This is a genomic window from Planobacterium oryzisoli (genome assembly GCF_015354315.1).
GTDB lineage: Bacteria > Bacteroidota > Bacteroidia > Flavobacteriales > Weeksellaceae > Planobacterium_A > Planobacterium_A oryzisoli.
Genome location: NZ_JADKYY010000005.1, coordinates 1 through 115,343, shown reverse-complemented (window position 1 = coordinate 115,343; position 115,343 = coordinate 1). Strand labels below are relative to the sequence as shown.

Below are 115,343 nucleotides of genomic sequence, written 5' to 3'. Positions count from 1 at the left end.
CATAAAATCCCTAAGGAGCAGCGCGCCAAACTGGCGCAGTTCTGTAACGTAGCCTTGGAGAATGTGATTGAATGCAAGGATATGGAGACTATCTACGAGGTGCCTCTTTATCTACAGAAGCAGAACTTTGATCAGGTAGTACTTAAAAGCCTGGACCTTAAAAGCGAGAAAGAAGCAGATTTGAAGGATTGGAAGAAATTTCTTAAACGCCACCAGAATCCGAAGCGTAAAGTGGAGATAGCACTAGTAGGTAAATACGTCTCGCTCCAGGACTCGTACAAGTCAATAGCAGAATCGTTTATTCACGCCGGAGCGGAACTCGATACGGAGGTGAAGATCCGCTGGGTGTACAGCGGGGATTTGGACAAGGATAACGTAAAGGAGACTTTGAAAGGTGTGGACGGAATGCTTATCGCCCCGGGGTTTGGCGACCGCGGTATTGAGGGCAAAATCCTGGCTGCTAAATACGCACGGGAAAACAAGCTTCCAGTCTTAGGTATTTGTTTGGGAATGCAGATTATGACGATAGAATTTGCACGTAGTGTACTAGGTCTGGAGAAAGCCAATTCCATGGAGTTTGATACCTCTACGCCGGATCCGGTCATTTCTTTAATGGCGGATCAAAAAAACGTGGTGGAGAAAGGCGGTACCATGCGACTTGGTGCATGGAAATGTACCCTAAAAGCAGGCACTTTGCTCTACGATATCTACGGACAGAAAAATATTTCCGAAAGACACCGCCACCGCTACGAATTTAATTCTGAATACAAGGAACTATTCGAACAGAATGGACTGCAGCCTTCGGGCACCAATCCCGATACCCATTTAGTGGAAACTCTGGAGCTCAAGGACCATCCTTTCTACGTAGGGGTTCAGTACCATCCGGAATACAAAAGTACCGTGGTGCAGCCGCATCCCCTGTTCCTGGCCCTTATTAAGGCCGCAAGTGGTAGTAAAAATTAATTCAAAACGTAAGGCGCAGTATCCACCAGATACTGCGTTTTTTATGGGCTCGGATAATACAAGCAAGGCCACGTATTTTAATGGCTCTCAAGTAATAAAATTTCAGTAATTTTGTGACCTTTAATTTTCTTATGCCCTGGCAGCAGAGCAAGAGAAAAAAACGTAAAATAACCACTCATGCAACAAAACAACGGTCTAGACAAGAACCAGTTAATTAGTTTTATGCTTTTTTCGGCCTTAATGCTAGGGGCCATGTTTTATTTCCAGAGCAGGGAAGAGGCCAAGGCGCCCGCCCCAGTGGAACAAACGGCCAGCACGCAGGGCGCAGCGCCTACCATGGGGCCTCAAGCTTCTAACAGCGGGGCCTCTCCAGTAAAAGTGGCCAAGCTGGAAAATAACGAACTGCGTTTGGAGTTCTCTTCTTTGGGAGGTCAAATCAGCCGCGTGGAGCTTCCAGGCTATAAAGCGTACAACCAAGCTCAGGACGAGGCTAATCTTCCTTTATACCTTATAGATAATGGCAGTGCAAGCTACGGGTTTGAGTTCAAGGACCGCGCCGGAAGACTTATCCGTACCAAGGATCTTAACTTCCAGCCTACCGTACAAGGCAATACCCTTACCATGACTACCCAAGTACAGGGAGCCACGATTCAATTCATTTATACACTACTAGATAAATACACGGTGGACTTTAAAGTGCGTACCAGCGGCCTTGGACAAGTTTCCAGTTCGAGCGCGGCAGATTTCAAGTGGGATTATAAAGTGCGCGCCGTAGAAAAAGGCCGCTCGCAGGAGCAGACACATTCGGAGTTTTCGTATGCTTTTGACAACTATTCTTCGTACGATTACGATGGAAGGACCGGAATGGACGAGACCGAAGAGACCCTGAACTGGATTGGGGTGAAGCAGCAGTTCTTCTCTTCCATAATAGAAAGTAAGACAGGATTTGTGGGTTCGAAGGGTAACCAGGAAATAGTGGAAGAAGGAGAGTATCTTAAAACTTTAAACTACAGTGGGCAGGTGGCGATGAGCGCCAATGAACTGAACCAGGATTTCAGCTGGTATTTTCTTCCTTTGGATTTAAAGCTGTTAAAATCCTTTGATAAGAATTTTGATGAGATCCTTCCTTTAGGATGGTCTTTTATAGGAACTATGAACCGTTGGTTCTTCATGCCACTGTACAACTGGATTTCTTCTTGGGGTATAACGGCAGGATGGGCTATTTTCCTATTGACCATTATTGTGAAGCTAATTCTTTCTCCTATCATGTTCAAGCAGCATAAGCTCAGTGCTATGATGCGCGTGATACGTCCGGAGATCGACGAGGTAAATGAAAAGTATAAGGATGCTGATGCTATGAAGCGTCAACAGGCAACCATGGAAGTGTACCGGAAGGCTGGGGTAAATCAGATGGCTGGATGTTTACCGGCATTACTACAGATTCCTATTTTCTATGCCTTGTTCCGGTTTTTCCCGAACTTCATTGATTTGCGTGGAGAAAGTTTCTGGTTCGCCAAAGACCTAACGGCCTACGATGATTTGATTAAGCTTCCGTTCCATATTCCTTTTCTTGGGGAACACTTAAGTGTGTTTGCCATCGCCTGTACGGCCGCGATCTTAATCTATACGATGCTAACGGCAGGAAACATCCAACAGCCTACGGCTCCGGGTATGCCGAACATGAAAGTCCTTATGTATATTTTCCCGATAACCTTCCTGTTCTTTTTGAATACTTCGGCTTCGGGTCTCTCTTGGTACTATTTTGTATCCAATGCCATTAACATTGTAATTATCCTGGTAATTAAATATCTGATCTTGGATGAGAAGAAAATCCACGCGCAGATCCAGGCCAATAAAGCCCAGCCTAAGAAAGAAGGAAAATTCCAAAAGCGTATGCGGGAGATGATGGAGCAGGCGCAGAAACAACAGGCCCTTCAGCAGGAGCAGCTTAAAAAGACACAGGGCAAGAAAAAATAATATTTCTCATTGACCAACCTCTGCCGCCGCACTTTCTACCGAAGTTGCGGCGGCCTTTTTTACTGTACTTCTTACAAGAGGTCTTTCTAGGGTTCCGATCAATATAACTCTGGGAGTACTACTGGGCTCTTTGTTAGGTTCTTTTCAACAGAATAGTCCAGTCGGAAGCTTTTTCTGTGATGGATACAGGGGCCGTGCTGGATAAGCGCCTCACGGTGGGAGCGCGTGGCGTAACCTCGGTTGCTTTTCCAGCCATACTGGGGATACTGCTGGTGGAGTCTGTCCATCAAACAGTCGCGATAGTCTTTGGCAAGGATGGAGGCGGCCGCTATGGAGAGGTACTTGGCATCGCCACCCACAATGCACTCGTGTGGAGTAAACGCGTAGGGAGAAAAGCGGTTCCCGTCCACTAGGATTAGTTCCGGCTGGAGTGATAGTTTTTCCAATGCCATATGCATGGCGTGAATGCTGGCGTTTAATATATTATGGGAGTCGATAGTCTCTACGTCCACCTCTGCAATACCGTAACAAAGCGCTTTGGATTTGATTTTTTCTGCAAGGATTCTGCGGTTTTTTTCCGATAATTTCTTAGAATCGTTGATTTCCTTATCATAAAAGCCTTTAGGAAAAACAACCGCTGCGGCCACTACCGGACCGGACAAACAGCCTCTGCCTGCTTCGTCGCAACCCGCTTCAATAAAGGCTTTAGAGAACGTTCGCTTTAATTTCAAGGTATTACTATTTATTTAAACAATTGTTTGTTTCCGTCACAAAAATAAAAAATATTAAGACATTTTTAACGAATTACTTGGTGGGTTTAACAAAGTTTTGCAAATTTGTCTATTGAAAAAATTTAATTTGATATGAAGAAACTAACAACAAGCGTTTTAGCGGTAGTTCTTACTTCCTCATTTGCTTTGGTAAATGCGCAGGTAGACACCACTAGAACCCAAGATATCGAAGGCGTTGTCGTGACGGCCCTCGGTATTAAAAGAGAGAAGAAATCTATTGGATACGCTGCTCAGGAAATCTCTGGAGAGAGCATCTCCGAAGCTGGCCAGAACAATGCCTTAAGCGCGCTTTCCGGTAATGTGGCAGGGGTCCAGGTGACTTCTCCTTCTTCTATGGGTGGATCCACCAGGATCACAATGCGGGGGATTAGCTCTTTAACGGGTGAAAACAGACCGCTTATTATCGTAGACGGTATTCCGCTCGATAACACCAACATCAATGATGTGAACACGCAAAGGGGCGCCGGTGGTAGAGACTACGGGGATCCAGCGTTTGACATCAACCCGGACGATATTGAGTCCGTAACTGTTCTTAAAGGAGGTCCTGCAGCAGCTCTCTATGGGTCTAGAGCGAGCAACGGGGTAATTATTTATACTACCAAGCAGGCTAAGAGAGGCCGTACCAGCGTAGAGCTAAATACGGGAATCTCTTTTGAAAGCATCTACATCATGCCGGATCTCCAGGATTCTTATGGTGGAGGTCTTGCAGACACTTTTGAGACGGTAACGATCAACGGTCGTACCTACAACATCGCAGACTACGGAATGGATGAGTCTTGGGGTCCTAAATACGATCCGAACCTTATGTACCTTCCTTGGAATGCATTCGATCCTGAGTTCGCTTCGGATTATTTGAAAGAAATTCCATGGGTTGCCCCTAAGCACGATGTGGACTCGTTCTTTGATACAGGTATCACCCTTACCAATAATATCTCCGTATCCAAGTCATTTGACAACTCTAATATGAGAGTGTCTTATACCAATACAGATATTTCTGGTATCCTTCCTAACTCCAGCATCAAGAAGCACAACTTCACTATCAATGCCAACTCGCAACTTTCTGATAAGTTGAAAGTGGAAACGGTGATGAATTTTGTACAGACGCATGGTTTTAACCGTCCGGAACAAGGGTACGGGGATAACTCTGTTGCACAGAAATTCTTCCAGTGGGGTCAAAGACAACTAGACTTCTCTAAATTGAAGGACTACAAGCTAGCTAATGGTCAGCAAAGATCTTGGAACAGAACGGCGTGGAATGATCCAACTCCACTTTATTCCGATAACCCGTACTGGACTGTGTATGAAAACATCGCACAGGATAAGAGAAATAGATTCTTCGGAAACGTAGGTCTTACCTACGATCTTACAGACAACTTATACGTAGTAGGTAAAGTGTACGCGGATATCTATTCCCAGGATAACGAAAGTAGAGTAGCGGTAGGATCACAGTCAGTACCTGACTTTACTGTATTTAACAGAAACTTCTCCGAATTTAACTACGAAGGTCGTTTGCACTGGAATCCAAGAATCTCTGACGATTTTACACTAAATACGTTTGCTGGGGTGAACAGAAGAGAGACTAAGTACAAAGACCTTACTGGAACTACCGTAGGTGGACTTATCATCCCTAACTTCTACAACCTAAACAACAGTGTGGAAACGGCTGAGGCAGATAATTTCGAATACTGGAAAAGGGTGAACTCTATGTTTGCATCCGCTTCCTTAGGATTCAGAGATACATTCTTCCTTGAGGCAACTGCAAGAAACGACTGGTTCTCTACCGTATCTGAAGATCAGTTCTATCCGTCCGTAACAGGATCCCTAGTATTCTCCAACCTAATCAATGCTCCATGGTTATCGTTTGGTAAACTTCGTGCAGGTTGGGCGAATGTAGCTTCCGATACAGGACCATACCAATTAAGCAACTACGTAGATCAAGCATCCAACTTTGGTGGAGATCCACGTTACACACTACAAACAAGATTCAACAACCCGAACCTTCGTCCAGAACTTAAGGACACTAAGGAGATCGGTTTAGAGATGAATTTCTTTAAGAACCGTTTCGGATTTGACGTAACGTATTATCATGTGGACATTACCGACGGTATCCTTCCACTTGCAGTAGATCCATCTACTGGTTATGCCAGCCTTATGATCAACGCTGGTCAGATGACCAACAAAGGTATCGAAGCAATGGCGTTCCTAACACCAGTAAAAACTACGGATTTCAGCTGGGATATGAACTGGAACTTTGCTAAGAACGAGAACATGGTAGTGAAGCTTCACGAGGATGCAAAAACACTTCAGCTAACCAACGCACCGTTTAGAGCACGTCTACTTGCAATTGAAGGTCAACCATACGGTCAGATTTACGGTACGGACTTTACGTACGACGCCAACGGTAACAAGATTGTTTCCAACAGTGGAAACGGATACGTTCCTTCTGCGATCACAAACCTTGGTTCTACACTTCCTGACTACAACATGGGTCTTAGAAACTCATTCCGTTACAAGAATGCGAGACTATCTTTCCTATTTGATATGCAGAAAGGAGGTAAGTACTTCTCTACTTCCCATATGTGGGGAATGTATTCCGGTATGATCGAAGAATCTACTCTTAATGGAAACAGAGAGGCAGGTATCGTTCTTCCAGGAGTAAAAGCAGACGGTACGCAGAACACCACAGTAATCTCTGCTCAGAGATACGGTGCAATGCACTATAACACTGTAGATGCGCTTAACGTATTCGATGCTGACTACATCAAATTAAGAGATATTACATTATCCTATGACCTTCCAAAGTCTTTAGTAGGAAATGCAGTTGATGGAATCAGAATTTCTGCGTTCGGTAGAAACCTACTTGCTTGGAACCTAGATTGGAAAGGAATGGATCCTGAAAACACATCATACGGTTCTGGTAACATCCAAGGTCTAGAAGGGGGATCACTTCCTTCCACAAGACAGTATGGAGTTAATGTAAACATTAAATTTTAATTAAGACAATGAAAAATAGAATTTTAAATATCTCAAAATCATTAACTGCGGCGGTTATCATCGGTTTCACAGCCGTAGGATGTACGCAGGATTTTGACGAAATCAACGATAACCCGAACTTGACGCAGACGCCGCTTAGTTACGGTATTTTCAACGCAGCGAACAAGATTGTAACGGATGCAACCAGAAACTCCTTTGAGTCTGGTAGAGTTACACTTCCTTGGGTACAGTATTCGGCTCAGACCAATTATACTGAAGAAGACAGATACCAGTACAGGCTTACTTCTGGTGATGCACTTTGGAGAAACCTCTACACAGCTGCTGCCAACTACAAGAAGATCATTGAAATGAACACCGATCCGGAAACGGCGGGTCCTACAAGTGCGTACGGTCCAAACGCCAACCAGATTGCGGCTTCTAGAGTAATGCTTTCTTATGTGTTCTTGCAACTTGCCGATACCTTTGGTGATGTACCTTACTGGTCGTACGGAACACAGGATCCAGACTTTCAAGCTTTGAGTATCGATGAAAACGTAAAACCGAAATTTGCTCCACAAGCGAAGATTTACGCTGATATCCTTAAAGAACTAGAAGAAGCTGCAGCGCAGGTGGAAACCGGTGAAGTAGTATTCACAGGAGGGGACGTTCTATTCGGCGACGGAGAAAAACTAAGAAGATTTGCGAACTCTCTAAGACTTAGAGTGGCAACAAGAGTAAAAGGAGTTGTTCCAGGAGCTGAGGCGCATATTACGGATGCCATTGCAGACGGTGTAATGCGTTCTAATGCGGACAATGTAGGAGTAACTTACGAGAATAACCTTGTAAATCCTTCCCCAATGTACAACGATTTCAGAACCCGTTCTGACTTTTCAGTATCCAAGACATTCATCAACCTACTTAAGGGTGAGACTGGAAACTTCGATTTGGACCCAAGACTTTTCAGATATGCGGCTCCAATTGGTACGCTGAAGGCAACAATTCTTGACGGAACGTATGAAATTTCTGAAGACCCTGCGGATTACGTTGGACAACCGTACGGTCTTGACCAGTCGTTATCTACTTCTCAAAGTGGTCAAGCTAATTTCTTCAGTAAAGAAGTTTATAAGAGAGATTATACAGAAATTCTTATGGAGTTCTCCGAAGTGCAATTCTTGATCTCTGAAGCCAAAGGATGGAGCCAGGCTGAGTATGTAGCAGGTGTAAAAGCCTCCATGGAAAAATGGAACGTTCCTGCAGAAGACATCACTGCATATCTTTTGACTCTTCCGCTAGCAACCAAAGAAAACGTATTAACTCAAAAGTATATCGCATTATTTATGCAGCCTTACGAAGCATGGGCGGAATACAGAAGAACTGGATATCCAAATACCAGTATCCTCCTTCTTCCAGGTGAAACTGGACAGTTGAACGTGCCGGTTAACGGGTCAAGTACGTACGTATTTACTTCACTTATCGATGGACTTACAGACCTTCCAACAAGACTGTACTATCCAACAATCATTCAGACTCTGAATGTGGATAACTACAATGCAGCTGCTACTGCAATTGGTGGTGATAAGATGAATACGAAACTTATCTGGGATAAAAACTAATTCGTACCAGGTTAAATACCTTAAGACCGCCTTCGGGCGGTCTTTTTATTTTGGTATCTTTGCGTAATTATTAGTAGATATGAATATTAAGGATACACTTCAAAAGGAAATAAGCACGCTCATTGAGAACCTCTACCAAGTACAGAACATCGTTCTGGACGTGCAAGAAAACAAGACCGAATTTGAAGGCGACTTTACGGTGGTTACGTTTCCACTGGTTAAGATTGTAAAGAAAAGTCCGGATGTAGTAGCTATGGAACTTGGGGGAGCGCTTTCTGCTTCTTCTGATCTGGTAGCAGGTTTTAATGTAGTTAAGGGTTTTTTGAATCTTTTAATTAAAAACCGTGCATTTCTAGATAATCTTTCCTTAAGTGCACAGAGCTTTGAGGCAAATGTTAAAGCCAAAGGCAAGGTAATGGTGGAATATTCCTCCCCCAATACCAATAAACCGCTACATCTAGGCCATGTGCGAAATAATCTTTTAGGCTATTCCGTTGCACAGATTCTTAAAGAGGCTGGATACGAGGTAACCAAAACACAGATCATTAACGACCGCGGGATACATATCTGTAAATCCATGGTGGCTTGGCTGGAGCGAGACGGTAACGAAACGCCAGAATCCACACAGCTCAAGGGAGATAAGCTCGTGGGCCAGTACTATGTGTATTTCGACTCGCTCTATAAGGCGGAGGTAAAAGAGCTGGTAGCGGAAGGGATGAGCGAAGAAGAAGCCAAGAAGCAGGCTCCTATTATGAAGAAGGCGCAGGCTATGCTGTTGGATTGGGAGAAAGGCGATAGCCAGGTGCGTGAATTGTGGGAGAAGATGAACGGCTGGGTATACGAGGGTTTTGCACAGACCTATAAAAGACTAGGAGTTTCTTTCGATCAGGTTCAGTACGAAAGCAACACGTATCTTTTAGGGAAGGATCTGATACAACAGGGGCTTAATTCCGGCGTATTTTACCGTAAAGAAGACGGTTCGGTATGGGTAGACCTTACCGAGGAAGGATTAGACCATAAACTTTTACTACGCTCCGACGGTACCTCGGTATATATGACGCAGGATCTGGGAACGGCGGTAGAGCGTTTCAAAGAGAACGATATCGAGAAATTAATTTATACAGTGGGGAATGAACAGGACTATCATTTCCAGGTACTTTTTAAAATATTGAAGAAGCTGGGCTATGGCTGGGCAGATCAGCTCTACCACCTTTCCTACGGGATGGTAGAACTCCCAGAGGGCAAGATGAAATCCCGTGAAGGTACGGTAGTGGATGCCGATGATTTGATGGAAGAAATGTTCTCTACCGCTATGGAGAAGGCACAGGAACTAGGCAAATTGGAGAATCTATCCAATGAGGAGAAGCTTGCTTCGTACGAAACAGTAGGAATGGGTGCTTTAAAGTACTATTTACTTAAAGTGGATCCGCGTAAAAAAATGCTCTTTAATCCAAAGGAAAGTATTGATTTCAACGGAAATACCGGTCCTTTTATTCAGTATACCTACGCACGAATCCAATCGCTGTTAAGCAAGGCAGAATATAAAGTGTTGGAAGAGGTGCCTGCAGTGGAGCTTAACGCCTCTGAGAAGCAACTGATCATGCAGCTTTCCAACTACAAGGAAGTGGTGGAACGTGCAGCTGAGAGCCTTTCTCCTGCACTTGTGGCCAATTACCTCTATGAGCTTGTGAAGAGCTACAATTCGTTCTACCAGAACAATCCTATACTAAAGCAGGACCAAGAGGATACCAAACAGTTCCGTCTCTACCTTTCCGCACTTAGTGCTCTAGTAATTAAAAAATCACTTGGATTATTAGGAATTGGTACCGTGGACCGCATGTAATCGTCTTATAGAAACAATTAAGCGCCCTCAACCTCTTTGCAAGGTTGGGGGCGTTTAGTTTAAAACCCCTATGATCAATTGCAAAAAAAAACAGCCATTTGAAAAACAAATAGCTGTTAGTATCTTAAAAGTACACTTGGAAAAGTGTGGTAGTAGACCCACAGGGATTCGAACCCCAGATGACTGAACCAAAATCAGTAGTGTTACCGCTACACCATGGGTCTGTCCATTTAAGTGGTGCAAATTTAAAAATAATTTCTTTAAATCCAAGGCAAATTGTCTAAAAAAAATTAATTTTAAATCATCAAAAAAAGCTGCTATGAGGATGATGGAAAGTAAGGGCTTAAAAATTAAATATTTAGACAACGAAAAGGAATTCAAGGAAAAAATTGATTTTTTCCTTAAGGAGTGGGATTCGGATTCCAAAGAGGTTGCAGTCCGTACTTCAGGATCTACCGGAGCAGCAAAAACCCTCTCCGTAGAAAAGATACGCATGCTTAAATCAGCCAAGCGTACCTGCGATTTCTTGGGTTTAGAAGAGGGCGACTCTGCACTTATTTGTTTACCGATTGAATACATTTCGGGCAAGATGATGGTGGTGCGCGCCCTAGAGCGTGGATTGACACTGTTCGCTACTACCCCTTCACTTACGCCCTTGCGTGCCCTTAACCACCGCGTGGATTTTTGCGCTCTTACGCCACTCCAGGCGGAGCATTCATTAGCCGATCTGTGGAAGGTTTCTAATATCCTCATTGGAGGGGCTGGGGTGTCCACTATGTTGCAGGGCAAGATACAGCATGCACTTTCTGGCTGTAAAGAAGAGGTGCGTATCTACGAATCGTTTGGAATGTCCGAAACCCTCTCCCATATTGCCCTTAAGATGCTCTATCCAAAAAAACAGGAGTACTTTACACTTCTTGAGGGAATTACAATAAGTACTAGCCACGAAGGCGCCCTTACCATTGATGCGCCGGAACTAACTTCCTCTACTCTGTATACTACCGACCGCGTAGAGATTATTTCGGAAGGAAAATTTCGTTTTCTTGGACGCTTGGACCACGTGATCAATTCAGGTGGCGTAAAAATCCATCCTGAAGAATTGGAGTCTTTTATAAAGGAGCATACGGAGAGAGAGCTTGCAGTGTCCGCCCTTCCCGATCCTTTGCTAGGTCAAAAGTTAGTTGTTGTCGTGCAGGGGAAGGAGGAGCCCGCCGTGCGCTCCCAAATATTAGAACTACCTTTCTCTCAGCGTTATTTAAGGCCCAAGGAGGTTTTTTTTACAGAGTGTCTTCCCCTGACGCCTAATGGTAAAATGAACAGAATGGAGCTTGCCCGCTGGCTAGAGAATCAGAGTGTTTCCACCAAAAGCGAGAAGGTGAAAAGTAACGAGGATTTTTCCAGTGAGATTTATTTTCGCACCTCACGCAGCAGCGGCGCTGGAGGACAGAACGTAAATAAGGTCGAGACCCGGGTGGAAGCGCTTTGGGACGTAGAGAAAAGTTCGTTCTTTACTCCGGAACAGAAACAAAAGATTTTACTGCGACTAAAAAACCGGATAGGGTCTAGCGGAACGCTCTCTGTAGCCTCGAGCGAGGCCCGCTCGCAGCTACGCAATAAGATGGTAGCACAGGAAAAGCTGCTGGCGCTGGTGGGTGGGGCACTAACCGAAAAGAAGCAACGTAAAGCTACCGCCCCTTCCTATGGATCAAAGCTGCGCCGCCTGGAGCAGAAAAAAAGGCATTCGGAGAAGAAGTCGGAGCGGGGTCGACGTTATGAGTAGGCGAGCCTGTGTGGGCTTTTATTTCTTGAAGAGAATATGTTATCTTTGCCTTTAAATCTAGACACGAGATGAGTTATACCATTACCGATTTTTTAGAAAAATACTATCTGCACTTTAATTCTGCAGCACTTGTAGATGCTTCCAAAGGGTATGTAGCCCACCTTAAGGACGGGGGCAAGATGATGATCACCCTGGCCGGAGCGATGTCCACTGCAGAACTGGGTAAAATACTTGCAGAGATGATCCGTCAGGACAAAGTGCATATCATTTCCTGTACCGGAGCTAACCTGGAAGAGGATTTGATGAACCTGGTGGCACATTCCCACTATAAAAGAGTTCCCAATTACAGGGATCTTACTCCACAGGAAGAATGGGATTTACTCGAGAAGGGTCTAAACCGCGTAACCGATACCTGTATTCCTGAGGAGGAAGCGTTCCGAAGACTGCAAAAACATATTGTGGAGATATGGAAGGACGCTGAGGCCAAAGGCGAGCGCTATTTCCCACACGAGTATATGTACAAAATGCTTCTTTCCGGAGTGCTCGAACAGTACTATGAGATACCAAAGGAAAACTCCTGGATGCTTGCCGCAGCCGAAAAGAACCTTCCGATCGTAGTACCGGGATGGGAGGATTCCACTATGGGGAACATCTTCACCAGCTACTGCATCAAAGGAGAGCTAAAAGCCTCTACCATGAAATCAGGAATCGAGTACATGATGTACCTCGCGGATTGGTATCCAAAGAACTCTGGAGGTAAAGGTGTAGGGTTTTTCCAGATTGGAGGAGGGATCGCAGGTGACTTCCCGATATGTGTGGTACCAATGCTGTATCAGGATATGGAGATGCACGATATTCCGTTCTGGTCGTATTTCTGTCAGATTTCCGATTCCACGACCTCCTATGGTTCGTATAGTGGGGCTGTTCCTAATGAGAAGATCACTTGGGGAAAACTGGATATCCACACGCCTAAATATATTGTGGAGAGTGACGCCACAATATGTGCGCCGCTGATGTTTCAATATATTCTGGAGAACTCCTAAAATAGATCGTATAAATTTGTACTGCTGAGTCCCAAGCGTAACCGCTTGGGGCTTTTTTGCGCACGACAAAGGCGGGAAATACTCCCGCCTTTTTTTATATTGTAATTAAAAGTTATTTGTTTTTATTCAGTATTTCTTCCTTGACCAGTCCTTCAAGTTCTTCGGCAAGTTCTGGATTGTCGCGAAGCACATCCTTGACTGCATCACGTCCTTGGCCAAGTTTCGTGTCCTGGTAACTAAACCATGAGCCGCTCTTTTTAACAATACCATGTTCTACGGCAGCGTCGAGTACCTCACCGGTCTTGGAAATTCCTTCCCCGTACATGATGTCAAATTCTGCTTGCTTGAACGGTGGAGCTACTTTATTCTTTACGATTTTTACCTTCACTCGGCTCCCTACGGCCTCATCACCGTTCTTTATCGGAGCACTGGCCTTACGGATATCGATACGAACGGAGGCGTAGAATTTAAGGGCATTCCCTCCGGTAGTGGTCTCTGGATTTCCGAACATCACGCCAATCTTTTCTCTTAGCTGATTGATGAAAATTACCGTACACTTGGTCCGGGAGATCGTCGCGGTAAGTTTTCTAAGGGCCTGCGACATCAATCTTGCGTGAAGACCCATCTTGGAATCTCCCATTTCCCCCTCAATCTCGGCTTTAGGAGTAAGGGCTGCCACGGAGTCAATGACAACGATATCCACTGCTCCGGAGCGGATCAGATTATCGGCAATTTCCAGTGCCTGCTCTCCGTTGTCGGGTTGAGAGATAATTAGATCGTCTAGGTTGATTCCCAGTTTGGAGGCGTAGTGGCGGTCGAAGGCATGCTCGGCATCTATGAACGCCGCGATACCCCCTTGTTTTTGCGCCTGCGCTATGGCATGTAAGGTAAGGGTCGTCTTACCAGAGGATTCCGGTCCGTAGATCTCTATGATCCGGCCTTTAGGGTATCCCCCTACGCCCAGAGCGATGTCAAGGCCCAGCGATCCGGAAGGAATCACTTCCACCGAATCGTCCACGGAGGCGTCGCCCAGAGTCATTACGGTACCTTTTCCGTAGGTTTTATCTAATTTTTCAAGCACCAGTGCCAGTGCTTTCTTCTTGTCTTCTGCTGTACTCATTTAGTGTTATTTACGCAAAAATACGATTTTTATATGGGTCGTAAAAGTGCTTTATTGTTCTATTTTATAACATAATCGATTTAAGTGTTTGTACGTAAAATACTTAGTATCTAAAATCCTTAGGTGTGTGCTTAATATAGTCGGAAAGGACTTTGAGCTGCTGCTGGTGTCCTTTTTTCTTCATGGCCTCATAGCGCTTGGGCTCACCGACAGGATAGAATCGTTTAAGGCCGTAGTTAATTTTTGTAACAAATTTTGGGAAAAGATGATGGGAACCTTCGGTAGCTATTCCCAGGCGCTGTAGCGTAGGAGGATCCAGCAGATAGCTGCTCATGCTTTGGTGCAGTGTGCGCATAGCCTTTCTTTGCCAGAGGAAGGGGTAAATGGTACTCTGTAGATTTTCCTCTAAGAGTGCCTGGGCCAGTTCCTTGGAATGCGCATCTCCAGGGGCCTGCATAAGGGTCCAGAGATAAAACCACTCGGTGGCCTGCTTGGCTGAAGAAGGTAGTACTTCGTGGGGAATTCCTAGAAGGTACCCTACGTATTTCCAGAGATGGAACAGGCCCTTTTCTTCCTTTGCGGTAATGTGCATTCCCATTTTCTTTAGTCCCAGCATGAAAATAAGGGAGAAACCGGTATAGGTAGCTACCATATCCCATGTGTTGATGGGCTCGCCCCAGCGTACGAAATCCCAGTCTTTGGCGTGCTCTTTAATCTTGAGTCGTGCGTAGGAATGCATCATCCGGGTGCGCAGTATGAGCTGCATTGCCTCAGAACCAGGCTCCAGGGCATTTTCTCGAGTAACTGCCACCCAAAACTCCAGCGTGTCTTTAAGTCGTTTTACTGCGCCCTTTTTTAAGGCACCGGTATAGATTAGGGGCTTATTCAGATACGCAAAGTCGTAGCCTCCCATAAGCGTGAAATCCCGAAGAATCATTAGTGCATTGGTTCCTGCCCGCATACACAGGGATGCTCCGTGGGAGGCCAGTGTGCTGTCAAACCACTCAGGCCTATGCATGGAGGCCACAAGTAAAGGAAGGGATTGTGGCACCTTAGTGTTCTCTAACGGTTTTTCTCCTTTTAAAAACCGCTGAATCAATACACTCGCCTCGGGGTAGGGCAGAGAAAGGTAGGTGTCTAGCACTGCCGTATCGGAGAGGCCATCAAAACTGTGGTACAGAGGGTAGAAGCGTGGGAAGTCTTTTTCACTGAGTGAGGCTCCGGTCCAAGTGGTGAGGTCTTTTCCCATACCCTTTTCCCAGAAATACCTAACGTGCGGAGCATCCAGATAGGGTGGGGAGGGAACGGATGTGGTATCTAGTAAAGGCGCGCCGGTCATAAAACGTCTGTTATTTTTTTAGGCTATGGGCAGCAAGTACCAGGCCGAAGGGTAGTTAAATAAGGTTAAAAACAAAGTAGGCCTTGCGCGGATGCGAAGGCCTACTCTGGTATGTGTACAAACTTCCTGTTATAGGGAAGCAGAGTGTACTAGCAGATCGGTTAGTTTGTTGGAGTATCCGGTCTCGTTGTCGTACCAGGATACCAGTTTTACAAACGTAGGAGATAGCATGATGCCTGCATCTTTGTCGAAGATGGAAGTTCTCTTGTCTCCGATAAAGTCCTGTGATACTACTGCATCTTCGGTGTATCCCAGAATTCCTTTGAGTTCTCCTTCGGAAGCGGCCTTCATTGCAGCAGCAATCTCATCGTAGGAAGTTTCTTTTTCTAGACGTACGGTAAGGTCCACTACAGAGACGTCTGCTGTAGGTACTCTAAAAGACATACCGGTAAGTTTTCCGTTCAGGGACGGAATTACTTTTCCTACGGCCTTAGCAGCACCCGTAGAAGAAGGGATGATGTTTAGAAGTGCAGAGCGTCCTCCTCTCCAGTCTTTCATGGACGGGCCGTCCACGGTTCTCTGTGTGGCAGTAGTAGCGTGTACGGTAGTCATAAGACCCTCTACGATTCCGAAGTTATCGTGCACTACTTTTGCAAGAGGTGCCAGACAGTTAGTAGTACAAGAAGCATTGGAGAAGATGTGCACGTCGGAAGTAAGTTCCTTGTGGTTCACTCCCATTACATACATTGGCGTATCGTCCTTGGAAGGAGCAGAAAGAACTACTTTCTTTGCTCCGGCATTAAGGTGCGCCTGGGCAGTATCTTTGGAAAGGAAAAGACCAGTGGATTCCACTACGTAGTCTGCTCCTACTTCGTTCCATTTAAGGTTGTTGGGATCTCTCTCCGAGGTGATGCGGATTTTCTTTCCGTTTACAACTAGGTCGTTTCCTTCGATGCGGATATCCCCTTGGAAACGTCCGTGTACGGAGTCGTATTTCATCATATACGCCATGTACTCGGCGTTGATCAAATCGTTAATACCAACGATTTCGATGTTGTCTCTCTCCAGCATTGCGTTGAACACCAGACCTCCGATTCTTCCGAACCCGTTGATACCTACTTTAATTGTTGACATAATACTTTAATTTTTTAAGATATTAATTATAGTGCTAGGATCTCTGATATCTGCAGAAGATCCTGGTTAATTTCGTTGTTCTTGCTGATGGCATCCTCAATAGGGGTGTAGACCAGCTGGTTACTGCGAATACCTGCCATTACATTGGTAAGGCCTTTCATCAGTCCTGTCACTGCGCCAAAACCTAGTCGGGAGGCCAGTACCCTGTCGGCGCACGAAGGGGCTCCGCCGCGTTGGATATGTCCCAGTATGGTTACCCGTATGTCGGCTTCTGGGAACTCCACTTTGGTCTTCTTGGCCAGTTCGTACGTGGAGGCCAGGGTTTCTCCCTCAGCCACTACCACGATGCTCGAGTTCTTTCCACGTTTCTGCGCCTTTCTAAAGGTAGTGAAAAGCTCCTCCATACTGTCGTTATGTTCCGGGATAAGGATATCGATGGCTCCCGTGGCAATACCGCTGTTCAGGGCAATGAAGCCTGCATCGCGGCCCATCACCTCGATAAAGAAAATCCGAGAGTGCGAAGTGGCCGTATCACGGATCTTGTCGATGGCTTCCATCGCCGTATTGAGTGCCGTGTCGTACCCTATGGTATTGTCGGTTCCAAAAATATCGTTGTCTATGGTTCCCGGTACGCCGATCACTTTTACTCCGTGCTCTTCACTGAAGATTTGTGCACCGGTAAAGGTTCCGTCCCCTCCAATACATACCAAGGCATCGATTCCCTGCGCCTGGCAGTGCTCGAAGGCTTTGGCTCTTCCTTCCTTAGTGCGGAACTCACTGGAACGTGCCGACTTTAATATCGTACCTCCAAGATTTATGATGTTGCTTACCGAGCGCGGACCCATTTTCGTGAAGTGCCCTTCTATTAATCCGTTGTATCCTCCTCTGATTCCCACTACTTCCAAATCGTGGTAAATGGCAGTTCTAACTACCGATCGAATCGCTGCATTCATTCCTGGAGCATCGCCGCCAGAGGTCAGTACACCTATCTTTTTTACCCTTGAATTGTTTGTCATATACGCTCATTTCTTGTGAGTAGCAAATTTAATAAATTTGGTGCAGAATATAGGCTGATAAATCGCATATTATTAATTAAGAATTGGTTAATTTTGTGAAATGGTGAAAAGTAGTAACGCGCACAAAACACTCTCCATCCTCTGGGTGGGGCTGTACTGTTTTGTAGTGCTGTTTGCACCGCTTTTACACTCCCACCACCACAGCGGGTTGGCGCTTAAGAAAAATACGAAGCTGGAACTAAAACAGGCTCCTAGCGCAACTACGCACAGTGCTACGGGTTGTGATGCGTGCCATTTCCACTCTACAAAGCTCCTTCCTGCAAATCAAAGCGTGTGGGAGCTGGCCTCTACGCCAGGAGCGTCTTTTGAGGCTCCTTACTTTTCTCCCCGCGCCACTGTGGTAGCGTTTCCTGCTGCTTATTTTCTACGAGGCCCGCCTCAGGGTTAATACGTTTGTCTACTTTTTTCCTGGAAGGCGCACTACGCGCTCAAGGGGAATAGTTCAGGGATTTCTGCCTCGCGCTTATGTTACGTGCGCCGGTTAGGAGATCCTTCCGTTCCATTCTTTTTTCACGCATATTTACGATGAAACACTTATATCTGGCTCTGCTCCTAGTACTGGGAGTAGGCCTTAGCGCCCAGACCTATACGGTGGAGGGCACGGTGGAAGATTTCCACAATAACGCGCCGCTTTCCGGGGCACAGATCCGTCTGGGGGATTTTACGGCCCTTACCGATTCCAAGGGACGGTTTGTCCTTAGTGGTGTGCCCCGGGGAAATTACACCCTTTCTGCAGTACATCCCAGCTGCGATCCTTTGGAGCAAAGCCTGGAGGTTAGAGGAAGCCTTAAGCTCTCTCTTTATCTGGAGCACCATGCTACCGAGATCCAAGGGATACAACTAAAGGCTAAGCTGCCTAGGCAAGAGATTCTAAAAGTGCAAGTTCTTGGGTTAGAGAAACTCAAGCAAAGCGCTACAGAGAATTTAGGCAACCTGCTTTCCCAGCTCTCTGGGCTTAGTACCTTAAGTACGGGGAATCGAATTTCCAAGCCGGTGATTTCCGGACTCTACGGTAGTCGCATTGGTATCTTTAGTGACGGGGTGCGTATGGCGGAGCAGGAGTGGGGCATAGAGCATGCCCCGAGTATCGAGCCAGGGGAATTCGACCGGGTAGAAGTAGTGAAAGGTGCCGCGGCCCTAAAATACGGAGGCGATCTTGTGGGTGGCGCCGTAGTGCTTCATTCCCCAGAATTCCCCAGGAAAGATACCCTGATGGGAATGGCCCGTCTTTCGGGTATTTCCAGTGGAAGGGGCGGTAAGGCAGAGGTAAAGTTTGCCCAGAGTTTTTCCTCGGGCAGTTTTTTGCGGGCGCAGGGAAGCTACAAGAAACTCGGAGACGTAGCAATCCCGTCCCATACTCTGGACAATACCGGGTTACGTGAGCATTTCTTTAGCGTAGGTGGCGGCAGAAAGACGCTCACCTCGGGGCTCGAAATATCGGCCAGCTCCATGGCGCAGGATTTTGGAATCTACCGCGGAGCACATCTGGGAGGTCCGGAGGATTTCTACCGCGCCATAGCGCTTGGAGAGCCTCTTTATGTGGATAATTTCTCCCATGAGATATCGGCGCCCTACCAAAGTGTGCTCCACCAAATACTGCGCGTAGAAGCCTACCGCAGGTTCTCCCGGGTGGGTAAATTTTCCCTTTCCTACAATTTGCAGCACAACCGCCGAAAGGAGTACGACCAGCGCAGAGGGGAGCTTGAGGGAGTGGCCAGTATGGATCTGCGCCTGATTTCCCAGAATCTGAAACTCTCGCATCTTTTAGAGCGGGAGGGCTTTGAACTGGAATCCGGGGTAAGTGGGGGTCTGCAGGATAATTTTCCAAACCCAGAGACCCGGGCCCGCCGCATTATTCCCGACTACTACCGCTACGATCTGGGCGCTTTTGCCGTAGCTACGCTCCGGCTCTCGGAGCAGTGGAAGGCCCAAGGGGCCCTTCGCTACGATTTTCAGCGGTACGACAGTTATAAGTACTACGACACTGGGGACTGGGATCAGAGGTTCCAGCGGCAGTATGCGCACTTTGAGGTGCAGCAGAGCGGTGCGCGTATTTTGGTGCGTCCTATTCTAGATTATTCTCTCTTTTCTTCCAGCCTTAGTATGGAGTACCGAAACAAAGAGCGTTTTGGGGCTACCCTTACGTTAAGCCGCTCTTTGAGAGCTCCCAATGCAGCGGAGCTTTTTGCCGACGGGCTGCACCATTCGGCCGCTATCGTCGAGATCGGTAGGCTGGATCTAAAAAGAGAGGAAGTCTACCGCGCGCAGCTCTCTTTGGATACAAAGTTTCCTCTGCTCGAGGGACTCTCATTTGAACTCTCTCCCTACTGGATGGAGTCGGGCAGTTTCATACATCAAATGCCTTCCGGAGTGCAGAGCTCCAACCGTGGAGTATTTATGGTATGGAATTTTGAGCAGATCCATGCCCGCATGCTGGGACTGGATGCCGACTGGCGGCTTGGAATTGTACCGGGACTATCCTATGAGGGAAACCTATCGCTTCTAAGAGGCGACGATGTAGGTTCGAGCGAGCCACTTATCCTAATGGCCCCTGCGCGCCTTACGGGAGGCCTTGAATGGAAGAAACCGGGAAGTTCGCGCCTTACACTTCGTTTAAACCACCGCATAGAGTTTACCCAAAAGCGCTACCCGGTGCGTAATGTGGAGCTGGATCTGATAGAGGACGGCGAGCTTGTAACCCGTACTCTGGATATCAGCACACCGCCCAAAGGGTACAGTCTGCTGGGCGCTATGGCGCAGTTTCAGGTAAATCGGTCCCTTGGACTTTCGCTGCATGTAGAAAACCTACTTAATACCGAGTACCGTCAGTACCTTAGCCGCCTAAGGTATTTTTCCCCCGAGCAGGGCCGCAATTTTATTTTTACGGTGCACTACCAATTTTAATTAAACATTCTATCAACCATTAATTTATACAATTATGAAACTACATACTATTTTTACTATTCTATCCCTTTTGTTTTTAACCCTTTCGTGTCGCGACGCCTCCATTCCAGCGGACATTCACGAGCATGAGGAAATCGAGATGGTTACACTCACGCTAACCGATACAGAGAATCCCGCAAATATCCAAACCGTGCAGTACGTGGGAGGAAATGCCGACAAGCGCCTGGTACTTCGCTCTGGGGCAAGCTACAGGGTAGCTGTGGATTTCATGCACCGCCACGATGGGGATTTGGATTCCATGCTGGAGGAGATCATCGAAGAGAAGGACGAGCACTTCATTACCTATGAGTTTGCGGGTATTGGCGTAGAGGTGGAGCGCAGTGCAGAGGATATTGCGCGCACCGACGGTAACCGTCTGGGGGTGCATACCCTGTGGAAGGTGAACTCCGCACCGTCCAGTGCACTGGTAAGCCTTAAGCTCTTCCACGGGTCTTCTTCGGTGGATATGAATTTTCCATCTGCTTCCAACCAGCAAGGTAAAGCAGTAGGAGGTGAGGCCGACGTGAACATGCAGGTACGTATCGACTAGTACGCCTTTAATCTAGTGTACTGAATTCCAGCCCCGAGGGCTGGAATTTTTTATGGGTAATACTTTGGGCGGAATGGGTGGAGTTTTAATAAAAATTCCTATTTTTGCGAACCGAAATTAAAATTCTATAATTCAATAATATAATGAACGTTACAGCACAAAATCATGATGAGGTAAGTGCATTACTTACAGTTACAGTCGACAGAGCTGATTATAAAGACAAAGTGGAGAAGCAGCTTCACCACTATGCCAAAAATGCCCAGGTGCCAGGCTTTAGAAAAGGAAAAGTGCCTATGGGTATGGTAAAGAGACAGTACGAGGCGCCTGTATCTTTTGAAGAAATCAACAAAGTGGTTTCTGAGGCTCTTAATCAGTACGTAACGGACAATAAATTAAAACTGGTAGGACAGCCCGTGCCGGTACCGGTAGATGAGTTTGACTTCAAGGCCGAGCAAATCTCAGTATCTTTTGAAGTAGGATACGAGCCTAATTTCAACATCGACCTTACTTCCTACGAAGCGCCGCACTACAAGGTGGAGGCTTCCGAGAAGGAAATCAACCAAAGCATCGAGAACATGCAGAAGCGTTTTGCTTCCAGAGAATCTCAGGATAAAATCGGAAAGGATTCTTTTGTGACTTTAAGCGTTAGCCAGGTCGTAGAAGAAGATGCCGAGGGAGAGCACAACCACCAGCCTAAGACGGCGGTAGTAAGCGCTGAGACTAAGGAGGCTTTTGAGCTTGTAAAGAAACTAAAGAAAGACGAGTCGGTAAAAGTAACCAAGGCGCAACTTTCTGAAGACAAGGAACTGGCCAAGCAACTGGGGTATACCGAGAACCAAGTGGAGGAACTCCACCACGAGGAGCTGGAGCTTAAAGTTCTGGATATCTACTCCCTTACCAACCACGAGCTTAACCAAGAGTTATTCGATAAAGTATACGGAGAGGGAACGATTAAGAGTGAAGAAGAGCTTAGAGAGAAAGTAAAATCAGAGCTTGATGAATACTTCCAACAGAATGCCGATGTACATTTTGTAAACAAAGTACTCGAGCAAATCAACGAGAAGCAGGAAGTAACACTTCCCGAAGCGTTCCTTGTGAAGTGGCTTATGTTCTCCAATGAGAATATCCGCTCTGAGGAGCAGGCTAAGGAAATCCTTGAAAATGAAAAGACCCAGGTCAAAGCGCAGATCATTGAAGGAAAACTCATCTCCGAGAACGACATTCAGATCGATTACGCCGATGTACTTGCCCAGAGCGAGCAAATGGTACGAAACCAACTGGCTATGTACGGGATCCACCACTTGCCGGATGAAGAGATCCAGAAGTACTCCGTAGAAATGCTGAAAGACCAAGAGCAGGTACGTCAGATTTCCTCAGAAGTAGCTATGGCAAAGATTAAAGACTTGATCCTAGAGAAGTCCAAGAAAGTAGAGAAATCTATATCCCACGACGAGTTCCAGGAAGAACTAAAGAAATAATTAGCTAGGTAACTAATAGTTAAGTGCGGCAGGAGTTTTTCTCTTGCCGCACTTTTTTCATTTAGTACGCCACGTCACAGAGTACTTTCTTAAAGGAGCAGACAGTCCCTTACAGTTGAAATTCTTTAATTGAGGTATTTTCGATAAGGTAGCGCTCTAAGGTAGGAAGTTGTTTTTCTAAGATATGCACTTCAAAGCCCAATTCTACAGATCCTTCCTTGCTTTTTTGGGTAGAGGTCTGATCGATATTTTTAACCAGACTGGAAAGTTCTTTTACCAATTGGTCTCTTTGGTGGTAATTTTCCACGGCGATGGTTACTTTAAGCATTTTATTTAAGTGGGAAGGCAGGAGCAAATGGCTTAAGGCCTTAGTAAGGTAGATCACTATTAGTGCGCAGAACAGGAATATGAATCCCAGCATGGGCTGACCAAAACCAATGGCCATTCCAATGGCCGCAGCAATCCAGATGATTCCGGCTGTAGTGAGTCCGTATACGCTGAATCCTTCCTTGAAGATTACCCCGGCGCCTAAGAAACCAATTCCTGTGGAAATGTTGGCGGCGATACGTCCTGGATCCGCATCTCCGGTAGCAATTTTTACCGAGATAATGGTAAAGAGTGCAGAGCCCAGACAGATGATGGTAATGGTCTTAAGACCGGCAGACTTGTCCTTTAGCTCCCGTTCCAGACCCAGGATAAACCCTGCCAGAAGGGAAAGTAGCGCTTTGCTAAGGTCTTGAAATTCAAAATACTGCTCCATAGAAAATTTGCATTCTTCCAAAGATAGCAGAAATCACTTGCTGCAAGGTTCCATTACAAGACAAAAAAATTACATTTTTCTGCCACGTATCCTTTTAGGGTTTTTTGCCCAGGAACTGTACTTCGTATTCGTGGGCCGCGTCCTCAAGGGTCGTAAAAAACTCCTCGCCGTATTTACGGATCAAGGGTTCTTTAAGGAACCTATAGACCGGTACTTCCAGTTCCTTCCCTAATTCGCAGGCAGGGGCACAAATAGGCCATTCGTGGTAGTTCAGCGCCGAGAATTCCCGATACTCATCCACCCGTATAGGGTAGAGGTGGCAGGAAATGGGTTTATGGTAGTCGATTACTCCGTCCTGGTATGCTTTTTCAATACCGCATTTGGTAATGCCCTCGCCGTCAAACACTACATAGGCACATTCGCTACCCTCCACCAGGGGTGTGACGTAGTCTCCGTCCAGGGGATCGGTGGTCCAGGTGCCTTGCTCTTCAATTGCCCGGATACCTTCCTTGCGCAGATAGGGTTTTACTCTGGGATAGATTTCTTCCAGGATTTTGGTTTCCTCTTTGTCCAGTGGCGCACCGGCATCCCCTTCCACGCAGCATGCGCCTTTGCAGCGCGTCAGGTTGCATACAAACTGGCGGGAGAAGAGCTCCTCGGAGATGAGTTTATCGTCGATTTGAATCATAGTGGTAGTTTAAAGTGAGAGACTTACCTGCTGGGATTTGAAAAGCAGAACGGAAAAAACAATGAGCCAAAGACCCAGTTCCTGCATCCAATAGCGGGGTAAATACCTAAGCATCCGTGAGAGGATGATACTGACGGGCAGCGCCAAAAGCAGCAGATATTCGTAGTGGTGCCCCATGTAGAGGACAATGCTTATGAGAAGTGAGACTAGGTATAGTAAAAGAAACGTATACTTGTATTTACTGATGGGACTTTTCTTATTGAAATGTCTGAAATGGTCCCAGACCGAATAGAGGGTAAGCAGTGCTGCGGGAAGTAAGGCGGGTAGGGGTCCAAGATCGCTTTGCACTTCTCCTACGTTCCATACCAGGTACGCCTCGTTCCAGGACGTATAGCCTAAAAGGTACGCGCCCATAAAATAGGTTAAAAAGAGCAGCAGCATCCCAAAGAGGAGGCGGAAAGTAGCGGAGAGAATGCTGCGCGAGGTGAATGCGATATGCAACAGTACAAAGAGCAGCATGGGGTAGCTACTTGGAAGGAATATAAAGTTAAGCGCTATGAGAAATCCCACCAGAACCAGGGAACGAAAACGAAATTCTTCGCTTGTGGAGGTAAGGATCAAAAGTAAAAAAGAATTGGTAAGAAGACTTACGGAGATACCTAGATCCATCTCCCCCGAATACATTCCTACGATCAGTACGGTATAGAGAAATAATGGCAGATGGGTGTGGTAGGTCAGGTTGATGGCAGAGAATAAAAAATAGGCTAAAGACACTCCTGCAAAGGCTATGGCAGCGGAGATGGCGCCAAGGGGTGTGAAATGAAGAACGTTCAGTGTTGTAATCACCACCAAAAGAAAGAATATGTAGAGGGGAATGGAAAAAATATTACTTTCTTTTGAAAGGAGTTTGAACATTTTTTAATAAATTTGTGCAAAGTTAATTCAAAAAAGGAAAATAATGACATCTTTATGGTTATTCTTGAGCGATGTATTTAAGTGGACATTTGGCTTCTACGACGTATTTGGAACGGTATTGAACTGGATCCTTTTCTTCGTTGCCTCCGCACTTTTTATCTACTGGTGCTGGCAGCTTATTGTGCCTCTTGGAAACAACAAAGACCGCGCCTACAAGTCTCCTTCCAAAGAGATCCGTCCGTATTATGATCCTGAGATTTATAAAAAAGGTTAATTAATTGATTGTAAAAAATACCGTCCTGATTTCAGGACGGTATTTTTTTTGCGCTACCTATGGCTTTTTAGTCGTTACTGTGGCATGGGATGACCAGTACCGGAATCGTTGAGCTTTTCGTAAGGTCCTTGGTGAGGCTTCCTACAAACACATCGTACATACCGCTCCTGCCGTGGGAGCCCATAACGATGTAGTCCGCATTTTTCTCCTGGGCGTATTCAAGGATGATGTCCTTGGCCAGTCCCTGGCGCAGCATATGCTCGCAGTCTACGCCCTGGGCGATGATACGCTGTTCTAATTTATTGAGCTGGTGCAGTTCTTCTTTGATTTCGTTTTGTTCAATCTCCGGGAAATACTGAAATCCCATATCGCCAATGGCAAAGCCGATGTCGGTGGGTGCCACATGAATCAGAAATATCTTGCCTTGAGTGGTTTGGGCAAATTTAACGGCTCCCTGAAGGAGTTTATCGGTCGTGTCCGAGAAGTCCACCGGTAGGATAATATGTGTCATGATTTGGTGTTTTTGGTACTTTAAAGTTAGTAAAACTTTTAGGCCAAATCAATCTTTCTGGACCTTTTAACATTAATTTAATGGAAAGGGTTTTAAGGGAGTTGTATCTTTGCCTTATGCGGTACCCTTACTTTCTTTTTCTGTTTTTATTTAGTATTTCTACTTCCTCTCTGTACTCTCAGAAAGATACGGCGCAGGTGGTAGTTCCTGGAAGAATAAATTCCCTAGAGGCTCAGAAAGCACCCTACGTGGTGCTTATTTCCGTTGACGGACTAAGGCCGGATTATCTGGAGCGTTTTGGTGCAAAACACCTATTGGCTCTTAAGAAAAGCGGTGTTAGCAGCCGCAGGTTCCTACCTTCCTACCCTTCCATTACCGGTCCGAACCACTATGCGATGATCACGGGACTCTATCCTTCGCATTCGGGTTTTGTGGACAACCATTTTTACGACCGGGAGCGTGAAGATTCCTTCGCCATGTCCAAGGCGGAGAAGATAACCGACGGAACCTGGCTGAAAGGCCTTCCTCTTTGGGGCCTTGCCGAGCGGCAGGGAATGCTTTCGGCAAGTCTTTTTTGGGTAGCTTCCAACGGTACGGCAGGCGGAACGCGCCCTACCTACTACTATCCCTATCATGAAGAGTTTTCTGCAGAGAAAAGAGTGGATATTGCTGCTGATTGGCTCGGGCTCCCCGAAGAGAAAAGACCTCATTTTATTAGTATGTATTTCTTTGAAGTAGACAAGGCAGGGCACCTGTATGGAACTTCCAGTAAAGAGGTGCGTGAGGCCGTACTGATGGTAGATAAGGCAGTGGGCGATCTTCAAAAACGTATCGATTCCTTAGGACTTAAAGATCTGCATCTGATACTTGTCTCGGACCACGGGATGACCGATGTGGAAGTAGATACTCCATTAGAGATTCCAGCGGTGCTTAGGCAGGAAGGTAAGGTGAAGATTTATAATTCCCAAACCCTGCTTAGAGTTATGGTGCATAATCCAAAGGACGTGCAGCCTCTGTATAGGAAGCTCAAGAAAGAAAAGACTTCCCACTACAAGGTATATCTGGCCAGTAGGTTTCCCAAGCGTCTGCAGTACCGCAGCGCAGACGATGCCTTCGATCGGATGGGGGAGATTTTCCTGGTACCTTCCCATCCCAAGATATTTTTAGGACCTGGTGATAAGGCCACTCCTGGAAAACACGGGTACGATCCCTATAAGGTAAAAGACATGCATTCGGTGTTTATTGCTAAAGGACCGCGCCTAAAAAATAATAAGACGGTGCGTGGAATGAAAAATGTGGACCTATACCCTCTGGTAGCAGAAATACTGGGTCTTGAGATGCTTTCTCCTACCGACGGAAGGCTTCGAAGAAGTAAGGCCGCACTTAGGTAGGTTACTCCTGCACGACCCAAACCGAAACGCCTCCGGCAGGACAGGAAAACTGGGCCCACCCGTCTTGGCCCACCGTTATTTTTTCTTTAGAGTGTCCCATACTGTCGTAAAAGATCTTTCCCGCGTAGAGCGTACCCATTTCCATTGGTTTTTGGTAGGCGTCCTTGTTACTCAGCACTACGGCGCAGCCGCTGTGCTCTTTGTCTCCATGGCGCACCCAGCCCAGGCAGTTGGCGTCCTGGAAATAATCGGTCTGCTCCCCGTAGGCATAGTCTTTTCGAGCGCGTAGCAAAGCTTCAATTCCGGGCACTTTATCCAGGAAGATTTCGTATTCCTGCCCGTCTTTTCCATGGTCCTTATACACCGCGCCAAAGACGTCTGGTTCAAAGACGCAAGGGTAGCCGTCTTTTCTAAGTAGGATTAGGGCGTATGCAATGGGTTTAAACCAAGGCTCTACAGGAGCCTCCAGCTGCTGGAGGGGCTGGGTGTCGTGGTTGTCGGTGAGCGTTACCGAAAGTAAAGGAAGGGTAGAGACCAGCGTGTCGTCAAAGATGCGGCGCAAATCGTAGGCCTCTCCCGACACTGAGGCCGTATGGATGTTGTGGTGGAGTGAGGAGTCGAAAAGACTCATGCAGCCCTCGGTGGCCTCTATATAGTCCAGTAGTAGGGGCAGATGTCCCGGGGCCCAGTATTCCCCAACGGCAAACAGATTTTTTCCGGTATTGCTTCGTAGGTTATTGAGCCATTCTTTATAGAAGTCCGGGGACTGGTGCTTGACGGCATCCAGGCGCACCCCATCGAAGAATATCTGATCGTGGTACCATTTTCCCCAGTAATTCAGCTCCTGGCGCACATTAGGGTTTCGGTGCTCAATGTCGTTGTACATCAGATAGTCGTAGTTTCCTTTTTCGTCTCCTATCACTTCCTCCCAGCCTTCTCCGTGGTCGTGGATGATCTGGAAAATACCGTCTCCCTGACCCTCTGCATAATCCACACCGGAGAAGCACGTGAAATTCCACACGAAATCGGAGTAGGTGTTTCCTCTTCCGGGGAAGGTAAACTTGGTATAGCTTTCAATCTCAAAAGGCTCGGAGAGGTTCTGTTGGCGGTTCGAGGGATCCACTTTTACAGCGTGGAAGCGTTCGAGCTCATCACCTCCGGCTTTGTGGTTGATTACAATGTCGGCAATAACCCCGATGCCTTTTTCCTGTAGCGCTTTACATGCTTTGATGTACTGTTCCTTGCTTCCGTATTTGGTAGGGATGGTTCCTTTCTGGTCGAATTCCCCAAGGTCAAACAAATCGTACGGGTCGTATCCTACGCTGTATCCTCCTCCCGCAGACTTGTAGGCCGGAGGCATCCATACCTGGGTGATTCCAAGGTCCTTAAGATACTCGGCTCTTTTTGCAAGTTCTTCATAGAAAGTGGACTCGCCGGGCGTATACCAGTGAAAACTCTGGAGCATGGTAGGATTCATAGAAATAAGGTGTTAGTTTATGAAATTGAAACCGCGTAAAAAAAACTTTTCATTACCGAAGGTACGGGAAAAACAGATAAAAACCGTACGGTTCCGTGCAGGAGTAGTTACGATCCAAACCGTTTGATCTCTACTTTCTTTTCTTTTACCCTAAGGATGAATTCTTTTACGGTACTCACCTCGTTTTCTTTCGAGGTAGCTTTTCGCAGGTTATCGTCCATAAATACGTTTTGCTGCAGGCGGCTTTCGTCTACGGAGATCTCATAGGATCCCAAAGGAAGGAAGGCGCGGAAGTTGCCCTGGTCTGTGGTATAAACCGTAAAAGTCTTACCAAGGGAGTTTTTAAGAAGGATAGGAATGGCTCCTTTAATATCGTACACATCGTACTGCGTCCTTTTACCTTCCTCGTATCGAAGACTTCCCTGAATGATACCTGTCTTTTCCAGTCCCAGATTGATGCGTTCTATTTTGGAGGCTAGTTCTAATGGAACGTCTTCATTATACCAATTGTTTTCCATGGTACTTACCGTATAACTTCCGTACGGAACGCGACGGTAGCGAACCATTCCGTCTTTATCGGCTATAAATAGGGTACGGTTGATGCGTACTTTACTTCCAGCGCCAATCTTGTCTACCGTAGGGTCGTAGCGGTTGTCGTTGTTTAGATCGTAGTATACAAACACTTCAATGAGTCCCGATTTATAGTTGCTCTCGCCTTTGCCCCAGTTCGGAAGGGTTTGTGTTACCCCCAGTTGGTAGTAAAGAAAATCCGAGCTAAAGTTTTCACGTGAAAACGTGTTGTATCCAATATAGGCCATAAGCTTGGTGGATCTTCCCAGCTGGTAGTCCAGATTACTGTTAAGGGAATAGCTTCGGCCGGAGTTACTGTCGTAATTGGCAAGTGCGGTTAGTTGCGCTTGAAGTTTATTGGAGAAAATCCCTACGCGGTAATTGGCCATTGCCGTAAATCGCTCGAAGCGCTCTCCGTCCGAGAGGTTCTGCCGGTTTTCGTAGAGCATGAAACTTCCCTTTTGGTAGTTGACATTTAGCATTAGTTGCTTGAACCCGTAGCTTAATTGCGAGCGAAGTGCGTATTTTTTCTCTCCGTACCCGGAAAACCCAGAAAGGCCCTGTGCGATGCTTAGGTTAAGCTTGTGACTGTTATTGGGAGTGGAGTAGGAAAACGTGGAATTTAGTAGGTAGGCGGAGAATTGCAGGTTGGTGGGTGTCTGCCCAAAATTTAAGGTTATGTCTGCGCTTTCCTGCAAAAATTGGGGCGCGATATTGGTCTGGAATCGTGGACTGATGTTCCACTGTATTCCTGCTTCCAGTCTTGTCCTTGAAGAGCGCGCATTGTACTGGTAGGTGGTGTCCACGCTCTTGGGGTCGTAGTTGTGGAGGTTAAATCCAACCCAAAGCGAGGACCTTTTAAAACTACGGCTGATACGTTGGTCAAACATTTGTGTTCCTCTTCTTACGCCTGGATAGTAGTCCGAGGAGATGTAGTTACTAGAGGAAAACGAGTAGTTTTTTATATCCTTACGAAAAAGTAGACCGATTGCACCGGAGGGTTTATTCTCGCCGGTGCTTTTTGCCGTGGAATACCCCAGAGCGCCCTCTAGTTCGTAGGTTAGTTTCTTATCGGTGTTTTGGTATTTGTAGCCGGTACGGGTAAGGTAGTTTTCTTGGAAGGGGTCCTCATCGTAGATAAGGTTACTGGAAAGACTTGCATAGTCATTAAGGATATGGGAGGAATGGATATAGGATGCAAATCCCCTTTGAAATTCCCACTCCAGGGGATCAAAAAGATTGAAGTTCTTATCCAGAAAACCCGCAGTGATTATGGTTTTTTTCTCCTTTCCTTTTTCATAGCTCACTTCTGCCCCCCGTCCGTTCAGGTTTAGTTCCATACCTGTGGTACTAAGACTTCCCACTTTAAGACCTAAGGTTTTACCAGATACTCTAAGGTAGGTGTTTTGAAAGAGCGGATCGTTGGACTGCGCCGGCCAGAACGTACTGTTTACATTGAGCTCTGTATTTAATCCCAGCAAGTTAAACTCCGTATGCAAATCAAGCATCTGCGAGTACTCGTATTTACTAAAGGGATTACGCGCACTTAAGGATATTTGGTTCCGGCGGTTTTGGTTAGTGAAATTGTTTAAAGTCCTTGGATCTACATAGGTTCGGTTGCCCAGTGCGTTTTGTACCAGTACCATGGCATTTCCAAAATAGGCTTTATCACTGTCAATGCCGGCGATGTTTACCGAGAAAAGTTCCTGTCTCAGTAGGGCGCGGTCAATAATACGGGAGAAGGTAACGTCTTTGCTTTCCGCGGGTGAAAGTGTAAGTTCTTTTTTCATGGTGACATTGCCTCCAAAACCGTCGGGAAAAGTAGCATAAATTTCGGTTTTCTCCTCCTGGTTCCCGGCATTAAATACCTGAGCGCTCACCTTCAGGGAGTCGCCCACCTGATACATCAGCACTTGATTTTCTTTTGCCGATATTCTAAGGGCACGTTTTGGTGCTACAGTTACTTCAACGCTGGTCTGTGAAATGATGTTCTTTTCGTTATCCTCCAAGAGAAATTGTATAGTTCCGCTCCCTGCCGCAAGAGAGCGTTCTACAACAATTTTAATGGGAAGAAACATTTTTTGCTGCGGATCAAATTTTAAGGTATCTCTTTGGGAAAGTACCCTTAGTCCTGGGGTAGTTTTAGTGCGAAGCACTACCGTAGTAGGTTCTGCATGTTTGTTTTCGGTTTCTAGGAGAAGAGAGATTACCTCTCCATTGCGCGCCGCTACTTTACTTTCTGTTTTAATTACTACAGAGCCTTTCTGTCCCAGTAATAGTACGGAGAATAGTAAAAAGGGTAGTAGAAGAAAGTAGTGGTTTCGTGGCAAAACAAAATTTAACGTGGGATAATGGAGTAGATAATGGTTCCGTTGAACTGTTCGTAGCTTTTGTTGAAGAATCGCATATCTCCTGCCTGCGTGGAATATTGCACGTCAAAATACTTCGGAGTGGTATGCGAATTACCCATAAGTATTGTTTGTCTCGTGCTAGAAAGGTTCACATTCCCGGTTTGGGCCTGGGACTGATGGTCTTTGACCGTTACGTTGATGGCGCTAACGGGAAGCGTTTGGCTGGTAGGTGATGAAAGATCATTACTGAGCGCATGGACCTGAACATCATACGGAGTAGTAGAGGTGGTACTGAATGCCCGTGGATAGGTTTTAGATACTCCATTGGCATAATCCGCAGCGGTTTTAAACTCCAGAAGTACATTACTGGCTGTGGGATCTACTGATATGCCGTACTCAGGTCCACCAGGCGGTTGGTCGTTAGGCCATATTTGCATATCAAAGTATACCTGCTTGCTGTCAAACCAGTACTTATCGTTATAAAAATCTATTTTTAGATTTACCGTGTAGTTTTGCCAAGAGCGGTATTCTTCCAGATAAGCTCCTGCTTCAACCAGCACGTCGTATCCAAGATTCATTGAGAAATAGGTCCCTAACTGGAGATCGAAGGTACTGTTGGGTATAAGAAAAGTCTCGGAAAACTGCAAAGGGATCAGTGCGGTAATTGCCTGCAAATTGCTCGCTGAGGGAATAATACCATCGTCATTAGGCCTTGTACTGGTCACATTATTGAACTGAAATTTAATCTTCTCCGGCGGGAAATTTTTGTTTCCATTGGTGATTACCCCACTTACCGAAAAACTTAATTTCCAATTTTTGTTTAGTTGATATCCTTGTGTACGCTCCAGATAGAAAGGAATCTGAATAAGATTGTTTACTCGGTTTCCCTGGAATGAATTCACAGGCATCCAACCGGAATTGTACGGACCAATGCGGAGTTGTTGTCCTGTTATATGAATCGAAAAGGTAGAGAGAATTAAAACTGTTAATAGAAACCTATTCATAGGTGAAGGTTAACTCGGCCATCTTGATAGTATCGGTTTCCCCATAGGAAAACGTAGAGGTAGCAATATATTTGCCCGGTTTAATTTCCGCTGGAAGCGGAATTCGTACGTGCCTGGTATCCCCTGGCATAGTGTACATAATCTGATCTTCTAGGTTTAATTTCTCCCCAGTGGCTTGATTAATAAGCTCGGTCTCCAATGTTCCATCGGTCCATGAATTCCCAGTATTTTGGAGGGTAAGAAAAAGGGTTTTGTTCTCCTTTTCAAACTTAAAATCTAAATAATCCACTTCTTGTTTTTCTGGGATATCAGAATACTGATGGTACAATTTAACCCCCGTACGCACACTAACTTTGATTAAAGCTCCTTTATCGTTAAATGAATCTACAGGATTGGTTTGGGTTATAAACAACAAAGCCGTATGTGTGTTAAGCGAATCTTTCTTAGCTGGAGGAGTAACAGTTACAAGCAATTCGTGCGATTCTCCAGGTGCAAGTGTAAAATACGCTTCCGGTCCTATGGTAATCCAAGAGCTCATGGAATTTGTATACGTTCCTGGATCTGCTATTAGGTTGTTTCCAGTTGTGTCATATTTCCAATCATTGAGTGAAACGGTCAGGTTCAATGTAGATGTCTTGCTGGGATTAGTTATTAGCAATTTTTCTGTTTTGCCTTCACCCGATGCAGATTTAAAATAGGTGCGCGGAGGGCTAACTGTCAAGCCTGTTTGTGCGTGAAGCAGCTGGACCGTACAGATAAATAGAAGTATTTTGAAGTTGAAAATAGTATTGTTCATATACAAAAAAGACAATTTAAGAATTTAATCTTAAATTGTCCTTTAATTTTATAAGCTAAGATTAGTTTGCTACAATCTCGTAAATTACCGTTGTAGTAAATTGTGTGTAGGCTTGACCGTCCTGCTTCTTATAGTGATCAATTAAACCAGCAGGAGCAGCATAAGTTACGTCAAAATATTGACCAAAACCTCCAACTACGTTAGAAATTAATGGAGCAGCTGTCGTGCTAAGTGCTAGGTTAGACTCTACGGTAGCACCAGCAGTAGCGCCAGTTCCCGCTGCAGCTGTAAGTTTAATAATGTTGGTATCTAATGTCTTTGTGTTGGTATTATCTGCGTTTGTAAATTGCGTAGCATTTGCTTTTACACTAACAGTAAATCCACCTGTGCTATTTACTTTTAAGTGGTTCTGCTTTAGATTAGATACTCCACCGGTATAGTCTGCTATTTCATCATATACGAGATCTACCGCTTTCTGATCAGAGGCCACCTCTATATTAATGATTGGGTATAGCTTGACATTTAAGGTTACCTGATCTGATCCTGTCGTAGGATTTGTGGTAGCAGTCTGTGCGAATACCTGTGATGAAAGAGCAGTAACGATAAACGATAATACTAAAGTAATTTTTTTCATTGGTAAATTTTGTTTTTTATAATTTGTGTTTATATTTGGTTGTCAGAATTAATTAAGCAATTGTAATCCGATTTTGACGTTGCAAAGATAAATTATATATTTAATAATAAATTATTCATTTGTACAAAAAAGTTATGCGTTTGAAATGCATAACTTTTTTGTTTTATTTAATATGTTTTAGTTTATGGATTATCTAAATAGGATGTAAACTTTCACTGAAATTCTATAAAAATGAATATTTAAGTATACAAGTATACTACTTGAATTGTTTCGTAAATCAATTGATTGATCTCTCAGATGATTTATCTATTGTGTAACTTTTAACTTTTTTTTAATGATATAGTGATAGCTTTAAATAAAATACAATTTGTAGTGTTATTCTAAAACTTGGTCTTCGTGCACTGCTTATACTTTTATTTCGCTGCAATCTGATAGATTATAGTGGTAGTGTATTCTGTGGGACTTTGGGAGCGTATGTATTTGTTTATATAGGCATCATCGTCGGGAGCAGCTTTGTAGGTTATATCAATATTTTTATTTACTCCGCCTGAGGTATGTGATACAAGTAAGCTGCCGCTGGCAGGGCTTGCCGTAATTGCAATAGGAACATTGGTTTGGTATTGGGCTCCTGTAATACCATCCGCAGTAGACTCTGAAGCGGTAAGTAGTATATCGGCCAGAGGTAGGGTACTTGTAGTACTGGCCGTACTAGTTAGTTTGTCTGATGTTGCAGAGGCTTTTATTTCAAATCCACCAGTGCTGTAAATATTAAGATGGTTTACCTGTTTGGATTCTACACCGTTTTTATATGCATCCTTTGTTTTGAATTCCAAATTAACCGTGGCCTGTCCTGGATTGACAATAATTGTTTGGATTGGGTGAAGTAGAATGTTTAGTTCTGCTGTAGATTGGTTGGTCGCTTGCGCTTTGGCAGAGGCAGTTAGTCCAGCGGTTACAAGAATCGCTAATAAAGTCAGCTTTTTCATCTTGCGGGTATTTTGAAGTTAGCGGAAAAAGATTTTCTTATTTCCTTATTCAAAGGTACCGTAGATTAGAGCTCTTTGGTTATCCGGTTATACAAAAAACTTATGCAGGTGGAGGTTATAAGTTTTTTGCATAAAATCATAATTTTAGAAAGGTGAGAATTCTAAACTTTGTGACTTTTATCATATTTGAATTGCGAGCTTTGGCCTAATGCTAGACATCGCACAAAAAAGCTCCTGAATGCAGTACATGCAGGAGCTTCTCATATAGTTTCTTTTTTTTATTCTTAGCGGGCTACAATTTCATATATAACATCGGTAGAGTAAATGGTAGGCTCATTTGCGTTGAAATACTTGTTTACGTACTGGTTTAAATCGCCTTTAGCTGCGTAGGCAATGTTAAAGCTTTTGTCCACGCATCCACTTGGACTTACGATAAGATCTTTTCCAGTAGTATCCAGTGCTACGGCATTGAGTGTAATGCCAGGGATGGTAGTGGTGCTTTCGGTAGCAGAAATCTGAATATCTCCAGAGGAAATAGTTTCTGTTACGGTAGGGTCGGCACTCACAAGGTTAGCACTGCTTGCTTTGACTTGTACCGTAAATCCTCCGGTACTATATACAGTGATGTGTTCCGGCTCCTCAATGGTAACGCCGTTTTGGTAGTCTTCCTTCGTGGTGTAGTTAATATCGACCTTCGCTTGGTTTACCACGAGTGTTTGAATAGGATGCAGTTTTATGTTTAAAGTCACTTCACTTTGCGCATATGTACTTATACTGTTCATTGCTATAAAAGCAAAAAGAAGGTATTTATATAGAGAGGTCATGGTGTTAGGTGTTAGGTATGAATAGATAATTTGTTGTCTCAAATTGATAATTAAAATTAGTACTATATTTTGATTAGGGCAATAGCATATCGTTAATTCCTGCGAAAATTCATTAAAAATTCACCTAATAAATATCATGTTCATTAGAAATTTGATTGCACGCTTTCTGCTAAAGCGTTGAAAATCATAATTAGGTAGGTGTTGTCTGTCCGTTGTTTGGAACGAGTAAAAATTAGCAGTTTAATAGAACATAAACATTTCGCCCAGCTTAAGGCTTAAGCTGGGCGAATATTTAAAGAGGTCTTAATGCAGGTTAATTAATTCTTAAAGTCGATGTAGCTGAGGTCCTCTTCTTCTATAGAGGAAATTCGGAACTGTCTAGGAGTTAAACCTGTATGTTTCTTGAAGAAGTTATTGAAGTTGGATTCCTGAGAAAAGCCTAGCTCTATACTAATATTTTTTATCGGTATATCCGAGCCTTCCAACATTTTCTTTGCTTGCTCGAGCGCTTTATTTACCACGTAGCGTTTGGTTGTGGTTTTAAATACGGCCTGCATTGCGTTGTCCAAGGTCCTTTTGGTTACGTTTAGCTGGTCTGCGTAGTAGTTCATGTTGAAATTGAACTGCTGCTGCTCTTTAATTACAAAAAGAAAACGTTCAATAAGTTCTTTCTCATGCGTGTTCTTACTATGTTCCTCTATTTCTGGGTCTTTCGATATAAAAATACGGATTAGGATAAACTCAATGAAATTGATGAGGTTGTTTTTACGTATAAGTTTGTTTACACCGCGTTTTCTAACAGGGAGATAGTAGTACTTAATAATCTGTTCGTACGGGAGAAACTCGTTTTTTATTGCAAGTCCTTCCTTGTTTTTAAATAAGTAGCCGTTAGTGATCTGGTACATCAGTTCCAGTCGGTCAATAAAGAGTTCCTTTTTAAACGTGAAGATAAAAGCGTTTTTATATTGCTCACGAATATGGTACTCCACGCCGGGTGGAATAAAAAAGAAGGTCTCGGGAGCGACTTTGATTTCTTTTTCATGTAGATAAAGGACAATTTCACTTTGTGCTGAATACAAGATACTGTAATCCGAGTAGTCAAACTTTTCCTTATCTGCAGAAAAGTTGCGCAGGTGGTGAATGCTGTGATTTCGAAAGGAATTATCCATGCATTACTTTTTAAATGTTTAATTTTTTTTCAGGTTGTGTTTTGAAGTCTATAAAGTTAGTCATTTTTAGGTACTTACCTAATGAATTTTATCAATTAGAGTGATTGTTTCACAAAAAGTGTTTAATTCTAAAGTGCTATAAACATTGCGTTTTTTAGTATTTGTGCAAATTCATAATTGCTTAAACGGATTTAATTATCTCATTTATAGGTTATTAAAAAAGACAAAAAACTTATATATTTTGCAATGCTAAGCATTGCGGTTTATTTTTTCTTAACTGATTTTTAACATCCGTAACTAGGTACTTTGTAAGAAAAATGTCCGGAATTTGTACAATGCGGGGGTTTAGAGTGGTGAAAAATGGCGCCTGAAAACATAAAAAAAGTCCGCTTCTTTCTTAAAAGCGGACTGTATAATTCTAAAGAGATGATACTATTACCCCTGGTAGTTCTTTATCAGGCCTCGTACAATTTTTATAACGCTAGGCATCGCATTGTCTGCCGCCGCCAGGACATCTTCGTGGGATACGGTAAAGGCAATTTCCGGTCCACCCACATCGGTAATAATAGAAATTCCAAATACATCCATACCCTGGTGCTTTGCCACAATTACCTCCGGCACGGTACTCATTCCAACGGCATCGCCTCCTAGAGCGCGTACCATTCCGTATTCGGCAGGCGTTTCAAAAGTAGGGCCCTGAAGCCCTAGGTATACGCCCTGATGTACTTTTATGCCTAAGGTATCGGCCTGTTTTTGCGCTACTTCAAGCATTCCTCTGTGGTAGGGCTCACTCATATCCACGAAGCGGGGTCCGAACTCTTCCATATTGGTGCCACGAAGTGGGTGCTCGGGCATCATATTGATATGGTCGTTGATTAGCATGATATCTCCCACATTAAAGTTGGGGTTCACTCCTCCCGAGGCGTTAGATACGATAAGGTTTTTAATTCCTAAAAGGTGAAACACGCGGAAAGGGAAAGTCACGGTCTTCATATCGTAGCCTTCGTAGTAATGGAACCTACCACTCATCATAAGAACCTTTCGTCCTTCGAGCTCTCCGTAGATGAGTTTTCCGCCATGGCCCTTTACGGTACTCTGAGGAAAATTAGGAATATCTTCATAGTTTAGGGTATGAAGGGGAGTGATTTCCTCCTTCAATGCGCCAAGGCCGGAGCCGAGAACAATTGCAAACTCTGGAGTTTCCTGTATAGTGTTTTTGATGAAGTCGGCTGTCTGTCTAATTTTTTCTAACATAATCGAGAATAGTTTGCTTGAATTGGTCTTCTCTTTCAATGGTAACATTGATAGGCCAGTAGTAAATTAAATCCCTAAGGTAGTCAAATGTCTTAAGGCGTACGAAGTCTTTTTCTGTGGTGAGTAGTAGGCGGTATTCGTCCAATTTCTTGTATTCGGAAAGGATTTGCTCAATATCCTTGTCTGAGAAATTATGGTGGTCCGGAAACTTCAGGTGTTTTACCTTCGAGGAGTAGTTTTTAAGGTGCGCGAGCAGCGGCTGTGGATTGGCAATTCCTGTGACCAGTAGGATGTCGTAATACGCCAGGTTATTATCCGGAATGCTTTTCTCCAGACTGTAAATGTTCTCGTCGTAGTGTATGGAAGAGAAGAATGCCTTTTGGTGCGGGAGAAGCCGCATTTTCTGAATATAAAGTTTCTTGGTCTCTTCCGAGAGAGGAGCAGGGCACTTCGATACCATGATGATATCTGCACGTCGGGCTCCCGACCGGGATTCGCGCAGATTTCCAGCAGGGAGTAAAAAATCCTTAAAGTAGGGATCAGAGTATTCGGTCATAAGTATGGAAAAACCCGGAGTGATGGCGCGGTGCTGCATAGCATCGTCCAGAACCAAGGCCTCGAGATCCATATCGGTGATGAGTTTCTTTGCGCCGGCCACCCGGTCTTCACACACCGCAATTACAAAGCGGTTCTTAAAGCGCTGGAAGAGCTGCATGGCCTCATCGCCTACCGTTTTGTAGTTGCTGTCGTAGTTTGTTATATAATATCCTTTCGTTACTCTTCCATACCCTCTGGATAGTACTCCGGTACGTAGCTCTCTGGATAGAAGCTCTGCTAGATACATTACCATAGGGGATTTTCCGCTGCCTCCTACCGAGAGGTTTCCTACGGATATAATGGGAATGCGAAAACGGGTGGATTTTAAGATGCCCGTAGTATACAAAAGGTTTCTAAGACTTGTGATAAAGTCGTACAAGAGGGCAAAAGGATAGAGGTACCAGCGTTTCATAGCGGTGCAAAAATACGCTAAATCCCTGAAATTTTACGCTTCCATAATCGTAAAATACATGTTGGATACTTCGTTATCTTTTCGGACGCTTAACTATATTTCTTCTCTATCTAGAGGAGTCGTAGGATTGCTTAATAAGATTTAGAACCTCTGGTGTAATGTCCTTGTTTCCTTGAAGGTGCAGTTTATGCGAGCACATGCTTCGGGGCTTTTCTGCTTTTAAAAGATCGGAATAAGGAGGCTCTTTAAGGAACAGCCCAATTTCAAACCGGGATTTAGTGGCAGGTATTAGAAGTGCAAACTGTTTGGAGCGTTTAAGGGAGACATAGGTTTTCTTGGGAAGCACCTGAAAATCGTCCCCAAAGGTTCCAATGTGCTTTAAAAGTTCCCGGTAGAGTGGAAGGAAATGTTCTTTCCCTTGATACTGCGCACCGAGTAAATCCTCGGGTTCTTTAGCGATGCTACTGGATTTAAGAGTATAGTGCGCTATAAGGTTTGCATAACCATGCGTTAGGTTGTGGTCGTTTTTAAGAAAGGAGATGATTTCTCCATGCCGCGTCAATTTTTCTTTTTCCACAATCCTTATCCACTGTTCTAGAGATTTACCGTAGTTTTTCTCCAGGTTGTCGGTCATAGTTTTTCCTGCTTTATCCATAGTTTCTATACTTAGGAAGTTTCGGGATATTTACTTTTTAGAAAAGATACGGTAGATTGAATTAGATTTTCTAAAACGCAAAGGTCTATATCGGAAATTTTATTCACATAAATACAGGATTTACCCATCTTGAACTTTCCAAGGTCCTTTAGCAGATTTTCTTGTCCTGCGCAGCCCGAATACACGTACAGGGACATAGCTGCTTTGCGCGGAGAGAACCCTACTAAAGGCCAGTCGCCTTCCTGTCGGCTTCTTTCGGACTTGTAATGGTAAGAACCGAAACCAATCATACTCTCGCCCCAGAGGACGGCAGGAAAACCGGTGGTCCTCTCCATAAAATCTTTTAAGAAGAATGCATCTTCCTTGCGCCTTTCTGTAGGAGCAAAATTTTCTATGAATGTAGCAACGTCCTGCTCAGTAGCTTTGGTTTTAATTGTAGACATAGGGTGCTATTTTGCTAAAGATGCAAGTTATCATTTTTGAATAAAACTTGATACTAAATTGTTTTCGTCCAGTTTAAATAAGGAATTTCACAGGGTATTTAATTGAAAGTAGCATTTATAGTACCATAGCAATTCATTAAAGAATGACTTTTTAGTATAGTTTTTGTAAGTTTGTTTGACAGGGGCACATAGTCCTAATAGCATGTACTTTCCCACCAACTGTTTTCACAATTAATTTTTCCTAAAATACCTTATTCATCCTTGCACTATTTAGGCTTTGTAACACTTGCGTTGGGGCAGGCAATAAAGCTTGAAGCTGATGGTTTTCCCTGTGTAGTACATATAAAATGAGCTCAATGCAAATTTAGCCCTATGCTGAATTAACCAAGCCTGTTATATCATAAAATGGCAAAAAAATGAAATAAGGATTTTCTTTATTTCACTAGTTCGGGATTTCCGGACCGTTGGCCCGGCCTCTAATTCGTGAAGAAAGCATATAAATATAGGATAGGCTCTTATTTTAGGAATAATAAGGCCTTTTAAATCCCAGTAGCAGTGAGATTTTAATTTATGGCGGAACCTGCAGATTGAAGCGCCTCTAATAATTAAAATAACCCACTGAAAAAGAAGTGGGTTATTTTAAAAAAAAGTTGTGGAGCTGGAGAGATTCGAACTCTCGTCCAAACAAGCAGTACATAAGACTTCTACATGCTTATTCTGCCATTGGTTGTCGGCAGTGGTACGGAGACAGACACCCAAACCACTACGTATCTTCTAAAATTTTCGTTCCCAGTCCGAAGACTACTGGGACTTATTTTCGCATTTCCTATGCCCCCGAATCAGACGCCGCGAAACCGAGCTTCTGGGGGACATCTTGTTTCCTTACTATACTTCGGGAAAAACGCGTATCGTACTAAACTTCGGATTACGCAGCAAGAGCATACTCTTGGTTGCCAGTTAAAATATACAGCAAGGGATTAAAGAGATCGCGCTGTGGTTCTCTGCATGCTATCTTACCCACTGGCCTTGCTGTCGAAACCGGTCAGCCCCGTAGGTTAGAAGAGTGCAAATGTACAGAAAATTCCATTTAAAAGTGTTTTACTATATGTTCCCGCAGTTTTTTGTTTTTAGTGTTAATTTTTTAACTGCGCAGCACTTTAGGAACGGCCTTTGTTGCACTACTATTTAGATACACTTTGTACTAATAGGTTAAATTCATCCTCCATGAAAAATACTATCATTGTCAGTGCCATCGTAGCGGTAGCGTTCGTGCTGGGCCTTGGCCTTTTAGGCAGCGCCATTAAAAACAGAAACCAGTCCACGCAGACCATTTCTGTGACAGGCCTTGGGACCAAATCCTTTACTTCCGACCTTATCACCTGGGAAGGGAATTTCTCGCGCACGAGCTTCGAGCTGCAGAGCGCCTACGAGCAGCTCGCCTCAGACCGCACGATTATAGAGCAGTACCTGGTCTCCAAAGGCGTAAAGACTTCAGAGATGGTATTTTCTGCGGTAGACATACAAAAGCAGTACAGCTACTCGAGTGATGCGCAGGGGAACAGCTCGCGCACTTTTATCGGGTATCTTCTCTTACAGAAAGTCTCAATAGAAAGCAAGGAAGTGGACAAGATAGAAGGAATCTCTAGGAACATCACCGAGATCATTAATCGGGGCGTAGAGTTTACCTCGGCGCCTCCTAATTATTTTTTCACGGGTCTCTCGAAAGTAAAGCAGGAAATGATTGCCGAGGCCACGCGCGATGCCAGGGGTAGGGCAGAGAAGATCGCTGAGAATGCAGGCGCTTCGCTGGGCGAACTCCATAAGGCCTCAACGGGTGTTATTCAAATCACGGCTCCCAATTCCACTGAGGAATATTCTTGGGGTGGCACCTATAATACCTCATCAAGAGAAAAAGAGGCCAGCATTACCATCAAGCTGGAATATGAGATAAATTAGGCAGTAACTTACTTAAGTTCTGCCCAAAAGCCATCAATTTTAAGTACTTTTGTTCTTACGTCTTTTTAATGTACGAACTATGCGCAATTTCTACTTGGCTGCGTGCACCGCAGTCCTCTTTACCTTTACTTCCTGCGGATCGGACTCCGAGTCCGGAGGAGGAATTACCCCCGAACCGCCTTCAGAGGTGGTGGTAAAACCCAATTTCACACCTATTCAGGTCACTAGGCACGAGGGCAAACCTTTTTCTACGGGTGTCACTTCCCGGGATGGTAAAAACATTGTAGGTCCGGGAGGACCTGTAATGATGCAGGCTTTCTATTGGGACGTTCCTCAGGGAGGAACCTGGTGGAATGTCCTTTCCGAGAAAATCCCTAGCTGGGCAGGTTCGGGAATTACCTCTATGTGGCTTCCTCCTGTAACCAAAGGACAAAGTGGAGGGTATTCCATGGGGTACGATCCCTACGATTATTTTGATTTTGGACAGTATACGCAACAGGGTACCACAGAAACCCGCTTTGGAAACGAGTCCGAGCTGGTGAATCTTATCTCCACCGCCCACAGCAAAAGTATGCTGGTTTTTGCCGACATGGTTTTAAACCACAACAGCGGTGGGGCCAGTGAGTACGATCCCAATATTCAGGACTACTACTGGACAGACTTTACGGGAGTGAAATCCGGAAAGTTTCCACGGACCTATCTGGACTTCTACACTAATCAAGGCACCGACCGTGACGAGGGTTACTTTGGAGAGGGAAGGGGGATGCCGGACCTTCGCCATACGCGCGAACATGTACAAAACTGGCTGTGGAAAAGTCCTGAATCGGTTGCCAAGTACTACAAAAATACCCTGAAGTTCGACGGATGGCGGTTTGACTACGTCAAAGGTTTTGGAACGTGGGTGATTCGCGAGTGGAATAAGTCGGTCGGAGGATTCTCAGTAGGAGAAAACTGGGACGGAAATCCAAGCGAACTGGAGAACTGGGCCAATAGTGCAGAGAGCGCCGTATTTGATTTTTCACTCTACTACAAGATGGACCAGGCCTTCGACGAACAGAACCTTATGAAATTAACCGAGGATGTGTACTGGAAGCGTAATCCCTACAAGGCTGTTACCTTTGTAACCAACCACGATACGGACGATATCTGGAACAAGCACTATGCGTACGCCTATATTCTGACCCACGAGGGGTATCCTACCATCTTTTACAGAGACTACGAAGAGTGGCTTGATAAAAACAAGCTCAACACCCTGATTAAGATCCATAACGAGCGCGCCACAGGAAACACCACCATACTTTATGCCGACAAGGACGAGTACATCGCACGCCGTAATGGTTATAACGGGAATCCGGGTCTTGTGGTGTATTTAAACACCTCGGAACAGACCCAGGAAAAATGGGTGGAGACTAATTGGGCCTCTGCGGCCATTAAGGACCATACGTCCCACGCCGCAGCATGGAATCCCACCACCAGGGCGGATAAGTGGGTAAAAATAAAATGTCCACCGAAGAGCTATACCGTATGGTCTACTCCGTAAAGGCAGCCTACTGAAATCTAAATAAAGAGTCCATCAGCAGCGTACACGCTCTGGTGGATTTCTTTTTCCAGGGTGGCTGTGTTCTGCACTGGGTAATTAGCCAAAAGAAATAAAGGCACCTGGGGAAGTTCTTTTTGGTAGGCGGGCTGCTTATACGAGGTACTTACCACCTCAAACCCCGCTTTTTGATAAAATTGTAAGCGCCTTAGAGCAGTCGGAGAGGATTCGGGGGGGACAATTTCCAGTACCATTTGGGGATGTAAATCTAGTAATGCGTTAAGTGCGGTACTTCCTAGGCCCCTTCCTCTTTCTGCTGGATAAATTTCGAAATGCTCCAAAAAAGAAAAACTACTGAGCTGCCACACTATAAAGTATCCTGAGGATTCGCTCTGCTGTGAAATGGCATAGACAAAAACACTCGGATTGGTAAAGAGTCTAAGGTAGGCGTTAAGGCTTCTTCGCTCCTCGATGGGGAAGGTTCTTTGGTAGGAGCTGTAAATTCGTTCAATTTCCAGCATATCGGACTTTCTAACCTTTTTCAGGGAAAGGGTGTGGTTAGGCTGGCTATAATCCATACTACTTCTCTCTAAAGATCAAAAACACTGGGTCTTCGGGTTATGAAGATGTCTTTTACCCACAGGGTAAAGGCCATCATCAGGTAGATTAAAAACATAAAGCCCACCGTGGCAAAGGTCGAATAGATAAAAAATACACGGAGCTTGGAAAGAGGAATCCCTAGTTTGGTGCCCATCCGGGTCAGTACTCCAAACCATTCCCTTTCGATATTGTGGCGCACGTTGGAAATTAATGCAGGTTCTTTCATTGTGGTAGTAGAATAAGAATTAGTGCTCGGAAGCTTTTTCTGGAAGGGGGCTTTGGGGCTGGAGTTTTTTGTCAGTGAAGTCCTCAAGGGTTTTTTTGTACATCGCCTCATAGAGCGGAAGAATGTTGTGCAAATCAAACCTAAGGGCCTGCGCCTTGGCATTTTTCTTCATCTGGGATAGTAGTTTCTCGTCCGAAAGAAGCTTTATGGTATAGTTGCTCATGGCCTCCACATTTCCGGTTTCGGCCAGATAGCCCGTCTCTCCTTGAATGTTCACCTCGGGTATTCCTCCGGCATTGGAGCTTACCACAGGGGTAGAGGCGGCCATGGCTTCCAGGGCCGCAAGACCAAAGCTTTCCTGCTCGGAGGGAAGAAGAAACACATCGGAGAGCTCCAGAATCCGGTACAGGTCGTTTACCTTTCCTAAGAGTCGTACTTTGCCGATAAGGTGGGGATTCTCTTCCAGAAATTGGTTGATTATTTCCATATCGGGGCCTTCCCCTATGATTAAAAGTCGTGCTTTTAATTTACTCTCCACGGCCTTGAAAATCTGTAGCACATCACCCACGCGCTTGACGGGCCTTAAGTTGGAGACGTGTATTAGTATTTTCTCCTCGGGGGTGGCAAACTGGCTGCGCTCGCAGCAATCCTCGGAGCCAAACTCCCGGTTGTCGATAAAGTTGGTAATTACCTCAATATCCTTCTTAATATTGAAGAATTTCAGCGTATCGCTTTTCAGGCTCTGCGATACCGAGGTTACCTTATCGCTTTGGTTGATGGAGAATTCCACAGCGTGCTTGTAGCTGGGATGTTGTCCTACCAAAGTAATGTCGGTGCCGTGCAGGGTTGTTACTAAGGGTATGTCCTTGCCTTCCTCCTTAAGCATCTGCTTGGCCGTAAAGGCTGCATAAGCGTAGGGGATAGCGTAATGGGCATGCAAAAGGTCCAGTTTGTATAAGTTCACCACGCGGTAGATCATAGAGCTCAGCGCAATGTCGTAGGGTTGGTACTGGAAAAGTGGGTAGGTCTGTACATTGACTTTATGAAAGAAAATGTTGGGGTTGGTAATGTCCAGACGTGCCGGGAGGTTACTGGAGATAAAATGCACTTCGTAGCCTTTCTTGGCCAGTGCCATTCCCAGTTCGGTGGCTACTATGCCACTGCCCCCGTAGGTGGGATAACAGAGTATTCCTATTTTCATATCAGTGGGTGGCGCCCCCTTGGGCGCTCGGTGTGTTAGGGTTGGTGGTAGGATAAAAGTCGGTTCCGGCGCCCTCCTCCAGTCCCGGGCGCACCTGTACCGGTAGTTTTCCCGTGATGGGGTGGCTTCCGGAGAGGCTCTTTGCTGCGGCGCGCATTGCAGATGGATTGTTTTCATAGGCTACCAGGACCGTGGAAATTCCATCCAGATCCACGTCCTTTAGTCCGTAGGGAGATCCGAAGAGAAGTAGCACGATTTGGTGCTTTCTTTTAAGTTTTTCCAATAGGGCCTTACTTTCCTTGGAGATGGTGAACGGTTTGTACGCCGTGGAATTGTCTTTATGGAGCGAGACGATAATTGTGGAAGGTTCTTCAAGAGCAAGGGCCTGGGTAGAGGAAACTTTCTTAGGCGTGGTGTAGGTGCTTAGGGCAAGGGAAAACTCCGCATTCGGGGCTTCTTCCAGGGGCAGGTGGTAGTATTCTTTCGTGCAGTCTAAGGGCAAAAGGTTTTTCTCATCCTTTAATAGCGTAAGGGCCGAGAGGTAGAGTTTTTCGTTGAGTGCTCTGTGGCTACTGCTATCAAAGGCGGTAGCAATCCCCTCGGGGGAAAGGGGGGTAAAGGAGGTGAGCCCCAAATCGTACTTCGTGCGAAGAATTTTCTTTACGCTCTCCTCCAGGCGCTTTTCCGGTATCTCGCCCGAGGCGATGGCTCTTAGGATCTTTTCCTTTCCCTCTTTGACCCCGTCGGAAAAAAGCATGATGTCGTTTCCGGCCTTAAAGGCCAAATAATCCACCTCGCCCGGGGCGTATCGTTTGGCAACGGCGCCCATATTAAGGGCATCGGTTATGATAAGGCCTTTGTATCCGTATTTTTCTTTAAATAGTCCCGTGATAATGGAGTGGGATAGGGAGGCAGGAACACCAGCGGACTTTTCCAGGGCAGGTACGTAGAGGTGGGCAATCATAACGCCTCCTACCCCGTCCGAGAGCATTTGTTTGAAGGGCGCGAGTTCTACGGTTTCCAGCCTAGAGAGGGGATGGTCCACTACAGGAAGGTCGTGGTGGGAATCGGTACTGGTATCTCCGTGTCCCGGGAAATGCTTGATGGCGGCAAGTACCCCTTCGCGCTGCAGGCCCTGTGCGTAGGCTCTGGCCGAGGCCACGACGTTTTGTACCGAGGATCCAAAACTCCGGTTTCCAATGATGGGGTTGGAGGGATTGGTATTAACGTCCACCACTGGAGCGAAGTTCCAGTAGACGCCGGTTTTCTTGGCGTCACGGGCAATCTGCGAGGCCATCTCTGAAATCAGTTGCTTGTCTTGAATGGCGCCCAGGGTAATGGCCCAGGGGAGTTTCTGAGCGGAAAGGATCCGTTGGTAGAGGCCCCATTCAGCATCCATACCCACCAGGAGCGGGATTTTTAGGCTTTGGTGCATCCGGTTGAGCTCCTCGATGTGTACTGCTGCATCGTCTTGCATTAGGATAAGTCCTCCAATTTTTTCGTTCTCTACCAAGGAGCGTACCGCTTCGATGTGCTCCGGACCTTTATTGTTGTAAAGGGCCACGATGAAGAGTTGGCCCAGACGCTCGTCCATGGAGAGGGACTGGTAGGTCTGCTCCACCCACAGCTCTGCCTTTAGCTTATCGGTGGTATCCTGTCCCCGGGGCTGGTACTGAGCCTTAATGAAAATGCTCAGGATAAGAAAATAGAGTACATATGCGGTGGGAGGGAAGTTTCTCATTTAAAGCCTTTTTAAATCGTACCTTACAAAAATACACAAATTAAACTTTGAAAAGCCGCTCTCGCACCGACTTTTGGCACTGCTTTTGGATAGCTCTTGCCAACTAACTATTTTACTATTCCTATGAAAAAATTTTATTCACTTTTTCTTATAGCACTAATGGGGCTGTTTGTCGTAAGCTGTACCACAGACGACGATCGCGATTATACGGACTACGATACCTATCCGGTAATGAAAGATATCTCCGGAACGCTTTCTGCAAGTAACGGCTATACTATCAACCAATCCATCAATATTCAGTCCTCCGATGTAGTGCTCGTATACCGTAATACAGGAACGACTGCAGCACCAATCTGGCAGCTACTTCCAAAGACGTACTTTCTGGACGGGGGACGTGAACTGGACTATAATTTCCTTTTCAACCGCACGGCTATTGAAATCTATTCCGAAGCTAATTTTGATCAAGCGACTATGACTACCGCCGAGAGAGATGAGTACCTATCCAACCAGCAGTTTAGAGTAGTGCTTGTACCTGCTTCCCAGGCAAGTGCCGATATTGATTTCTCCAACTACGGAGCTGTGGAGCGTGCACTGAAGCTTAACCAAAAGATTGTAAATTAAAAGACACAATTCAATTAACCTTTATACATTAGACCGAAAGAAACCGAAGTGTTTCTTTCGGTTTTTTTATGACCATAAGGTGTAGATACGTGAGGTACCACATCGCGTGGCAAATGATACCTAAATCAATATGGGATGTACTTAGAAGTTTGTAACTCTAAGGTAAATTTCCACCGCAGCGACAATTTTCCGGAGTTACCTACAGCGCCAATACAGTGTCCGATGTAGCACTAGACATGTACATAAGCAAAAGGCTAGGGCCTGGCACTACTGCCAGACCCTAGCCTCTTTTTTAAGTATTTTAGTTTTATTCCTGATCTCTCAGCAGGTGCTTGAAATAGGATTTTTTGACTTTGAGGTATTCTTTGCTGTCCTCGGTAGGATCGATGTGGAGTGGTAGCCTTGAGAGTAGTTTTATTCCGCTCTCCTCCACATAGCGGATCTTATCGGGGTTATTGGTCAGGAGATTCACTTCGGTTACTCCCAAAAACTTTAATATTTCAATGGCTACGGTGAAGTCCCTGTCGTCTGCAGGAAGCCCTAACTGTAGGTTTGCTTCCACGGTATCGAGACCTTGTTCCTGAAGAGCATAGGCCTTGAGTTTGTTGATGATTCCAATGCCTCTTCCCTCCTGGCGAAGATAAACAATGATACCTCCGTGCTGCTGGGTGTACTGCATAGCATAGTCAAGCTGCTGCCCGCATTCGCATTTGCGGGAGTGGAACACTTCGCCGGTGATGCACTCGGAGTGAAAGCGTACATTTACGGGTTTGGTAAAATCTGTACCCTCGGCTACCAGAACCATATGCGGCATCCGATCGGTCTCTTCCTCGGAAAAGGCAATCATACGGAATACCCCGTACTCGGTAGGTACATTGGACTCGGCTTGTAGTTTAATCATCTGGGTGCTTGCGGTTATTTTTTTTGAACTAAGAAAAGAGCCGTTATTCCTGAGGTACCTCTGAGAGGCTTTGTAGCTGCGCTACATTGCTTTTTATGCGTACCAGGTAACGGTTGATCACTTCGTCGTCCTCAACGGTAAGGTAGTTTCGAAGCTTCTGTATTTTCTTGTAGGATTTTTCCAGGTTGCCAAGGGCACGTTTCTGTCCTACAATATTGAATGCTTCGGTGGCATAGACGTATTCTTTAACATGGAACTTAAGGGTGGCCACCTCTTGGTTAAGTGCCGAGTTCTTGAATTTAGGAAACGTAGCAATATGGGAAGAGAGTTGTGAGGCATAGAACACGCGGCCGGTGGTCTGATTGAAATTCTGTGGAAATTTTCTCTCTACTGCAATGGAGCTACCGGAAACAAGACTTTCCTGCACAGGGGAGAGGGTAATTTTCTCCGATGAGCAGGCCGAAAGTAGTATAGCTAAAAACAGCAGTTTTAAAAATCTCATTCCTCAAGTGTCCTTTCTGTACAGGATTGGGTTCAGGCTCTGGTCGTTGTACATCTTCATTTGTTTGTACACGCCTGCCTTCACGCTTCCGTTTTCCATATCTGCAAGCAGCTGGTCAATGGCTGTAGAAAGATCACTTTTCTGAGCAAGGAGTACCGAGAGCTTCTGTCCGCACTTTTCTCTGTGCTCGGCAGTTGCGCTCTCGCGGTGGGCCTCCTGGTCCATGTGAAATATTTTAAGGGCAAGTATCGAGAGTCTGTCTACTGCCCACGCCGGGGTTTCAGTAGAGAGTCTCGCGGTACTTTTAGGGGTCACTTCTTTAAACTTTTCAAAAAAATACGTATCGATGTATTCGACCAAATCCGTACGGAGCTGGTTACTTTTATCGATGCGTCTTTTCAAAAGAAGCGCCTCCGAAGGGTCGATGTGCTCGTCCCTGATGATATCTTCCAAATGCCACTGAACGGTATCAATCCAGTTCTTTGCATACAAAAGCCGTTCCAAACTCCCCTCAGGGAAAGGGTTCTGCTCCGGTGCATTGACATCGTCTAATTCATGGTAGTTCCTTATGGAAAGTTCGAAAACACTCCATGCGTCGTGAGAGAAGCTCATACCTTAAAAAATGCGTTACGGTTTAGGGGTTTGCTCCGCGCTGTCGGTATCCTTTTTCTTGTCTTCGTCCTTTACGGCATCCTTGAATTCCTTGATTCCGGATCCAACTCCGCGCATCAGTTCAGGAATTTTTTTCGCTCCAAAGAGTACGATGATAATAAGGGCGATGATGAGTATTTCTTTAAAACCTAGTCCCATGATAATAAACTTTTTGTGCAGCAAATTTACTATATTTTTATTTACCTGAGCCACCCTTGAGGATCCACCGGTGTGGTGCCGTTCCAGATTTGAAAATCAAGGGTATAGGATCCGTCAAAATCCTGTCCTACGGTTCCAACCACCGTTCCTGCAGTGATCTTTTGGTTGGCACTGACCGAGGTAGAAGATAAATTGGAATAGATTGTAAAATAGGTTCCGTGCCTAACTACCACGGTCTTGGTTCCTCCATCTACAAAGACTCTGGAAACTGTTCCCGGATACACGGCGCGCGCTGCAGAGCCCGGTGCCACGGCAATTTTTATCCCGCTGTTTTCCTCAACGATATGCTTGAATACGGGGTGGGGCTGGCGGCCAAAGCGGTGGGTAATGTTCCCGGATACCGGCATGGCTAGTTTTCCTCGGTTGGCTGCAAAATTACTCTCCGAGGCGCTTCCCAGACCAAAGGCAGTCATGGTCTTGTCCTCGGCTGCTTTCTTAGCCTGTGCGTTTTTTTCTTCTAGGTCGCTTTGGTTGTCACGCGCTCTGGCATAGGCATCGGCCGCAGCTTTCGCTTTGGCTGCAGCCTCGGCGGCGTCTTTCGCGGCAGCGATTCTTCGTGCTTCGGCCTTGGCGGCGTCGTCCGCTTTGCGCGAGTCTTCCTGTTTCTTTAGCTCTGCGGCGGCGGCAAGACGGGTCTTCTCGGCCTCGTCGGCTGCCTTTTTATCGGCGATCTCCTGCAAGCGGCGGGCTTCGTCTTGCGCTTTTTTTCTTTCGGCTTCTGCCGCGGCAATCTTAGCCCGGTTCTCGGCCTCGATGCGTGCTTTTTCTTTCTCTGCGGCTATGCGTGCAATGCGCGCCTTCTCTTCCCTTTCTTTACGCTCGGCTTCTTCCTTTATTTTTGCAAGTCGGATTTCCTCCTGAATGATTGATCTTAGTTTACCTTCCAGAGCCCTACTTTCGGCCTGCTTCTGGCGCAGTTCCTGGGTGAGCTGTGATTCGTTTTTCTTGAACTCGGCAAGCAGCGATTCTTTCTGCTTGCGCTCGGCGGCTATGGTGGAGAGTTCCTTTTGCTGGGAGGAGAGAACGTTTTCTTTTTCGCGTACGCTTTTTTGCCTGGAGGCGATGTTCTGCTCGATTTTACTGGCTACGCCCATGATCTCGGCGGCTTTCTTGTCTTGGTAGTCGCCGTAGGTTTTCAGGTACTGCACGCGGCGAAGGGCCTCGCCTAAGTTTCTGGAAGAGAGGATAAACGTCACTTTATTCTGTACCCCTTTATTCTTATAGGCCTTCACGAGAACGTCCGCATAGTTCTTACGAAGTACGGCCAGCTCTCTTTTCTGACGGTTGATCTCCAGTTGTTTAAGATAGATGTCGTCTTCCAGTAGGCGTTTTTCCTTTTGGGTATTGGAGTAGACTTTCTCGCGGAGCTGAATCTTTTTATTTACCTCTTCCAGGTAGGCAAGGGAGAGTTTTGCTTCGCTTTTGGTTTTTGCCAGGTTGGCATTGATCTTAGCAATTTGCTTTTTTAACTCGTTGTTCTGCGCCTGGAGCTGCGTCTTACTCTGCGCCCCTAGAGCCGTAGAACAGATGATGGCTAGTATAAAGTAAATGCTTTTTCCTTTCATCGAATTTCAACTTTTGTATAATCGCCCGGAACACTATAGGGCGTGCTTATCGGAGTGAATTCAAATTTCGTATTTTCCAGACCGATCAGTCCGTTTTTTTCTCCTTTTATGTTTATTTTAACGCTACCCGGTAGCCTCTGCCCTGAAAGCGTCTTCCAGTTGGAGTAGGTCACTTCCAGGGAGTTGTTTGAATTACTCTGCTGCAATAATACTTTATTTAAGTCAAAATTGGAAGCATATTGCAGGGAAATTTGGTAGTCTCTACCGGAAGTTTCTCCTCCCAGACTAAGAGGTCCCCGTGAAGATAGGGTATAGCCGCTCACGTTTTTTCTTAGCTCAAAGGAGTTAGGGTCCAGCGGTACAAAGCTTTTTCCAAGAAGCAAATCTTCCAGTCGCTCGTAGGAAAGAAACTCTACGCCCAGCATACGGTTCAGGTACGAGTAGTCGGATTCGATATAGGTTTTGTTCCATTTCTCATAGCCTTTAATGCCCTGAGGGGTTGCGATCCCACGCGCCACGTTAAAAAACACAGCGGCCATGTTCATCCATACTTTCTGATCCTTCTCAATGTAGATAGTAGCATCGATTGGAGGAACATAGCTTCCCGTCTCTGCGCTCACGCGGCTTGAGATCTTCACCTGGTCAAAGGTGGGCTCTTTGGCTATTTCCTTAAAGAAGGCAGCGCTCGAGACCGCCTCGGAGGAATCCACCGGGGTAGTAACTGCAGCGGATTTGCACGAAAGAACTGAAAACAGGGCTATAAGGGAGATAAGGATTGGTTTCATTGGGGTAAAATTACATTAATTATTGCCAGGTTTCTTACAAAGTAAGGGCCAAAATACATTAGGGTGTAGGGCGTAGTTAGGGAACATTTCGGTTAAGAGGGCAAAGAAAAGAAAAGTACCACTGCGCGCCGCGCAGTGGTACTGGTATAGAGTAACGCGCTTCCTATGTGTATATCCTTGGAAAGGAAGCCGTTTTTTTTAGCTGCGGATTTATTTAGCTAGAAAATCAAGAACGGAATAATCTCCAAGGGAGATTTCCCTGGACACGCCGTGGTACTGCGCGCTGGATCCAATCATGGAATTGCTTAGATTTCCGTGGCAGATGGTCGTGTTTTCCTGGATAAGGGAATTTTCAATATTGGAGTTCTTTACCTCTGTACCGTTTCCTAACGATACGTAGGGACCAATCTTGGAATTGATCACCTTCACGTTTTCTCCTATAAAGCAAGGAGGTATGATAAGGCTATTTTCAATCTGCGCCGAAGAAGGGAACTGAGAGAACTGCTCTTTTTCGTAGGAAAGGATGCGTCCGTTGGTCTCTACCGTAGCATTCTTGTTTCCGCAGTCCATCCAGTCGTCTACCTTACCTAGGGAAAACTTCGCACCCTTAGAGCGCAGATTTTCTAGGGCCGTGGTGAGTTGGTATTCTCCGCCCTCACGGATGTCCTGGTCCATAATACGGTTGATTTCGGCCATAAGGGTCTCTGCAGATCTAAAGTAGTATATTCCAATGATGGCAAGATCCGATACAAAGGTTTGGGGTTTTTCCACAAAGTCGGTAATAAAACCGTAGTCGTCCAGTTTCACTACACCAAAAGCCGAAGGATCCTCTACCTTCTTCACCCAGATTACCCCGTCGGAATTCTTATCCAGTACGAAATCTGCCCTAAAGAGCGTATCTGCAAAGGCCACCACTACATCCCCTTGCATGGAATTCTCAGCGCATTTGATGGCATGAGCGGTTCCCAGTGGTTGGTCCTGCGTGTAGATAGTTCCTTTGGCGCCCAGGTTTTCTGCAACCTGAATCAGGTGCGCCTCTACTTCGGATCCGAAGTCTCCGATGATAAAAGCAATTTCTTCTATGGGTTCGCCCGCCACTTTGGCGATGTCTTCCACAAGGCGCTGCACGATGGGTTTGCCTGCTATGGGTATGAGGGGTTTTGGAACGGTAAGGGTATGGGGCCGAAGGCGTGAGCCTCTTCCTGCCATAGGAACAATGATTTTCATTCGGTTGTGTTTATTTGTTAAAATAGTTACGCTTAGCTAATCTTGGTGGACCCAAAGCCACCTGCGCCCCGCTCGGAATCTTCCAGCTCCTGGACGATTTCCCACTGGCAGCTCTCGTGCTTGGATATTACCATCTGAGCGATACGGTCTCCGTCGTTGATGGTGAATTCCTGATTGGAAAGGTTGATAAGAATCACTCCCACTTCTCCTCGATAGTCGGAATCTACAGTCCCTGGAGAATTCAGAACGGTGATTCCGTTTTTAAGCGCCAGTCCGCTTCGTGGCCGTACCTGGGCTTCATACCCCTTGGGTAGTTCGAGATAGAGCCCCGTAGGAATTAGTTTGCGCTGCATGGGTTGCAGGGTCTGGGAGACTTCCAAATTAGCGCACAAGTCCATCCCTGCAGCGCAAGGAGTCTGGTACTTAGGTAAGGGGTGCGCGCTTTTGTTGATTACTTTTATTTTCATGTGCTCTTGCGATTAAAAAGTCCTGGGAAAACCAAAAGGATAGTTCCGCAGAATAATAGAAGGATGAGGTTCCCAATCCAAAGGTTCTGATCAAAGACTTCAAAGGACAGAAATGAGGCTCCTACTAAAAGGGCTAAAATTAAGGAAATTTTTCCTACTCGGTACGGAATAGGGTAATATTTTTGACCCAGAAGGTAGGAAAGTACCATCATTACAAAGTAGACCAGAAGGGTCGCGTAGGCAGATACCATAAAGCCGTACCGCTTAAGAAGCAGAAGGTTTAGAGCAATAGTTAGTGCCGCTCCCAGCCAGGAGAGGTAGGTGCCCACCAGAGTGCGGTCGGTGACCTTGTACCAGGTGGAAAGATTGTAGTAGATGCCAAAGCAGAGGTTTGCAAGCACGATGAAGGGAATGATATCCAGCGCAATCCAATAGCTCTCGTTGGGAATAAAAAGGAGCTTGAGCCAGGAAATGTTGGTGATTATGGCAAGGGCCGCCACAGAGCCAAATAGCGTGAAGTATTCCGTGATCTTGGCGTAGGTGTTCTTAGCGTTGGCCCTATGCATCTGCTTGAAAAAGTAAGGCTCTATACCCATGCGGTAGGCCGTAACAAAGAGAGTCATCACTACGGCGAGCTTGTAGACTCCACCGTAGGCCCCGGCCTGTTCTTTCGAGATGAAATAAATCTGTACTGCTTTATCGAAGTTTTCGTTCACCATAAAGGCAAACCCCGCTACCATCACCGGGAAGGCGTACGGTACCATCCGTGTTAAAAGGGCTCGATCCATAGAGAACCGGATCCTTAAAAAAACAGGTATCAGCATAAGTGCAGAGGCTATACTTCCCACCAGATTGGAAAAAAATGCTATAGAAACGTTCTGCTTCAGGCCAAAGTCTTTCGAGAGCTCTCGGGGAATTACAAAAAACAGGGCAAGTACAAGGAGCGTTTGAATAAGAGACTGACCCACCCGAATTGCCGAGTAGGTAACGGGCCGGTTTTTGAATCGCAGGTATGCTAGGGGTATCATCGTCAGCGCATCAAAAAATGCGATCATGGCAAACCACCGTATATATTCCGGAGTGGAGCTATATCCTAGTCCGGAGGCTATTTGCGTGCTAAAAAGTATAGTTAGGACTAGAAACACCCCAGAAATTAGGGCCGTGAACCAAAACGCAGTGCTTAGTACCTTTTTTTCGCTTCCCTTCTCGGAAGCAAAACGAAAAAAGGCCGTTTCAAACCCAAAGGTTAGTACGATATTTACAAAGGATACCAGTGCATAGAGACTGGTAAACTGCGCAAACTCTTCCCTGGGAATAAAAAGGATGTAGAGGGGGTTTAATACAAAGAGGATGATTCGTGGAAGGATCGCACCTATCCCATAAATAATCGTTTCGCTAAGTAGTTTTTTCAAAATGCCCGGACTTTGGCGCAAAGGTAGTAATTCCACCGCACAAGAAGTAGCGCGCCTAACTTAAGAGATACAGACTGCAAGGCCGGAAAAAAATTAATTAAATTTGTAGCTAGGCATCATAATGTATTTCCTTAAGAGAAGGACGCTGCAACTTAAAAAATAACCGTAACTGCTATGAAAACACTCATCCACGGAGCCCTCCTTGTAAACGAAGGTAAAAAAGAGCGCAAGGATTTGCTTATTGAAAACGACCGTATTGTAAAGATTGCAGCGGACCTTACCAAGGAGTCCTACGATGTATTAATTGATGGGGCGGGCAAAGTGCTGCTGCCAGGAGTGATAGACGATCAGGTACACTTTCGAGAACCCGGCCTTACCCATAAGGGCGATATAGAGAGTGAGAGTAGGGCAGCCGTGGCGGGCGGAATTACTACATTCATCGATCAGCCCAACACACAGCCCACGGCAACCACCCTGGAGCGTCTGGAGGAGAAATTCACCCGGGCATCTGAGGTTTCTTATGCCAACTACTCCTTTATGATGGGTGGAACCAACGATAATTTGCAGGAGCTTCTAAAGACCAGCCCAAAAAAGGTAGCTGGGATAAAATTTTTCCTGGGTTCCTCTACAGGCAATATGCTGGTGGACGATCCAAGGGTCATCGAGGAGCTCTTCACAAAAGTGAAACTTCTTATTGCGGTGCACTGCGAGGACGAATCCACCATTAGGCAAAACACAAAGGATATGGTGGAGAAGTACGGGGACGATATACCGATGGAAATGCACCCTGTGATACGCTCCGAAGAGGCCTGTTATAAATCCTCTTCCAAGGCAGTGGAACTGGCAAAGAAAACAGGCGCAAGACTCCACGTGTTTCATCTCTCCACCGAGAAAGAAACCCAATTGTTTGATAACACACTGCCGTTAAAGGAAAAGAAAATCACCGCCGAGGTCTGCGTGCACCATCTGTGGTTCAGCGACAAGGACTACGCCTCCAAGGGAAGCAAGATCAAATGGAATCCGGCCGTAAAGAAAGAATCGGACCGTGAGGGACTATGGAAGGCGCTTTTGGACGGGCGCATCGACGTGGTGGCCACCGACCATGCCCCCCATACCCTGGAAGAAAAATCCCAGAGTTATCTAAAGGCCCCCTCCGGAGGTCCCCTCGTGCAGCACTCACTGTGCATGATGCTGGAAAAGCACTTGGAGGGAAAGATTTCATTGGAGCTTTTGGTAGAGAAAATGTGCCATAATCCGGCAGTCCTCTTTGAGATTAAGGACCGGGGTTTTCTGCGCGAAGGCTACAAGGCCGATCTTGTGCTAGTGGATCTGGACTCCCCCTGGCAGGTAGAGAAAGAAAACATTCTTTATAAATGCGGGTGGTCGCCACTGGAAGGAACTTTTCTTAAAAGCAAAGTGACCCATACGTTTGTAAACGGTCAGTTAGTTTACAAGGAAGGGGAGCTCTTAGGGGAGGCTCAGGGCGAGCGTTTGGAATTCAATCGATGAAAAAGGCGGTCTTATTTTCTCTGGGCCTTTATTTGCTGCTTTTGGTTCTTACTATTGATGTATCCTTTATTATACTAGATAAAGAGGACCTGCGCCTATTTTCTAAACCCCTTTTGATGCCTCTGCTCCTAGGGTACTACTCTTAAGGACGGCCTCTTAGCAGAAATCGTGACCTTTGGATAGTCTTTGCCTTGCTTCTAAGTTTCTTAGGGGATCTATTTCTTCTTTTCCCGTGGGGGTTTGTCCTGGGTCTGAGCAGTTTTCTCTTGGCACATATCTTCTATATACTGGAATTAAAAAAAAGACAGGAGCGTCCCTATAACTTCTTTTATGCTGTAGTGCTGCTTCTTACTCTTGGGGCAGTACTTTGGAAGTTGTGGCAGGAGCTGGGGGATCTGAAGGTTCCGGTGGTGCTTTACGCCGGGGTTCTTATTTTTATGGCCCTTCAGGCAGCCGCTACGCGGTCCTGGAAACTATTTTTAGGAGGTGCATTTTTTGTGGCTTCCGATGGGATTCTTGCCTTTGAGCTTTTCGGAGCAGAAAGTACTCTTGGTGCCGTTCTTGTTATGCTGAGCTACGTGGGGGCGCAGGTGCTGCTGGTTAAGGGCCTGAAAGATACTGGGGATGTTTCTACTTAATGCCAGGAGCAAAGATGGCCGCATTTTTGAAGCGTTAGAGCGCTAAACGATAGTAAAAGAAAGTAGAATGGTACAGTACCCTAGCGGTGGATACGATAAGAAGGCCTTACGGGAGTATGTAGTGGAAATGCTGCAGGGGAAGATAAAAACCTTGAGCTATTACCTAAACTTCACCCTGGATGCTACCCGGGAGATTAAAAAGACTTCCAAGTACGACAGTATCCGCGAGGAGATGCAGGAGGAAATCTACCATTTGGACAAACAGATGGCTTCCTTAAAACTCATGCAGCAAAATATGCGGCGCGTACTTTCTGAGCCTACTGAGGTAGTAAAGGTGGGCTCTCTTGTAATCACGCAGAACTCCCGGTTTTATATCAGTATCTCCTTAGGGGAATTCTTCTTTGACTCGCTGCGCTATTATGCAATCTCACCTGAGTCCCCCATGGCGCGCCTAATGCTGGGTAAAAAGCCCGGGGAGAGTCTTGTTCTTGGGAAAATCCGTCAGGAGATTAGAGAAGTATACTAGCTTCTGTACGGGGTATGTACCGGGCATTGCGCAGGAAATACTACCTTTGCCCGATGGAAAGTTACACTACCCTAAAGGAACTACTAGCTAAAAGAAGGAGCATTTTTCCTAAAGACTACACGGGTGGGGACATTGCTCCCGAGCACCTGGTGGAAATACTGCGCAGCGGAAGCCTTACCCCGCAGCACAAGAAAACCATGCCTCATGATCTTCGGCTTTTTACCGGAGAAGAAAAAGACGCTATGGGCGTGACTCTGGCGGAGATCTATAAAGCTACCACGCCCCCGGAGCAGTTTCTGGAAAAAAAATACCTGGATATTTCCTCCAAGTGGAGCCGTTCCAGCGCCGTAGTAGTGCTTGTGGTGCGCTACTCAGGACTCGTTCCGCGTTGGGAAGAGATGGCCGCTGTTGCTATGGGGGTGCAAAACATGCATTTACTCTGCACGAGTCTAGGCCTTGGGTGCTATTGGGGAACGCCAGGACTCAAGGACCGTCTTACAGCGCATCTTTCCTTAAGCGAGAACCAGGAGTGTTTGGGCTTTTTCTTTATAGGGACCCTAAACTACTAGCGCCAGCACAGCAGCGCTAAGAAGGTGAGAAAATTTGTTGGGGCTGCGCTCTAGGTACTTAAGAAGATAGGGATGGCAATGGGTAAAAAGATTTTTTTCTCGACCCGCATGTATATTCCATATAAAATCGTAAATTTGCACACTTAAAAATATTTAACCGGGACGAGTTCCCTTAATTTTAATTGTATGTCAGTAAAAATCAGATTACAGAGACACGGAAAAAAAGGAAAACCTTTCTTTCACATCGTAGTGGCCGATGCAAGAGCCAGAAGAGATGGTAAATTCATCGAAAAATTAGGTATCTACAACCCTGTAACCAACCCTGCAACCATCGAACTAGATGTTGATGCAGCCGTTAAATGGTTAAACAATGGGGCACAGCCAACCGATACCGCAAGAGCTATTCTTTCCTACAAAGGAGCACTTCTTAAAAAGCACCTTCAAGGGGGTGTAGCTAAAGGTGCATTCGATGAGGCAGAAGCAGAGAAGAGATTCAACGCTTGGCTGGAAAGCAAAGAAAAAGCAGTAGAAGGTAAAAAAGAATCCCTTTCCACAGCAAAAGCAGATGCTAAGAAAGCAGCACTTGAGGCAGAAGCAAAAGTGAATGCAGACCGTCAGGCAGCACAAGATGCAGCCCTAGCAGAGCAGAAAGCACAGGAAGAACAAGCGAAAGCAGAAGCAGAGGCGGCTAAAGCTGCTGAGGCTGCTGAGGCCAGCGCTGAAGCGACTGAGGCTCCTGCAGAAGATACTTCTTCTGAAGAAACCAAAGAAGAAGCTTAAGAAAACCTTTTGCATAGTGATGCAAAACACCTACAAGAAGGCGCCCTATGGCGTCTTTCTTGTATTATAAGACTTTCACGCAGAATAAAAATAACTACCTTTATAAAAAACCTGCCATGCAAAAAAAAGACTGCTATTTGCTCGGAAAAGTAACGCGTACCCACGGACTACAAGGCAACCTGGTACTTAAACTCGATACCGACCAACCGGAATTCTATAAAAAACTCGAAGGGATATTCATTGAAATCAATGGCCTGCTGGTGCCTTTCTTTGTAGACAAGCAGCAGTACCTGAAATCCGACACCAAACTGATTTCTTTTAAGAACTCCACGCCCCAGCTTTTGGAGCAGGTGGTAGGAAGGGAAGTGTACCTTCCCCTGGAGAGTCTTCCGCCCCTTTCCGGAAAAAGTTTCTACTACCACGAGGTAGTAGGTTATACCCTGAAAGATACAGAAGGAAGGATCTTTGGTGTGGTACAGTCTGTGAACGATCAGACGGCCCAGCACTATTTCCTTTTGGACCTGGAAGGAAAACAGGTAATCGTTCCGATCATCAAGGACTGGATTAAGGATCTTAACCGGGAGGAAAAAATTATTACCATGGAACTACCGGAAGGACTATTGGAAGTGTTTACCACAGTGCCGGAGAAAGACGAGTAGCAAATTAATTAAGATAGGTTGTTTTAACCTTTACTTTAAAAAAGTATCTTTACAGCAGCAAGAAATTCGGCCTGTTGATTCCAGAGATAAGACCCGTAAGGGTCTTTTAAGTACTGGGGTAGGAAAGTCCGGACACCGTAGGGCAGCATAGCGGATAACATCCGCCCGTAGTGATACGAGGACCAGTGCAACAGAAAGAATGTACAGTTCGGCTGTAGTGAAACCAGGTAAACTCTATGCGGTGCAATGGTAAGTATATCGGCAGTTAAGGGCGGCCCGTCCGTTGCCGAGGGGTAATCAGCTCAAGGGGCGCAGCAATGCGCGTCGTAGATAAATAACAGGCGCCCCTTTTGGGGAACAGAATCCGGCTTACAGAATTTCTTGCTGTTTTTTTTTATTCACTTTCGTTTTCAAGCATTTCCTTAGCGGCCGAGAGCTGCTGCTTCTCTTCCATTGGAAGATCAGGAAATTCCAGCTGCATGGACTCCAAAGCCTCAATGATAATCTGAATTGCGGCAATTCGTGCAAACCATTTCTTATCGGCCGGCACCACATACCAGGGAGCGTACGGTTTGGAGGTCTTTTGCAGTGCCAACTGGTAGTATTTCTGGTACTCTTCCCACAGTGCACGTTCCCTTAAATCCCCCATCGAGAATTTCCAGTTTTTGTCCTCTTCATTAATTCGGTCCAGGAACCTAGCTTTTTGCTCTTCTCTGGAGACATTTAAAAAGATCTTGATGATCTTGGTGCCGTTTCGGCTCAGATGCTTCTCAAAATCCACGATGCTCTCGTAGCGCTCTTCCCAGAAAGTTTTATCAAAATCCGTTACATGTTCCCAGGTCTTTTCATTAAGGTTGTATTCGGGGTGCACGCGGCACACCAGAACGCTTTCGTAGTGGGAGCGGTTAAAGATTCCGATTTTTCCTTTCTCGGGAAGTTCCAGGATATGGCGGCGCAGAAAATCGTATTGGTACTCCTTACTGGTAGGTGTCTTAAAGGAAGCCACGCTGCAGCCCTGAGGATTCACTCCTTTAAAAACGTGCTCAATGAGCGAGTCCTTTCCTGCCGCATCCATTGCCTGGAGTACAATGAGAAGGGACTTAGAACCGTCGGCATAGAGTTTTTCCTGTAGCTGGTGAAGTCTTTCTTTTTCTTTAGAAAGGATATCCTGTCCCTCTTCCTTATTAAGAGGTCCCTCGTAGGTTGTACTTCTTTCCGGTAGTGAGTCGGTTTCTTTAAATAGAAAGTCCTGAGCAGAGAAATAGTCCATAGGTAAAGAGTTTAAAAAATGAGTTTGAGCTAAATTAGGGGAAGTGCTCCAAGCAGGGATTACAAAAATTGCATTATATATTATAATTGATGTACTTATGGGATGTTTGCCCTACATATACCCTACTGTATCTCAGCGGCGGGAAACAAAAAAATCCGCGGATTGATCTTGAAATGGTTAGTGGAAGTTTTAAATGCCCGTAAAAGAAGAATGTACTACATATGGCTTTTTCGCGTGTAACTTCTGAAATTAATAGGAGAGGAAAAGTAAAATATTCCTTTTCTAAAATAAATCCGAATGACTTCCTATGCGCGTTAAAAAAATTTCTTTCTCAGGTTCTTCAATTTGCTTCCAAATAAGTAGCATATCGGGTCTGATGTGGCATTCCCAATATCCTTTGTAATTTCCTTTTAATTTGTGGGGGACCAATTTTTTTGAAAGTCCTGAATGACCTTTCTCCGCTAAAATAGAAATCACCGATTGGATGTCAGCCCTTTCTTTGGGTTGCTTAAGAAACTTTTTTACATCTTTCTTAAATTGAGAAGTCGGTACTAACAGGTATTTACTCATTCTCTAAATCTTGAAAAAGTTCGTTAACATCTGAATACCTTTTCAATGATTTATTATCTTCTTCGACTTCATTTATTGCTTTTGTCGTAAGGACGTTAGGCTGATGATATCCTACCGCATCAAAAAGAAGTGTCTCAATATAATTATTGATGCTTCGGTTGTTTTGTTTTGCCAGTTTTTCTATTTGTGCGTACAATCGAGAATTTATTCGTAGCGACGTAGCCTTTTTAGTAGTATCAGTTGTATTCATAATAGTATCAATGTATATACAAATATAATGCAAAACTTTTCCTACTTAATAGTTTTTTAAGATTTAATAATAAGCCCTTCTAACTTCAAAAGGCAGCATTTGGAATAAGGCACCGCAAAAAAAAAACTGCGAGACTAAAAGTCCTGCAGTTGAAATTAATTTGAAAATGATTTATTTCTTCGGATCGATCTTCCCCTTAATGTAGAGTGCGGCGCGACCCTGCACTGGGTCGTTGGAATGTACTTCGATGAGCTTTAAAAATTCTCCTGCAATGGTGGTGTCGTAACCCACGGTGATTTTTGCGCTTTTTCCAGGAAGAATGGGCTGGCGGCTCCACTTAGGGGTGGTACACCCACAAGAGGCCACTACTTTGCTAATTATAAGTGGTTTATCTCCGCGGTTACTAACGGTAAATACTTTTTCAGAAGGTCCTGCGTAAGGGACTTTACCGTAATCTATAGTGGTTTTATCAAACGATATGGTCTGAGCCGAGAGCATTGCTACCGAGCCCAAAACAAATAAGGTAGTTAAAAGGTTCTTCATTGTTATTTCTTTTTTTTATTTCAGTGTGGCACCTTAAAGTTTAGTTTTACTTTAGATGCTCTTGTAGGGCGCAAAGTTAAAAATAATTGTGGAACGGAAATTTACATTTTGTTTTCGCTATTTTTGCAAGAATTTAAGTAAGCACACGACCCTATGCAGATTTCAGAAAAATACAACCCGAAAGAGACGGAAGAAAAATGGTACAGCTACTGGATGGAAAATCGCTATTTCCATTCCGAGCCGGATTCTCGACCACCCTACACAGTGGTAATCCCACCTCCGAACGTCACCGGGATCCTGCACATGGGACATATGCTCAATAACACCATTCAAGACGTTTTGGTACGCAGGGCCCGTATGCGGGGATTCAATGCCTGCTGGGTACCGGGTACCGACCACGCTTCTATTGCCACGGAGGCCAAGGTAGTCGCCAAGCTAAAAAGCGAGGGAGTGGATAAGAAAGACATCTCACGTGAGGAGTTCTTAAGGCATGCCTGGGACTGGACTAATACCTATGGAGGAACCATCCTAAAGCAGCTCCAGAAACTGGGAGCTTCCTGCGACTGGGACCGTACGCGTTTTACGATGGAGGAGAAGCTTTCTAAACAAGTAATTAAATCCTTTATAGACCTGTACAACAAAGGTCTTATCTATCGGGGCTACCGCATGGTCAATTGGGATCCCGAGGCGCGCACCAACATCTCGGATGAAGAAGTGATTTACAAGGAGCAAAACGGAAAGCTCTATTTTCTGAAATACAAAATCGAAGGAACGGAAGAATATCTTTCTGTGGCGACCACCCGGCCTGAGACCATTTTTGGAGATACGGCCGTATGCGTGAATCCACATGATGAGCGCTACACGCATCTTAAAGGTAAGCGCGTGGAGGTGCCTATCGTGGGAAGAATGGTACCGGTAATTCAGGACGAGTACGTAGACCAGGAGTTTGGAACCGGAGCGCTTAAAATCACCCCGGCGCACGATATAAACGACTACGAGATAGGCCAGAAGCATGGTCTGGAGATTATTGACAGTCTGGACGAGGACGGTAATTTAACCCACCACGGACTCCATTATAAGGGTAGAAACCGCTTTGAGGTACGAAAGGCTATTGGCAAGGAGCTTGAAGAGAAAGGACTGCTTTTAAAGAGCGAGGACTACGTAAATAAAGTGGGCACTTCGGAGCGCACTGGAGCGGTCATTGAGCCGAAAGTTTCGGTACAGTGGTTTTTAAAGATGCAGGAGTTTGCTAAAGAAGCGCTTCGCGTCGTGGAAGAGGATGAGGTGAAATTCTATCCTGAGAAATTCAAAAATACCTACCGCCACTGGATGGAGAACATCCGCGATTGGAACATCTCGCGTCAGCTTTGGTGGGGTCAGCAGATTCCGGCCTACTATTATGGAGAAGGTGAAAACGACTTTGTCGTAGCAGAGGATAAAGAGTCGGCATTAGAACTGGCCCGAGTAAAGGCTTCCAACCCCTCTCTAGGCCTTGAGGATTTAAGACAAGACGAGGATGCACTAGATACCTGGTTCTCTTCCTGGCTTTGGCCTATTTCGGTCTTTGACGGCCTACTGGAGCAAGAAAATAAAGATATCAACTACTACTATCCGACCTCGGATCTTGTCACCGGACCCGACATCATCTTTTTCTGGGTGGCCCGCATGATTATGGCAGGGCAGGAGTTCCGGGGAGAGGTACCGTTTAATAACGTGTATTTTACGGGGATCGTACGCGATAAGCAGCGCCGGAAAATGAGTAAGAGTCTGGGAAATTCCCCAGACCCTCTGGAACTTATTGATTCCTACGGAGCAGACAGCGTACGTGTGGGAATTTTGCTTAGTTCTGCAGCCGGAAACGACCTTCTTTTTGATGAAGAACTGATGGTTCAGGGACGGAATTTTGCCACGAAGATTTACAATGCCTACCGACTACTTCAGATGTGGGAAACTACGGAAGAAAAAAGACCTTCTATAGCGGATGATAGTGCAAGCGAATGGATGGAGGCGCAGATTTCCTCGGCGCTTGTGGATGTGGAAGACCAGTTCTCCAAGTTCCGGATTTCGGATGCCTTGCATCTGGTGTATAAAATGATATGGGACGATTACTGTTCGTGGTATCTGGAGATTATTAAGCCTCCGTACGGAGAGAAGATTTCTCTTCAGGTACAGCAGCGTGCTCTTGCCTTATTTGAGGACCTTTTGAAACTTCTGCACCCTTTCATGCCGTTTCTCTCTGAGGCTCTATGGCAAGACATGGCTCCAAGAACAAAACAGGAGGCTCTTATTATCACCCAGCAGCCGGAGCCTAAAGAAATTCCGGCGGGGCTTGTACAGGACTTCAAGGAAACGCAGGAGGTAATCTCAGGAATCAGAAACTACCGCCAAAGTAAAGGAATATCCCCTAGGGAGCAGGTAGAGATTTATACCAGTGCTGAGAAACTTTCCAATCCAGAGATTATCCAGAAACTGGGCGGAGTCTCTACCATCCATTACAAGGAGAAGACCGACAAGCCGTGCTTTACGTTCCTGGTGGGTCCCATTGAAGTAGCGGTTCCCTTAAGTGAATCCCTGGACCTGGAAGCAGAGAAGGAGAAAACCTTAGAGGAGATTAAGTATTTAAAAGGATTTTTGGTAGGAGTGGAAAAGAAACTAGGCAATGAAAAGTTCGTAGCCTCGGCACCAGAGAAAGTAGTAGAAATGGAGCGCAAGAAAAAAAGCGATGCGCTGGAAAAGATAGCACTTTTAGAGGAAAAGCTCAATACACTATAGAGTTTTTCTAATTGAATTAAAATTGTGATAATAAGTCTAATACAATCTTGGAACTTTACTTCATCAAGAGGAAAAGCAAAAACTTTCTTTTATTCTTTTAATTGGAACAAAGAGTTTTTTGTGCAGGCTATGGGTGGTTATATAGGGTAAATTAAATTCCACTAATGTCAGGGAGACTTTGGTAAGTTCTCTCAAACATCGTTTTTATTTGGTTCTCTTTTATATCAACATTTCCAACCTGATTATTAACTAAAAGATAGGAACTTATCGCATCATATTTAAAATGGGTAAAAGTCTCACTTCCGATTCTTTGTTGTATAAAAGGAGTGTAAATTCGGAACCTTTGATTTATTAATATATCCTCCGTTAATCTTTTCGGATTTTTTAAATCTACACTTCGTGCTGAGTAAATTGCAAAATTACTCTTAGGATGCTTTTTTAAAAGTATTGGAACTAAGGACAGACATGTGTGAAAAATTTTAATTACTGTGCCGTACGTGTGCTTATTTAGGATCTTATTGTATTTAAAAGGACTTTTTCTGTCCTTTTTACAGTAGAACTTTATGGCAAAAACATCCTCAATATGGTATTCAGCTCGGATAATATAATGCAATTTAGATTCTATACAGAAAAACTTGTATATATAAGAAAAACGATGGTCTGAACCATCGTTACATCTATCTTTTTGAATAAATTTTATATTATACATATCTCTTCTACAGAGATTAATTATGATATAACCAGATTTTTAGTTACAGAGCTGGAAATATTCACTTTTTCTCCTTTAATATTTCGAGCCGAAATTTTAGTTGCTCTAATACTTTTTAGGGGTTTCCAATTTTGCCGTTCCCCTTTAGTTAAAGTTCGTGATTTCATAATGCTATATTTAATGCAAAGTTATAGTAAATATTATGCCGATGTAAAAATATTTACAAAATATTTATTCTTTTCTATTGAAATGTAATTATGCATAGTCCTCCATCCTTTAACTAATGTTATTTTGGTAGGTCTGGCGCACGCATTTTATACTGTGTAGAATGAAGGGCCTCAAGGAAATTTTCCAGATCCTGAAGCTCAGACTCGGAAAGGTCCAGCTTCTTTAGCATCTGTGATTTTTTAGGTCCATACGCGGTGCCCGGTTTTATTTTTTCATTCGGCATGCCCGCATTGTACATATTTAGTACGCCTCTTAAGTGCGGAAACAGCCCATTGTGCATGTAGGGCGCCGTCTTAGATACTTCCCGAAGCGGCGCCGTCTTGAACTTTCCGATATCTTCAGGATTTTTGGAGACTCCGTAGAGGCCCAGATCCTCGTATTGGTCCCTCTTTAAGTAGGTGAGCCCAAGATTATGGAATTTCTGATCCGAAAAGTAAGGCGTGTTGTGGCAGTTGATACAGTTTGCTTTAGTCCGGAAGAGGTGCATTCCATTTAGTTCCGAGTCGGTGAGCTGACTGCTGTCTCCCTCAATGAATTTGTCAAATCGGGTTTTAGGACTTCTAATGGTCCTTTCAAAGGTAGCTATCACCTGGGCAATGCGCTCCTGCGTAATCTTTGCATCTCCAAAAGCCGCTTCAAAATGCTCTCTGTACCCTTTAATCCTCTTTATGCGTTTGGTAGCAATGCGGGAGTGGAGGTGCATCTCCACCGGGTTTTCAATAGGGCTCTTGACCTGGGTCTCCAAATCCTCTGCCCTTCCGTCCCAGAAAAGTGCCGTAGCGTATGCGATGTTTATAAGGCCGGGCGTATTTCGCGTGCCCAGCTGGCGGTCGTGTCCGTAGGCTACGCGCCTTGAGTCCGCCCAATGTAGCTCGGGATCGTGGCAGCTGGCGCAGGAGATTTGTCCCGAACCCGATAGCCTCGGATCATAGAAGAGCCTCTTTCCTAGTTCTTCTTTTTCTTTGGAATACGGGTTGTCTTTTGGAAAAGAGAATTTAGGAAGAACCCCAATGTCTTGAAAATTTTCCTTGGCCTCATCAAAGAGGTGGGGCTTAGGCCACTTGCTTTTATCTCCACTTGAATAAAGCGCGCGAAGCTCCTCCAAGGTATTAGTCAGAAGGTTTTTTTATGTATTCAAATTACTAGTTGCTAAAAAAGAGTTAAAATCCAGAGATAAAAAAGAATGGTTTGAAAGTTTCATTTAGAGTGGATGGGCTCAAGGACTTTCTTAATAGGCAGGGGTCTTACCGGTAGAGGAGTAAATAGATGACTTGCAATGGAGTGTAAATTGAAGTATCTTTACTTTACTAATATTATTAAAAGGCATGCACCATATAGAAAATATCCAGAAACTTTTTTCCTCTAGTGATGTGGAACATCCTCTGATAGAATCTTACGATGTGGGATCTATCGAGCTTCCCACCGGAAGGATTGTTGCCTGCGATCCATTAATCACCACCGATATGCCGCCATTTACACCCTTTTTTCCTTCCGGAAGCTTTCCGGTAGTGCTTCATAAGGAGAAGGAAAGTAATTGCGTGGCCTATGTAGAGATTCGTTTTTCTTCCGAGAAAGTTACCACCTGGGAGATGGCCCTTACTGAGGGGCAGAACCTATCCGATCTCTCGGAGGAAGAAATCTTTGGCTACCCGGTAGAGAGTGGAATGGGCTGTTTTATGGACGCTGCTACGCAGAACGGACTCTTTAGACTGGAGCAGACCCTTTTCGAGCGCAAAGGAGACGATTTCATGGGAATTTACGAAGAGTTTTTCCACGGTGAGTTCTTTGATCAGAAGGGCGCCATCGACCAGTACGCGTTTCTTAAACCTCAGGAGCAGGAAGCAGGGTCTATCTTTGCATTCGAAGCAGGATACGGGGAAGGATTTTACGGCAGTTATATTGGATTTGATGCCTCGGGTCAGCCCGTTAAATTAGTCAGTGAATTTATTGAAATCGGATCTTAAGGCTCTTTGAGCTAAACGATTCTAAACATACGTCCCGCACATTATGCATATATCTTCTTTTAGTCCGACCATTGTTGTTGTAGGCAGCTGCTCGGTGGATCTCGTTTTAAATACCCAGCACCATCCGGGCCCAGGGGAAACCGTAATGGCCCTTAAAAGTGAGCAGTTCTTCGGAGGCAAAGGCGCGAATCAGGCCGTAGGAACAGCGCGCCTCGGCGCGCAGGTCTATCTCATTGGCTCGGTTGGTAGCGATCGTCAAGGCAAAGAGGTTCTGGAGAGCTTAAAGCGCGAGGGCGTGGATACCACCCACGTGCACGTGAGCCCCGATCATGCGACGGGAAGCGCCTACGTGAGCGCTGCGGACGGTAAGAACGCTATTGTGGTAGTGCCAGCCGCCAATTACGATCTAAAAACCGAGCATATCGAAGCGGCCAGGGAAATCCTTCAGGCTGCCGATTTGGTGCTTTTGCAGCTGGAAGTACCCATGGAGGTAGTAGAGAGAACCGTTAGAATCTGCAAGGAGCTTGGAAAGAAGGTAGGAATCTATGCCGCGCCTGCAATGGCTCTTTCACCGGAGGTGGTGGAGTATGCGAGTTTTATTGTTGCCAAGAGCTCGGAACTCTCTTCTGTGTTCTCACTTCCCAGCAGTGAAGGCCTTACCCGCATGTACCCCAATAAACTTTTCGTAAGGGATGATACGAATTCCACTACCTATTTTACGGGGGATGAGATGAAATACTTTAGAAACGACCATAGCGATATGCTGCACAAGATGGGAATGGGCGATGCCTTTACTTCCGGCTTTGCCCTGGCGTATGCGCATGGAAATTCCATTAAAGACTGCGTGAAATTCGGAAATGAGGTTTCCCTAAAAGTAGCCATCAATCGGGGCTCACAAAGTGGCCTTCCGTACCTAAGAGACCTTGAGGTGAAAGCAGAAGGAGAAGACTAATATTTTTGTCTCCTAAAAAGGTATAATTAGCCCAAGCCTTTGTAGTTTTGCACACGTAAAATTTAAAAGCACGTTGAAGAAAATTGAAATAACCACAGAAGATGGGTATGTGCTCTCTTCCTACCTTTTTCAGGCGCTGGAACCTTTGGAAGGTACCCTAATTATTAATTCCGCAACCGGAGTTCGCCAGCAGATTTACTTTGCCTTCGCTCAGTATATGGCAGACTGTGGATTTACTACCCTTACCTACGACTACCGTGGAATTGGGGAAAGCAAGCCCCAACGTATGCGGGGATTTGAGGCTTCGATGAAAGACTGGGGAACAAAAGATTTCGTAGCAGTAACTAAATACATTCGCGCTCTAGAGCACGACCTACCCATGCACGTGGTAGGCCACTCGGTTGGGGCCCTAATTATTGGTATGAACCCCCATGCAAGGGAATTTAGCCGCATGGTATTTGTGGGGACACAGAAAGCCTTTGTGGGCAACTTAAACCTGCGTACAAGGCTGATGGGATATCTAGGATTTGGTGTAGTGCAGCCCCTTACTACGAGGCTTTTGGGTTATTTTCCTGCCCACCGTTTTGGTCTTGGAGAAAGCCTTCCTGCAGGCTCGGCGCGCAACTGGCGCACCCTGGTGCTGGAAAAGGAGTCCACGAATCTACTCATGGAACCCGAGCAGAGGACCTACGCGGAGAATCTCTCCCAAGAGGTATTGGTCTTAAGAGCGCAGGACGACAGCTGGCTCACGGACCGTGGGGTCCGTAGCCTATTAAAAGAAACCTATCCGAATCTTTCTCCCACCTTCCGGCTCCTTAAAAAAACCGACAGTCCTCAGGGAGAAATTGGCCATATCAACTACTTCCGAAGTTACAATAAAACGCTCTGGAGCCAGGTGGAAGATTTCTTAACTAAGTAATTTTTTTATGCAAAGTCCCCTTATAGAATCCACCATTCGTTTTGTTAAAGAGAGGCTCTCTGGCGCCGAGTCCGGACACGATTATTTTCATGTGGAGCGCGTATACAAGACCGCAATGTTGCTTTGCGAAGGAATGGAGGTGGATACAAAGGTAGTGGCGCTTGGTGCGCTCTTACACGATATAGCAGATCCCAAGTTCCACGGTGGAGATGAGAATCTTGCCCTTTCAGTAAGCCGTGATTTTTTACTTTCCCAAAACGTAGATGAAGCTACTATAGAAGAGGTGCTTTTCATTATAAAGCATGTATCGTTTAAGAACCGAGAGCAGGCCCCAAAGGAGCTGCCTCTAGAACTTATGGTCGTTCAGGACGCCGACCGCCTGGACGCATTAGGCGCCATTGGCATTGCCCGCACCTTTAATTTTGGCGGGTACAAAGGTAGTCCCATGCACGATCCAAAGCTAGCTCCGCGCCTTTCCATGAGTAAAGAGGAGTATAAAAAGTCGGAAGGCACCACGCTGAATCATTTCCACGAAAAACTCTTTCTTCTGAAAGATATGCTGCATCTAGAGCGCTCCAAATCCATGGCGGCGGGCCGTCATGCCTTTATGGAGGAGTTTGTACAGCGTTTCCTTTCAGAGTGGGAGCAAAAGGATGTGGAGAGCCAAGTAAAGGACTAAAAACCGTATATTTACCCCTATGGAGCATCTGGCATCGGTCGTATTATTTCTTCTTATCGTAGCCCTTCTCTTAACGGCTATCCCCACGGGAGCCAATAAGAAACGGGCCCGAGTGGTACGCATCCTGATTGTTTTACTTGCCCTATCTTACTACGGCTACTTTTTTACCGAGCGCTCACTACCACCGTTTAAAAAAGAGGCTCTCTCCATGCAGCTTATAAACAAGCTGCCTCAGACGGTAGATTTTTACATCATCCTGGTTTCAGAGAAAAGCGATCCTTCCGAGCGCTTTGAGGTCATTCATCCCGGAAAAGTACGTCCCGAGCATTACCGTTTGGAATATCTGCAGCGGGAAGGCTGGGAGCAGTATTGGATCGTAGGGTACTTGGGAAAGCGGAACTTGGTGTATTTTTCTCAGCATGCCGTGGTGAATAAAAACATAGACCAGATCCTGGAAATCTCCACCTTTATGAACCAGAGTCTGCGCCTCTCGGAACGCTCCACGCAGCTGATCGAAGAGCGCCGCTCAGAGTACAGGCGTCAGAGCGTTACCATTACTTTAGGCCTTTTACTTCTGTTTTTAAATACCATCCATCTTTTGCGCCGAAGAAAATAGCGCATGGACCCCGCTTAAGTTTCATTACTTATTTTGAGCAGTCGGGTCATTTGATGAAAGGATTTTCCCTTTCTAATCTCTCACCGAGTACAATTTACGAGCTGTAACTGGACGTTGCACTGCCCTAAAAATAGGAACCTAGCTGCGAGGACTACTAGTAACAGCAAAATAAAAAGGGCGAAAGCCCCTCAGTTGCTTCCGCCCGTACCATATAGTAGGGGTTATTAGTCCTTTTGGTTATTTTTTCTTTTGCTGCTCTTTAAGGGCTTCTTTATCCTTATCGCTCGGATTCCAAACCTTTACTTCGGAGTCTTTGGTAAGACCGGAAATGATCTGTACATTGATTCCGTCGGATGCTCCCAGTTTTACCCGTCGCTTGGCAAAGCTGCCGTTAGGTTGCTTTACTTCCACGAAAGGCTGGTCTTTTCCACCCACCTTCTCGTACTGGATCAGTGACTCGTCTAGAAGCAGCGCATTTTTCTGCGAGGAGAGTACAATCTCGCCGTTGGCCGAGAATCCTGCCCTAATGTACTCATTGGTAGGATTGAATACATCGCCTTCCACGGGGAATTTAATCGTTCCGTTCTGATCAATCCCTTTAGGAGCAATCATGGTGAGTCTTCCTGGGAATTTTTTGTTTTGCAGGGCTCCGATTACAATATTCATCTCCATTCCTTCTTTGAGTTTCCCGGCCTGCGCCTCGTCGATCTCCCCCTCAAAGATCAGACTGTTGAGATTGGCTACCGAGGCAATGGTGGTTCCTGCATTAAAGGAGTTAGCCTCAATCACTTGGTATCCGACCTTTACCGGTACATCGAGCACGGTTCCGTTGGATTTGGACCGGATCTGTGTAGTGGCAAGGCTCTGAAGCTCGGGCGTTACTCCGGTGCGGGCAATCTGCAGGCTTTTCTGGGCTGTGGTTAGTTGCTGCTGCGCGTTACGAAGCTGAATCTGGGCAGACTGCAGCTGCTGCTGGGCGGAGAGGTATTCCTGACGGGAGATTACCCCCTGGTCAAACAGACTCTTTTGCATAGCGTACTGCTTTTGCTGGGTATCCAGGTTCACTCTTGCATTACTTATCTGAAGCTGCGCGGAGTTTATTTCCTGCTGCGCGGCATTTACGTTCTGAATACTCGGAACGATACGTAGGGTAGCTATCAGCTGTCCTGCCGATACCTGGTCGCCTTCCTTTACCAGGATGCGGTCTACGATACCGGAGAGGTTGGGTTTGATTTCAATCTCTTCCCGGGGTACAATTTTCCCTGTAGCCATGACTTTATCCTCCATGTTCTGCACCGAAGGCTTTTTGGTGAGGAATACTTCCGCCTCGGTGGAGTTGGATTTTATAAGGTACCCAATACCAGCGAAAAGTCCGATGGCAAGACCTACCGCAAGGGTGATGTAGAGTACTTTTTTTAAAGAGAACTTCTTTTTCATAGCGTTTGGTTCGTTTTATTTTTACTTTTTTTATTCACTTCTTAAAGCTTCAATCGGTCGGATCTTTACGGCCCTCTGCGCAGGGATCATTCCTACCAGTAGTCCCAGGCTAAGCATGACGGTCATGGCTCCTAGTACGTTTGCATAATCCACGGTCGGATTGTAGAACGGAAACTCCTCCTGGTTCCTTGTCATAAGGTCCAGTCCCATGAGAAGCAGCGTGCCTAGGATAAAGCCTAGAATGCCGCTCGAAAAGGTGATTACTACACTTTCCAGAAGAATCTGGTTGCGTACTTCGGCAGGTTTTGCTCCCAGGGCCCTACGAATCCCGATTTCTTTAGTACGTTCCTTTACGGTGATAAGTAGGATGTTGGAGATGGCAATAACTCCGGCCAGAATGGTTAGAGTGCCCACGACGATGGTAAGAAGCTGCATGCCGTCCAGAAAGCCGGTAAGCTTTTTAAACTCTTTTCCTAAGTTGAAACTTCCAAAGGCATTGGTATCCTCCGGTGAGGCATTATAGAGCCTTTTAAGTTCGGTCTTTACTTTTTCCTCTACTATGGCCACATCTGCCTCGGGATGGGAGACGATGGCGTAGTAGCCTACCTTATCCCCGTCGTTGTACATGCGTTTGAAGCTTGAAAGAGGGATGTAGGCCGACTGGTCGTTTTCCATTCCTCCGCCGGTGCGTTTTACGCGGAATACCCCGATGACGGTAAAGAACGTGCCTTTCACATTGATGGACTTGCCTATCGGGTTTTCGTTTTTCTTGTGGTCAAAGAAGTTTTTGTAGATTTCTTCGCCGATGACTATGACGTTCTTATTGAGGTTCACGTCCTGGTCGTTCAGGTATCTTCCGTAAATGAGTTTCTTCTCCGAGATTTTATTTCCGATGGGAAGGTCTCCGTTTAAGGTATAGGTTGCGGTCTTTCCAATGCGCGACATCTGTTCTCCGGGTGATCCGAAATTCCCCCGCGAATTTTGGGGCGATATATAATCGATTTCCGGAATCCGGTCCGTCAGAAGCTGAATGTCTTTTTGGTAGAGGTCCATCTGCCTTCCTTTTGGAAATCCTGCGTAGGGGATACTGGTGTTTTGCGCCCAAAGGAAAATAGAGTTGGTCGCAAACCCTGAAAAGAGCTTGTTGAATCCGTTTTCCATTCCCTTGGCTGCGCCCAGAAGCGTTACATAGAGAAACATTCCCCACGCCACACCAATCATGGTAAGAAGGGTCCGGAGCTTGTTGTCCCTTAGGGAGTGGTAGATCTCCTGCCAGGTGTCTCTTTTAAAAAGAATGTTCATGCGCTCTATTAAATGGTTTAACTATACTTTTTACTCTGCCCGTAAGGCTTCAATTGGTTTGATTCTACTGGCCCTGTAGGCCGGTACAAATCCTGCGATAAGGCCTGAAAAGACCAGACACACAAAGGCGGTGATGATAATTCCCCAGCCCACGCTTGGATCTACAATGAAATATTCCTCTAAAGAATCTCCCACCAGACTTAAGGTTAGAACTCCGAGGCCCACACCGATAAGACCTGAAAGGACCGTTATCACGAGGCTCTCCTGCATAATAAGCCCTACAATGGAGCGGGGCTTGGCGCCAATGGCCTTTCGCACGCCAATTTCTTGAGTCCGCTCCTTTACGATATACACCATGATATTACTGATACCGATAATTCCTGCAAGTAAGGTCCCCATTCCGATAAACCCCACAATAAGGGTAAGGATGAACATGAATTGGAAGGTGCCTTCCAGGTTCTTGGCATTGTTACGTACGATCACTGCGTTCTCATCGTCGGGAGAAACTTTTTTCTTGGCCTTGAGGTTCTTTTGTATCTCGTCACTGTAGGCGATGGCCTCTTTTGGAGAGAGTTTCTGATCGTAGGTGATAAAGACCGTGGAGATGGTATCGGAACTTTTCTTCATTTGTTGAAGGGTGGTGATAGGTACGGTAATCATCCTCTCGTCCCAGTCGCCCCCGTCGTCGCTGTACACACCCACTACTTTAAACATAGTGCCGTTGATATTAAGGTCTTTCCCTATGGGCGATCCGTCCTTTATAAGGTCGCGCTGTACCATACGGCCAATCACTGCCACGTAGTGCTTCTGATCCAGGTCCCGGGAAGAAAGGTAGCGTCCGTCCAGGAGTTTTCGGTTTTCAATGTTTTTCTCCTCCGCATTGGAACCCGAGATCTGGTAGGTCCCGCTTTCCTTTCCATAGCGTACGAGCATCGAGGAAGAATACCTGGGCGCAGCATATTCCAGGTTGGAGGGCTCGTAATTTGTCACGTCCTGGAAATCTTCGTTTTTAAGTACTACGCGCCGGTCGGCCTGAAGACCCGCATAAGCCACAGTGGTGTTACCGGTAAAAATGGAGATCAGGTTCTGGGCATCGCGGGCAAATCCTTGGGTAAAGGCATTTTGAAGTCCCGTACCGATGCCAAAGAGCACGATGAATATAAATAGCCCCAGGGCCACCGTAAATCCCGAGAGGATGGTGCGAAGAATATTGCTTCGGATGGAGGCAAATATTTCCTGCCAGCGGTCTAAATCAAACATAATTCCTTTTTCTGCGCCTTTTGGGGGTTGTTATCTCTTTAGTTTTAGTCTTTTGAGTTACGAAAGTACGCGCTGCTCAATGTACTCATCGCTCTCAATGCGCCCGTCCTTTAAAAGTACGTTACGCTTGGTCTCTGCGGCCACGTCCGGTTCGTGGGTTACCACGATGATGGTCTTTCCTTCCCGGTTTATCTCCTGAAGAAGCTTCATGATATCGTAGGTGGTTTTACTGTCCAGCGCCCCAGTAGGCTCATCGGCAAGGATGACCTTTGGGTCGGTAATAAGTGCCCGTGCGATTGCTACCCGCTGTTTCTGTCCCCCGGAAAGCTCGTTGGGAAGGTGGTCTGCCCACTGCCTAAGACCCACTTTTTCCAGGTATTCCAAAGCCCTTGCGTTACGCTCCTTCCTAGGGATGTTCTGGTAGTACAGGGGTAGAGCCACATTCTCCAGAGCCGTCTTGTATCCAATAAGGTTAAAGGACTGAAAAACAAATCCCAAGAAGCGGCTACGGTACTCGGCTGCCTTCGTCTCGTTTAAGTCCTCGATGGGGATGCCGTCCAGCTCGTACGTGCCGGAATCTTTCTCGTCCAGGATGCCTATAATATTTAGAAGCGTAGATTTTCCAGAACCCGAGCTTCCCATGATCGATACAAACTCACCCTCCGCAATGGAAAGGTCAATGCCTTTTAGCACGTGGAGCTTACTTTTGCCCGTATCGTAGGATTTGTGGAGGTCTTTAATTAAGAGCATGGCAGGAGCTGTAGTTTGGGGTTTAGATAATAAGTAGAAACCACGGAGGGAATGTTACAGAGGGGAGGAATTGTACTTTTGACGAGACCAGAAGTAATGGAGTGTTTTTCTATAAGCAGCCAGTTACGTTCTGCAATTTGGCCCAAGGTTTTGGCCCTCTAAAAGGGCACAACGGGCAGGGTTGGTTTATAAAGGTTTTTATTGCCTAAAGGTTATACCTTCCAAGAACAAAATTCAAATTTACTGGAGGGAGTGAGAAAGGCTATCTAATGCAAATGTTTATTTTACTCATAGTGTTTAACAGCAAAATCTTAATAGGTAAGGAGTACTAGTGTTGTGTTTAATACTAATCCCACCGTACTTGCGCATTTTCTCTCTAGCCTTTGCGCTAAACTGCTGTAGTAAAGGGTTGCAGAGCATTGTGGAAAACTTTTGCCGCTCTTAACTAGGGATTTAAACTTTCGTTCTTTTTAAGCTCGCGGGCTTTGTCTATTTTTGCCTACGTCTGTTGTATATACACAATAGAAATACTCCAGCGGTTTCCTTATGTAAGAGCCCCTCGCTTTTTCCCGAGAAAAGTGCAGCGGTCTTTTTTGCGCGGACACCAAAAGAAAATCAATTATTTTAAGAGATTTAATAAAAACACTAGTGCTATGGGAATTTTTGAAAAGAGAATCAGTTATAAGCCGTTTGAATATCCGGAAGTACTGCAGTTTACCGATGCAATCAATAAGGCCTTTTGGGTACACTCCGAGGTAGATTTCACTGCCGACGTGCAGGATTTTCATTCGCAATTAGAACCCCATGAGAAACAAGCCGTAAAGCATGCGCTACTGGCCATCGCACAGATAGAAGTATCGGTAAAGACCTTTTGGGGGAATCTCTACAACCACCTTCCTAAGCCGGAACTTAACGGACTTGGAGCCACCTTTGCCGAGTGCGAGTTTCGCCACTCCGAGGCCTACTCCAGGCTCCTGGAAGTACTTGGTTATAACGAGGAATTCTTAAAAGTGATTGAGATCCCAGTGGTTAAAAAACGTATCGATTTTCTCTCCAACGTGCTACGAGGAGCAAATTCCACCACGCAGAAAGAATACGTCTCTTCGCTTCTGCTTTTTAGTATACTTATTGAAAACGTATCGCTTTTCTCACAGTTTGCTATCATTCTTTCCTTTACACGCTTCAAAGGGTTTATGAAAAACGTGAGCAATATTATCGCCTGGACCTCGGTGGACGAGCAGATCCACGCCAACGCAGGAATCTACCTTATCAATAAGATTCGTGAGGAACAGCCGGATCTACTCACCGAATCGGATATTGAAGACATTTATACCCTCGTAGACCATTCCATTGAAGTGGAATCGGAAATTCTGGACTGGATCTTTGAGCTGGGAGAGCTAGAGCATTTTTCGAAGGAAGATCTATTAAACTTCATGAAATACCGCGTAGACGATTCCTTAAAGAAAATTGGTATGGCTTCGCGCTATGGCATCTCGGCCGAGGAGTACAAACCCATGCTCTGGTTTGAAGAAGAAGTCTTTGCCAACTCGCTGGATGATTTCTTTGCCAAGCGACCGGTAGATTATACCAAGCACGATAAGAGTATTACAGAGAACGATTTGTTCTAATAAAAAGTAAAAACAACCAATCACATCTAAAAATAAAAAACACAACCGACCATGGAAGAAAACACGCTGGATATATGGTGGCTTAATGAAGAAAGCGAGCAGATGCTCAACCGCGGATACCTTTTGAAAGGAGAGACTGTTGAAGGGGCAATCGATAGGATCACTACGGCGGCAGCTAAAAGGCTCTACAAGCCGGAGCTTCAGCCGGCGTTCAAGGAAATGATCGTAAAGGGATGGATCAGTTTCTCCTCCCCGGTCTGGGCCAATATGGGAACGCAAAGGGGGCTTCCTATTTCCTGTTTCAATGTACACGTGCCGGACCATATAGAGGGTATTACCCATAAGCTCGGGGAAGTAATCATGCAGACCAAAATCGGAGGAGGTACTTCCGGCTACTTTGGTGAGCTGCGCCATAGGGGTACGGCAGTTACCGACAACGGAAAGTCTTCTGGTGCCGTTTCCTTCATGAAACTCTTTGATACCGCAATGGATGTGGTATCCCAGGGCGGAGTACGTCGCGGAGCCTTTGCAGCCTACCTGGACATTGACCACGGAGATATCGAGGAATTCCTCTCGATCAAAGATATTGGCTCGCCGATTCAAAACCTTTTTACAGGCGTTTGTGTTCCGGACTATTGGATGCAGGATATGATCGATGGGGATACCGACAAGCGTAAAATCTGGGCGCGGGTCCTAGAGAGCCGCCAGCAGAAGGGACTTCCGTATATTTTCTTTACCGACAACGTAAACCGTAACAAGCCGCAAGTTTATAAAGACCTGGGTCTTGCTATCAATGCCAGTAACCTGTGCTCGGAGATCATGCTTCCTTCCAATAAGGACGAGTCCTTTATCTGCTGCCTTTCTTCAATGAACCTAGAGCTCTACGACGAGTGGAAAGATACGGGCGCCGTGAAACTCGCCATTTATTTCCTCGATGCAGTGCTCTCGGAATTCATTGAAAAAACGGAAGGGAATTACTACCTACAGGGCGCGCGGAATTTTGCCTTGCGCCACCGGGCCTTAGGACTTGGGGTTCTAGGGTACCATTCGTACTTGCAGAAAAACCGGATTCCATTTGAGAGTTTTGAGGCTACGCAGTTCAATGCGCGCGCGTTCCGTCACATCAAGGAGCAGGCCGAGGCAGCCTCCAGGGAACTTGCCAATATCTACGGCGAGCCTGAGGTAATGAAGGGGTATGGAATGCGTAACACTACACTTTTGGCTGTAGCCCCTACGACTTCGAGTTCTGCGATCCTTGGTCAAACCTCTCCAGGAATCGAGCCTTTCGCATCCAATTACTATAAAGCGGGACTTGCCAAGGGTAATTTCATGCGCAAGAACAAGTATCTCTCTGCGCTCTTAAAAGAGAAAGGCATCGACAATGAGGAAACTTGGAGAACCATTATGCTGAACCACGGATCGGTACAACACCTCGAGGAGCTTTCCCAGGAAGAAAAAGCCGTGTTCAAGACCTTTAAGGAAATCTCGCCTATGGAAATCGTATCGCAAGCAGCGCAGCGCCAGCAGTACATAGACCAGGCGCAGAGTCTTAACCTTCAGATTCCTTCTACCATGCCGGTGAAGGACGTGAACTACGTAATGATTGAAGCCTGGAAGAAAGGAGTGAAAACCCTGTACTACCAGAGAAGTTCCTCGGTTTCTAAAGAACTTATGGTAAACTTTGTAAGCTGCTCCGCCTGCGAAGCTTAAATCGCTACTTCAGTACCTCTGTAGTTCTTATACTAACACATTAAAAAAGCACGAAGCGTTTACCTGAGGGAAAACGCTTCGTGCTTTTTACTTATCGCAGAAGTTCTTACGCTAAGAATTCCAGATCCTTGTCTTTTAATTTATTGGAATTGGAAAGCTTGAGCATGGTCTTTAGCATCTTGCGGCGGAGCTTGGCAAGGCGCACGATGTTCTTGTCCGGACTGTAGTCAAATATGTGGTCGTCAAAGGAGAAGGTATCGCCTTTTTCAAAGGTGATGTTGTTTTCCTTCATCTCCTTTAGAAACATCATACTGGTCATGGTCTCTAGGATCTCGTGCTCGTGTCGGTTGAGTTTTTCCAGTGCTGCAATCAGCTCTTTCTTATATTTTTTCTTATCGCCCATAATTCAGTAGTTTAAGACTGTAAATGTATCTAAAATAAGTTTAAATTTCCGTAAATTTGAAAACTTTCGCTTTCCGATACATTGGAAAGCCCTAACCTCTTAACCTATAGCAATAATATAAAGAAATGAGTAGCAGCGTAATTTTTGATTTGATTGAAAAGGAGCGTCAGCGTCAGACCCACGGTATTGAGTTGATAGCCTCCGAGAACTTTGTATCCGATGAGGTAATGCGTGCCATGGGCAGTGTGCTTACCAATAAATACGCCGAGGGGTACCCAGGGAGACGCTACTACGGAGGGTGCGAAGTAGTGGATGAAATCGAAACGCTGGCTATTGAAAGAGCTAAAGCGCTTTTTGGAGTAGACTACGCCAACGTGCAGCCGCATTCCGGTTCCCAGGCCAATGCAGCGATTTACCTTGCAATCCTTAAGCCAGGAGATAAGATTCTAGGACTGGATCTTTCTATGGGCGGCCACCTTACGCACGGCTCTTTTGTAAACTTCTCCGGAATCCAGTACCAGGCCAATTTCTACGGTGTGGAAAGGGAATCGGGCCTTATCGACTACGAGGATGTACGAAAAAAGGCGCTCGAAGTACAGCCTAAGATGATCATCGCAGGCTACAGCGCATATTCTAGAGATATCGACTTCAGACGTTTCCGAGAAATAGCCGACGAAGTAGGAGCTACCCTATGGGCCGATATCGCCCATCCGGCAGGACTTATTGCAAAGGGCCATCTTTCTTCTCCTTTTGCGCACTGTCATGTGGTAACCACCACTACGCATAAGACGCTTCGCGGTCCGCGCGGTGGCCTTATTATGATGGGTAAGGATTTTGAAAACATCTACGGACATAAAACTCCGAAAGGAGAGCTTAAGATGATGAGCGCCGTTTTAGACAGCGCCGTTTTCCCGGGGGTTCAGGGAGGTCCTTTAGAGCATGTGATTGCTGCCAAAGCGGTGGCTTTTGGAGAGGCTCTGGACGATAAATTCACTGTTTATACGCAGAGCGTAATCGACAATGCCCGTGCTCTTGCCAAGGGACTGGTGGATAGAGGTTTTGACATTGTAAGTGGAGGAACCGACAACCATTTGATGCTGGTGGACCTTCGTAATAAGAATGTAAACGGGAAGCAAACCGAGCAGGCGCTGGTGAAAGCCGATATTACCTGTAATAAGAATATGGTGCCGTACGACGATAAATCCGCATTCACTACCTCCGGTATCCGATTGGGAACTGCGGCTATCACCACGCGCGGTATGAACGTAGGGGATATGGACGGTATTGCAGATCTTATCTCTACCGTAGTAGATAATATTGAAAACGAAAAGGTTCTTTCAGATGTTAAAGCTAAAGTGAATCAAATGATGGACGGTCTTCCGCTTTTTTCATTTTAGGTAGTAACTTTCTAAAATTCTTAAGCGCGCGCCTTTTACAAGCGCGCGTTTTTTCTTAAAAATTCCATGGAGAAAAAGAGCTACACCTTTGAGGAGATAAAACAAAAGATGGTAAATTACTGCGTCTATCAGGACCGCTCGCATAAAGAGGTGGAAGAGAAGATGCGTGAGTTTTTACTCATTGAAGAGGTTAAGGAAGAGATCCTCGAATACCTGCTTCGGGAGAATTTCTTAAGCGAAGAGCGGTTTGCCAGAAGCTACGCTCGGGGTAAGTTTTATATGAAGTCCTGGGGAAAAGGCAAGATTAAAATGGGCCTTAAGCAAAAAGGGGTGGGTGATAAACTTATCAGCACTGCAATGCAGGAAATTTATCCAGATGATTATAGAAATACCCTTACCAAACTGGCCACCTTTTACATAGGAAACTTAAGCGGTCTTCAAGGCTACCAGAAAAGAATTAAGACTACTAGGTATCTGCTATCTCGGGGGTACGAGTACGAACTTATTACGGAGGTATTATCTGAGATAGAAGAGGATTCTTAAAATCTGCTGCTTAAGGTATATTTACTTCGGTTTTTAAGGCGAGAGCAATTCTGGTTTTTTTTGGCTAAATTTGCACCCTGAAAATTAGGGGCTTAAGGGAGCATACTCTTTAACGGTCCACAGTAAATATAATACCGATCCATGCGTACGAAATCCACCGGAAAAAAGAAAATCAATATTGTAACATTAGGATGCTCCAAGAATGTGGTAGACTCCGAAGTCCTAATGGGACAGCTTCAGGCCAGTGGCAAAGAGGTAGTTCATGAAGAGCGGGGCGATGTGGTAGTTATAAATACGTGCGGCTTTATTGATAACGCCAAGGAGGAGAGTATCAATACTATTTTGGATTTTGTGGAGGCCAAGAAGCGCGGAGAAGTGGAGCAGGTGTTTGTAACCGGCTGTCTCTCGGAGCGCTACAAGCCAGACCTTATTCGGGAAATCCCCGACGTGGACCACTACTTTGGAACAAGGGACCTTCCCATCCTTCTTAAGCACCTAGGTGCCGACTACCGCCACGAACTGGTGGGAGAGCGCCTTACTACCACCCCAAGGCACTATGCGTATTTGAAGATTTCGGAGGGTTGCGACAGGCCCTGTTCGTTTTGCGCTATTCCCTTGATGCGGGGAGGCCATACCTCGAAATCTATTGAGGATTTGGTGGCAGAGGCTGCCAAGCTGGCTGCGAAAGGTACCAAGGAACTTATCCTGATTGCGCAGGATCTTACCTACTACGGACTGGATATTTATAAAAGACGCGCACTTGCAGATCTTCTGAAAGAACTGGTGAAAGTGGAGGGGATTTCCTGGATCCGTCTGCATTATGCGTTCCCAAGTGGATTTCCAGAAGATGTTTTGGAGGTGATTAAGACAGAGCCTAAGGTATGTAACTACATTGACATTCCACTTCAGCATATAAACTCGGAGATTCTTAAGTCCATGAAGCGGGGAACCACGCACGAGAAGACTAATGCTCTATTGGAACGTTTCCGCGAAAAGGTTCCGGATATGGCGATCCGTACTACCCTTATTGTCGGCTATCCTGGAGAGACCAGAGAACGGTTTGAGGAAATGAAGGAGTGGGTACGTACGCAGCGTTTTGATCGTTTGGGTTGTTTTACTTATTCGCATGAGGAGAATACTTCCGCATTTGCTTTGGAAGATGATGTGCCACAAGAAGAAAAGGAAAAGCGCGTAGAGGAAATTATGGAACTGCAATCTCAGATCTCTTGGGAGAAGAACCAGGAGAAGATTGGAAAGACTTTCAAGTGTCTTTTTGATCGCAAGGAGGGAGCCTATTTTGTGGGACGCACAGAGTTTGACTCTCCTGATGTGGATAACACGGTTCTTGTTTCTGCGGAGAATACGTACATCTCGGTAGGGGATTTTGCAGAGGTTCGTATCACTTCGGCAGAAGAATTTGATCTTTATGGGGAGCTTGGATAGGGAGTAATTGTCTTTTTGATGTTTTTTTCGCAAGTATATGGCCCTAAGAATTCTTAGGAATCGGAAGGTCTTTTTTTAGAGGACTCTTTTCAGGGGCGCATCTTCTGCCTTGGAAGACCTATCTCATGTTCTTGTGGATAAGGCTTGCGCCAAGTCATACTAACGTCCTCGTTTATACGCCGATGCACTTCAAACGCTTTCTCTCTATCTTCATGGTATCTAGGATCTGCAATGAAAGGAAGCTTAGCCATTTTATGTACCGTTAAGGTGGCAAAATGAAAATCCACTTCGACTGTACCTAAAAGTAAATAGCAGCCTCCTCCCTGAAAAGGATACTCCTTAAGCACCGTAGGAAAGTGAGCCGAATCAAAATATTCTCCTTCAGAATCTATCCACGTTCCAAAGTACATGGTGCCTTTTTTAGTGGGTACGTGTTTTCGTGCTACCAGGTAGGCCAGCATCTTAACCTGTTTTTTATGGTGTTTTAATAGATCTGTAGCGAGTACATCCCCACGGTAACGGGTCTTGAGTAAATCAAAGGGACTGGAGCTCACCGGAAAACCTAAAAGCTCAATTTCATCAAAAGCATCTTCCAAGGGGCTGCGCTTAAGTTCGGGAAGCCGGTAAGGCGTAGTAGTGAGTTGAAAGAGGTCTTTTTGTTTTCGCAGAGGATTTTCTGAAACCAGTAGCATGCGCGCCTCAATAAGTAGTTCATTCTTTGCTTTCCCGGTGAAATAGAAAGCGCCCGAAAAGATTAAGGACTGAAGGGATTCGATTCCAATGGGAATTCGTTTTACGAAATCCTCCAGATCTTTATATTCACCTCTATCGAGTCGCTCCTGAACCATAAAAGTGGCCAGTCGGTGCTCTAGGTTTTCAATAAGTCCCAATCCTAAGTACACGTCTTTGCCGTAGAGAGTAGTTTCCACTAGGCTTTTATTGACGCAGGGTACATGGATAATACCTCCGGACTTTCTGCATTCATGGACATAGACCTCGGTTCGGTAGAAGCCTCCTCCATTGTTAATGGCTGCTACCATAAACTCGATCGGATAGTGGACCTTAAGATAAAGACTCTGATAACTCTCTACTGCATAGGACGCGGAATGGGCTTTACAGAAAGAGTATCCGGCAAAACTCTCTATCTGACGGTATACCTCTTTAGATAAGGCCTCGGGATGTCCCTGTTTTTTTGCGCAGGCAAAAAAGTGGTCTTTTACTTCCAGGAGTTTCTTTTTTGAGCGGGTCTTGCCACTCATCGCACGCCTCAGTACATCCCCGTCTTGGGCTGATACACCTCCATAGTGCAGGGCAATCTTAATGACATCCTCTTGGTAGACCATAATACCGTAGGTATCTCCTAAATGTTCTTTGAATACCGGATGAAAATACTCGAATTTCCCAGGGTTGTTGTGCCTAAAAATGTATTCGCGCATCATGCCGCTCTGGGCCACCCCTGGGCGGATGATGGAGGAGGCGGCTACCAGGGTTCGGTAGTCATTACATTTAAGGCGTCGTAAGAGTCCCCGCATGGCGGGACTCTCAATATAGAAGCACCCCAGGGTTCTACCCTCACTAAGGTATTTATTGGCTGAAGGTTCGTCCTTGGAAAGGGAAGTGTCGCGGATATCTACGGTGACTCCTTGGTTTTTTTCTATAAGTTGTACGGCATCGGCGATAGTTCCCAGTCCCCTTTGGGAGAGGATGTCGAATTTTTCAAACCCTAAGGCCTCGGCTACATGCATGTCGAACTGCACAATAGCAAATCCTTTGGGAGGCATCTCTAGAGCGGTATATTTAGTAAGGGGCTCTTCGGAGATGAGCACTCCACAGGAATGCATGCTCCGCTGGTTGGGAAATTTTTCCAGCATCTTGCCGTACTTTTCTATAAGAGAAAAAAGACGCTGTTTTTCGTGGTCTTCCACAGGGCTCTTAGCCAAGTGGTCCAGGTCTTCCTTCGGTAAACCAAAGGCTTTACCTATTTCGCGAAATATGGAGCGGTATTTAAACTCTACATTGGTGCCGCAGAAGGCTACGTGGTCTCTACCGTACTTTTCAAATATATACGATAAGATCTTGTCGCGGTCCTGCCAGCTCCAGTCGATATCAAAATCCGGAGGATTTTTACGGCTTAGGTTTAGGAATCGCTCAAAATAAAGATCCAGTTCCAGGGGGCAAATGTCCGTAATACCTAAACAGTAGCTTACTATACTGTTAGCACCACTTCCTCTTCCTACATGCATGAGGTTCTGAGAAAGACTATAGCGTACGATATCCCAAGTGATAAGAAAATAAGCGCTGAATTCGAGCTGGTCAATCACTTTAAGTTCACGTTCCAAGCGCTCCAAAGCTTCTGGATGATTATCCGGATAACGCCGAGAGAGACCCTTATAGGCGAGGGAACGGAGAAGCTCAGCGTCTTTTTCCTTGCAGCCCGTAAAGGTTTTTTTGTTTTTAGGAGTTGAGAAGTCAAAAGTGAAATGGCTCTCTGAGATGATTTTTTCGGTGTTTTCTATAATCTGAGGATAGTTGCGGTACTGCTCTAAAAGAGAGAGGGTAGAGGTAAATACTTCGTTTTTGCTGCATAGCTCCTCGGGCTTTAATTTAGAGAGAAGTGTATTTTTATCTATAGCCCTTAGAATGCGGTGAAGGTTGTATTCCTTAGAAGTTCGAAAGGTTACGGGACTTAAGACTACCATCTTGGAAATCCTATTTTTCCACTGCTTTTGAAAGAGTAGGGGGATTTCCTCAGGGCGAAGACCAATGTATTCGTTCTCTGAAAGCTCCTCTGGCACATTGCTTAAAGGATACAGTATAAATACATCTTTTAAAGGGGGGTGGGCTAAGGGGAGGTCTTCTTTCTCACAGTTGTAGGAAGTTAAAAGACTATTGATCTGCCAAAGTCCACTGGGGTTTTTTGCTAGGGCAATATAGAGCTGGGTGCTTTCTTTACGAATATCCATTCCCACGATGGGTTTTATCTGGTGGGTCTTGCATAGCTTGTAGAATTCATAGATTCCGGTAATGGTGTTTATATCGGTTAGGGCCAAAGTGTTAATACCTAAGGCATAGGCCTCAGATACAATCTCCTGCAGGGAAAGCGTACCATAGCGCAGGCTATGGTAAGAATGTACATTTAAAAACATAAGCAAGTTAACTGAAATGAAATCCGGAGGCTCTTCCTACTGCATTTTTTCCGTAGCGAAGTTTCATGCGGTCCATCGCCTGGTAGAGATGGATCATCTCCTCGGTATCCTCAAAGAGGTTCATCTGATGGCTGCCGTGCACAAGACCCGAGAACCGTACACCTACAAGGCGCAGACGCATCCTACGGGTGTAGACTTTTTTGAAAAGTTCCTTTACGATGTGGCTTAAGGTATGGTCTACGGCCGAGTAGGGAATTTTCATCTGCCGGGATTCCGTATCGAAATTGGAATACCGAATCTTGACGCTCACTACCGAGGTGAGCCACTGTTCTCTCCGGAGCTGGAAGCAAAGCTGCTCCACCATATGGTTTAAAAGACTCTGCATCTGGAAAGTGTCCATAGTATCTTCCGAGAAGGTATGTTCCGAGGAAATGGATTTTCTCTCCGAATAAGGTACTACCGGAGAGAGGTCGATGCCATTGGCCTTTCTCCAAAGGTCTTGAGCATTTTTCCCTAAGAGTCTTTCCAGAACATCGAGAGGCATCTGCGAAAGGGTATGGATTCTACGGATTCCTATTCGGGAAAGCAGTTGGTAGGTGGAAGGGCCTACCATCGGGATCTTTCGTATGGAAAGGGGATTTAAAAACGGCTGGGTTTCTTCAGGAAGAATCTCGAGTTTTCCTAAAGGCTTAGCCTCTCCCGTGCCAATTTTAGAAACAGTTTTACTGGAGGAGAGCGCAAAGCTTAAGGGAAGCCCTGTATTTTTTACTACCGACTGCGCCAGCTGCTGGCTCCATTTATAGCATCCAAAGAACCGGTCCATTCCCGAGAGGTCTAGGTAGAACTCATCTACGCTCGCTTTCTCAAAAGTCGGAACGTTTTCCTTAATTATCTCTGTCACTTCACGGGATTTTTGGGTATAGAACTCCATGTCTCCCCGAATTACCTTAGCCTCAGGACATAATCTTAAGGCCATTTTCATAGGCATTGCAGAACGCACCCCATAATAACGGGTTTCGTAGGAGCAAGAGGCTACCACTCCGCGCTCACCTCCTCCGATGATAATAGGTTTTCCTACAAGCTCAGAATGCCTCAGTCTCTCACACGATACAAAGAATGTATCCATATCTATATGCACAATTGCTCGTTTCATGGGGTCAAAATTATTAGGGTTTGTAACAATTTTTTTTAACTTTGCCGTTACAATTTGTAACAATGTCATTTTTATCCGATAACATACGCGTCTTAAGGGACAGGCACCGCCTGACTCAACAAAAGACCGCAGACGCCTTAAAGATTACGCGTGGACGGTACGTAAAGTACGAGGACGGAAGTTCCGAGCCTCCTATTGATATTCTGGTCCGCATTTCCAAGTTCTTTGGAGTCTCCATTGATCTTCTTCTTACGGTGGATATCAAGAAATATCCTTTGGAGGATTTGTCTTCTCTTCCCAATAACCGGGTGATTCTTCCTATTATGGTGGATGCAAGAGGAGAGAATAAGATTGAGCTTGTGCCCCAGCGAGCGCAAATGGGGTATTTGAGTGGATACAGTGATCCAGAATATATTGAGAGCCTGCAAAGTCTTTCACTTCCTTTTCTTCGTCACGGTAAGTACCGGGCGTTCCCCGCTGCGGGAGATTCCATGCCTCCTTATACCGACGGAACGTATATAGTGGGAAGATACGTGGAATCTAAGGAGGAGCTTAAAGAAGGAAAAACCTATGTGTTTATTACCAAAACCGACGGTATTGTCTACAAACGTTTTCGGAAACAAAATAGATTGGAAGCGCTCGTGAGTTCCGATAACAGTTTCTACGAACCCTACGAACTGCGCTGGGACGATGTATTGGAAATATGGGAATTTGCCTGCAGTATCAATACCGAGGAAATCCGCTCTGAGAGTTCGGAGCTCACTGTATTAAAGGATTTGCTTCTTAGTATGAAAAAGGACATAGCGCAGATTTCCAAAAATAAAAATGGGTGGTAGGCTTGAGCTCCTATAAGTCAGAAAAGTGGAGAGAAGAGTGGGGTCAATCAAAAAGATAATTAGGAATCTTTTTTGTATGTCTATGGGCATAACTCAATTGCTCTGTTATGGACACTTCTTTTAACTTTGCCGAAATATTTACTCCCGAAATGTCTTTTTGGGAGATTCTTCTCCGCGCAGTAGTTCTTTATTTCTTTGTCCTTTTTATACTGCGTATTCTTCCTCGAAGGACTATGGGGGAACTTGGGGCCATGGATTTGGTTTTTATATTACTTATTGCGGAAGCGGCGTCCAATGCGTTAGGGGATTTTAAAAGTTTAGGAGATGGAATACTTATTATCCTAGTGTTTATCGCATGCAATTACGGAGTCAATCAGCTTAGTTACCACTATAAATTTATTGAAAGAATTTTGCAGCATCCTCCAGTTCCTATTGTGAGGGAGGGGAAACTCCTTCTTAAAAATATGCGAAAAGAGCTATTAACTAAAGACGAGCTCCAGGCAAGTATGCGAGAAGAGGGTATAGAAGACCTTTCCGAGATTAAGCTGGCAACACATTGAATCAAAATAAGATAAGAAATGGATTTTTCAGAATTTAAGCCTTTACAAAAACTTGCTAATATTATGATTTCCTACGGACTTAGTGTTGCGGTGGCCGAGAGTTGTACGGCAGGTTTAATGCAGAATGCGTTATCTCAGGCGACAGATTCTATGTCGTTTTTCCAAGGAGGTCTTACTGTGTACAATATTGGCCAGAAAGCAAAGCAGCTCCATGTAAATCCCATAGAAGCGGAATCGTGTAATGCAGTTTCTAAATCTATTGCTGAAAAAATGGCTAAGGAAGTAGCACAAATGTTTAATTCGGAGATAGGTGTTGCAATTACCGGCTACGCACGAGAGGTTACCGAGCAAGGGATTGATTCGTGTTATGCTTATGTAGCATTCTATTTTAAGGAAGGGCAAATGGTGTCCAAGCGAATTAAAGGTGATTCAGAATTGCTTCAAAATGAAGATCAAACCATTTACACTAGGAAAGTATTAGAGTATTTATTGACTGAGTTAAAAAAAAATCCAAAAGAATAGGCAGCCGATCGGGCTGCCTATTAACTATAAAATAAAATAATATAATTACTTCTTAAAAGTATCTAAAAGTAAAGTCTATGTAGGAGAGCTTATTTAAATGCTTTTTTCTACTTCGCTTACTATCTTTTAGAACCAGACCATTGTATGGACAGGGTTTTCCAGATTGAATTACTATTGGAAGTGCCCTCGATTTTATTGTGTAAATGAAAGTCTTTTGCATAAAATAATGGATTAAGGTTGCATTAGCCAGTCTTGACGATCTTTCCGGGGTGGTAGTTTTACAGTATCTTTTTTCTGGTCAAATTCTAATTTGTAGTCGTTTTTTATAATTCCATTTGACGAAGTTTCAAGGGAATCGGAAAAATCAGATCTACAGGAAAATAGATTCAAGAGCATTAAAGCATAAATGAATAATGTAACAGAGTTTTTCATGGTTATATAAGTTTTTTAAATTATTATTACATCAAAGAAACATTCTTATTTAGTAGTTAACAAGATTGATATGGAGTGAATTATTATAAATATGACTGGATTTATAAATTACACCATATTTTAAGTATATTTAATAATGAAATGAAAATCTCAATAAAAAATTATTATAAATTGAGATGTATTCGTGATATTATTGTACTTTATGAAGACATTGCTGTTTGCTGCGCTCGTATTATTAAAAGGGACATTATATTCTCAAACAATTAAAGGATATTCGTTTTACGAAAAAAAGTACTCACAAGCAGCATATCCAGACCAAATTATTGAAAGCCTTAATTTAAGTATAAAAGAAGGTCAGTATGCAAAAAATTACTACCATCTCACGTATGTTTATGAAGATGCGTCAGTATATTCTACAAACTTATCCTGCAAGATTAAATTTGCAACACAAAGCGTACTAAGTGCGAAAAATTCTAATGATAAATTACTAATTGCAACAGCATATCTAAATAGAGCAATTATCTATTACAGAGATTTTGGTAATTTCCAAAAGGCGGTGAACGATTTAATACGCTCTAACGAGGCATATAACCTTTTAGAACAGGAAGATTTATATTTATACCATAAAACGCGTTATCATATAGGAGTAGTATATCAGCATTTAGGGTATAATGAGGAAGCTATTAAATTATTTGAAAGTGCTGCTAAGTATTATAAATCGCAATTAATGGAGCCACAGTATTCTGCGATTTTTGAAAACCACCGAAAGGGCTATATCAATTCAGTATATCAACTGGCCTCCTGCTATTCCAAGTTGTCATTATGCCAAAAATCTTCAAGTATAATAAAACAAGGAATAACTCACTTAGAGGACGGTGTGAATGATGCGCTGGAACGGGCGCGCTATAATGAGTTATTGGGCATTAATTACTTGTATTTAAAAATGTACCCTCAATCCTATCAGTATATTACATCTGCTAATCAAATTTATAGAAAACAGGGAAATAAAAGAGGGGTTATTTCTAGTACTTATTATTTAGGAAATTTTTATTTAAAGACCGGTCAGGATTTAAAAGGAAAACAAAAATTAAATGAGATTGATTCACTTTATAATATCCACGCTACTGCGGTAAACGAAACTTACCTTGCCTACAAAGAGCTGTTAAACTTAAACGATATCTCCGAAAAGGATAAGGTTCGTTTTCTTACTAAAAGTCTTGAGATTGATAAGCGGCTAAATAGTTCCAATAATAAAATTTCCAAGTTGATATTTACAAAGCTATATCATTCAACTTCACAAAAATCAATTTCAATTAAAGGTGAACCTTTATGGAGAAATGCTTTCTTACTATTTATCGTGCTGTACCTTGGTGTAAATAATCATATTAAAGAATGGCATATACCTAAAGATAAATATTACGACCTTGCTGAATTAGTAACATCAAGCGATAGTTTAAAAGATGTATCCACTGAAAAGAGAAAAAATAAAATGTCAATAGAAATCATTGAGGATATTTTAAAGAAACTTGATTTATTTGAAAAAGGGGCGGGGTATCTCGACAAAGATTTATCTTTGAATAGCCTAGCAGCTCAATTTAATAGTAATACTGCACATTTGTCTTATGTGATAAATTCCAAAAAGAATGTTAGATTCTCAGCTTATATAAATGAATTAAGAATAAAGTATATAACCAACTTGATCTCTACGGATTCGAAGTATAGGAACTATACAGTGGAAGCATTAGCTAAAGAGTGTGGTATTGTATCAAGGCAGTCTTTCACTAAGCAGTTTCAAAGCTTTAATGGTAGCACCCCGTCGGAATTTATTCAAGAAGTCAAAAAATGTTCGGTAGAAGTTAATATTTTACAAAATTAAATGCTATTTATTGGGCTTGGGTATATTCAAAAGAAAAAAAGGCACAATAAGAAACAACTATCTACTACGAAATATTTAGAATCTAGTAAGAATGAACCAGCTCCTATTTCGGACACTATTCGAATGGATCTTTTGGACAAACTAAGGATTTTTGAAATCGATAAGCAATTTCTAAAGAAGGATATTTCTTTGTCATTTCTCGCAAAGGAATTTAAAACTAATAGTTCGCATCTTTCGCACGTGATTAATAAGGAAAAAGAACTATCTTTTACCAATTACATAAATAAATTAAGGATTGAATATATTAAAACCCTTATGCTTTCGGATAGAAAGTATATGAACTATACTGTAGATGCTTTAGGGGAAGAAGCGGGAATGGCTTCCCGGCAGAATTTCAGCAAGTACTTTGTTAAGTATTCAGGATATTCGGTAAAGGATTTTATTAGTAAATATGATTTACAAAATTCTTGGTCGGAATAATGAAATGTATTTCGTTGTTATGAATTTTATTATTATATATTTTTTTAAATTGGCTTTTGTGGATTAGATTAATTTAAGACATTGCCTTATTTTTGCTTTATAATATAAAGAAGTAAACACGAGGTTAGTTTTCATGAGTACAAAAGCAATCCATTCTCTACAAGAAAAGGTTAAAAGTAGGTTCAATAGTCCCGTTGGATCACTAAAGAGTTTACAGCAGTTAGCACTAGATACAGGGCTTAGCGTACAAACTCTACGTCGTTTTTTTGGAAAAATTTCTGGAGGTAACTCATTAAGCTATTCTACTCTAAGCTTGCTTGCTAAGTACTGTGGGTATCTTGATTGGGAACATTTTTATAAGGATTATTCTGAAAATACAGAATCCAACCTTGAAAAGGACATGGAGTATATAAGAAATATGTCGGTATTTTTTGAAGCTGGACAAAAGCATGATATAGATTATTATAGGGATACTGCTATTACAGATACTTTTAATGGATACGCGAAGATTATCTACAAATCGAAAGACACATTAGTATATTTCCACCATCAGTATTCACAAAATAATTGGGCCACAGATTACATTTATGCTTGGATACCAAATTATAACCTGTTCGCTCAAGATTATTACCGCAAAATAATTAGACAGAAAGCGGATTCGACTACAAACCCGATTGTACGTCTTTCACAACTAAATTTTTTGCTTTTAGGTGATTTTTTAAGTTGTGGAAATGTAAAGTACAAACCGACTGAGTCCGAATGGGAAAAAACATATAATGACTACCGCAAACTCCGTATCTTTATGCCTTTTCACGAAATGCGCTATACTAGTCTCAAGCTAATTAGGGCGTTTGAAAATGGAGATTTTAAAGAATACAATCAACTTTTAGAGAAGTACCTCCTAGAGTTGAAAGAAAATGTAAACTCTGATTTTCAAAGGCAAGAACTAAAACTGTTCTTAGCAAATACTATTATTCTATTTGGAGACATTTCTGCTGCATACAAACTTATTGAAGAATTTCATTTGGACGGACTACATGATGTAACTAATAGCCTGCATTATTATGGTATAAATAGATCATTTGTTATGGATACTATTAATCTCATAAATGTGCTAAAACACAATAAAATATTTATTGATGTAGAAGCAGTACCCGATGAAAATGATTTTTTGTACCATGATTATAATAAGCATTTAGAATGTATTATTTCATCCTTTGCAAGTAAAGCAAGTGGTTTTTTAGATGAGAATACAACTTCCCTGGTACAGAAAACCAACTATCAAATATTTTCAAAAATGGCGCACAGGCTTGTTATTAAGTAATGAACAAATTTGAACAAATTTTCTATAAAGGAAATCATTACATTTGTCGCGGTTTTTCATTAAAATCTAATTTGTTGCTATGTTTAAGGTGTGTAGTCTTTATGTATTGCTAAAATTTTATTGCGAGATACTATATAAAGACATACTTTTGTAGCTGATTAAAAGTATTTATAGCAGGAGGTTCATAGTGGAACAATAATAGATTAAAAGTCTTTTGTATTCTAAAGATGAGTAGAATAAGTTCGCTGAAAAAGGCACTTAACAAAATATATTTTGGTGATAATATAGTTAGTATATCTGAACTTAGGTATTTACCTAGATGGATTATACTCTTTATAGATATTGTCATTATTTTAATTTCTATTTTTATCTCCTATGAGATTGTTTTAGGTTTAGGTGTAAGTCCTTTAAATACTATTTCATTTGCTCAGAAGTATCTTCTCATTTTATGTGTCAATGTACTTTTTATGTACATTTTTAAAACATTCTCTGGAATAATTCGTCATTCGACGTTTTTTGATTTATTTAAATTATTATTAGCTAGCTTTTTTACAGTAGTTTCTTTAGAACTGTTAAACTTATTAAATGCAGCTGTATTTTCTTTCAAACTTATAAGAACACCGGTTTTACTGGTGTATTTTAGTGTTTCCTTTACTTTTCTGTTCATGTTTAGGTTACTCGTTAAAGAATTTTTCAACATAGTTAAAGAGTTTCGAAGGAGCTCTTTAAAAAAGAGAATACTTATTCTAGGGATAGACGAGCAGGCCGTAGCAATTGGTAGTGTTATATTGGATAATTCCCATTTGCCTTACCAGGTTGTGGGATTTATCACCGAGCGTCAGGACTCTAAAAAAGTGCGTTTACTTGGAAAGCCTATTTATTCTAAACAGAAGGTTGAGAACAATACTAAGGAGGACTTAGGTTATGAAGGGGTACTCATAATTAAGGAAATGATGAGTAGACAAGAAATGAACGATTGGGTTAGTTTATTTCTTTCAAAAGACATAAAGATATTTAAAGCCCCTACAGTGCAGAAGCTTCGTGAAAGTGATTTAAGTTCTTCTATTAAGAATTTGCAAATTGAGGATTTATTAAATCGACGTCCAATTGTGATTGAAAACAATAAGATTAAAACCCATCATCAAGGCAAGACAGTTTTGATCACCGGAGGAGCAGGCTCTATTGGAAGCGAGATTGTAAGGCAAGTAGCTCAATTTAATCCTAAATTGATAGTGGTCTTAGATCAGGCAGAAACACCTTTGTATGAAATTGAGTTGGAAGTCCGTAAAAATTTTCCATATATAGAATTTAAGTTTGTACTTCTAGATGTGAGGAATTTGTTACGTTTAGAGTGTTTGTTTAAAGAGTATAAATTTTCTGTAGTGTATCATGCGGCAGCCTACAAACACGTACCTCTTGTTGAAGATAATCCCCAGGAAGCGGTTATGACAAATATATCGGGTAGCAAGAATTTAGCCTGTCTATCTAGTAAGTATTCTGTTGAACGATTCGTTATGGTTTCAACGGATAAAGCTGTGAATCCCACAAATGTGATGGGAGCGACCAAAAGAGCAGCAGAATTATTTGTCCAGTCTATGCAAAATGTGGAAGGAAACGTTACTAAATTTATAACCACACGTTTTGGTAATGTTCTAGGTTCAAATGGATCTGTGATACCTTTGTTCAGAAAGCAAATTGAAGGGGGTGGCCCTGTCACAATCACTCATCCTGAAATAGTACGCTACTTTATGACCATACCTGAAGCTTGTGAACTTGTGCTGGAGGCTGGGGCGATGGGAAAAGGTGGTGAAGTGTTTGTGTTTGATATGGGTGAGCCCGTGAAGATTCTAGATCTTGCGAAGAGAATGATAAAGTTATCTGGATTTGAACCTAATGTCGACATCAAAATCATATTTACCGGTCTACGTTCCGGAGAGAAGCTCTATGAAGAACTCCTTACTGATGGTGCTAAGTCTTTGGCTACACATCACGAGAAAATTATGATTTCTGAAGATCCTACCGTGGCCTATGATAGTATTAGAGTACTCGTTGAACAACTCTTAGAGGCAGCAGGAAAGTCGAACAAAATGGAAGTTGTGAAAATTTTGAAACAAATTGTTCCTGAGTACGTTAGTAATAACTCCATATATGAAGTACTTGATTAGTTCCACTATATTTAAATTTAAAATCACAAGTGCGCTCCATATCAATATGATCTTTTCGATATATTTGTAAACCAAGCGATTTTTATGAAATTATATAAAACATTTACTTCTATAATAGCTTTTCTTTTACTCACGTCATGTTCAGTTTTTGAAAAAAACAGATCTGAGCAGAATGAGTTGGCATATATGAAGAATATAGAAGATGTTGCGATAGAGGTGTCAAAAAAGCAGTATGTTAATTTGCTACAGCCTGGAGATCGGCTAATTATTTTGGTTTCTGCACAGGACCAGGATGTTGTAAAAGTATTCAACCAGAATTATTCGGCGACCGAGCAATTTCGTGAGAGTTCTGTTCCAAGAGGAAACATTATTTCAAACTCACAACCAATAAATGGTCCTACTTATATTATAGATGGAGATGGATTTATCGATTTTCCGGTGTTGGGGAAAATTGAAGCGGCTGGTATGTCTTTAGATCATTTAAAACAATACATTACATCATCACTTAAGCGTTATATAAAAGAGCCATATGTTCAGGCGAGAATTACTAATTACCGTATCACGGTTCTTGGAGAAGTAAGAAACCCCGGACAGTTTACAATCGCAGATGGTACAGCAACTGTTCTTAATGCTATAGGAATGGCAGGCGACCTCACTATTTACGGTAAGAGAGATGATATTCTAATTGTCCGAAATGTTAATGGATTAATTTCCAAAGAACGAATAGATCTGACAGATGCTGGATTTATTGATTCACCTTATTATTTTTTAAAACAAGGAGATATTATCTATGTAACCCCAAACAAAACCCAGGAAAGGTTGGCCAAAAGAGATCCTAATTCAGCGCTCTATATATCAATTGCATCAATTGTCGTTACAATTATAGCATTAATCGTAAGAAAATAATAACATCGACTTCTATCCATGGATAACCATTCTAATATAACTGAAGTGTTAGACGAAAATAATCAAATTCATATTAGTGAACTGATTAAGCCATATATACGTCATTGGCGTTGGTTTTTATTCAGCGCTATACTATTTTTAATCTTTTCGGCAGTTTATCTTAGATATACAAAACCTACTTACAGTATAAAGTCTACTGTTCTAATACGAGACGCTAAGAAGAGTCCGTCTGTGGCGGGAGATTTTGCTGTATTGCAAGATTTATCAGGACTGGGAGGAATGGCGACCAACAGTATCGACAATGAGATTGAAATATTTAAATCGAAAAAGCTAATTAGAGAGGTTGTGAATAGTAAGCAGCTTCAAACTACTGTGATGTCGGAAGGAAGAGTACGAAGCTCAGAATTATTTGGCGAAGATAATCCTGTTCAGGTTTACGTCATCAGCGAAAAAAAGGATGGTGTCTTTCCTTCAGAACCGATTACACTCCAAATTAATGGGGACAAGTTAATATTATTTTCGGAGCATTTGCCTCGTAAGATTGAAACTACCTATGGTAAAACTATCAGTCTTCCATACGCAAATCTAATAATTACAAAAAATACGGAGTATAATCCTGGAAATGGAGATAAAATAGAAGAAGTTAAACTTCATATTGTTTCAGAAGAGACTAGGGTATCGCAGATTCAGAGTTTGATTGATGCTAATCTAATTAACAAGGACGCAACCGTTATTGAATTGGCAATGAATTATCCAAAAGTTGAAAAAGCCAAAGCAATTCTTAATACCCTTGTTGAAGTTTATAATGCAGATGCTGTTAATGACAAACAGATTGAATCTAAAGAGACGATGGCTTTTATAGAAGAGCGAATCGCTAAAGTTGCAGATGAGCTAGGACAGGTTGAAACTCAGAAGCAACAGTTTAAAGCATCTAATAAAATTGGTGATATTGAAACTGAAACCAGAATAAATTTACAATCTTCCGCGGAAGCAAGAGCGAAACAACTTGAAGTTGATGCACAGCTTGAACTAACTGACGCCATGATTGGATATATCAGCAGATCCGGCTCCTATCAGGTTTTACCATCCAATGTGGGGTTGTCTAATCCTCAGGCAGCAGCAAATATTGCAACCTACAATGCATTAGTTCTGGAAAGGAACCGTTTAATTGAAACCGCCACTGTCGAACATCCAACAGTAGTGGATGTTACTAAGCAAATTAATAATCTTAAAAATTCTGTATTACAGAGTTTACGCCAGAATCGCACTGGTCTTCAACTTGCACGGAACGAATATATTAGTGAACAGAATAAGGTCAGTGGGCAGATTTCAAAACTTCCAGCAATTGAGAAGATGTTCAGAGGGATTGAAAGACAACAGCAAATAAAAGAAAGTCTTTATCTATTACTACTACAGAAAAGAGAAGAAACGGCTATTTCTTTAGCAATTACTGGGAATAAAGCCCGTGTTATTGATCATGCTTTCAGTACTGGAGTGCCGGTTTCCCCTAAAAAACCAATTGTTCTCTTGGGTGCACTTCTATTAGGAGTACTATTCCCCTTTGCGGTAATTTATTTGAGGGAATTATTCAATAACAAAATTAGATCAAAACACGATATTGACAAGTTGGTTAACGCGCCGGTTTTGGCAGAAATTCCAAGTATTGAAAAAGGGCAGTCAGAAATCGTTGGAATGAACGATCTTTCTCCAATGGCGGAAGCATTTAGAATATTGATTACTAATTTAAATTTCATGCTTCCTAAGAATAAAAAGTCAAAGGTTGTAATTGTAACATCATCAGTAAAAGGGGAAGGGAAGACTTTTATTTCGGTGAACCTGGCGATGACTTTGGCAAATCCAAGTAACAAAGTTATACTTATTGGTGCGGATGTCAGAAACCCGCAGTTTCAGCGATATGGTAATCACGAACGTTCCCTAAATGGCTTTACTGAGTTTCTTCATGATGCGGAAATGTCTATAAATGAAATAATTCACAAATCTGAGAATAATAATTTCCTGGATATTATTTATACTGGAAGTATTCCGCCAAATCCTACAGAGCTTTTAAGTAACGGACGGATGGAGACCCTTATTGAACAATTGACTGGTAAATACGATTATATCATTTTCGATACAGCCCCATTGATGCCGGTAACTGATACATTTCTGATTTCTTATGTGGCAGATGCTACTGTTTATGTGACCAGATCAGATTATACCGAGAAATCTTTGTTAGACTTTGCCAATAATTCGGTTAATGCCGGCAAAATCAAGAATGTCGGATTTGTGATTAACGATGTAAGCAAGAGCCACTTTGGATACGGTAATAAATATGGATATGGTTACAGCGCTAAAGAAAAAAGCTTTATTGAAAAATTAAAGGAAAGACTGTAAATGAATTTTAAAGAACAGCTTAAGGATAAATCTATATTAGTAACCGGTGGCGCTGGTTTCATTGGATCAAATCTATGTGAAACCTTACTTGAATTAGGATCAAAAGTTACCTGTTTGGATAACTTTTCAACAGGAAAACGTGAAAATATTGAAAATCTGAAAAACAGTCCAAATTTCACACTTGTAGAAGGAGATATCCGAGATATTGAAGTTTGTAAGAAAGCTTGTGAACATAAAGATTTCGTTCTTCATCAGGCAGCATTAGGTTCTGTACCACGATCCATCAATGACCCTGTGACCAGCAATGAGGTGAACGTGAGCGGATTTCTGAATATGCTGGTAGCAGCGCGGGATGCCGGCGTGAAGCGTTTTATCTACGCCGCCAGTTCTTCTACTTATGGAGATTCTGAATCTCTTCCAAAAGTTGAAAGCGTTATAGGAAAGCCTCTATCGCCTTATGCTATTACCAAATATGTTAATGAGTTGTATGCTGATGTTTTTAAAAAATCCTATGATTTTGATACAATCGGATTGCGTTATTTTAATGTATTTGGAAGAAAGCAGGATCCAAACGGTGCATATGCAGCAGTAATACCAAAATTTGTAATTCAATTGATGAATCATCAATCGCCAACGATTAACGGAGACGGATCATACTCAAGAGATTTTACTTACATTGACAATGTAATTCAGATGAATTTAAGAGCTCTTACTGTAGAAAACCCTGACGCACTGAACCAAGTGTACAATACTGCAGTGGGAGACCGTACTACGATAAAGGAAGTGGCTCAGTTATTAAAAGGATTTCTTTCGGAATATGATTCAGAGATTGGTCATGTAGAGATACTTCATGGATCAATACGTAAAGGAGATGTTCCACATTCATTGGCTTCTATTGAAAAAGCTAAAAAGCTAATGGGTTATGAGCCTTCCCATGAATTTTCCGATGGACTTAAAGAAGCGGTGAAGTGGTATTGGGATAACCTTGAAATAAAATCTTAATTGTTGCTTTTATAGCAAATCTAATACTATCAAATGAAAAGATTGATAGAAATATATTATTAATATGAATCACAAAATTAGTGTAATTGGGCTGGGTTACGTTGGTCTGCCTTTAGCAAGGCTTTTCGCTACTAAATATCATGTAGTAGGATTCGATATCAATGAAAAAAGAGTTTCAGAACTCAATAATGGTCACGATGATACACTGGAAGTTTCTGATGAATTGCTTCAATCCAGTTTAGTCAAAAATAATCCTTCTAAAACGGATAAAGGTTTATTTTGTTCATCAGATGTAAATGATATAAAAGACTCAAACATATATATTATAACTGTTCCTACTCCAGTAGATAAAAATAACCGTCCGGTATTAACACCACTTATAAAAGCAAGTGAAACTGTTGGTAAGGTAATAAAAAAGGGAGATATTGTAATTTATGAATCAACCGTATATCCGGGAGCTACAGAAGAAGATTGTATTCCGGTGGTCGAGAAAGTTTCCGGATTAAAATATAATGAAGATTTCTTTGCGGGTTATTCTCCCGAAAGAATTAATCCGGGAGATAAAGAACATACCGTAGAAAAAATTCTTAAGGTAACTTCAGGTTCTACGCCTGAAGTTGGTAAAATTGTAGATGATATTTACAAATCTGTTATTACTGCCGGAACCCATTTGGCACCAACCATCAAAGTGGCTGAAGCTGCTAAAGTAATTGAAAACTCGCAGCGCGATATCAATATCGCTTTTGTAAACGAATTGGCCAAGATTTTCAACCTAATGGAAATTGATACCCGCGCCGTTTTGGAAGCGGCCGGTACAAAATGGAATTTTCTCCCGTTTAAGCCGGGGTTGGTAGGCGGACACTGCATTGGTGTAGATCCTTATTATCTGGCTCAGAAAGCACAGGAATTCGGTTATCATCCGGAAATCATTTTAGCAGGCCGAAGACTCAACGATTCTATGGGGCAGTATGTGGCTTCACAAGTTGTAAAAACGATGATTAAGAAAAATATTTCAGTGAATGGTGCGGAAGTGCTGATGTTGGGGATTACTTTTAAGGAAAACTGCCCGGATGTACGAAATACCAAAATCGTAGATGTCATTGCTGCATTGGAAGACTATGGGATAAAAGTCACCACTTACGATCCATGGGCAAATCCTGAAGAAGTAAAACACGAATATGGCATTGAATGTGTCTCAACCTTACCTGTCATTGCGAGCGAGTCTGTCATTGCGAGCGAAGCGTCTCACCTTGAGGCTCTCGAAGGGAATGTCACCTTGAGCAATGTCGAAGGGTTGACGGAAACGCCGCAGGCAAGCACCAGCAACGAGAAACAAGAAACCAGCAACCAGTACGACGCCATCGTCCTCGGCGTAGCCCACAAAGAATTCCTCAATCTCAACCTCGGCCTCCACCTGAAGGAAAATGCAGTTGTGTATGATGTAAAGGGAGTTCTTAGTATCGCAGATAATAGCCTATAACAAGACCAGTAATTGTTACAGCAGATATTTTCACAAGTTATTATAATATTAAATTTAAAAGAATGTTTAAAAATAAAACATTATTAATCACAGGAGGAACAGGGTCATTCGGTAATGCAATGTTAAAAGGATTTTTAAATTCAGAACTGAAAGAAATTCGGATTTTCTCTCGAGATGAGAAGAAACAGGAAGATATGAGAATTGAATATAAAAATGACAAACTAAACTTTGTTATTGGAGATATTCGAAACTTTGATGATATAAACCATGCAATGGCAGGTGTAGATTTTGTATTTCATGCTGCAGCACTTAAGCAAGTTCCGTCTTGTGAGTTTTATCCAATGCAAGCTGTGCAAACTAATATACAGGGAGCGGAAAATGTGTTGGAAGCAGCGGCAAGAAATAATGTTTCACGTGTTGTTGTTTTAAGTACGGATAAAGCGGTATATCCTATTAATGCTATGGGTATTTCGAAAGCAATGATGGAAAAGCTTGCCGTCTCAAAAGCAAGAGATCCTAGAGTAAAAATGAACGAAGCAGTAATAACTTCAACACGTTATGGAAATGTAATGTGTTCAAGAGGGTCTATTATACCGTTATTTATTAAACAGATTAAAGAAGGAAAACCTTTAACAATAACTAATCCTAATATGACTCGTTTTATGATGTCATTAGAAGATTCTGTGGATTTGGTAATGTTTGCATTTTTAAATGGACAACCAGGAGATATTTTTGTTCAAAAATCCCCTGCTGCAACGATTGAAACTTTGGCTCAGGCGCTTAAAGAATTATTTAATGCAGATAATGAAATAAAGATTATTGGAGAAAGACATGCAGAAAAAATGTATGAAACACTTTGCTCAAAAGAAGAAATGGCAAAAGCCGAAGACTTAGGAGATTTTTATCGAATCCCTGCAGATTTTAGAGACCTTAACTATACGAAATATATTCAACAAGACGGTCCAAAGCTTTCTATTGACGAATATAATTCTGATAATACGCACAGGCTGGATGTAGAAGAATTAAAGAAATTACTTCTGACTCTAGATTATGTACAAAAAGAATTAGCATCCTAAATTTTAATTTATGTTACCTTTAGTTAAAACATCAATACCAAGCAGAGAATTATTAATGCCTGAATTGGAAAAGGTGTTATATAGTGGCTACGTAGCGCAAGGAGATGTTGTTGAAAAGTTTGAAAGAGAATTTGAAAGCTATATCGGATCTGGTAATACACTTTCACTTAATTCCGGGACTGCGGCATTACATATTGCTTTGATATTGGCAGGTGTTCAAGAAGGAGATGAGGTTATTTCAACACCTCTAACCGCTGAGCCAACAAATGTTGCTATTAAAATGACAGGGGCAAAAATACGATGGGCAGATGTTGATTTAAATACTGGAGGGATTTGTCCCATTTCTATCGAAAATAATATTAATTCCAAAACAAAGGCAATTATTTTTGTGGATTATGCTGGAATTCCTTGTAACATAAAAGCAATTAAGCAAATTTCTGATAAATATAATTTACCAGTCATAGAAGACGCAGCACATGCTTTAGGTGCTATATATGAAGGTAGAAAGCTAGGAAATCATTTTCCATTTACTGTATACTCTTTTCAAGCGATTAAGCACTTAACAACCATAGATGGTGGTGCACTTCAAATCCAAGATGATGAGCTTTATAAAAAGGCAAAAAAAATAAGATGGTTTGGTTTAGATAAAGGCGTCTCACGCTTAGAAAATGATATAAAGTTTCAAGGATATAAGTATCATATGAATAATGTTAATGCTTGTGTTGGGCTCGTGCAATTACAAGGTATTGACAAAATAATTCAAGCCTATATATATAACGGAAAGTACCTCGATGAAAATTTAAGAAATATCCCCGGCGTTGAGTTATTAGAATACTATCCCGATTCTGAACCTTCTTATTGGCTGTATACCGTAAAGGTAGAAAATAGAGAGCGATTGATTAAAAAGTTTGCTGACAATGGGATAATGGCATCAGAGCTTCACAAAAGAAATGATTTACACACTTTTCTAAATGATTTCCCAACAAATCTACCAAATTTAGATATTTTTTATAAAAAAATGCTTCATCTTCCATGTGGATGGTGGGTTACTAAAGAAGATTGTGATAAAATGATTTCAATAATGAAAGAAGGCTGGTAATGATTCCTATTTTTAAACCTTATATGCCTCAAGGTATCGATAGCGACTTAATGACAATTCTACACTCGGGACAACTGTCATATGGTAGGTATGGAAAGGAATTCGAGAATAAACTAAGAAATTATCTTGGCAATGATAGAATTCTTACAACTTCTACTTATAATCAAGCATTATTAATGGTTTTATCAATATTAGATTTAAAACCAGGCGATGAGATAATTGCAAGCCCCGTCAGTTGTCTTGCAAGTAATCAACCCTTTGCTGTGAAAGGATTATCAATCAAATGGATTGATGTAGATCCAAAATCCAGTACAATGGATATTTCCCTATTAAGAAATATGATTACCTCTAAAACTAAAGCAATATTCAACAATATTTTTTGTGGATACGCCGGAGAGCTCGAAGAAATTTATAGAATCGGAAAAGAATTTGGAATCCCAGTTGTAGATGATTGTATTGAAGGCTTTGGCACTAAATATAAAGGTGTTTTTACCGGTAATACTGATGCAGATATTACTGTTTTTTCTTTTCAAACAGTTAGATTGCCGAATACTGTAGATGGGGGAGCACTAGCCTTTAATAATCAGGATTTATTTGAAAAAGCCAAACTTGTAAGAGATTACGGAATAGATCGATCTAATTTTAGATTGAGTAATGGGGAAATTAATCCCGACTGTGATATCACCATGGAAGGTTATGGTGCGACAATGTCTGAAGTAAATTCGTTTATTGGCTTACAACAAATGAATAAGTTAGATGAGCTATTTAAAATTCAATCAGATAATGCCAGGTATTGGACAGACTTTTTCTCAAACAGGACAGATGTGAATAGTCTTACAATATCGGAAAATTGTACTCCGAATTATTGGGTTTATGGAGTTTTAGCTGAAGATAAGCTCGGATTTATTAATGAAATGAAAGATAGTGGATTTTATGCAACAGGAGTCCACATTAATAATAACATATATTCTGTTTTTAATAATAAAATTGATTTGCCCGGAGTCAATGAATTTATGAGAAAATTTGTTGCTATTCCTTCAGGTTGGTGGGTTAATCTAAAAAGTCGAAACAGAAATGGAAATTAAAGTTATAAGGAATAACGACATTGATGAAAAAGTTTTGTTGGATATTGTAAAAATCAAACAAGAATCATGGGACTATTCTACTCAACAACATTTGAAGTGGATGAGTGAAAATCTTATGGAAAATGATCTTCACTTAATGTTATTTCAGAATGATGAACTTATTGCTTATCTAAACCTTGTAGAAGTATATATAGATGAAAAATCAACCAAGATTCCTTTTTGGGGTGTAGGAAATGTTTGTTCAAAATATAAAGGCAGGGGAGATGGTAAAATAATAATGAATGAGGTAAATTCTTATCTAAATAAGAACAGCTTAAAGGGAGTTTTATTTTGTAAAGAAAAATTGGTAGATTTTTATAAAAAAGTTGATTGGCGATTAATAGACAATTTGTATCCCGGCAATAATGATATATATACGATGCTATATAATTATGATGGAGTTACATCAGATTTCCAGTATAATGATCGCCTATTCTAATGAGCTCATATAAGATTATATTAAAAACCACCGGTTTATTTGCAAGTTTAAGGGTTCTTTCTATACTTATAAATATTGCAACCAGTAAACTAATTGCAGTACTCGTAGGAGCTTCTGGTATTGGGTTATATGGTATTTATACTAATGCTTTATCATTAATTACAACTATTTCGGACTTAGGGGTTTCCAAGAGTTCTATTCGAAATATTGCCAAAGCTGAAGGAACCGGAAATAAATCAGAGGTTGAAAAAACAATTTCGTTAGTTTCACAAATTATTTATATTACCGGTGCAATTGGTAGTATAATTACTATCCTTCTTTCGTATCAGATCAGTAAATGGTCTTTTGGAGATTCATCTTATTGGTTATCGTTTGTGCTTTTAGGTATTTGTGTGTTTTTTACAATCTTAAAGAACGGGCAATCTGCTATACTTCAGGGATTAAGAAAGTATAAGTTAATTACCAACAGCACCATATTAAGTTCTTTAATTTCATTTATAATTTCAATACCGTTAATTTATTTTTTTAAGGAAAAAAGTATCGTATATATCATACTTTCAGGAGCATTTATTGCTTTTATCGTTACCAATATTTATCTGAAGAAAATAGATTATCAGCATGCCACCCAAAAAGTAAAATTAACCAAAGAAAATTCTTCAGAACTTATTCGTTTAGGACTGGCGATGATGCTGGTCTCTTTTTTGGTTGCACTTTCCGGCTATATTATCCGTGCTTTTATCAGTAATTACGGTAGCGTAGATGATTTAGGTTTTTTTCAGGCAGGCTTCCAAATTATTTCAGGGTATTTCGGAATTATTTTCACATCGATGACCACAGATTATTTCCCGAGAATTTCGGCAATTCAGGATGATAACGAGAAACTCACTCAGGAAGTGAATCAGCAGGCGATTATTACATTGCTTTTAATCTGTCCATTAGTAGTTATTTTACCTTTTCTAATGCCATTGGTTATCGAAATTCTTTATGCTAAAGGTTTCGAGGCAACCGTAGATTATGTAAATATTGCTTTATTTGGTATTATTTTTCAGGCTGGATCGCAAACAATGGGTATGATATTATTAGCTAAAAACAATGCAAAGGTATTTACAGTTTCTGTTTTTCTTTTCCAAACTATATTTCTTATTTTAAATATTTTAGGATACAAGTATTACGGCATACTTGGGCTTGGCATTACTTTTAGTATTAATATGCTTATACACATTATAGGAGTACAAGTATTGAACTATGTGCTGTACAAAATCAGCTTTAATAAACATTTTTTTATAACATTTGCATTGGTATTATTGTTTGCATTAGCTGCAAACTTTACAATTAGGCTGAATGAAGTATATCAATATGTTTTTGGTGCTGTTATAATATTGGGTAGTTTTGCATTTGTGATGATGCGCCTAAAAAAACTATTAAAAATAAACTCATTTGTTGGATTTATTAAAAACAAACTACGTGGAAGCAATAAAAAAAATGTTTAGAATTGTTCGATTAATCTTTAAGATTAATTGGATTAAAACCCTATATATTAATTTTAAAACACAGAAATTTTCAGATGCTATCAGGTTGCCAATTGTAGTTTTTGGTAGATTAAAACTATATAGCTTAAGAGGAAAAGTAAAAATAAAATATCCGATAAGTTTTGGGATAGTAATTATTGGGAAAGATTTTGATCATTTTCCTAATTCTTTACTTCCAGTTAAATTGCTTGTTAATAATGAGTTAATTTTCAACGGTCCAACTATAATTTCTGGTGGTACAACAATTACATCCTGGACAGGTGTTATTGATATAGGAAAATATACATCAATTGGTTCCGGAAATGTTATTAAAAGCAATGTTAAGATTACAATTGGGGACTATTCAAGAGTTGTTTCCAATTGTGTTTTAATGGATACTAATGTACACTTTGTTATTGATGCAAACAATAGGATTAATAATATTTTTGATGAAATTTTTATTGACAAGTATTGTTGGATTAATGCTGGCACCGTTTTAAGTAAGGGCGCTAGACTCCCAAAGTATACTATAACAGGAAGAAACAGTTATATCAGTAAAGATTTTTCGAAACAAGACGAAGGTTTATTGTTAGTTGGGTCACCCGCAGTTATCAAAGGAAATGGATTTAGAAAAATATTTAATTATAGAAATGAATCATTATTAAAAGAATATTTTTTAAATAATTTAAGCGAAAAATCAATAGACTTAAATTATTTGACTTCTGACATTGACTATATTGAAACAGATATGGATTTCAAATCTTTTTATAAACTTTATTAAAATTTAATGATAATAAGCATAATTATCCCCACAAAAAATCGATATACAACCTTATTTAGCGTTGTAGATATGATATTGTCATTTAATTTAAATGATGATATAGAGGTTGTTATACAAGATAATAGTGATAATAATGAGCAGGCGTTGAAATTTGTTTCAGAACGGAAAGCTTATGCGAATTTAAAGTATTTTCACTCCCATGAGAATCTTTCAGTAATAGAAAATTCTGATAAAGCTGTACTTAATTCCAGTGGAGAATATGTTTGCTTTATAGGAGATGATGATGGGGTAATGCCGAATATTGTAGAGGTTGTAAAGTGGATGAAAGAAAAAGGGTATAAGGCATTAAAATCTTATAAACCAAGATATTATTGGCCAGATCAGAAGTCAAACTTTTTATCCGATAATACTTCAGGGGTACTTAGATATGCAGAATGGAAGAAACAATCTTTCAAAGTTGTAAAAACCAGTATCGCATTAAATAAAACGTTAAATAAAGGAGGGGCAGTATTGAGAAACTTACCATGTTTATATCATGGGATTGTGAAGAGGGAAACATTAAATAAAATATATAAAAAAACAGAAACTTTTTTTCCTGGACCAAGTCCCGATATGGCAAATGCAGTGGCATTAACACAGGTTCTTGATTCTTTTGTATATACAGATTATCCAGTAGTTATTAGTGGAAAGAGTACAAAAAGTACCGGAGGTGCAGGAGTGTTGCATCAGCATGTAGCTAGGATTGAAGAAGTAAAACATTTACCTAGTGATACTTCGGTTAATTGGGACAATAGAATTCCGAAATATTGGACAGGTCCAACAATTTGGGCAGAGTCGGTAATAAAAGCATTGGAAGCTTTTCAAAATTATAAGGCAGTTGAAAGTTTAAATTTTGAATATTTATATGCATTTTTAAAAGTATTTCATAAGAAGCATTCTGAAGAAATATTTAAAAATTTTAAAATTAATAAATCATTGAATTTATATTTTTTAATGACAAAAATTTTTCTATACAGGTTACAAGTTTTTATAAAAAATAGAATTGGAGTAGAGAAACAATTTAATAATATAAAGGATATGAATTCTGCTGTAGATATAATTTCTTCGGTAAAATAATAATTGGATGAGGACCATAAATATTACAGATAAGCTGGCAAATTGGTATGTAATTATATTATTAGTCGGTTTTTTAGTAACCTCTACAACTTCTGTTTTTTTAGGAACAACAGAGGGTGGTTTTTCAGTTGTCTATCGTGCATTTGTTGTAGTATTTTCTTTGTTTTTTTTTCTAAATACTATTTTCTCCAAAAGATTTGTAAAATTATCTATTTATCCTGCGTTGGCTTTTTTGTTTTTTTGGTTTATATATAGTATTAGAATTATTCATGACTTATATTTTAATCCAATAGTTCTTTTTCCGGAAACTACTGCTTCGCATTATTCTTTATTTGCTTTTGGAGTGGTTCTTCTACCTGCAATTTCGGTATATTTTATCGTTTTGACTAGTGAATTGAATATGGGATTTATTTTAAAGTGGGTTTATAAAATCCTGTTTTTATGTGTTTTTGTTACTTTACTATTTCGTTCCGGTTCTGCTTCTGAAGGACGGAATCTTGGAGGCATTAGTATTGGTCTTATATCATATGGTCATTATGCGGCTAGTTTAGTAATTCTTTCTATATTTAATTTGATAAAAACTAAAGTTAAATTTCACCAAAAAATAATTTATTATTTAGGAGTACTTATTGGTTTTAGTGGTATTGTAGTTTCAGCTAGTAAAAGTCCACTTTTAGTACTAGGTTTGGTGCTTACTTTTTTTATAATATTTTGGTATGGTAAGATAAAATCAGCATTTTTATTAATGTTTGTTGCATTGATTATTAACTTCTACTTTATTGAAATTGTTTCAGTTTTTGCCACTTTTTTTAAAAGTAATTTCTTAGAGCGTTTGCTTTATTCGATTGAGATGGGTGAAGACTCGGCGCGAAGTAGATTGCTGGAAGCCGGGTTTATGGATTTTGTTGAAGGACCTCTTTGGGGCAATGCTATGCTAATTCAGCAAAGAGGGTTAGAAGGTAGCTATCCACATAATCTGATAGTTGAAGCATTTATGGCTACTGGGTTATTAGGTGGTTTTTTTTTATTGTTATGGATTATAAAAGGAATTAAGATTTCTATAAATATCATAAAAAAACACTCAGAGCTGACTTGGATAGCATTGTTGTTTTTGCAATATTTTTTGCTTGGCTTATTTTCGAAGAGTTTGTACTCTAATGATTTATTTTGGTTTTGTTCATTGTTGTTACTACTTTCATCTCGTAGATTACCATTAATTAAAAAAATTAGTTTAAAATGAAAGTTTATTTATTTATTTTAATTTTTGCATTTATATCAAATTCTTGTTTTTCACAGAATGTGAAACCCATAGTACAATCACAACGTTATTCAACTACTGCCCAATCTCAAACGGATCATTATTATTACATAGGACGTTCTAATTTTGATAATCAAAATATAGGTATTGTTGATTTAGTTTTGCTAAGAACGGGTATTGAAAATATCATTAAGGATAAGAATTATTCTGGGTATATTATATTAAATATTGAGAATAAAATCTATCAGGAATTAAGGTCAAACCCCATAACGCATATTAATTACAATCAGAATATTAATAGCTTAATAAATATGGTAAAACTCGTAAAGGCCTTAAGACCAAATGCAAAGGTAGCGATTTATAATATTCCTTTTAAATTCAATAATCTTGCTCAAAAAAGACAAAGTGATTATAGCAAACTTTATCCATTATTAAAAGAAGTAGATGTTTTTGCACCATCATTATATATAAATTATGATGAAAAGCAACGGAGTAATGTTTTTTTTCATAACTATGTGACAGATAATTTAAATTTAGCTTTTGAGTATGCTGAAAAACTAAATAAAAAGGTATATCCTTTTGTATGGTATAGAATACATCCTTCAAATAAGGAATATGGTGGTAATATTATGAAACAAAAACAATATGAATTTTATTTAAACTCTATTAAGAAATACAGGTATAAAGACAAAAGAGTGGAAAAAATTATATATTGGGAACCTGCAAAGGAAACATTAGATATTAATACAAAGTTGTCTGAAACGATAAGAATATTAAAATAAGTAGTTAAAAAATAACTCTAAGCAGAGTTTATACAAAAATAATTGATTTATGAAAAATAAAATAGGTGTTATTACCTTTCATGAAAGTATTAATTATGGTGCTTATCTACAGGCTTATGCTCTAACTAATGCTGTAGAAAAGGAAGTAAACATAAGAACGGAATTGGTAAATTATACACCTTTTTACAAAAAATTATTTTATTATGTGAAAGCTTTATCAAAACTTCCAAAAGGAGAATTCATAAAGCATATGAAACAAATTGCTGTTTTTTCAAAGGCTCAAAAACAATTAAAATTATCAAAAAAAATAACAACTAGTAACTATGGAAAACAATGTGATTTTTTAAATAAAAATTATAAAGCGATAATTGTTGGAAGTGATGAGGTTCTTACTGCTGGAAAAAGTAGAATGATGCCCTTTCCTAATATTTATTGGCCTAATGAAAAAGTTACTATTCCAAAATTCACGTATGCAGGATCTGCAAACAGAGCAAACTACACAAAATTACCAATTGAAGATCAAACTATCACAAAAAAAATATTTGAAAACTATCGCTATATAGGAGTAAGAGACTATTATTCTCAAGGACAGGTACTCTCCTTAAATAAGGATTTGAAAACAAATATAAATTGTGATCCTACATTTTTAATGGATTTTAATTTAGAGTTCACTTCTCACAGAGATTCACTTGCTAAGAAGTTCAAAAAGTTGACAGATAAACCAATTATTGCAATTATGACAAAAAATAATAATATAGGTTTAGAAATTAAGAAAAAATTTGGGAAAGAATATTTTCTTTTAGCTGTTTATTATCCTAATGACGGCGCTGATTACTTTATAGCAGATATGTCTCCTCAAGAATGGGCGGTTGGTTTTAGTTTATATGCAGGGTGTGTTACACAATTATTTCATGGAACTGTTTTTTGTCTAAAGAATAACCTGCCATTTGTTTCATTTGATAATAACTCTGACTATGATGGCAGAGCGAGTAAAATATCAGACATTTTATCAAGGTCAGATCTCTTAGAAAATTATTTTAATTTAAGACAGAATCACGTAAAAATAGATAATATGATACTGCAACTAGAAAAAAATCTTGAAAAGCCTCAAAAGGAAAAGATGATTGCCGCAGTAGAGAACCAAAAAAGGTTATTTTATCCATTTATAGACGAATTAAAAAAAGTTCTAAATGATATTAGATAAAATCAAAGTCCTTCACATAGCAAATAGTTATGGAGGAACCGCTGTATTTAAAAATATGTTTCAAAAATTAGATGAAATTTCTATACAGCAAACTATTTTTGTTCCACTTAATAAAGATAATCGATATAGAGTTGGCAGTCATAGAATAGATTTTAAAGAAAAAAAATCACAGATCATTTACAATACCTCATTAAGCTACTTTCATAAATTTCTTTATACTCTGAAAATTTCAACAATTTTCAATCAAATAAGAAAAAATGTGAACGTATCAGGTGTTAATTTAGTTCATGCAAGCACTTTATGTTTAGATGGAGGAGCAGCATATGAAATTTGGAAAAAATATAAAATTCCTTACATTATTTCAGTAAGAGGAACGGATGTTAATTTTTACTATAAAAAGCTTTTTTATAAAAGAAGTTATTTTCATAAAATTTTATTGAATTCATCTAGTATCGTATTTATTTCTCCTTCATTAAAAGATGAATTTATCAAACAAATTCCCCAGAATATTTACGATGTTGTGATAAAAAAAATAAAAATCATTCCTAATGGTGTAGATCCTATTTTTAGTAACAATATTGTTAAACCACATAGAATAGACAACCCTGTCAAAATCTTATATTGTGGTGGAATACAGAAAAATAAAAATATTCACTCTACAATAAATGCTATTGGATTACTACGCGAAAAAGGATTTAATATTGAATATACAATTATTGGTAAAGGTCTTTCACATCGTCGAACTACACAAGAGTACATTAACGAAATAGATAACTATTGTAATGTAAACTCTTGGATCTCAGTGAAAAAAAGTATGAGTAAAGAAGAATTACAAAATGAGATTTCTAAATACGATATTTTTGTAATGCCTTCTTTTAGTGAAACATTTGGCTTGGCTTATGTAGAAGCTTTGTCACAGGGCATCCCAATTATTTACTCAAATGGGCAAGGTTTTGATGGTTTTTTCACAGATGGTTTTGTTGGCTATGGTGTGGATGCAAATAATGTAAATGATATTAGTAATAAAATTAAACTAATTATAGAAAATTATACAAATATCTGTGATAATATAGCTCAATTAGACTTCAACCAGTTTGATTGGGTTAATATCGCAAATACATATAAACAATTGTACTTACTATCAATTAATGAAAAAATATATGGAAGCTAAAATACTATTTGATACCGTTATCTCAAACGACTATTGTATCGGGTGTGGTGTTTGCGCCTTGGTTGATGACTCACCTTTCAGAATTGAATTGGATAAATATGGAAAGCTTGTTGCTACTGCTTCTAAAGAAGCTCTAAGCATAAGTACTGCAAAAGTTTTGGATGTATGTCCGTTTTCTGGAGTTTCTAAAAATGAAGATGAATTAAGCGATATTTTCTTTGATAAGAATATTGGATACACAAAAGAAATAGGAAAATTTATATCCTGCTATGCAGGATATGTAAAAGAAGGTTCGTTTAGAGAAAAAGGAAGTTCAGGAGGATTTGCAAAATGGATTGGATGTGAATTATTAAAAAGAAATAAGATAGATTATTTTGTTCAGTTGCAAGCAAATGAAGATGAATCTCAAACTGATTTGCTGTTCGATTATGCAATTTTTAATGATGCAGAAGCAGTAATTAAAGGCTCTAAATCAGCTTATCACCCGTCAACTCTTGCAAATATTGTAAAGAAGATAAAGGCAATGGAGGGAAGGTTTGCAATCACTGGTGTCCCTTGTAATATAAAAGCAATCAGATTGCTGTCCCTTCAATATCCTGAATTACGAAGCAAGATTAAATATACAATTGGTATTGTATGTGGAGGCATGAAAACTGCTAATTACTCAAAACTTGTTGGTTGGGAGTTAGGAATACATCCTGAGAGCCTTACAAAGATTGATTTTAGAGGAAAATTTGATAATAGACCTGCAAATGAGAAGATTTATAAAGTTTGGTCTACAAATAAAAGACAAGAATCGAGAGATGTAAGTCAAATTTATGGAACGGGTTATGCAGCCGGTTTTTTTAAGCCTAACCCTTGCGATTTTTGTGATGATGTTTTAGCTGAAACTGCGGATATTTCAATTGGTGATGCTTGGTTGAAAAAATACGTAAAAGATCCAAAAGGAACCTCATTAATTGTGGTTAGAAACCAAGAATTACACAAAATATTATCTGATTCGTTGGGTCAAGATACAATTTTTTTAGAATCAATTACTGCTGAAGAAGCAGCCTCTGCACAAGCTGGAGGGTTGAGACACAGACGTGATGGCTTATCACGAAGATTAATGAAGAAAGAAAAAAGAGGAATTTGGGTGCCAACAAAGAGAGTTAAGCCAAATGAATTTGAGATTACATTTAAGCGTAAATTAGTATATGATTTACGTGAAAAAATCGCAAAGAAAAGTCACGTTGCCTTTGTAAAAGCACTTGAAAAAAATGATTTAAAGGTATTTCATAAGATTATGGATCCTTATATTTTAGAATTTGGGATTGTAAACTTTTTTGATCTTGCTCCAAGATTGCCAAGAAGAGTTCTGATGTATATTAAAAGAAAAATAGGAAGATAGTAGTGACTAAGTTGTTTATATTATTAATCATCCTCGTCCGATAAACATTAAGTTATAGATTATTTATTTTTTATCTTATTGCATATCAGTTTATTAATTTTTAATTTTTACTGATTTCCAAAAACAAGCTACCAATTAAAGGACAGTT

The 115,343-nt window shown here is 42.6% G+C and carries 101 protein-coding genes, 1 tRNA gene, 2 other RNA genes and 1 pseudogene (1 of these 105 running past the window's edge); 57 read left to right on the top strand and 48 right to left on the bottom strand.

Annotated features, from left to right (window positions below):
• Together IC612_RS05385 and yidC are read left to right on the top strand one after the other, a co-directional pair.
• Positions 1-963, top strand: the 3' portion of a protein-coding gene (locus tag IC612_RS05385; RefSeq protein ID WP_194739155.1) for a CTP synthase. It extends 651 nt beyond the left edge of the window; only the last 963 of its 1,614 coding nucleotides appear in the window; its start codon lies off the left edge, out of view; it ends in the stop codon at positions 961-963.
• Between the two features lie 177 nt (positions 964-1,140).
• Positions 1,141-2,940 (top strand): membrane protein insertase YidC, encoded by a 1,800-nt coding sequence (yidC, locus tag IC612_RS05380; protein WP_194739154.1) that lies wholly within the window; start codon positions 1,141-1,143, stop codon positions 2,938-2,940.
• A gap of 98 nt (positions 2,941-3,038) precedes the next feature.
• Here yidC and IC612_RS05375 read toward each other — a convergent pair whose 3' ends face one another.
• A complete protein-coding gene (locus tag IC612_RS05375; RefSeq protein ID WP_194739153.1) occupies positions 3,039-3,671 on the bottom strand; it encodes a ribonuclease HII in 633 nt (210 codons plus the stop codon).
• A gap of 132 nt (positions 3,672-3,803) precedes the next feature.
• On the opposite strand from IC612_RS05375, the gene IC612_RS05370 reads away from it, so the two are divergent.
• The 3 genes from IC612_RS05370 to argS all read left to right on the top strand — a co-directional run bounded on the left by IC612_RS05370 (position 3,804) and on the right by argS (position 10,160).
• Positions 3,804-6,725 (top strand): SusC/RagA family TonB-linked outer membrane protein, encoded by a 2,922-nt coding sequence (locus tag IC612_RS05370; protein WP_194739152.1) that lies wholly within the window; start codon positions 3,804-3,806, stop codon positions 6,723-6,725.
• An 8-nt stretch (positions 6,726-6,733) separates the two neighbouring features.
• Positions 6,734-8,317, top strand: a complete 1,584-nt coding sequence (locus IC612_RS05365) for a SusD/RagB family nutrient-binding outer membrane lipoprotein (RefSeq protein ID WP_194739151.1) — start codon at positions 6,734-6,736, stop codon at positions 8,315-8,317.
• Between the two features lie 79 nt (positions 8,318-8,396).
• The gene (gene argS, locus IC612_RS05360; protein WP_194739150.1) at positions 8,397-10,160 is read left to right on the top strand and encodes an arginine--tRNA ligase; all 1,764 of its coding nucleotides are present in this window, start codon (positions 8,397-8,399) and stop codon (positions 10,158-10,160) included.
• A 153-nt stretch (positions 10,161-10,313) separates the two neighbouring features.
• On the opposite strand, the gene IC612_RS05355 is transcribed toward argS, so the two are convergent.
• Positions 10,314-10,384 (bottom strand) — tRNA-Gln (locus tag IC612_RS05355).
• Positions 10,385-10,479: 95 nt separating this feature from the next.
• On the opposite strand from IC612_RS05355, the gene arfB reads away from it, so the two are divergent.
• Together arfB and IC612_RS05345 are read left to right on the top strand one after the other, a co-directional pair.
• Positions 10,480-11,940: an alternative ribosome rescue aminoacyl-tRNA hydrolase ArfB gene (gene arfB / locus IC612_RS05350; RefSeq protein ID WP_194739149.1), complete on the top strand. Its 1,461-nt coding sequence runs from the start codon at positions 10,480-10,482 to the stop codon at positions 11,938-11,940.
• A gap of 68 nt (positions 11,941-12,008) precedes the next feature.
• The gene (locus IC612_RS05345; RefSeq protein ID WP_194739148.1) at positions 12,009-12,983 is read left to right on the top strand and encodes a deoxyhypusine synthase family protein; all 975 of its coding nucleotides are present in this window, start codon (positions 12,009-12,011) and stop codon (positions 12,981-12,983) included.
• A gap of 112 nt (positions 12,984-13,095) precedes the next feature.
• Here the strand turns inward: IC612_RS05345 and recA are convergent, their stop codons facing one another.
• From recA to pfkA, 4 genes are all read right to left on the bottom strand, one after another.
• Entirely contained in the window at positions 13,096-14,103 is a 1,008-nt protein-coding gene (recA, locus tag IC612_RS05340) for a recombinase RecA (RefSeq protein WP_194739147.1), read from the bottom strand.
• 103 nt (positions 14,104-14,206) lie between these two features.
• Positions 14,207-15,442, bottom strand: coding sequence for an oxygenase MpaB family protein (locus IC612_RS05335; protein WP_194739146.1), 1,236 nt, complete (start codon positions 15,440-15,442; stop codon positions 14,207-14,209).
• A gap of 129 nt (positions 15,443-15,571) precedes the next feature.
• Positions 15,572-16,576, bottom strand: coding sequence for a type I glyceraldehyde-3-phosphate dehydrogenase (gene gap, locus IC612_RS05330; protein WP_194739145.1), 1,005 nt, complete (start codon positions 16,574-16,576; stop codon positions 15,572-15,574).
• A 26-nt stretch (positions 16,577-16,602) separates the two neighbouring features.
• A complete protein-coding gene (pfkA, locus tag IC612_RS05325; protein WP_194739144.1) occupies positions 16,603-17,592 on the bottom strand; it encodes a 6-phosphofructokinase in 990 nt (329 codons plus the stop codon).
• Positions 17,593-17,692: 100 nt separating this feature from the next.
• Here pfkA and IC612_RS05320 point away from each other — a divergent pair, with 100 nt between their 5' ends.
• From IC612_RS05320 to IC612_RS05305, 4 genes are all read left to right on the top strand, one after another.
• Positions 17,693-18,040, top strand: a complete 348-nt coding sequence (locus IC612_RS05320) for a hypothetical protein (protein ID WP_194739143.1) — start codon at positions 17,693-17,695, stop codon at positions 18,038-18,040.
• 137 nt (positions 18,041-18,177) lie between these two features.
• Entirely contained in the window at positions 18,178-20,556 is a 2,379-nt protein-coding gene (locus tag IC612_RS05315) for a TonB-dependent receptor (RefSeq protein WP_194739142.1), read from the top strand.
• A 34-nt stretch (positions 20,557-20,590) separates the two neighbouring features.
• Positions 20,591-21,145 (top strand): hypothetical protein, encoded by a 555-nt coding sequence (locus tag IC612_RS05310; protein ID WP_194739141.1) that lies wholly within the window; start codon positions 20,591-20,593, stop codon positions 21,143-21,145.
• Between the two features lie 143 nt (positions 21,146-21,288).
• A complete protein-coding gene (locus IC612_RS05305) occupies positions 21,289-22,623 on the top strand; it encodes a trigger factor (RefSeq protein WP_194739140.1) in 1,335 nt (444 codons plus the stop codon).
• A 109-nt stretch (positions 22,624-22,732) separates the two neighbouring features.
• Here the strand turns inward: IC612_RS05305 and IC612_RS05300 are convergent, their stop codons facing one another.
• From IC612_RS05300 to IC612_RS05290, 3 genes are all read right to left on the bottom strand, one after another.
• Complete coding sequence (locus tag IC612_RS05300) at positions 22,733-23,383, bottom strand: MgtC/SapB family protein (RefSeq protein ID WP_194739139.1); 651 nt, start codon at positions 23,381-23,383, stop codon at positions 22,733-22,735.
• 94 nt (positions 23,384-23,477) lie between these two features.
• A complete protein-coding gene (locus IC612_RS05295; protein WP_194739138.1) occupies positions 23,478-24,071 on the bottom strand; it encodes a DUF3109 family protein in 594 nt (197 codons plus the stop codon).
• Positions 24,072-24,080: 9 nt separating this feature from the next.
• A complete protein-coding gene (locus IC612_RS05290) occupies positions 24,081-24,986 on the bottom strand; it encodes a DUF6427 family protein (RefSeq protein WP_194739137.1) in 906 nt (301 codons plus the stop codon).
• Between the two features lie 43 nt (positions 24,987-25,029).
• Here IC612_RS05290 and IC612_RS05285 point away from each other — a divergent pair, with 43 nt between their 5' ends.
• The gene (locus IC612_RS05285; RefSeq protein ID WP_194739136.1) at positions 25,030-25,260 is read left to right on the top strand and encodes a hypothetical protein; all 231 of its coding nucleotides are present in this window, start codon (positions 25,030-25,032) and stop codon (positions 25,258-25,260) included.
• 67 nt (positions 25,261-25,327) lie between these two features.
• On the opposite strand, the gene IC612_RS05280 is transcribed toward IC612_RS05285, so the two are convergent.
• The gene (locus tag IC612_RS05280; RefSeq protein WP_194739135.1) at positions 25,328-25,771 is read right to left on the bottom strand and encodes a universal stress protein; all 444 of its coding nucleotides are present in this window, start codon (positions 25,769-25,771) and stop codon (positions 25,328-25,330) included.
• An 80-nt stretch (positions 25,772-25,851) separates the two neighbouring features.
• Between IC612_RS05280 and IC612_RS05275 the strand changes: the two genes are divergently transcribed.
• Positions 25,852-27,162 carry an alkaline phosphatase family protein gene (locus IC612_RS05275; RefSeq protein WP_228512891.1) on the top strand — a complete coding sequence of 437 codons (1,311 nt, stop codon included), beginning with the start codon at positions 25,852-25,854 and terminating at the stop codon, positions 27,160-27,162.
• Position 27,163: 1 nt separating this feature from the next.
• On the opposite strand, the gene IC612_RS05270 is transcribed toward IC612_RS05275, so the two are convergent.
• The 13 genes from IC612_RS05270 to ssrA all read right to left on the bottom strand — a co-directional run bounded on the left by IC612_RS05270 (position 27,164) and on the right by ssrA (position 41,384).
• Entirely contained in the window at positions 27,164-28,639 is a 1,476-nt protein-coding gene (locus IC612_RS05270) for an alpha-amylase (RefSeq protein WP_194739134.1), read from the bottom strand.
• A gap of 107 nt (positions 28,640-28,746) precedes the next feature.
• On the bottom strand, positions 28,747-31,539 hold the full coding sequence (locus tag IC612_RS05265) for a COG1470 family protein (protein WP_194739133.1): 2,793 nt from the start codon (positions 31,537-31,539) through the stop codon (positions 28,747-28,749).
• Positions 31,540-31,547: 8 nt separating this feature from the next.
• Complete coding sequence (locus IC612_RS05260; RefSeq protein WP_194739132.1) at positions 31,548-32,564, bottom strand: hypothetical protein; 1,017 nt, start codon at positions 32,562-32,564, stop codon at positions 31,548-31,550.
• Positions 32,557-33,360 carry a fimbrial biogenesis chaperone gene (locus tag IC612_RS05255; protein WP_194739131.1) on the bottom strand — a complete coding sequence of 268 codons (804 nt, stop codon included), beginning with the start codon at positions 33,358-33,360 and terminating at the stop codon, positions 32,557-32,559. Before IC612_RS05255 ends, IC612_RS05260 begins: the two co-directional genes overlap by 8 nt.
• Positions 33,361-33,421: 61 nt before the next feature.
• Positions 33,422-33,994 (bottom strand): hypothetical protein, encoded by a 573-nt coding sequence (locus IC612_RS05250; protein WP_194739130.1) that lies wholly within the window; start codon positions 33,992-33,994, stop codon positions 33,422-33,424.
• 413 nt (positions 33,995-34,407) lie between these two features.
• A complete protein-coding gene (locus IC612_RS05245; RefSeq protein WP_194739129.1) occupies positions 34,408-34,980 on the bottom strand; it encodes a hypothetical protein in 573 nt (190 codons plus the stop codon).
• Between the two features lie 284 nt (positions 34,981-35,264).
• On the bottom strand, positions 35,265-35,804 hold the full coding sequence (locus IC612_RS05240; protein ID WP_228512890.1) for a hypothetical protein: 540 nt from the start codon (positions 35,802-35,804) through the stop codon (positions 35,265-35,267).
• A 317-nt stretch (positions 35,805-36,121) separates the two neighbouring features.
• Positions 36,122-36,973, bottom strand: coding sequence for an AraC family transcriptional regulator (locus IC612_RS05235; RefSeq protein WP_194739127.1), 852 nt, complete (start codon positions 36,971-36,973; stop codon positions 36,122-36,124).
• 435 nt (positions 36,974-37,408) lie between these two features.
• A complete protein-coding gene (locus IC612_RS05230) occupies positions 37,409-38,227 on the bottom strand; it encodes a purine-nucleoside phosphorylase (RefSeq protein WP_194739126.1) in 819 nt (272 codons plus the stop codon).
• Positions 38,211-39,236, bottom strand: coding sequence for a tetraacyldisaccharide 4'-kinase (gene lpxK / locus IC612_RS05225; protein ID WP_194739125.1), 1,026 nt, complete (start codon positions 39,234-39,236; stop codon positions 38,211-38,213). The genes IC612_RS05230 and lpxK overlap by 17 nt, the downstream gene beginning before the upstream one ends.
• A 106-nt stretch (positions 39,237-39,342) precedes the next feature.
• Positions 39,343-39,891, bottom strand: coding sequence for a DUF4287 domain-containing protein (locus tag IC612_RS05220; protein ID WP_194739124.1), 549 nt, complete (start codon positions 39,889-39,891; stop codon positions 39,343-39,345).
• Positions 39,892-39,902: 11 nt separating this feature from the next.
• Positions 39,903-40,334 carry a DUF1801 domain-containing protein gene (locus IC612_RS05215; RefSeq protein WP_194739123.1) on the bottom strand — a complete coding sequence of 144 codons (432 nt, stop codon included), beginning with the start codon at positions 40,332-40,334 and terminating at the stop codon, positions 39,903-39,905.
• Positions 40,335-40,984: 650 nt separating this feature from the next.
• Positions 40,985-41,384, bottom strand: a transfer-messenger RNA (tmRNA) gene (gene ssrA, locus IC612_RS05210).
• Positions 41,385-41,558: 174 nt separating this feature from the next.
• On the opposite strand from ssrA, the gene IC612_RS05205 reads away from it, so the two are divergent.
• Together IC612_RS05205 and IC612_RS05200 are read left to right on the top strand one after the other, a co-directional pair.
• Positions 41,559-42,290 (top strand): SIMPL domain-containing protein, encoded by a 732-nt coding sequence (locus IC612_RS05205; protein ID WP_194739122.1) that lies wholly within the window; start codon positions 41,559-41,561, stop codon positions 42,288-42,290.
• A gap of 79 nt (positions 42,291-42,369) precedes the next feature.
• Complete coding sequence (locus tag IC612_RS05200; RefSeq protein WP_194739121.1) at positions 42,370-43,830, top strand: alpha-amylase; 1,461 nt, start codon at positions 42,370-42,372, stop codon at positions 43,828-43,830.
• 17 nt (positions 43,831-43,847) lie between these two features.
• On the opposite strand, the gene IC612_RS05195 is transcribed toward IC612_RS05200, so the two are convergent.
• The 4 genes from IC612_RS05195 to IC612_RS05180 are packed head-to-tail and all read right to left on the bottom strand — an operon-like array spanning position 43,848 to position 47,595.
• Positions 43,848-44,405, bottom strand: coding sequence for a GNAT family N-acetyltransferase (locus tag IC612_RS05195; protein WP_194739120.1), 558 nt, complete (start codon positions 44,403-44,405; stop codon positions 43,848-43,850).
• 11 nt (positions 44,406-44,416) lie between these two features.
• Complete coding sequence (locus IC612_RS05190) at positions 44,417-44,653, bottom strand: PspC family transcriptional regulator (RefSeq protein ID WP_194739119.1); 237 nt, start codon at positions 44,651-44,653, stop codon at positions 44,417-44,419.
• 19 nt (positions 44,654-44,672) lie between these two features.
• Positions 44,673-45,854, bottom strand: a complete 1,182-nt coding sequence (bshA, locus tag IC612_RS05185) for an N-acetyl-alpha-D-glucosaminyl L-malate synthase BshA (protein ID WP_194739118.1) — start codon at positions 45,852-45,854, stop codon at positions 44,673-44,675.
• Between the two features lies 1 nt (position 45,855).
• Positions 45,856-47,595, bottom strand: coding sequence for a glycoside hydrolase family 3 protein (locus IC612_RS05180; RefSeq protein WP_194739117.1), 1,740 nt, complete (start codon positions 47,593-47,595; stop codon positions 45,856-45,858).
• A 123-nt stretch (positions 47,596-47,718) separates the two neighbouring features.
• Between IC612_RS05180 and IC612_RS05175 the strand changes: the two genes are divergently transcribed.
• Positions 47,719-48,216, top strand: coding sequence for a hypothetical protein (locus IC612_RS05175; protein ID WP_194739116.1), 498 nt, complete (start codon positions 47,719-47,721; stop codon positions 48,214-48,216).
• A gap of 307 nt (positions 48,217-48,523) precedes the next feature.
• Here the strand turns inward: IC612_RS05175 and ribA are convergent, their stop codons facing one another.
• The 9 genes from ribA to IC612_RS05130 form a co-directional block, all read right to left on the bottom strand.
• A complete protein-coding gene (gene ribA, locus IC612_RS05170; RefSeq protein WP_194739115.1) occupies positions 48,524-49,117 on the bottom strand; it encodes a GTP cyclohydrolase II in 594 nt (197 codons plus the stop codon).
• Between the two features lie 43 nt (positions 49,118-49,160).
• A complete protein-coding gene (locus tag IC612_RS05165) occupies positions 49,161-49,619 on the bottom strand; it encodes a hypothetical protein (RefSeq protein ID WP_194739114.1) in 459 nt (152 codons plus the stop codon).
• Between the two features lie 3 nt (positions 49,620-49,622).
• On the bottom strand, positions 49,623-50,231 hold the full coding sequence (locus IC612_RS05160; RefSeq protein ID WP_194739113.1) for a DUF4254 domain-containing protein: 609 nt from the start codon (positions 50,229-50,231) through the stop codon (positions 49,623-49,625).
• Between the two features lie 15 nt (positions 50,232-50,246).
• The gene (gene tatA, locus IC612_RS05155; RefSeq protein WP_194739112.1) at positions 50,247-50,429 is read right to left on the bottom strand and encodes a twin-arginine translocase TatA/TatE family subunit; all 183 of its coding nucleotides are present in this window, start codon (positions 50,427-50,429) and stop codon (positions 50,247-50,249) included.
• Positions 50,430-50,470: 41 nt separating this feature from the next.
• A complete protein-coding gene (locus tag IC612_RS05150) occupies positions 50,471-52,054 on the bottom strand; it encodes a peptidoglycan DD-metalloendopeptidase family protein (protein WP_194739111.1) in 1,584 nt (527 codons plus the stop codon).
• Complete coding sequence (locus IC612_RS05145; protein WP_194739110.1) at positions 52,051-52,839, bottom strand: DUF4292 domain-containing protein; 789 nt, start codon at positions 52,837-52,839, stop codon at positions 52,051-52,053. The genes IC612_RS05150 and IC612_RS05145 overlap by 4 nt, the downstream gene beginning before the upstream one ends.
• 210 nt (positions 52,840-53,049) lie before the next feature.
• Positions 53,050-54,066, bottom strand: a complete 1,017-nt coding sequence (locus tag IC612_RS05140; protein WP_194739109.1) for a sugar phosphate nucleotidyltransferase — start codon at positions 54,064-54,066, stop codon at positions 53,050-53,052.
• Positions 54,067-54,098: 32 nt separating this feature from the next.
• Positions 54,099-54,533 carry a dUTP diphosphatase gene (gene dut, locus IC612_RS05135; protein WP_194739108.1) on the bottom strand — a complete coding sequence of 145 codons (435 nt, stop codon included), beginning with the start codon at positions 54,531-54,533 and terminating at the stop codon, positions 54,099-54,101.
• A complete protein-coding gene (locus IC612_RS05130; protein WP_194739107.1) occupies positions 54,530-55,945 on the bottom strand; it encodes a lipopolysaccharide biosynthesis protein in 1,416 nt (471 codons plus the stop codon). The genes dut and IC612_RS05130 overlap by 4 nt, the downstream gene beginning before the upstream one ends.
• Positions 55,946-56,119: 174 nt before the next feature.
• On the opposite strand from IC612_RS05130, the gene IC612_RS05125 reads away from it, so the two are divergent.
• The 7 genes and pseudogenes from IC612_RS05125 to rnpB all read left to right on the top strand — a co-directional run bounded on the left by IC612_RS05125 (position 56,120) and on the right by rnpB (position 61,014).
• A complete protein-coding gene (locus tag IC612_RS05125; protein ID WP_194739106.1) occupies positions 56,120-57,454 on the top strand; it encodes a dihydroorotase in 1,335 nt (444 codons plus the stop codon).
• A gap of 176 nt (positions 57,455-57,630) precedes the next feature.
• A pseudogene (locus tag IC612_RS05120) lies at positions 57,631-58,092 on the top strand (lysoplasmalogenase); the annotation flags it as partial.
• 67 nt (positions 58,093-58,159) lie between these two features.
• Positions 58,160-58,618 (top strand): GreA/GreB family elongation factor, encoded by a 459-nt coding sequence (locus IC612_RS05115; RefSeq protein WP_194739104.1) that lies wholly within the window; start codon positions 58,160-58,162, stop codon positions 58,616-58,618.
• A 53-nt stretch (positions 58,619-58,671) separates the two neighbouring features.
• Complete coding sequence (locus tag IC612_RS05110; protein ID WP_194739103.1) at positions 58,672-59,187, top strand: nitroreductase family protein; 516 nt, start codon at positions 58,672-58,674, stop codon at positions 59,185-59,187.
• A gap of 186 nt (positions 59,188-59,373) precedes the next feature.
• Complete coding sequence (locus IC612_RS05105) at positions 59,374-59,967, top strand: 30S ribosomal protein S16 (protein WP_194739102.1); 594 nt, start codon at positions 59,374-59,376, stop codon at positions 59,965-59,967.
• 116 nt (positions 59,968-60,083) lie between these two features.
• The gene (gene rimM, locus IC612_RS05100) at positions 60,084-60,626 is read left to right on the top strand and encodes a ribosome maturation factor RimM (protein ID WP_194739101.1); all 543 of its coding nucleotides are present in this window, start codon (positions 60,084-60,086) and stop codon (positions 60,624-60,626) included.
• Between the two features lie 58 nt (positions 60,627-60,684).
• An RNA gene (gene rnpB, locus IC612_RS05095) (RNase P RNA component class A) lies at positions 60,685-61,014 on the top strand.
• Positions 61,015-61,020: 6 nt separating this feature from the next.
• Here rnpB and IC612_RS05090 read toward each other — a convergent pair.
• The 4 genes from IC612_RS05090 to IC612_RS05075 all read right to left on the bottom strand — a co-directional run bounded on the left by IC612_RS05090 (position 61,021) and on the right by IC612_RS05075 (position 63,259).
• A complete protein-coding gene (locus IC612_RS05090) occupies positions 61,021-61,896 on the bottom strand; it encodes a PPK2 family polyphosphate kinase (RefSeq protein WP_194739100.1) in 876 nt (291 codons plus the stop codon).
• 282 nt (positions 61,897-62,178) lie between these two features.
• Entirely contained in the window at positions 62,179-62,466 is a 288-nt protein-coding gene (locus IC612_RS05085) for a type II toxin-antitoxin system YafQ family toxin (protein ID WP_194739099.1), read from the bottom strand.
• Positions 62,459-62,716, bottom strand: coding sequence for a hypothetical protein (locus tag IC612_RS05080; RefSeq protein WP_194739098.1), 258 nt, complete (start codon positions 62,714-62,716; stop codon positions 62,459-62,461). The genes IC612_RS05085 and IC612_RS05080 overlap by 8 nt, the downstream gene beginning before the upstream one ends.
• Before the next feature lie 171 nt (positions 62,717-62,887).
• Entirely contained in the window at positions 62,888-63,259 is a 372-nt protein-coding gene (locus IC612_RS05075; protein WP_194739097.1) for a DUF1573 domain-containing protein, read from the bottom strand.
• Positions 63,260-63,412: 153 nt separating this feature from the next.
• Here IC612_RS05075 and IC612_RS05070 point away from each other — a divergent pair, with 153 nt between their 5' ends.
• A complete protein-coding gene (locus IC612_RS05070) occupies positions 63,413-66,031 on the top strand; it encodes a valine--tRNA ligase (protein WP_194739096.1) in 2,619 nt (872 codons plus the stop codon).
• Between the two features lie 995 nt (positions 66,032-67,026).
• Here the strand turns inward: IC612_RS05070 and IC612_RS05065 are convergent.
• The gene (locus IC612_RS05065; protein WP_228512888.1) at positions 67,027-68,073 is read right to left on the bottom strand and encodes a cytochrome-c peroxidase; all 1,047 of its coding nucleotides are present in this window, start codon (positions 68,071-68,073) and stop codon (positions 67,027-67,029) included.
• Positions 68,074-68,293: 220 nt separating this feature from the next.
• Here IC612_RS05065 and IC612_RS05060 point away from each other — a divergent pair, with 220 nt between their 5' ends.
• The 5 genes from IC612_RS05060 (at position 68,294) to IC612_RS05040 (ending at position 72,098) form a co-directional block, all read left to right on the top strand.
• Entirely contained in the window at positions 68,294-68,932 is a 639-nt protein-coding gene (locus IC612_RS05060) for a DUF4241 domain-containing protein (protein WP_194739095.1), read from the top strand.
• 43 nt (positions 68,933-68,975) lie between these two features.
• A complete protein-coding gene (locus tag IC612_RS05055; RefSeq protein ID WP_194739094.1) occupies positions 68,976-69,884 on the top strand; it encodes a ribokinase in 909 nt (302 codons plus the stop codon).
• Positions 69,885-69,957: 73 nt separating this feature from the next.
• Positions 69,958-70,803 (top strand): alpha/beta hydrolase family protein, encoded by an 846-nt coding sequence (locus IC612_RS05050; protein ID WP_194739093.1) that lies wholly within the window; start codon positions 69,958-69,960, stop codon positions 70,801-70,803.
• 7 nt (positions 70,804-70,810) lie between these two features.
• Positions 70,811-71,482, top strand: a complete 672-nt coding sequence (locus IC612_RS05045) for an HD domain-containing protein (protein ID WP_194739092.1) — start codon at positions 70,811-70,813, stop codon at positions 71,480-71,482.
• Positions 71,483-71,501: 19 nt separating this feature from the next.
• Entirely contained in the window at positions 71,502-72,098 is a 597-nt protein-coding gene (locus IC612_RS05040; RefSeq protein WP_194739091.1) for a hypothetical protein, read from the top strand.
• Positions 72,099-72,335: 237 nt separating this feature from the next.
• Here the strand turns inward: IC612_RS05040 and IC612_RS05035 are convergent, their stop codons facing one another.
• The 4 genes from IC612_RS05035 to IC612_RS05020 are packed head-to-tail and all read right to left on the bottom strand — an operon-like array spanning position 72,336 to position 76,847.
• Entirely contained in the window at positions 72,336-73,535 is a 1,200-nt protein-coding gene (locus tag IC612_RS05035; protein ID WP_194739090.1) for an efflux RND transporter periplasmic adaptor subunit, read from the bottom strand.
• A 30-nt stretch (positions 73,536-73,565) separates the two neighbouring features.
• The gene (locus IC612_RS05030) at positions 73,566-74,837 is read right to left on the bottom strand and encodes an ABC transporter permease (protein ID WP_194739089.1); all 1,272 of its coding nucleotides are present in this window, start codon (positions 74,835-74,837) and stop codon (positions 73,566-73,568) included.
• 30 nt (positions 74,838-74,867) lie between these two features.
• Positions 74,868-76,097, bottom strand: coding sequence for an ABC transporter permease (locus tag IC612_RS05025; protein WP_194739088.1), 1,230 nt, complete (start codon positions 76,095-76,097; stop codon positions 74,868-74,870).
• A gap of 57 nt (positions 76,098-76,154) precedes the next feature.
• Positions 76,155-76,847 carry an ABC transporter ATP-binding protein gene (locus IC612_RS05020; protein ID WP_194739087.1) on the bottom strand — a complete coding sequence of 231 codons (693 nt, stop codon included), beginning with the start codon at positions 76,845-76,847 and terminating at the stop codon, positions 76,155-76,157.
• Between the two features lie 653 nt (positions 76,848-77,500).
• Here IC612_RS05020 and IC612_RS05015 point away from each other — a divergent pair.
• Both IC612_RS05015 and IC612_RS05010 read left to right on the top strand, forming a co-directional pair.
• Positions 77,501-78,475 (top strand): ribonucleotide-diphosphate reductase subunit beta, encoded by a 975-nt coding sequence (locus tag IC612_RS05015; RefSeq protein ID WP_194739086.1) that lies wholly within the window; start codon positions 77,501-77,503, stop codon positions 78,473-78,475.
• 51 nt (positions 78,476-78,526) lie between these two features.
• The gene (locus tag IC612_RS05010) at positions 78,527-80,185 is read left to right on the top strand and encodes a ribonucleoside-diphosphate reductase subunit alpha (protein WP_194739085.1); all 1,659 of its coding nucleotides are present in this window, start codon (positions 78,527-78,529) and stop codon (positions 80,183-80,185) included.
• Between the two features lie 106 nt (positions 80,186-80,291).
• On the opposite strand, the gene IC612_RS05005 is transcribed toward IC612_RS05010, so the two are convergent.
• A complete protein-coding gene (locus tag IC612_RS05005; RefSeq protein WP_194739084.1) occupies positions 80,292-80,588 on the bottom strand; it encodes a hypothetical protein in 297 nt (98 codons plus the stop codon).
• Between the two features lie 125 nt (positions 80,589-80,713).
• On the opposite strand from IC612_RS05005, the gene glyA reads away from it, so the two are divergent.
• From glyA to rimO, 3 genes are all read left to right on the top strand, one after another.
• Positions 80,714-81,985, top strand: a complete 1,272-nt coding sequence (gene glyA / locus IC612_RS05000; protein WP_194739083.1) for a serine hydroxymethyltransferase — start codon at positions 80,714-80,716, stop codon at positions 81,983-81,985.
• A gap of 66 nt (positions 81,986-82,051) precedes the next feature.
• Entirely contained in the window at positions 82,052-82,528 is a 477-nt protein-coding gene (locus tag IC612_RS04995; protein WP_194739082.1) for a regulatory protein RecX, read from the top strand.
• 141 nt (positions 82,529-82,669) lie between these two features.
• Positions 82,670-83,971 (top strand): 30S ribosomal protein S12 methylthiotransferase RimO, encoded by a 1,302-nt coding sequence (gene rimO / locus IC612_RS04990; RefSeq protein WP_194739081.1) that lies wholly within the window; start codon positions 82,670-82,672, stop codon positions 83,969-83,971.
• A gap of 89 nt (positions 83,972-84,060) precedes the next feature.
• On the opposite strand, the gene IC612_RS04985 is transcribed toward rimO, so the two are convergent.
• The gene (locus tag IC612_RS04985) at positions 84,061-87,117 is read right to left on the bottom strand and encodes a DNA polymerase III subunit alpha (RefSeq protein WP_194739080.1); all 3,057 of its coding nucleotides are present in this window, start codon (positions 87,115-87,117) and stop codon (positions 84,061-84,063) included.
• A 7-nt stretch (positions 87,118-87,124) separates the two neighbouring features.
• Positions 87,125-88,270 carry a DNA polymerase IV gene (gene dinB / locus IC612_RS04980; RefSeq protein WP_194739079.1) on the bottom strand — a complete coding sequence of 382 codons (1,146 nt, stop codon included), beginning with the start codon at positions 88,268-88,270 and terminating at the stop codon, positions 87,125-87,127.
• Positions 88,271-88,332: 62 nt separating this feature from the next.
• Between dinB and IC612_RS04975 the strand changes: the two genes are divergently transcribed.
• The 23 genes from IC612_RS04975 (at position 88,333) to IC612_RS04865 (ending at position 115,195) form a co-directional block, all read left to right on the top strand.
• Positions 88,333-89,106, top strand: a complete 774-nt coding sequence (locus IC612_RS04975; RefSeq protein ID WP_194739078.1) for an XRE family transcriptional regulator — start codon at positions 88,333-88,335, stop codon at positions 89,104-89,106.
• A gap of 107 nt (positions 89,107-89,213) precedes the next feature.
• Positions 89,214-89,666 carry a DUF421 domain-containing protein gene (locus tag IC612_RS04970; RefSeq protein ID WP_194739077.1) on the top strand — a complete coding sequence of 151 codons (453 nt, stop codon included), beginning with the start codon at positions 89,214-89,216 and terminating at the stop codon, positions 89,664-89,666.
• A gap of 18 nt (positions 89,667-89,684) precedes the next feature.
• A complete protein-coding gene (locus IC612_RS04965) occupies positions 89,685-90,188 on the top strand; it encodes a CinA family protein (protein WP_194739076.1) in 504 nt (167 codons plus the stop codon).
• Positions 90,189-90,822: 634 nt separating this feature from the next.
• The gene (locus IC612_RS04960) at positions 90,823-92,496 is read left to right on the top strand and encodes a helix-turn-helix domain-containing protein (protein ID WP_194739075.1); all 1,674 of its coding nucleotides are present in this window, start codon (positions 90,823-90,825) and stop codon (positions 92,494-92,496) included.
• The gene (locus tag IC612_RS04955; protein ID WP_194739074.1) at positions 92,497-92,976 is read left to right on the top strand and encodes a helix-turn-helix domain-containing protein; all 480 of its coding nucleotides are present in this window, start codon (positions 92,497-92,499) and stop codon (positions 92,974-92,976) included. It begins immediately after the preceding gene.
• Positions 92,977-93,109: 133 nt separating this feature from the next.
• On the top strand, positions 93,110-94,300 hold the full coding sequence (locus IC612_RS04950; RefSeq protein ID WP_194739073.1) for a hypothetical protein: 1,191 nt from the start codon (positions 93,110-93,112) through the stop codon (positions 94,298-94,300).
• Between the two features lie 227 nt (positions 94,301-94,527).
• A complete protein-coding gene (locus IC612_RS04945; RefSeq protein ID WP_194739072.1) occupies positions 94,528-96,465 on the top strand; it encodes a polysaccharide biosynthesis protein in 1,938 nt (645 codons plus the stop codon).
• An 84-nt stretch (positions 96,466-96,549) separates the two neighbouring features.
• Complete coding sequence (locus IC612_RS04940; RefSeq protein ID WP_194739071.1) at positions 96,550-97,371, top strand: polysaccharide biosynthesis/export family protein; 822 nt, start codon at positions 96,550-96,552, stop codon at positions 97,369-97,371.
• Between the two features lie 18 nt (positions 97,372-97,389).
• A complete protein-coding gene (locus IC612_RS04935; RefSeq protein ID WP_194739070.1) occupies positions 97,390-99,765 on the top strand; it encodes a GumC family protein in 2,376 nt (791 codons plus the stop codon).
• Positions 99,766-100,767 (top strand): SDR family oxidoreductase, encoded by a 1,002-nt coding sequence (locus tag IC612_RS04930; protein ID WP_194739069.1) that lies wholly within the window; start codon positions 99,766-99,768, stop codon positions 100,765-100,767.
• Between the two features lie 64 nt (positions 100,768-100,831).
• Positions 100,832-102,247, top strand: a complete 1,416-nt coding sequence (locus tag IC612_RS04925; RefSeq protein ID WP_228512886.1) for a nucleotide sugar dehydrogenase — start codon at positions 100,832-100,834, stop codon at positions 102,245-102,247.
• 62 nt (positions 102,248-102,309) lie between these two features.
• On the top strand, positions 102,310-103,323 hold the full coding sequence (locus IC612_RS04920) for a polysaccharide biosynthesis protein (RefSeq protein WP_194739068.1): 1,014 nt from the start codon (positions 102,310-102,312) through the stop codon (positions 103,321-103,323).
• A 10-nt stretch (positions 103,324-103,333) separates the two neighbouring features.
• Positions 103,334-104,422: a DegT/DnrJ/EryC1/StrS family aminotransferase gene (locus tag IC612_RS04915; protein ID WP_194739067.1), complete on the top strand. Its 1,089-nt coding sequence runs from the start codon at positions 103,334-103,336 to the stop codon at positions 104,420-104,422.
• A complete protein-coding gene (locus IC612_RS04910) occupies positions 104,422-105,507 on the top strand; it encodes a DegT/DnrJ/EryC1/StrS family aminotransferase (protein ID WP_194739066.1) in 1,086 nt (361 codons plus the stop codon). Before IC612_RS04915 ends, IC612_RS04910 begins: the two co-directional genes overlap by 1 nt.
• Positions 105,497-105,985 (top strand): GNAT family N-acetyltransferase, encoded by a 489-nt coding sequence (locus tag IC612_RS04905; RefSeq protein WP_194739065.1) that lies wholly within the window; start codon positions 105,497-105,499, stop codon positions 105,983-105,985. Before IC612_RS04910 ends, IC612_RS04905 begins: the two co-directional genes overlap by 11 nt.
• The gene (locus tag IC612_RS04900; RefSeq protein WP_194739064.1) at positions 105,985-107,475 is read left to right on the top strand and encodes an oligosaccharide flippase family protein; all 1,491 of its coding nucleotides are present in this window, start codon (positions 105,985-105,987) and stop codon (positions 107,473-107,475) included. Before IC612_RS04905 ends, IC612_RS04900 begins: the two co-directional genes overlap by 1 nt.
• On the top strand, positions 107,450-108,274 hold the full coding sequence (locus IC612_RS04895; protein ID WP_194739063.1) for an LbetaH domain-containing protein: 825 nt from the start codon (positions 107,450-107,452) through the stop codon (positions 108,272-108,274). The genes IC612_RS04900 and IC612_RS04895 overlap by 26 nt, the downstream gene beginning before the upstream one ends.
• A 6-nt stretch (positions 108,275-108,280) precedes the next feature.
• Entirely contained in the window at positions 108,281-109,390 is a 1,110-nt protein-coding gene (locus tag IC612_RS04890) for a glycosyltransferase (RefSeq protein ID WP_194739062.1), read from the top strand.
• Between the two features lie 7 nt (positions 109,391-109,397).
• On the top strand, positions 109,398-110,630 hold the full coding sequence (locus tag IC612_RS04885; RefSeq protein ID WP_194739061.1) for a hypothetical protein: 1,233 nt from the start codon (positions 109,398-109,400) through the stop codon (positions 110,628-110,630).
• Positions 110,627-111,430 carry a hypothetical protein gene (locus IC612_RS04880; protein WP_194739060.1) on the top strand — a complete coding sequence of 268 codons (804 nt, stop codon included), beginning with the start codon at positions 110,627-110,629 and terminating at the stop codon, positions 111,428-111,430. Before IC612_RS04885 ends, IC612_RS04880 begins: the two co-directional genes overlap by 4 nt.
• 49 nt (positions 111,431-111,479) lie before the next feature.
• Complete coding sequence (locus IC612_RS04875; RefSeq protein WP_194739059.1) at positions 111,480-112,634, top strand: polysaccharide pyruvyl transferase family protein; 1,155 nt, start codon at positions 111,480-111,482, stop codon at positions 112,632-112,634.
• Complete coding sequence (locus IC612_RS04870; protein ID WP_194739058.1) at positions 112,621-113,805, top strand: glycosyltransferase family 4 protein; 1,185 nt, start codon at positions 112,621-112,623, stop codon at positions 113,803-113,805. The genes IC612_RS04875 and IC612_RS04870 overlap by 14 nt, the downstream gene beginning before the upstream one ends.
• Positions 113,783-115,195, top strand: a complete 1,413-nt coding sequence (locus tag IC612_RS04865) for a Coenzyme F420 hydrogenase/dehydrogenase, beta subunit C-terminal domain (RefSeq protein WP_194739057.1) — start codon at positions 113,783-113,785, stop codon at positions 115,193-115,195. Before IC612_RS04870 ends, IC612_RS04865 begins: the two co-directional genes overlap by 23 nt.
• The last annotated feature ends 148 nt before the right edge of the window (positions 115,196-115,343 follow it).

Bases quoted from the DNA above. Each gene is read 5' to 3' on its own strand.
- yidC (WP_194739154.1), top strand. From the start codon at position 1,141: ATGCAACAAAACAACGGTCTAGACAAGAACCAGTTAATTAGTTTTATG.
- IC612_RS05370 (WP_194739152.1), top strand. From the start codon at position 3,804: ATGAAGAAACTAACAACAAGCGTTTTAGCGGTAGTTCTTACTTCCTCA.
- IC612_RS05365 (WP_194739151.1), top strand. From the start codon at position 6,734: ATGAAAAATAGAATTTTAAATATCTCAAAATCATTAACTGCGGCGGTT.
- argS (WP_194739150.1), top strand. From the start codon at position 8,397: ATGAATATTAAGGATACACTTCAAAAGGAAATAAGCACGCTCATTGAG.
- arfB (WP_194739149.1), top strand. From the start codon at position 10,480: ATGAGGATGATGGAAAGTAAGGGCTTAAAAATTAAATATTTAGACAAC.
- IC612_RS05345 (WP_194739148.1), top strand. From the start codon at position 12,009: ATGAGTTATACCATTACCGATTTTTTAGAAAAATACTATCTGCACTTT.
- recA (WP_194739147.1), bottom strand. From the start codon at position 14,103: ATGAGTACAGCAGAAGACAAGAAGAAAGCACTGGCACTGGTGCTTGAA.
- IC612_RS05335 (WP_194739146.1), bottom strand. From the start codon at position 15,442: ATGACCGGCGCGCCTTTACTAGATACCACATCCGTTCCCTCCCCACCC.
- gap (WP_194739145.1), bottom strand. From the start codon at position 16,576: ATGTCAACAATTAAAGTAGGTATCAACGGGTTCGGAAGAATCGGAGGT.
- pfkA (WP_194739144.1), bottom strand. From the start codon at position 17,592: ATGACAAACAATTCAAGGGTAAAAAAGATAGGTGTACTGACCTCTGGC.
- IC612_RS05320 (WP_194739143.1), top strand. From the start codon at position 17,693: ATGGTGAAAAGTAGTAACGCGCACAAAACACTCTCCATCCTCTGGGTG.
- IC612_RS05315 (WP_194739142.1), top strand. From the start codon at position 18,178: ATGAAACACTTATATCTGGCTCTGCTCCTAGTACTGGGAGTAGGCCTT.
- IC612_RS05310 (WP_194739141.1), top strand. From the start codon at position 20,591: ATGAAACTACATACTATTTTTACTATTCTATCCCTTTTGTTTTTAACC.
- IC612_RS05305 (WP_194739140.1), top strand. From the start codon at position 21,289: ATGAACGTTACAGCACAAAATCATGATGAGGTAAGTGCATTACTTACA.
- IC612_RS05300 (WP_194739139.1), bottom strand. From the start codon at position 23,383: ATGGAGCAGTATTTTGAATTTCAAGACCTTAGCAAAGCGCTACTTTCC.
- IC612_RS05295 (WP_194739138.1), bottom strand. From the start codon at position 24,071: ATGATTCAAATCGACGATAAACTCATCTCCGAGGAGCTCTTCTCCCGC.
- IC612_RS05290 (WP_194739137.1), bottom strand. From the start codon at position 24,986: ATGTTCAAACTCCTTTCAAAAGAAAGTAATATTTTTTCCATTCCCCTC.
- IC612_RS05285 (WP_194739136.1), top strand. From the start codon at position 25,030: ATGACATCTTTATGGTTATTCTTGAGCGATGTATTTAAGTGGACATTT.
- IC612_RS05280 (WP_194739135.1), bottom strand. From the start codon at position 25,771: ATGACACATATTATCCTACCGGTGGACTTCTCGGACACGACCGATAAA.
- IC612_RS05275 (WP_228512891.1), top strand. From the start codon at position 25,852: ATGGAAAGGGTTTTAAGGGAGTTGTATCTTTGCCTTATGCGGTACCCT.
- IC612_RS05270 (WP_194739134.1), bottom strand. From the start codon at position 28,639: ATGAATCCTACCATGCTCCAGAGTTTTCACTGGTATACGCCCGGCGAG.
- IC612_RS05260 (WP_194739132.1), bottom strand. From the start codon at position 32,564: ATGAATAGGTTTCTATTAACAGTTTTAATTCTCTCTACCTTTTCGATT.
- IC612_RS05255 (WP_194739131.1), bottom strand. From the start codon at position 33,360: ATGAACAATACTATTTTCAACTTCAAAATACTTCTATTTATCTGTACG.
- IC612_RS05250 (WP_194739130.1), bottom strand. From the start codon at position 33,994: ATGAAAAAAATTACTTTAGTATTATCGTTTATCGTTACTGCTCTTTCA.
- IC612_RS05245 (WP_194739129.1), bottom strand. From the start codon at position 34,980: ATGAAAAAGCTGACTTTATTAGCGATTCTTGTAACCGCTGGACTAACT.
- IC612_RS05240 (WP_228512890.1), bottom strand. From the start codon at position 35,804: ATGACCTCTCTATATAAATACCTTCTTTTTGCTTTTATAGCAATGAAC.
- IC612_RS05235 (WP_194739127.1), bottom strand. From the start codon at position 36,973: ATGGATAATTCCTTTCGAAATCACAGCATTCACCACCTGCGCAACTTT.
- IC612_RS05230 (WP_194739126.1), bottom strand. From the start codon at position 38,227: ATGTTAGAAAAAATTAGACAGACAGCCGACTTCATCAAAAACACTATA.
- lpxK (WP_194739125.1), bottom strand. From the start codon at position 39,236: ATGAAACGCTGGTACCTCTATCCTTTTGCCCTCTTGTACGACTTTATC.
- IC612_RS05220 (WP_194739124.1), bottom strand. From the start codon at position 39,891: ATGGATAAAGCAGGAAAAACTATGACCGACAACCTGGAGAAAAACTAC.
- IC612_RS05215 (WP_194739123.1), bottom strand. From the start codon at position 40,334: ATGTCTACAATTAAAACCAAAGCTACTGAGCAGGACGTTGCTACATTC.
- IC612_RS05205 (WP_194739122.1), top strand. From the start codon at position 41,559: ATGAAAAATACTATCATTGTCAGTGCCATCGTAGCGGTAGCGTTCGTG.
- IC612_RS05200 (WP_194739121.1), top strand. From the start codon at position 42,370: ATGCGCAATTTCTACTTGGCTGCGTGCACCGCAGTCCTCTTTACCTTT.
- IC612_RS05195 (WP_194739120.1), bottom strand. From the start codon at position 44,405: ATGGATTATAGCCAGCCTAACCACACCCTTTCCCTGAAAAAGGTTAGA.
- IC612_RS05190 (WP_194739119.1), bottom strand. From the start codon at position 44,653: ATGAAAGAACCTGCATTAATTTCCAACGTGCGCCACAATATCGAAAGG.
- bshA (WP_194739118.1), bottom strand. From the start codon at position 45,854: ATGAAAATAGGAATACTCTGTTATCCCACCTACGGGGGCAGTGGCATA.
- IC612_RS05180 (WP_194739117.1), bottom strand. From the start codon at position 47,595: ATGAGAAACTTCCCTCCCACCGCATATGTACTCTATTTTCTTATCCTG.
- IC612_RS05175 (WP_194739116.1), top strand. From the start codon at position 47,719: ATGAAAAAATTTTATTCACTTTTTCTTATAGCACTAATGGGGCTGTTT.
- ribA (WP_194739115.1), bottom strand. From the start codon at position 49,117: ATGATTAAACTACAAGCCGAGTCCAATGTACCTACCGAGTACGGGGTA.
- IC612_RS05165 (WP_194739114.1), bottom strand. From the start codon at position 49,619: ATGAGATTTTTAAAACTGCTGTTTTTAGCTATACTACTTTCGGCCTGC.
- IC612_RS05160 (WP_194739113.1), bottom strand. From the start codon at position 50,231: ATGAGCTTCTCTCACGACGCATGGAGTGTTTTCGAACTTTCCATAAGG.
- tatA (WP_194739112.1), bottom strand. From the start codon at position 50,429: ATGGGACTAGGTTTTAAAGAAATACTCATCATCGCCCTTATTATCATC.
- IC612_RS05150 (WP_194739111.1), bottom strand. From the start codon at position 52,054: ATGAAAGGAAAAAGCATTTACTTTATACTAGCCATCATCTGTTCTACG.
- IC612_RS05145 (WP_194739110.1), bottom strand. From the start codon at position 52,839: ATGAAACCAATCCTTATCTCCCTTATAGCCCTGTTTTCAGTTCTTTCG.
- IC612_RS05140 (WP_194739109.1), bottom strand. From the start codon at position 54,066: ATGAAAATCATTGTTCCTATGGCAGGAAGAGGCTCACGCCTTCGGCCC.
- dut (WP_194739108.1), bottom strand. From the start codon at position 54,533: ATGAAAATAAAAGTAATCAACAAAAGCGCGCACCCCTTACCTAAGTAC.
- IC612_RS05125 (WP_194739106.1), top strand. From the start codon at position 56,120: ATGAAAACACTCATCCACGGAGCCCTCCTTGTAAACGAAGGTAAAAAA.
- IC612_RS05115 (WP_194739104.1), top strand. From the start codon at position 58,160: ATGGTACAGTACCCTAGCGGTGGATACGATAAGAAGGCCTTACGGGAG.
- IC612_RS05110 (WP_194739103.1), top strand. From the start codon at position 58,672: ATGGAAAGTTACACTACCCTAAAGGAACTACTAGCTAAAAGAAGGAGC.
- IC612_RS05105 (WP_194739102.1), top strand. From the start codon at position 59,374: ATGTCAGTAAAAATCAGATTACAGAGACACGGAAAAAAAGGAAAACCT.
- rimM (WP_194739101.1), top strand. From the start codon at position 60,084: ATGCAAAAAAAAGACTGCTATTTGCTCGGAAAAGTAACGCGTACCCAC.
- IC612_RS05090 (WP_194739100.1), bottom strand. From the start codon at position 61,896: ATGGACTATTTCTCTGCTCAGGACTTTCTATTTAAAGAAACCGACTCA.
- IC612_RS05085 (WP_194739099.1), bottom strand. From the start codon at position 62,466: ATGAGTAAATACCTGTTAGTACCGACTTCTCAATTTAAGAAAGATGTA.
- IC612_RS05080 (WP_194739098.1), bottom strand. From the start codon at position 62,716: ATGAATACAACTGATACTACTAAAAAGGCTACGTCGCTACGAATAAAT.
- IC612_RS05075 (WP_194739097.1), bottom strand. From the start codon at position 63,259: ATGAAGAACCTTTTAACTACCTTATTTGTTTTGGGCTCGGTAGCAATG.
- IC612_RS05070 (WP_194739096.1), top strand. From the start codon at position 63,413: ATGCAGATTTCAGAAAAATACAACCCGAAAGAGACGGAAGAAAAATGG.
- IC612_RS05060 (WP_194739095.1), top strand. From the start codon at position 68,294: ATGCACCATATAGAAAATATCCAGAAACTTTTTTCCTCTAGTGATGTG.
- IC612_RS05055 (WP_194739094.1), top strand. From the start codon at position 68,976: ATGCATATATCTTCTTTTAGTCCGACCATTGTTGTTGTAGGCAGCTGC.
- IC612_RS05045 (WP_194739092.1), top strand. From the start codon at position 70,811: ATGCAAAGTCCCCTTATAGAATCCACCATTCGTTTTGTTAAAGAGAGG.
- IC612_RS05040 (WP_194739091.1), top strand. From the start codon at position 71,502: ATGGAGCATCTGGCATCGGTCGTATTATTTCTTCTTATCGTAGCCCTT.
- IC612_RS05035 (WP_194739090.1), bottom strand. From the start codon at position 73,535: ATGAAAAAGAAGTTCTCTTTAAAAAAAGTACTCTACATCACCCTTGCG.
- IC612_RS05030 (WP_194739089.1), bottom strand. From the start codon at position 74,837: ATGAACATTCTTTTTAAAAGAGACACCTGGCAGGAGATCTACCACTCC.
- IC612_RS05025 (WP_194739088.1), bottom strand. From the start codon at position 76,097: ATGTTTGATTTAGACCGCTGGCAGGAAATATTTGCCTCCATCCGAAGC.
- IC612_RS05020 (WP_194739087.1), bottom strand. From the start codon at position 76,847: ATGCTCTTAATTAAAGACCTCCACAAATCCTACGATACGGGCAAAAGT.
- IC612_RS05015 (WP_194739086.1), top strand. From the start codon at position 77,501: ATGGGAATTTTTGAAAAGAGAATCAGTTATAAGCCGTTTGAATATCCG.
- IC612_RS05010 (WP_194739085.1), top strand. From the start codon at position 78,527: ATGGAAGAAAACACGCTGGATATATGGTGGCTTAATGAAGAAAGCGAG.
- IC612_RS05005 (WP_194739084.1), bottom strand. From the start codon at position 80,588: ATGGGCGATAAGAAAAAATATAAGAAAGAGCTGATTGCAGCACTGGAA.
- glyA (WP_194739083.1), top strand. From the start codon at position 80,714: ATGAGTAGCAGCGTAATTTTTGATTTGATTGAAAAGGAGCGTCAGCGT.
- IC612_RS04995 (WP_194739082.1), top strand. From the start codon at position 82,052: ATGGAGAAAAAGAGCTACACCTTTGAGGAGATAAAACAAAAGATGGTA.
- rimO (WP_194739081.1), top strand. From the start codon at position 82,670: ATGCGTACGAAATCCACCGGAAAAAAGAAAATCAATATTGTAACATTA.
- IC612_RS04985 (WP_194739080.1), bottom strand. From the start codon at position 87,117: ATGTTTTTAAATGTACATTCTTACCATAGCCTGCGCTATGGTACGCTT.
- dinB (WP_194739079.1), bottom strand. From the start codon at position 88,270: ATGAAACGAGCAATTGTGCATATAGATATGGATACATTCTTTGTATCG.
- IC612_RS04975 (WP_194739078.1), top strand. From the start codon at position 88,333: ATGTCATTTTTATCCGATAACATACGCGTCTTAAGGGACAGGCACCGC.
- IC612_RS04970 (WP_194739077.1), top strand. From the start codon at position 89,214: ATGGACACTTCTTTTAACTTTGCCGAAATATTTACTCCCGAAATGTCT.
- IC612_RS04965 (WP_194739076.1), top strand. From the start codon at position 89,685: ATGGATTTTTCAGAATTTAAGCCTTTACAAAAACTTGCTAATATTATG.
- IC612_RS04960 (WP_194739075.1), top strand. From the start codon at position 90,823: ATGAAGACATTGCTGTTTGCTGCGCTCGTATTATTAAAAGGGACATTA.
- IC612_RS04955 (WP_194739074.1), top strand. From the start codon at position 92,497: ATGCTATTTATTGGGCTTGGGTATATTCAAAAGAAAAAAAGGCACAAT.
- IC612_RS04950 (WP_194739073.1), top strand. From the start codon at position 93,110: ATGAGTACAAAAGCAATCCATTCTCTACAAGAAAAGGTTAAAAGTAGG.
- IC612_RS04945 (WP_194739072.1), top strand. From the start codon at position 94,528: ATGAGTAGAATAAGTTCGCTGAAAAAGGCACTTAACAAAATATATTTT.
- IC612_RS04940 (WP_194739071.1), top strand. From the start codon at position 96,550: ATGAAATTATATAAAACATTTACTTCTATAATAGCTTTTCTTTTACTC.
- IC612_RS04935 (WP_194739070.1), top strand. From the start codon at position 97,390: ATGGATAACCATTCTAATATAACTGAAGTGTTAGACGAAAATAATCAA.
- IC612_RS04930 (WP_194739069.1), top strand. From the start codon at position 99,766: ATGAATTTTAAAGAACAGCTTAAGGATAAATCTATATTAGTAACCGGT.
- IC612_RS04925 (WP_228512886.1), top strand. From the start codon at position 100,832: ATGAATCACAAAATTAGTGTAATTGGGCTGGGTTACGTTGGTCTGCCT.
- IC612_RS04920 (WP_194739068.1), top strand. From the start codon at position 102,310: ATGTTTAAAAATAAAACATTATTAATCACAGGAGGAACAGGGTCATTC.
- IC612_RS04915 (WP_194739067.1), top strand. From the start codon at position 103,334: ATGTTACCTTTAGTTAAAACATCAATACCAAGCAGAGAATTATTAATG.
- IC612_RS04910 (WP_194739066.1), top strand. From the start codon at position 104,422: ATGATTCCTATTTTTAAACCTTATATGCCTCAAGGTATCGATAGCGAC.
- IC612_RS04905 (WP_194739065.1), top strand. From the start codon at position 105,497: ATGGAAATTAAAGTTATAAGGAATAACGACATTGATGAAAAAGTTTTG.
- IC612_RS04900 (WP_194739064.1), top strand. From the start codon at position 105,985: ATGAGCTCATATAAGATTATATTAAAAACCACCGGTTTATTTGCAAGT.
- IC612_RS04890 (WP_194739062.1), top strand. From the start codon at position 108,281: ATGATAATAAGCATAATTATCCCCACAAAAAATCGATATACAACCTTA.
- IC612_RS04885 (WP_194739061.1), top strand. From the start codon at position 109,398: ATGAGGACCATAAATATTACAGATAAGCTGGCAAATTGGTATGTAATT.
- IC612_RS04880 (WP_194739060.1), top strand. From the start codon at position 110,627: ATGAAAGTTTATTTATTTATTTTAATTTTTGCATTTATATCAAATTCT.
- IC612_RS04875 (WP_194739059.1), top strand. From the start codon at position 111,480: ATGAAAAATAAAATAGGTGTTATTACCTTTCATGAAAGTATTAATTAT.
- IC612_RS04870 (WP_194739058.1), top strand. From the start codon at position 112,621: ATGATATTAGATAAAATCAAAGTCCTTCACATAGCAAATAGTTATGGA.
- IC612_RS04865 (WP_194739057.1), top strand. From the start codon at position 113,783: ATGAAAAAATATATGGAAGCTAAAATACTATTTGATACCGTTATCTCA.